Consider the following 115060-nt stretch of genomic DNA (forward strand, 5'->3'; position numbering starts at 1 on the left):
CGTCCCCCCCCCCCCCCCCCCCCCCCCCCCCCCCCCCCCCCCCCCCCCCCCCCGCCCGCCCCCCCCCCCCCGGGGGGGCCCCCCCCCCCCCGCCTAGCGTCCGGCCCATGACATTCCGCGAGGCAGCAGCGAAGAGGAGCAGCAGCATGCGCATCGGCATTCTCGGCACGGGCTCGATGGCCACCGCCCTGGGCGGCGCGTGGGTACGGGCCGGGCACCAGGTTCTGGTGGGCGGGCGGGACGTGGCGGCCGCCGCCGCGGCCGCGGCCAAGATCGGCGCCGCCGGGCACGGCGGCCTCACGGAGGCGGCCGCGTTCGGCGAGGCGGTCCTGACGGCCGTACCTGCGGACGCCGCACCGCTGTTGGCCCGAGAACTCGGCCCCGCCCTCGCCGGGCGGACGGTGCTCGACTGCACGGCGCCCGTGGCGCCCGGCCCGGACGGGCCCTCGCTCACCACCGCCGGCGGCACGGACTCCGTCGCGGCGCGCATCGCGGCCGCCGCGCCGGACGCCGACGTCGTCAAGGTCTTCGGCATCTGCCACGAAAGCATCTGGACCCTGCCGCGCCCCGCCTTCGAGGGCGCGCCCCTGGCTGTGCCCTTCTGTGCCTCGGCCTCCGCCGCGGCCGCCCTCACGGCGGAGCTGATCACCTCGATGGGCTGCCGCCCGCTGCCCTGCGGAGGGCTGGCGCGCGCGGCGCTCCTGGAAGCGGCCGCCGTGCTCGCCGTCGGCGTGTGGTGGTCCGGCGCCGAGGCACGCCACGCGTTCCCGTCTCCCGCCCTGGCGCCGGGCGCGGTCGACGACGTGCCCTGAGGCCCGAGCCAAGGCGGGCGGCGGGCCCCGGACCCGCCGCTCCGCTGCCTCTGGCCGCTACCTCTCGTCCGCGACGTCCCGGACCTGCTGGGCGATGTCCTCCAGCACGGCCTTCGGGTCGGCGGACGGGGCGACGGCCTTGCCGATGTTCAGCTTGATGGTGTTGCTCACCTGGAGCCAGGACGGCTCGTTGACCGGGTAGAGCTGGGCCGTGCGCAACGCGGTCAGGAACTGCTGGGCGCCGGGGTCGGCGGCCGCGTCCTGGGAGGACTCGGTCGCCGAGACCGTCGAGGGCAGGAGGTGGTAGCGCTGGGCGAACGCGTTGAGGTTCTTGTCCTCGTAGACGAAGTCCAGGAAGGAGCCCACCAGTTCGCGGTTGCCGTCGTGCCGGAAGGCCATCATCCAGTCGGCGACGCCCGCCGCCGGCGGGGTCTGCGCGTCCTTCAGGTTGTCGGAGACCGGCATGCTGAGCGTCCCGACCTTCATGCCCTGGGCCTTGGCCTCGTGCAGGAGCGACGGGTAGCCGTTGACCATGCCGACCTGGCCGCGCAGGAAGGCCGCGAAGGCGTCCTGCCGGTTGAGCTCGGCGGGCGGGACCGGGCCGGTCAGGCCGGGCGTGACCAGATTGTCCTTGATCCACTGGAAGGTCTGGGCGTTCCGCTCGGAGGCGATGCTGTAGACGCCGGTGTTGTCGGTGTATCCGCCGCCGTTGCTCAGCTCCCAGATCAGCGCCTCGGCGTGGGCCTCCTCGGGGCCGAGCGGCAGGGCGTACGGGTAGAGGACGCCGTCCCTCTTCAGCGCCTTGGCCGCCCTCTTCAGGTCCGACCAGGTCTTCGGCGGCTCGGCTCCGGCCTTCTCGAACAGCTCCTCGTTGTAGAAGAGGAGCCGGCTGCTGGCCACGAAGGGCAGGCCGTAGAGGGTGTTGTCGACCGAACCGGCCTCCGCGAGCGGTGCCAGGAAGTTCGCCTCCGACCTGATCGACAACAGCTCGTCGGCGGAGTACAGCCGGCCCTGCGCGGCGAAGTCCGAGTACGCGCCCATCAACGCCACGTCCGGGGCGTTGCCCTCCTTGACCATACGGGTGACCTCACGGTCCACGTCGGCCCACGGGTACAGCGTCACCTCCACCTTCTTGCCGGGGTGGGCGGCGGAGAACGCGGCCGTCAGCCTGTCCCAGTACACCTTCGAACTGGTCGCCGGGCTGTCACCGTACTCGGCGGCCACCAGACGCAGCGTCGTCCCGTCGCTCTCGGACGAACCGCAGGCGGTGACGAGAGAGCCCAGGAGGGCGAATGCGGCCACGGAGGCGGACGCGCCGAAGAGTCTTGGTCGCACGAAACGTTCCTCTAGATCTTTTCTGGACAGTGCGTCCGGAATTCTCTCTGCTACCCGGGCGTAATGCTCCCTCCGCCGGACGGTTGTGGGCATAGGTCCAAGCGCGCCGCGCGCGACTGGTGTTTTCCGATATACCGGCGCCGGCGCCGACGCGCGTAGAACCCGCCACGATGTCCAAAGGGACTCCCGTACGGAGCGTTGACCCGGAAAAGGAGTCAGTGCTCACAAAGGGAGAATTCCCGTTCGTAGAGCTGGTCGTTGTGTTCGTCGACGAAGAACTTGCGCTCCTTCATGAGCTGCTCGCGGTACTCCTTGGCCTGCTCCAGCGTCATGGTGCAGGTGTCGGACCACGGCTGCTGCGGAGGCACGTCGGAGGTCGAGACGATCGTTTCCGACGGGTCGACGAGGAAGAACGCGAGGATTTTCCGGTGGCCCGGACGGGTCGGGTCCACGAGGCGGAACGAGCCCACGCGGTGCTGCAGGATGTTCGGGAACGCCAGGCAGCGACCCGCCGGCGTCGACGCCGATCCCAGCACCTGGTTCAGCGCGTCCTCGTTCTCCAGGCCGTAGACCTCGCGCACACCGTCGTCGTCGTTCTGCTCGTAGTCCGGGTCGTCGAGCGCCGCCCGGAAACTCAGCCGGCTCTCGGTGATGTTCTCGCTGTCCCAGTAGTAGATGCCGGTCGACACGATCCGCTCGTTCAACATGCCCTCGACATGCCAGGTGCCGCCCGCGTACTCGGGCTTTTCCGGGGTCAGGTGAACGGTGGCGAGCTTGACCACGACCTGGAGCCGGCGGCCGCGCAGGTCGACCCGGGCGGACGCGTCGGGCAGCTCGGGCGCGGTGAAGTCCGGGGCGTCCGGGACCACGGGGCGGCGGTTCTCCCACCAGTCGTCCTGGGCCACCTCCCACGCACGGCGGGCCTGGGCGTAGGCCTCGTCGTCGCCGTAGTCGGACCTGTCCGGATACGCCGGCTCCGACTCGTACCACCCGTAAGGGTCGGCCTCGATCCGCAGAGGCCTCGGATGGCGCAGATCCGTGAGCACGTTCTCCAGCAGCGGGCGCATCCGCCCGAACAACTCCGGCAGGACGGCGGCAAGTTCGCGGTGATCCTCGGGATGGACGTTGTTGACGTACGAACGGAAGGCGACGTCGCCGTCGTCGCTGACGTCGACGTCCGTGGGCAGCCACTGGAACTTCTCCGAGAACTCGTACGTCGAGTACCGGTCCGTCGGGTTGTGCCAGGCCCGCTCGGGCGCGTCGCTCACCCCGCGCACCAGGCAGAACAGCGAGGGATGCACCAGGTCCAGGACCTGTCCGTCGGATCCGGGATGCCAGTCCCGTTCCTCCTCGGGCACCTCCTCCAGGACCTTGACCGCCGCACGCAGCCGGGCCGCGAGCGCGTCGTCGATCAGCGTGTCCGACTGCCACACGCCGTCGACGGCGGACACCTCGACACCGGTGCGCCCGTCCCGCAGCGCCGCGTAGTGCGCGAGCTCGGCCAGCACGTAGCGCACCTGCGCCTCGGTGAGGCCCTGGTCGACCGCTTCCCGCGTCCACCGGGCGACGATCTCGGCGTCGTTCATCTTCTCGAACCAGCCCGGCTTCTCCCGAAGATGCGCGCTGCACCGCATCATCTCGAGTTCCCGCAGCGTCCGGGGCGTCGCGAAGGATATGGAACGTGAAGCGTGAAAGGGCAGCGGAAAGGCAGTCAGGCCGGTCAACTCGGGTTCCCTACGGTCGATGTGCGGTGCCGGGAGAATAACGCAGCGCACTGACACCGCCGTCGGGCGAAGGCGCCGGCCTGACCTGCCCCATGGATCAGAGGAGCGGGAGCGGTGGTCCTCGATGGTGACCGGTGCGTCGAGGAGGGTGGCGAGGGCGTTGGCCGGCGCGAACAGGTCCCCGGACGGCACTCCGCCCCGACGGGACCGCGGACGACGAGGGCGGTGGCGCCGAGCGCGGGCGAGGTGCGAGCACCCGGCTGAGGCTGCGGGCGGGACGCGTCGACATGTGCCTGATCATCTCGGCAGGTGAGGACGCGCGGCCCTGCGACATCGGTGCGTGCGGACGACGGTCGCCCGCCTTTTCGTACCGCGGTACGAAGGACCTCGGCCGGGCACCGCAGGCGGGCGACGGCGCTTCGGCGAGGGCGCCCGAGCGGACCGCCGTCGGGCCGGGACGGTAGTGATCCGTGAGGCGGGGTATGCGACCAGCGTGAGCATGGAGGGCAGGCAGGAACACGACCGGGACGGGCAGGACGGGCAGGACCGGCAGGACCGGCAGGAATCGCTGCTCGCGGGCCTGAGCGTCGACGCGAGCCGGCCGGAGCAGCCGGTGCTGCTGGACCAGGCCGGAGAGCCGATCCGTACGTGGCAGGAGAACTATCCCTACGACCGCAAGCTGCGGCGGTCCGAGTACGAGCGGGCGAAACGCATCCTGCAGATCGAGCTGCTGAAGCTCCAGCGCTGGGTCAAGGACACCGGCGCGCGGGTGGTGGTGATCTGCGAGGGCCGGGACGCGGCCGGCAAGGGCGGCACCATCCAGCGTTTCACCGAACGCCTCAATCCCCGCGGCGCCCGCATCGTGGCCCTGGACAAGCCGACCGAGCGGGAGGCCGGTCAGTGGTACTTCCAGCGCTACGTCGCCCACCTCCCCGGCCCCGGAGAGATCGTGTTCTTCGACCGCTCCTGGTACAACCGGGCCGGCGTGGAGAAGGTCATGGGCTTCTGCACGGACGCACAGTACGAGCAGTTCCTCACCCAGTGCCCGGCCTTCGAGGCCATGCTCGTCGAGGACGGCATCGTGCTGGTCAAGTTCTGGTTCTCGGTCTCCCGTTCCGAGCAGCGCACCCGCTTCGCCATCCGCCAGGTCGACCCGGTGCGCCAGTGGAAGCTGTCGCCCACGGACCTGGCCTCCCTGGACCGGTGGGACGCCTACACCGCCGCCAAGGTGGAGATGTTCCGCGCCACGGACACCGCCCACGCGCCCTGGACCGTGGTGAAGAGCAACGACAAGCGGCGCGGCCGTCTGGAGGCGATGCGCAGCCTGCTGTGGCGTATCGACTACGCCAGCAAGGACGAGGCCGCGGTGGGCCGCCCGGATCCCCTGATCGTGGGGGCCGCGGACACCCTCCTGGAGGCCGGTGAGGATCCCGCCGACCTTTCTCCGACCCCCTTGGCCGACCTGACCGGCGGCCCCGGCCACCACCCCGGCCAGCCCCCGGCCGCCCCTGACCCGACGAACGACGGCGGCACGTGACGGCTCTCCCGCTTCGGGGAGCGGCGGACGGGGACCGGCTTCGAGCCGCAATCGCCTCAGCCACGCACCGTCCGGCGTCGCCCGCGGGCCACGCCGGCCTTCAGGAACCTTCCAGCAGACCGCGCAAGGTCTCGGCGGCGTGCACGGCTGCGTCACCGCAGCAGTTGTTGAACAGGACGTGCAGCTGCTCGGCGCGGTCCGCCAGCGCGCGCAGGCGCGGCAGCCAGGCGGCCAGTTCCTCCCGGGTGTAGGTGTGGCGGAAGCGGTCCTCCTTGCTCCCGGTCCCCCAGGCGGCGCTGCGGCCGTGAAAGCGGACCACCGCGAGCCTGGAGGACGTGACGGGTGTGTCGGCGGGCATCGAGGTGGGCAGCCCTTGGGCCGTGTCCACGGCCACCGCGGTGGCGTCAAGGTCCCTCAACAGGGCGGCGGTGCGCTCCCGCTGGTCCTCGCGCCACCAGTCGGGGTGGCGGAACTCCACGGCCATCGGCCACCGGTGCGCCCGCTTCCTGGTGAGGTGGAGCACGTTCTCCGCCCGCGCGCCCGGGACGAACGCCGGCGGGAACTGGAACAGTACGGTGCCCAGCCGGCCGGACTCCTGGAGGGGCCGCAGGGCCGCGCCGAAGCGGTGCCAGACCTCGTCGAGCAGCTCCGGGTCCTTGAGGTCGTGGTCGCGCAGGTCGGCGGGCAGGGCGGCCTTGCGGGTCGGGTGGCCGGTGAGGAGGGAGAACGCCTTGACGTCGAACCGGAAGCCGGGCGGCGTGCGTTCGCTCCAGAGCACGCTGTTGCGCACGCTGGGGAGCGCGTAGTAGCCGGCGTCGACCTCCACGACGGGGAAGCGTTCGGCGTAGTGCCGCAGCCGCCCCTCCGGGTCACGCCGCCCGGGCGGGTACCAGCCGCTGGCCACCAGCGCCTTGTCCGTCCACGAGCACGTCCCGATCAGCATCTCGCCCATATGGCCGTCCTTTCGTCACGACCCGCTTACCCGGGAACCTCGGCGCCGTGCTTGGCGGTTCACTCGGCGGCGCCGAGGCGGCAGCGGCCTGCCGGCGGCGTCAGAGCAAGCCGAGGTAGTCCTTCGTGGAGCGTGCCTCGGTCAGCACGATCGCCCCGGCCGCTCCGGCGCACGTCACCACCAGCCCGTACACGATGCCGAGTCCTCCGGCGGCCGTGGCGGTGCCGGGGCGTCGCCGCGCGGGAGGATCCTCGCGGCGGGGAGTGGTGGGCGGGTGATGGGACATGGGAACAACCTCCTTCGGTCGGTGTGGGGTATGGGACGGTCCGCACCGCACCACCGAGACGCTCAGGGCGGGAGCCGCCGTCGGCGCGGGCCGGACGAGGGCCCGCAGGCCGTCAACGGCGCCAGACGGCGACCACGGTGAGCAGGACGAGGGCGCCGGCCGTCAGCAGCAGGCAGCCCTGGCGCGTGACCGTGACGCGCCTGCGCGTCTCGACCTGGCCGACCGGCGAGGCGCCGGGGTGCTTGCGGGCGTAGTGCTCGGCCTGCCGGCGCAGCCCCTCGTCCTCGGCGACCCAGGGCGTCTTGAAGTCGCACTCTCCGCACCAGAAGCGGTTGGTCACGTCGGCTCCTCGTCTTCCGTCCGTACGGGGGGGGACCGACCCCGACGGTGGGCCGCGACGCGGCGGCTGTACAGGTCAGACGCCCGGCCATGCGTGACCGGCGGCCACGGGTAGGCTCACCGCCGTTCCGACCGGTGGACCAGGGGGATGCGGGATGGCAGAGGACCACAGCACATTGCTGCGCGCGTTGCGCGACCAGGCGCATCTGACGCAGGAGCAGGTGGCGGAGCGGTCCGGAGTGAGTGTGCGCACCATCCGCCGGCTGGAGAGCGGCGCCTTCACGAACCACCGGATGGGAACGGTGAACCTGCTCGCGGACGCGCTCGGCCTGGCGGAGGGGGACCGCCTGCGCCTGGCGGCCGCTCTCACCGGTGCGTCCACGGCCGCCGGCGACGCCGGTGCCGGCCGCGACGAACCGCCGGCCCCGGCGCCCGCCGGGCCGCCGGTCCACGGCGCACTCGCCGACGCCGCCCGAGAACTGGCGACCGAGGTCCGGCGCCGGTGGCGCCGCGAGGAGGCACAACGGCAGGTCCACGACCCCTTCCCGCTGCCCGTGCGGTGGAAGCCGGCGCCCGCCGACCTGACCGACCGGGCCGAGAACGTCCAGCGCCTCGGTCCGGGCGGGACCCCGCGCGAGGTGGATCTGGGCGGTGACCTGCGGAGCATGGCCGAGGTCTACCTCAGGATCCCCTCCGGGCGGCTGTTGGTCCTCGGCCGGGCCGGTTCGGGAAAGTCCGTCCTCACGATCCGGCTCGCCCTGGACCTCCTGGAAGACCCGGCATTACGCCGCCGGGTGCCGGTGATCTTCAGCGTCGGCTCCTGGGACCCGTCGACCACGGCCCTGCGGGACTGGCTGATCGGCCGCCTGCTGCGCGACCACCCGCACCTGGCCCGCCGCGGCCCCGGCGGGGCGACCCTGGCCGCCGCGCTGGTCGACGCCGATCTCATCCTGCCGGTCCTCGACGGGTTCGACGAGATCGCCGAAGGACTACGGCGAGCCGCCCTGGACGCGCTCAACGCGACCTCCACCCCGCTCGTCCTGACCAGCCGGCGTGACGAGTACGCCGAAGCGGTCCGGGCAGCGCGAGCGCCGCTCGTCTGGGCGGGAGGCATCGAGCTCACCGACCTCACCCTCGACGACCTCGCCGACTACCTGCCCCGCGCCGCCCGCGACGTCCCGTCCGCCGCGGGCGGCGGCCCCGGCGCCGGCCGGCCCGGCTCGGCATGGGACGGGGTCCTCGCGGAACTGCGCACGCTCCGAAGCCCGGCCCACACGAACCTCGCCGCGGTGCTGACCACGCCCCTCATGGTCATCCTGGCCCGGACCCTGTACAGCGAGACGCCCGACCGGGTTCCCGCCGAGCTTCTGGACGCCACCCGGTTCCCGTCGGTGAAGAGCCTGGACGAACACCTGCTGGCGGGCTTCGTGCCCACGGTCTACCGCCATCGTGCCCCGGAACGGGACGCGGCCGGCCGGCGGCCGAGAACCGCGTACGACGCCGCACGGGCCGAGCACTGGCTCGGTCATCTCGCCCACCAGCTGGTCCGGTTCGACCGCGAGCGGCAGGACCTCGCGTGGTGGCAGCTCGGCGACTCGCTGTCACGTGCGACGCGTACCGTGGCCTTCGTCCTGGCCACCACCGTGAGCATCACCCTGACCGACTGGCTGGTGGGCCTCCTGCTCAGCTCCCTCTCCCCCGGCGAACTCCTCCTCCAAGGAGCCCTGATGGGGCCGGCGGCCGGCCTCGCCTTCGGAACCGTCCACGCGCTGGTGGACAGGTCCGGCGGCGGGGCGGCGTTCGAACCGGCCCGCATCCGGCTGACGCTGCGCGCCGCGCACGAGAACCGCCTCGGCCGCCGGATCTGGCGGACCCTGACCGCACGGTTCGGGCAAGGTCTGCTCGGCGGCACCCTCATGGGCATCGGATGCGCCTGCGCCCTCGCCCTCGGGCGCGCGCTGGTCGCGGGGATCTCCCTCACCGACCCGCGCGTCATCGAGGGCACCCTGATCAACATGCTGGTGCTCGGGCTGATCCTGGGCTCGGCCGCCGGTCTCGTCTTCGGGCTGATGGCCACCCTCGAAGTGCCCGTGGACATCACCGCCGCGGCCACCCCGGTCAGCCTGCTGTCCTCGAACCGTACGACGGCCGGCCGCCAGTTCCTCATCCTCGCCCCGGCGTTCACCCTGGCCATCGCTGTCGGCGGGCACCTGATCGTCCATCTGCTCCAGGGCACGGTGGGACCGCTCAACTGGGGGATCCAGGACAGCTTGTTCATCGGTGCGGTCGGCGGCCTGGGCGGCGCGGCCTCCTACGTGCTCGCCTTCACGGCGTGGGGGCGGTGGATCGTGCTGGCGCGCTTCGTGCTGCCGCTGTCCGGGCGACTCCCCTGGGACCCCGCCGCGTTCCTCGAGGACGCCTACCACCGGGGAGTGCTGCGCCAGACCGGAGCCGTGTACCAGTTCCGCCACGTCCGGCTGCAGCACCACCTGGGACGCACCTACCGCGGCCGGCACCGGGACTTCGCACCGGCCACGTTCACGGCGCCCCCGACCGGCGCCGAGTGACGGCGAGGACCTGACGGCGGTCCGTGACGGTGGCGACGTGACGGCGGCGACGTGACGGCGGGCGTCCTCGGGACCTGCACGAACGGCGGGCCCCGGCACCGGTCACGGATGGCCGGTCGCGTGGCCTGTCGGCCGGGCGGCCCGGGACACCATCCTCGGGATGTCCGGCCCGGGCGCTCACCGCGACCCGGGCCTCCTCGACGAAGGGTTTCCCCGCTGATGTCCCTGCGCCTCTCCTCACTCGGCGCGGCACTCGCCATGACCGCCCTGCTGGGCAGCACCACCGCACACGCCGCGGCACCGGCCGCCGCGCCGCCGCTCTCCGCCCCCTCGGCCGTCCCCGCCGTCCCCGCCGTCCCCGCCTTCAGCGACGGCTACGGGCTGACGCTGGTCCCCGACGAGACGGAGGTCCACAGCCCCACCGACGTCACCCTCACCGTCACCACCCCACAGCTCTCGGGGAAGCACAGGATCCGCATCCTCCTGCCCTCCGCCTACGACACCGCCCCCGGCCGCCGCTGGCCGGTCACGTACTTCCTGCACGGCGGTGGCGGCAACGTGAACGACGTCCAGGCCGTGCCGGCGCTGCACTCGGACTCGATGATCACCGTGGTGCCGGACGGCGGGATGAAGGGCTGGTACGCCGACTGGCTGATGCAGAACACCGCCGAGGGGAAGGCGAACTGGGAGACCTTCCACCTCACCCAGGTCGTCCCCTTCATCGACGCCAACCTCCGGACACGCGCCGACCGCGCCCACCGCGCCGTCGTCGGACTCTCCATGGGCGGCTACGGCGCCCTGCACTACGCCCAGGCGCGACCCGACCTGTTCGGCCACGTGGCCGCCCTGTCGGGGGCGGTCGACTTCGGCATGGGGGAGGTCCGCGCGGCCGTCCTGGCCACGGAGCTCAACCTCGTGGGCGCGTGGTGCGCGGCGAGCGCCTCGTCCGGCTCCGGCTCCGGCAACTGCGCCGGCCACGGCCCGTACGTGGACAGTGACGCGATCTTCGGCTCCCCGTACCCCTTCTTCGACGCCGACCGCGTGTGGAAGGCGGTCGATCCGGCCGCGCCGGCCAACCTGGCCACCCTCTCCGGCACCGGCGTCACGCTCTACACCGGCGACAACGACCTCATCGACGTCCACACCGCCGCGGCCTCCCGCACCGTCAAGGCGCGCTTGGACCGGCTGGGCATTCCCAGCCGCCTCGTCGACTACGGCGACGGCACGTCGCTGGGCCCGAGCTGCGACGGCGGCCACCACTACGGCTGCTGGGCGCCGGCCTTCGCCGACTACGTCCCGCGCCTCGAGGCGGCCTTCGCCGCGGCGGGCTGACCGGCCGACGGGGCAGCGGGCCGCGGCCGTGCCCCGCCCGGGACCCGAGCATCGCCGTCATCCATCCAGGGAGACAGTCACATGAGCACGGACGAGATCGAACACATCCGCTCCGAGCGGCCCTCCGCCTCCACAGCCGCTCTCGCCGCCCGAAGCGGCCTGGGCGACTGGATCGACACGCTCGCGACGAAGCAGGGCTTCGGCTGGCGGAAGACGCGGGACTGGAGGCTCTACTTCTTCACGGACGGCCTGGTCGTCACGGCGCCGGACGGTTACACGGCCGACTACCACTGGGGCACCGTGCGCGTCCTGCAGTACCGCACGTCCGTCAACCACAGCGCACGAGATGCCTGCTCGACCCTGATCGACCCGGCGGGGAACGCCCTGAACATAGGCTTCGGCAGGCCTCCCTTGTTCAAAGCCGAAAAGGCGGCTCTCGGTATCACCTCGTGGGTGAACGGCGCCGGGTTCCTCTACCCGCACATGTGGGGCGACCACATCCAGGACCGCGTCACCCGCGCCCAGCTGTCCGCGACGGTCGAGCGTGTCCAGCGCGGCGAGAAGGTGAACTTCGGTCCCTATACGGTCGATCGGCAGGGCGTCTCGGACAGGAAATACGCGGTCGCCTGGCCGGAGCTCACGGAACTAGGCCTCCACAGCGGCACCCTGATCCTCAACGGTTCCCAGCGGCGGTCGACGGCTCCGGAAATGGCGAAGGCGTACGTCATTCCCAACCTCGATCTCTTCATGAGGCTCTGCCTGCACCTGAGCCCCCATCTGGGGAACTGACCGGACGGACGGTCCGGAAAATGGTCAAGGGGCCGTTTCAGATTGCTCTGAAACGGCCCCTGACCTGCGACTCTCTCGAGTCGGGACGACAGGATTTGAACCTGCGACCCCTTGACCCCCAGTCAAGTGCGCTACCAAGCTGCGCCACGTCCCGGTGCTCGACCGCCCTGGGTCCGGGCCCGGTGGCGGCGTGCAAGAGAACATTACCTCACTTCACGAGGTGGATCAGCACACGGGGTGTCACCGCGTCGGGCGGCCGACAATGGGTGGATGGACAGGGCCAGGGACAGGGACGAGGAAGGGCGGGCGCGCAGTGGGCGGCCGCGGGACGGGCTCGGGCGGCCGCTGGCGTACGGGGCGCAGGGCGTGGCCCGGCAGCCGGAGGGTGTGGTGCGGACGCCCGCCGGGACGGTGCGGGAGGCGCAGCGGCTGCTGGACGCCGGGATGCCGTTCCACGCGCACGAGGTGTTCGAGGACGCGTGGAAGTCGGGTCCGGCCGGCGAGCGGGACCTGTGGCAGGGGCTGGCGCAGCTGGCCGTGGGCCTGACGCACGCGGCGCGCGGGAACGTGACCGGCGGGGCGCGGCTGCTGCGGCGCGGGGCCGTGCGGGTCGAGGAGTACGCGCGGGGCGGGGCGGAGACGTACGGGGTCGACGTGGCCGGGGTCGTGGAGTGGGCGCGGCGGCTCGCCGACCGGGTGGCCGCCGCTGACGGGGCCGGGGCGCTCGACGCGGCGGCGGAGGCGCCGCGGCTGCGGGTCAGTGGGTGAGGAGGAGCTCCTCGGGCGAGCGGTGGATGAGCGTGGGCCGCATCGGGACGGGACGCCGGTCGAGCAGTCGCAGTCCCGGCAGCAGGCGGACGAACGCGGTGAGTGTGGCGCGGAGTTGGACGCGGGCCAGCTGGGATCCGGGGCAGCCGTGCGGGCCGTGGCCGAAGGCGAGGTGGCGCGGGTGCGGCCGGGGCCGGGTGATGTCGAAGACGTCGGGGTCCTGGTGGCGGGCCGGGTCGCGGTTGGCGGAGCCGTACGCGACGAAGACGGTGGCGCCGGCGGGCAGCTCCGTGCCGGCGAGGGTGACGGGCCGGGTGGTGGTGCGGCGGAAGCCCTGCACGGCGGTGTCGTAGCGGGCGGCCTCCTCCACGGCGGCGGGTATGAGTTCCGGCCGGGTGCGCAGCAGTTCCCACTGCTCGCGGTGGCGCAGGAGGTGCAGGAGGGTCGTGCCGATGAGCGCGGTGGTGGTGAGGTGGCCGGCGATGAGCAGGTTCTGGAGGTTGGAGACCAGTTCGCAGCGCTGGTCGGAGGTGAGTTCGCGCGGGCCCGGGCCCAGTCCGGCGTCCGGCGCGAGCGCGGTGACCAGGCCGGTGACCAGGTCGTCCTGGGGCCGGATCCGGCGGTCGCGGGCGTACCGGTCGAGGAGCCGTTGCAGGGCGAGTACGTCATGGGCGGCGGCGATCTGCTCGTCCTCGGACAGCGGCCGGAAGAGGAGCCGTTCGGCGCTGTACGAGCCGTGGACGGCGGCCGGCACGTCCGCCGGGTCCAGGCCGAGCAGCTGGCCGATGACGGAGCCGGGCAGCGGGCGGGCGTAGTGGGCCATGAGGTCGGCGTGGCCGTCGGCCGCGAGCGTGGCGGCGAAGGCCTCGGCGAGGGTTTCGGCCTGCCGGGTGATGTACGGCGTGAGCGCGGCGACCCGGGCGGCGGACAGGCCGCTGTTCAGCGGGGCCCGGTGCCTGCGGTGGGCGGGGCCGTCGGTGGAGACGACGGTGGGCCGGGCGGCGAAGCCGTTGCCGAGGACCGCGCGGGCGGCGGGTGACGGCAGCACGTCGGGGCGCAGCGACTGGGCGGAGGAGAAGTCCTGCGGCCGGAGGAGCACCTCGCGGATGTCGGCGTCCCGGGAGACCAGCCAGGCGTCGAGGACGGGCACGTAGGTGAGGCCTTCGGCGTGGCGCGCGCGGGTGTAGAGCGGGTACGGGTCGCGCTGGAGGTCGTCGAGCAGGGCGTGACGTTTCCGCAGCGCTTCCTGGACGAGCCGGGCCTGGGCGAGCGGGTCGGCGTGGGCTGCCTGGCCGGCCTGGGCGAGCTGGGCCGTCTGGGCTGCCTGGCCGGCCTGGGCGAGCTGGTCCGTCTGAGCCGTCTGGGCTGCCGGGGCTTGTTGGTCCGCCTGTTCCGTCCGTGGCGCCGCGCGCCCGGTCGCCTCGGTCGCCTCGGTCGGCTCTGTCTGCTGGGCCGGGTCCACGCCGTCCCTCCTCGTGGGGTGTGGTGCGGTGCCGGGTGGTGTCGTGCGATGCGGCCATGGTGAACGGGCCGCGCCGGGGTGAACAGGGCCGTGCCGGCAGGTGGCGGGAACCCGGCGGCCCTATGACGCTTCCAGGACCTCCGTGAGCACCGAGGTGTGGCTGGCCGACGGGTCCTTGGCGGCCGTGAGGAGGGTGACGGGACCCTCGGCGGCGCGGGCGCGCAGGGCGGAGAGGGCCTCGGCGGCGGCCGGTTCGGCGAGTTCACGCTCGTACCGCCGGCGGAACTCCGCGTAGTCCCCTTCCGGCCCGTGGTACCAGCGGCGCAGCTCCGTCGACGGCGTGAGGTCCTTGGGCCATTCATCGACGTGCGCGTCGGCCTTGGAGATGCCGCGCGGCCAGAGCCGGTCGACGAGCACCCGCAGGCCGTCGTCCGGCTCGGGCGGCTCGTAGATCCGCCGCACGCGGACCCGGACCGGCGTCGGTGAGGTGTGGGGCATGGCTTCAGGGTGCCGGACGGCGGGTGGGTTCACACCTCGGAAGGGCCGGAGCCGTCGGGTCGTCCGGGCGCGGTGGACTCCGCGGCCGCGGTCCCTTCGGCCGCTTCGGCCTCCTCGGCCGTGATCGCCTCAGCCGTGGTCGCGCCCGTGCCGGCCGGTTTCGCCGTGAGCGCCGGGAGCAGCACCGCGTCGACGAAGGTCGTCATCGTCGACGCGTCGCTGAACCGCTCCTCGAAGAGGCGCTCGATGCGGAGCATGCCGAGGAAGCAGGGCGCGACGAAGTCGATCGCCGGGTTGGCGCCGTCGATCTCGCCGCGCTCGACGGCGCGTCGCAGCATCCGGTCCAGCGCCGCGACCTCCGGCTCGATGACGGTCTCGCGCAGGGCCGCGCGCAGGTCGGGGTGCTGGATGTATGCCTGGCTGACCGCCTCCATCAGTTCGGCGTCCCGCTCGCGGCGGGAGGCGGCGAGGCGGGCGGCCTCGCGCAGGTCGCCGGCGAGCGAGCCGGTGTCGATGCCGGTGAAGACGGCGCAGCGCCGCTTGTCGAGGGCGGCGGTGACCAGCCGGGGCTTGGTGCCCCACTGGCGGTAGAGGGTCGCCTTGCCGCACTTGGTGCGGGCGGCGACGCCCTCCATGGTGACGGAGTCGTAGCCGCCCTCGCGCAGCAGGGCGATGACCGCCTCGTACAGCTCGGCCTCCCGTTCGGGGGTGAGCTTGCTGCGACGGGCGGCGGCGGTCGCGGCCTGCGTGGACATCGGTTTCCTCCCGGACACCCCGTACCCCGGCGGATGGGTTTCCGCACATCCGAGAGTAGGGGCCGCACAATCGAGACGCAAACGTATCGAGACGCTTGCGTCTCGATGAATTCGGATCTAGAGTTCCTCCGTTTGCTGTCCGAATTGACGGAAAAAAGGGGCCGCGCCATGGCTGCCGGGATACGCGGGATACGGATCACTCGTCCTGCAGGACCGGAGGCGACGGCTACCCGAAGACCGCCGCTTCTGCGGGAGCTGCTGCTGGTCACGGCGCTCTTCCTCGTGTACAAGTTCGGCCGGCTCTTCGCCAACGGCCACGAGACCCGCGCCTTCCACAACGCCGGCCGCGTCTGGGACGCCGAGCGGGCCGTGCACCTGCCCGGCGAGGGCGCGGTGCAGCAGCTCCTGCTGCACGGCGAGGGCCTGATCCGCGCGGCCAACACGTACTACGCGGCCGTGCACTTCCCGGCCACCGTCCTCTTCCTCGGCTGGCTCTACTGGCGCCGCCCCGCGCACTACGTGTGGTCGCGCCGGGTCCTCGCCCTCGTCACCGCCGCCGCGCTCGCCCTGCACCTGCTGATGCCGCTCGCGCCGCCCCGGATGCTCGGCGCGAGCGGACTGATCGACACCGCCCGGGTCTACGGGCCTTCCGTGTACGGCGCGACGCCCGAGGCCGACTCGATGGCGAACCAGTTCGCGGCGATGCCCTCGCTGCACTTCGGCTGGGCGCTGATGGTGGCGATCGGGCTGATGGCCGCGAGCCGGTCGCGGCTGCGTGCGCTGTGGCTGCTGCACCCGCTGCTGACGCTGCTGGTCATCGTCGGCACCGCCAACCACTACTGGTTCGACGCCCTGGCCGCCGCCGTCCTGCTGGGGCTCGCGCTGCTCGTCGTACCGGCACCGAAGACGCCGACGACGATCCCGACACCGGAGTCGCCCGGGACGGCCGGGACGGCGGAAGGCGCCGACGAGCGGCTGCCCGGGCCTCGGCCCGCCACCGCGACCATGACCGCGCCCATGACCGCGCCCGCCCCGGCGACCGCCACCGTCACCGCCACCGCGACGGCGGGAGTGCCGCGATGAACGCCGTCACCGGGACCGTCGTCGCCGTCCTGCTCTCGCTCGTCTCCGCGGCCGGCTACGCCCTCGCCGCCGTCGCCCAGTCGCGGCTCGCCTCCGCCTCCACCGGCGGGCGCGGGGCGCTGCGGCGGCTGCTCGGCCGCCCGCAGTGGTGGTGGGCGGTCGGCCTGAACGCCGCCGGCGCGCTCGCCCACGTCGCCGCCCTGCACTACGGGCCGCTCACGCTCGTCCAGCCGCTCGGCGCGCTGACACTGGTGGCGGCACTGCCGATCGGCGCGTACGGCGCGCACCGACGGGTCAGCCGGACCGAGTGGCGCGGGGCCGCCTGGACGCTGGTGGGCCTGGTCGGCCTCGTCGCGGTGACCGGCCCCACCGCTCCCGACGAGGCCCTGAACCTGCGCGAGGCCCTGATCGTCACCGGCGCCACGCTGCTCCTAATCGGCCTGCTGGCCTCGCGCTCGCGGTCCCGGGCGGGTGCCACCACGGGACTCGGGCACGCGACGGCCTCCGGCGTGGCCTCCGGCGTCGGTTCCGCGCTGACCCAGACGCTGACCGCCGCGCTCGCCCGCGACCTGCCGGGCGGCCCGAGCGGCTGGTGGCAGACGGCGCTGCTCGCGGTCCTGATCGCCGCGTTCGCGGTGGGCGGGCTGCTGCTCTCGCAGGCGGCGTACCGGGGCGGGCTCGCCGCGCCGCTCGCGGTCGTCAACCTCTCCAACCCGGCGGCGGCCGCCGTGATCGGCGTGGCTCTGCTCGGCGAGACGTTCCGGGCCGGCGCCTGGGGCTGGGTCGTCGCCGCGGCCGCGTCGCTGGTGGCGGCGCGCGGAGTGGTCCTGCTGACGACCGGGCTCGGTACGGAGTCCCCGGAGGCGGTCACGGGCACGGAGAGCGGGGCCGTACCGTCGCCACGGCTCGACGCCGTGGTGCCCTCGGACGTGACCGAGGCACTGGCGGTGCCCGAGCCGGTGCGCTGAGGCCGGTCGGCCGCCGCGCGGCGCGCACCTCGCAGCACGGCGAGCCCACCTATGGATAGTTCGACTATCTTTACGGCGCGAAGTAGAACTCCCCCGTATCCATGGCGAGACGGCGGGAACGGACAGGAACGGTGAATCTCTGGTGCGCCTCTCCGAGCTGAGCGCCCGCAGCGGCGTGCCGGTCGCGACGGTGAAGTACTACCTGCGCGAGGGCCTCCTCGCGCCGGGCACTCCGGTCACCGCCCGGCAGTCCGACTACGGCGAGGAGCACCTGCGCCGGCTCCGGCTGGTCCGGGCGCTGCTGACGGTGGGCGGGATGACCGTGCAGCAGGCGCGTGACGTCCTGGCCGTGGCGGAGGACCCGGCCTTCGGGCGCCACGAGCGGCTCGGCGTCGCCACGTACATGCTCGGCCCGCACGTCGAGCCGCCGGAGCCGTCGGACCCCGGGCGCGCGTTGTGGGACGAGGTCCATGGCGAGGTGCGCGCGCTGCTCGCGGAGCTGGGCTGGCGTGTGTACGAGGAGGCGCCGGCGCTGGCCTCGCTGACCCGGGCCGTCGTGACCGTTCGCTCGCTCGGCTACCGCAGCGGGATGGACTCGATCCGCCGCTACGCGCTCGCGATGCACCCGATCGCGGAGAAGGAGCTCGCGGTGATCGCGGAGTATCCCGTGCTCGACGAGGCGATCGAGGCGACCGTCGCCTACACCACGCTCTACGAGCCGATCATCCTCGCTCTGCGCCGCCTCGCCCACGAGGACGTCTCGGCCCGCGTGCACGAGGCCGGCCCGGCGGACGCGGCCGGCTCGGCGGACCCGGCGGACCCGGCGGACTCGGCGGACTCGGAGACCTCTATTTCGTCATCTTGACGACAAGGCCCGGCCGCCCCTATCGTCACAGCGACGACAAGGGGAGGGCTCCGATGGCCGACATCACCCGACGCGCAGGCTGGCGTCATCTGCGTTCCGCGCCCACCGCCCACATCCGGCAGCACCGGCGCGGGCAGCTCGTACGCGACGGGGTGGGCCTCAGTTTCTGGTTCCGGCCGCGGTCGGCCGCGCTCTCCGAGGTGCCCGTGGACGACCGGGAGCTCGCGACGGCGTTCCACGCCCGTACCGCCGACTTCCAGGACGTGAGCGTCCAGTCGACCGTCACCTACCGGATCGGCGACCCCGCCGCCGCGGCGACCCGGCTCGACTTCTCGATAGACCCGGGCACCGGCGCCTGGCGCGGCACGCCGCTGGAGCAGATCGGCACGCTCCTCACCGAGACCGCGCAGCAGCACGCGCTCGCCGTGCTCGCCCGGATGCCGCTCGCCGACGCGCTGGTCGACGGCGTCGGGGCCGTACGGGAGCGGATCGCGGGCGGGCTGGCGGCCGAGCCACGGCTGGCGGACACGGGTATCGAGGTGGTGGCGGTGCGGGTGGTGGCCCTGCGCCCCGAGCCCGAGGTCGAGCGCGCCCTGCGCACGCCGGCCCGTGAGCTGATCCAGCAGGAGGCGGACCGGGCCACGTACGAGCGGCGGGCCGTCGCGGTGGAACGGGAACGGGCCATCGCGGAGAACGAGTTGGCCAGCAAGATCGAACTGGCCCGGCAGGAGGAGCGCCTGGTCGACCAGCGCGGCATCAACGCGCGGCGCGAGGCGGAGGAGGCCGCGGCCGCCGACGGCGTCCGGGCGGAGGCCGAGGCGGCCCGTACCGTACGGCTCGCCCGCGCCGAGGCCGAGGCGGCCCGCGAGGTCGGCGCGGCGCGCGCCGAGGCGCAGACCGCGTGGCTGCGGGCGCACGCGGAGGCCGCCCCGGCGACGCTCCACGCACTCGCCGCGACCCGGGCGGCCGAGCAGCTGCCGCGCATCGAGCACCTGACGGTGTCGCCGGACGTCGTGACCGGGCTGCTCGCCAAGCTCGGCGGCGGCGAGCGCGGCGGACGTGACGAGCGCGACGAGCGCGACGAGCGCGGCGGACGATGAGTCTCGCCCCGCGTGCGGTGCTCGTCCACCGGACCACGGAGTACGAGGAGTTGCTGGCCCGGCACGGCACGGCCGGACAGGCCGCGTTCCACCTGGCCGCGCGGGGCCGTTCGATCGACGAGGTGCGCGAGCGCCACGAGCGGACCCTACGGGCGCTGGCCGAGGTGGCCGCCGCCGTACCGCTGCGGTGGCGCCGCGCCCGGGTCGAACGGGCCGACCTGGACCGGTTCCTCTTCGGGCCCGAGGACGTCGTCGTGGTCGTCGGACAGGACGGCCTGGTGGCGAATGTCGCCAAGTATCTGACCGGGCAGCCGGTCGTCGGCGTCGACGGCGACCCGGGGCGCAATCCGGGCGTCCTGGTCCGGCACCGGCCGTCGGACGCGCGCCGGCTGCTGCCGTCGGCCACGGCGGCGCGGACGGCGGTGGACGCGCTCACCATGGCCGAGGCCGTCTCGGACGACGGGCAGCGCCTGCTCGCCCTCAACGAGATCTACTTCGGCCCGCCCGGCCACCAGACCGCCCGCTACACCCTGAGCGCGCCGTCCGCGCCGCCCGAGGCGCAGGCCTCCTCGGGCGTCGTGGTCGGCACGGGCACGGGAGCGACGGGCTGGCTCCGCTCGCTCTGGCAGCAGCGGTCCAGCGCCCTGCCGCTGCCCGCGCCGACCGCGCCTCGGCTCGCCTGGACCGTACGGGAGGCGTGGCCGTCGCCGGTCACCGGGACGGCACGGGTCGAAGGGCTGCTGGGGCGGGAGGAGTCGCTGGGCCTGGTGGTGGAGTCGGACCGGCTGGTCGCGTTCGGGGACGGGATGGAGTCGGACGCGCTCGAGCTGACGTGGGGCCAGTCGGTACGGGTGGGAGTCGCGGGGACGGCGTTGCGGCTGGTGACGTGACGGCCGGGTGAGGACTGCGGGGCGGGACGGCCGGAAAGCGACGGCGCCGGCACGGGGAGGTCGGCGTCCGGCGCTATGCTCGGCGGCTCCGCTCCGCCGCCACCCGAGCCCGAAGCCCGAAGCCGAGCCCAGGCCGAGGGCCCGATGGCAGCCACAGTCGCAGTCGCAGTCGCAGTCGCAGTCGCCGAAGGGACTCCCATGAGCCTCCATGTGTCGCCCGCCTCCCCGCAGGACTGGGCGCTGGTCCGCGAGTGGGCCGCGGCGGAGGGCTGGAATCCGGGAGCGGCGGACGCGCCGGCGTTCTTCGCGCAGGATCCCGAGGGGTTCTTCCTGGGCCGGATCGACGGGGAGCCGGTCTCCGCGATCTCGGTCGTCAACTACGGCGACGACTACGCCTTCCTGGGCTTCTATCTCGTACGGCCCGACCTGCGCGGCCACGGCCACGGCCTCGCCACCTGGCGGACGGCGCTCGCGCACGCGGGCGGGCGGACGGTGGGGCTCGACGGAGTGCCCGACCAGCAGGACAACTACCGGCGCTCGGGCTTCACGCTCGCCTACCGCAACGCCCGCTGGGTGGGCGAAGTGCCCCCGCCGGACCGGCCGGTGACGGGCGTGGTGGCGGCGGACCGGATGGATCCGGCCGTCCTCGGCGCGTACGACAGCGCCTGCCACCCGGCCGACCGGCCGCGCTTCCTCTCGGCCTGGCTGACCACGCCCGGGCACCGGGCGCTGGTCCGCGTCGTGGACGGGCGGCTCACCGGCTACGGAGTCGTCCGCCCCGCCGAGCAGGAGGCCCGTATCGGGCCGCTGTTCGCCGACACGCCGGCGGACGCGGGCGTGCTGCTCGACGCCCTCGCGGCCGAGGCCCGTGCCTTCGGCTCGCCCCGTGTCGCCGTCGACATGCCCGAGGCCAACCCGGCCGCCGCCCGCCTCGCCGAGGCCCGTGGCCTGGAGCCGACCTTCGACACGGCCAGGATGTACACGGGCCCGATCCGCCCCGTCGCCCTGCACCGCGTCTTCGGCGTGACGACCCTCGAACTGGGCTGAGTGGGCAGGGCGGACCCAGCTCCCCGCCGTCCAGCCGTCCGGACGTACGCCCGCGGCCCCCGGAGCTGGACGAAGACGGGCAGGAGTGAGGATCAGGAGCAGATCGGGTGATCGGGTCGATCCCTGACGGGCAGGCACTCGGCGAGCAGGGCGACGACGTCACGCCAGGCTCGCCGTGCGTGCCGCGGGTGGTAGCCGACGCCGGGCCGCACGGTGTGGTCGACCGTCGGGTGGTGGAAGGCGTGCAGGGCTCCGCCGTAGACCACGAGGCGCCAGTCGACGCCCGCGGCCTGCATCTCCGCGGTGAACGCCTCCCGTTGCGCGGGCGGCATGATCGGGTCTTCCGACCCGACGCCGGCCCATACCGGGCAGCGGATGCGTGCCGCCTCGCCCGGCCGGCCCGTGGTCAGTGCGTTGACCGTCGCGATCGCGGGCAGGTCGACGCCGTCGCGGCCGAGTTCCAGGGCGATCGCGCCCCCGGTGCCGTAGCCGACGGCGGCGGTCCGGTCGAGGTCGGCCCGTGGTTCGGCACGCAGTACGTCGAGCGCGGCGTGACCGATTCCTCGCATGCGGTCGGGGTCGGCGAGCAGCGGCAGGCAACGGGCCAGCATCTCGTCCGGGTCCGCCAGATAGCGTCCGCCGTGGAGGTCGAAGGCCAGCGCCACGTATCCCAGCTCGGCCAGGGCCTCGGCCCGCCCGCGCTCGACGTCGCTGAGCCCGGTCCCCTCGGGTCCGACCAGGACCGCGGGCCGGCGCCCGGCCCCGGCCGGGAGCGCGAGGTGTCCGATCATCGTCAGGTTGTCGGCCGGGTAGGCGACCGTGCGGGTGGTGACCGTCGTCATGCCACCGGACGGTAACGACCGTCGCGCCCGGTCGGGGTGGTGTTCACCGACGGCGGAGGGCACCGCCCCGCACTCCGCCCGGCCCTCCCCCGCTCGACCCTCCCCCTCCCCTCCCCCTCCCTGCCCCGAGGGGTGACAAGGGTTTTCCCCGTATCGAGTTCACCTCGGCGTTCCCTACTGTCTGCCGCACCGGCAGATCCCTCTCCCCCACCTCCGCCTGACAGGTGCATGAGGACGGGTGGGTGGTGTCCGCCGGGGGCGGCCCTGACCCCGGCCGTCGCGCCGGTGGCGGCGCACGGGCCCCCACGCCCAGGGAACAGCGGACCGCGACCCCACTTCGCCCCGAGGTTCCCGCGCCGCCGCCACTGCTCCACCTACGTCGTACTCGAAAGGGCCACACCTTGAACGGTTCCAGGCGGAGAGTCATATCCGTGGTGGTCGCGAGCGCCGCGATCCTCGGCGCCGCTGCCACCACCTCCGGGGCGTTCGCCGCCGTCCCGGCCGCTGCCTCGCCGAAGCCCGCGCCGGCTTCGCAGTCGATGAAGGCGCTGCCCAGCGCCCCGGTCGAGAAGGTCATCGTCACCTACAAGTCCTCGTCCGCCGAGGCCGGCTCCAACGCCGCCGCCAAGACCGACGCGGCCGACAAGGCCGCCAAGACCGGCGAGAAGCTCTCCTTCGAGCGCCGTCTGGCCGGCGGTGCCGCGCTGGTCGACCTCGGCGGCTCCGCCACGAAGCAGGACGTGGCCGAGGTCATGGACGCCTTCCGCGCCGACCCGCAGGTCGCCTCGGTCGAGCCCGACATCCGCGCGTACGCGATGGCGGTCACGCCGAACGACACCGACTACGCCAAGCAGTGGGACCTCTTCGAGCCCACCGGCGGCATGAACGTGCCCACCGCCTGGGACAAGACGACCGGTTCGGGCGTCACCGTCGCCGTCATCGACACCGGTTACGCCGCCCACTCGGACGTGGCGTCCAACGTGATCGCCGGCTACGACTTCATCTCCGACTCCGCCGCCGCCCGCGACGGCAACGGCCGCGACGCCGACTCCAAGGACGAGGGCGACTGGAACGCCACCGACGGCGAGTGCGGCACCGGCTCCACCGCCTCGAACTCCTCCTGGCACGGCACGCACGTGGCCGGCACCATCGCCGCGGTCACCAACAACACCAAGGGCATCGCGGGCATCGCGTACAACGCGAAGATCCAGCCCGTGCGCGTGCTCGGCAAGTGCGGCGGTTCGTCCTCCGACATCGCCGACGCGATCACCTGGGCCTCCGGCGGCACCGTGCCGGGCGTCCCGGCCAACCCGAACCCCGCCAAGGTCATCAACATGAGCCTGGGCGGCGCGAGCGCCACCTGCCCGAGCGTCTACCAGAACGCGATCAACGGCGCCGTCTCGCGCGGCACCACCGTCGTCGTCGCCGCGGGCAACAGCAACGCCAACGCGTCCGGCTTCACTCCCGCGAACTGCGCGAACGTCATCACCGTGGCGTCGACCAGCCGTGAGGGCAACCGTTCCTTCTACTCCAACTACGGCACCATCGTGGACGTGGCGGCCCCGGGCGGCGAGACCCGTCGCGCGACCGACACGCCCGGCACCGTCACCACGCCCGAGAACGGCATCTACTCCACGCTGAACTCCGGCACCACCGTCCAGTCGACCGAGAACTACAAGCCCTACCAGGGCACCTCGATGGCGGCCCCGCACATCGCCGGTCTCGCCGCGCTCCTGAAGTCGGCCAAGTCGACCCTCACCCCGGCCGACATCGAGTCCGCCATCAAGACCAACGCCCGTCCGCTGCCCGGCACCTGCACCGGCGGCTGCGGCACCGGCATCGCCGACGCCGCCAAGACGGTCGACGCGGTCACCACCACGCCGCCCGCCGGCACCGTCTTCACGAACGCGACCGACGTCGCCATCCCGGACAACACCACCGTGTCGTCCTCGATCGCCGTCACCGGCCGCACCGGCAACGCCCCGGCCGCCCTCAAGGTCGGCGTGGACATCAAGCACACCTGGCGCGGTGACCTGGTCATCGACCTGGTCGCCCCGGACGGCACCGTGCGCAACCTGAAGGCGTCCTCCTCGTCCGACAGCGCCGACAACGTGCTCGCGACCTACACGGTCGACGCGTCGAGCGAGGTCGCCAACGGCACCTGGCAGCTGCGGGTCCGCGACGTGGCCTCGGGTGACACCGGCTACATCGACTCCTGGAGCCTGACCTTCTGATTCACCTCCGATTCGCTCGCGGATCGGTCCCGAACCACCCCCCACACCCAGCATCTGCGCTGGTCAGCGAAGCGCCCGTGGTCTACACCACGGGCGCTTTCGCCTGCCGGACACGCTCGGTTCACCGGAGCGTGCTGTCCGTATGCCGGACAAGGGGCCTGGACTGGGGCGGCAGGCTCCGTATTCTCTGCGCAACGGGCTCATGGGGCGAAGCCCGAGCGCCGGAGGTGGTGGACACGTGACGACAGCGCCGCACCGGCCTGCCCCAGTGGGCCGCGAGGAACTTCTCTCCCGTCTGGAACGCGTTCTGCAGACCCGCGGCCGCGCCCTGCTCACCGGCCCGGCCGGTGTCGGCAAGACCGAGGTCGCCCTCGCCGAGGCCGCCCGCGCGGAGGCGCGCGGCGAGACGGTGCTGTGGCTCGCCACGCTTCCCGCCGACCGCGACATACCCGGCGCGGCCGCCGCCGCGCTGGTGGCGTCCGTCGCCGCCACGGTCACCTGGCCGGGCCTCGCCGCGGCGCCGCCGCAGGACGGCCGGCTCGCGGCTCCCCGGGACGGAGTCTCGGCCGGCCGGCGCGCCGCGGACAGCGGCGCGGCAGCGGTGCAGGGCGACGGCCCGGCCTCCGCCGCCGCCGGTCATACGGGCGCGGGACGGACGCTCGGAGGCGCCCATGGTGAGACCGCCGGGCAGACCGGCACGGGCTCCTTCGGCGCCCCGGCGGACAGCGCCACGCCCGCCGGGCGTGGGCCGGCCGCCAGGAGCGGCAGCGCGGGTACGGCCGGAGCCGTCGACGCCTTCGGCCGCGCCGGTACGAGCGGGGCCGACGCCCCGCAGACCCCGTCCGGCCGGCTCGGCCTGCCCGGGCAGCGCGCGGGCGCCGGCCGCGCCGGGTCCGGCGCCCCTACGGGAGGGCAGGTCGGCGAGCCCGGCGGAATCGGCACCGGACTCGGCGGCGCGCACGGCAGCTCCGGGCAGCGACCGGCGGGCGGCCCCGCCTCCGCCGTCACGCACGACGGCGGCGTGTTCGCCGGTGACGGCCCCGGCGCCGCACCGGCCGGATCCGGCCACGGCGGCCCGGCCCCCACGGTCGGCCACGACGGCCCGGCGCCCACGGTCGGCCACGGCGCCGGGCGCGCTTCCCCTCCGGACGCGGCCGGCTCCTCCGACGCCGACGCCGACGCCGGCGCCGCACCCAGCGGTACGGGCGCCGCCCATGGCCACGATCCCGCCGCCTACAGCGGCGGCGCGGGCGCCCGTCCCGGCCACGATCCCGCCGCGTACAACGGCGGCATGCACGCCGGGTCCGGCCACGACGCCGGCGCGTACGGCGACCGCATGCACGCCGGGTCCGGCCACGACGCCGGCGTGTACGGCGACCGCACGCACGCCCGCGACGGCGTCGTGCACACGCCCGGTTGCGAGCACTCCGCCGCGCGGCTCGGCGTCGCCGCCTCCGGCGTCTTCGACGGGCTGCCGGGGCCGCAGCGGGCGGCCGTCGCGCTGCTGTGCCGGGAGGCGCCGGCGCAGGACGGCGGGTGGGATCCGATCGCGCTGCGCCTCGGGATCGCCGGCATCCTGCGCGCGCTGACCGTGCGCGGTCCCGTGCTGCTGGTCGTCGACGGCGTGCAGCACATGGACCCGGACAGCGCCGATCTGCTGCGCTTCGCCCTGCACCTGGCGCCGTCCGCGCTGCGCGTGATCGCCGTCGAGACACCGGAGGCGTACACCGGCTACGGCTCCCGCGAGCCGCGCGGCGGCGCGCACGGCACGCAGGCGGCGGCGCGCGAACCGCACGACACCCGGCTGTGGGTGCCCTCGGAGGCGGACGTGCTGCTCGTGCCGCCGCTGCACGCCGACGAGATCGCCGAACTCCTCATCCACCACCGGCTGCCCTCCCGGATGGCCGGCCGCATCCACAAGGCGAGCGGCGGCAATCCGCGGCTGGCGCTCGCCGTGGGCCGCTCGCTGGCGGACGCCCGTACACCGGTGCACCACGCGGAGGCGCTGACCCTGTCCGGGCGGGCCCGCGACCTGGCCCGGCAGCTGCTCGGGGCCGCGCCGGCCGAGGTCCGCGAGACGCTGCTGCTCGCCGCGCTCGCGCTGCGGCCCACCGCGACGCTGGTGCGCCGGGCCGGCCGACCGAACGCGGAGGCGGACCTGGCGGCCGCCGAGCGGGCCGGTCTGGTGTCGCTCGCCGAGGACGGCACGGTCTCCTTCACGGCCGGGCTGCTGCCGTCGACACTGGTCCACGACGCCTGCTGGGCGGACCGCAGCGCCGGACACGCGGCGTTGGCGCGGGTCGTGGACGACCCGGTGGAGTCGGTGCGGCACCGGGCGCTCGCCACCGACGCGCCGGACGAGGAGCTGGCCGCCGAGGTGGCGGAGGCGGCGGAGCTCGCCCGGGGCCGCGGCAACAGCGCGCTGGCGGCCGAACTCGCCCTGCTCGCGGCCGAGTCGACGCCCGGCGCGCACGCGCAGCGGCGGATCGCCCGGCTGGTGGACGCGGCCGAGGAGGCCGCGCGGGCCGCCCGCGCCGATCTGGCGATGCGGGCCGCAACCGATCTGCTCGCCCGGGACGCGGCGCCCGCGGACCGGGTGCGGGCCAGGCTCGCCGTCCTCGACACCGCGGGGCAGGGCCTCACCGGACTGGACGAGATGTACGTCCACGCCATGGAGGACTCGGAGGGCGACACCGCGCTGCGGGCCGGCGTACAGCTCCGGCTGGCCGTCAAGTACGTGCTGGCCGACGGTGATCCGGTGCGTTCGCGGGCGGCCGCGATGGAGTCGGCGGCGCTCGCCACGTCGATGGGCGACCACCGGACGGCCGCCCAGGCCCTGACCGTCCAGGCACGGATGGAGCGGGCGCTCGGCTCGCCCGACGCGGAGGCGGTGCTGGCGCAGGCGCGGGCCCTGGAGACGGCCGAGCGGCCGGCCGGGATCCGTAACGCCGCCCAGATTCTGACCATCCGTCACGCACTCTTCGACGGACGGCTCGTGGACGCGCGGGCGCAGCTGAACGCGCTGCTGCCGCTGGTGCAGCGGCGCGGTTCGGTGGAGGACGCGATCGAGCTGCTGAGCACGCTCGCGGAGATCGAGTCGCGGATCGGCCCGTGCGCGGCGGCACTGGCGCACGCCGGTCAGTCGCTCGGGCTGACCCTGGAGGCGGGCCTGTCGCCCGGGCCGGCGTGGTACGCGCTCGCGCTCGCGGAGACGGCCGGCGGCAGCTTCGCCCGGGCGGCGAGTTACGCGCGGCGCAGTGTGCAGGCCTCGGAGGAGGAGGGCGACCGGGTCTTCCTCTCGCGCAGCCTGTACGCGCTCGGCCGGGTCCAACTGGTCAACGGCGACGTGGCCGCGGCCCTGGAGACGCTGCGCCGGGTGGAGGCCAACGAGCGCGCCCAGTCCACCGTGGACCCGTCGATGCTGCGCTGGCACGAGGAGCTGGCCGAGGCGCTGCTCGCGCACGACGAGGTCGACGAGGCGATGGCGGTGCTCAAGGAGGTACGGCCGGTGGGCGAGCGGCTGGGCCGGACGACGGTGCTGCTCGGCTGCGACCGGGCGTACGGGCTGTGCCTGGCGGCGGAGGGCCGTACGGACGAGGCGGCGGAGCTGCTGGCCGGCACGGCGGCCCGGTTCGGCGACGCGGAGCTGCCGCTGGAGCAGGGCCGGGCGCTGATGGCGCTGGCGCGGGTCGAGCGGCGCCGTCGGCGGCGCTCGGCGGCGCAGACCGCGCTGCAGTCGGCGGCCGCGGTGTTCGAGCGGGCCGGGGCGGTGCCGTGGCTGGCGCTGACCAGCGAGGCGCCGGCCGGCCCGGCGGGCGAGGGCCCGGTGGGCGAGGAGGCGCCGTCCGCGCTGTCGACGCTGACGGAGGCGGAGCTGCGGCTCGCCCGCCTGGTGGGCCAGGGAGCCAGCAACCAGGAGGCGGCGGCGAAGCTGTATCTGAGCGTGAAGACGGTCGAGGCCCGGCTGACCCGGATCTATCAGAAGCTGGACGTGCGCTCGCGCGCCCAGCTCGCGACCGCGCTCCGGCCGTGAGGACTCGGCCGGGGCGCGGACCGCGAGGACCGCGAGACCTCGGCCCCTGAGGGCTCGGCCCCGGCTCAGACCGTGAAGGGGCGCTGGGCCAGGAACGTCGTCGAGGGTGCTCCGGTGACGTAGAGGTTGGGGCTCTGGGTCGGCGGCAGCCGGCGCTGGATCGCCCGGTGGAAGGTGCGGTAGTCGCCGTGGAAGGCGCCGTCGTTCCAGACGGCGAGCAGCGCCTCGGTGAAGGCGCCGTTGACCGCGCCGTCGGCGGCGACCTGGTTGTCCTGGCAGGCGGACACGAGGATCACCGGCGGTCCCTGCCCGTCGCCCGTGACGGCGGCGGACTTCGCGAGGGTGCGCTGGAGGTCGTCGTAGAAGTCCCGGTCGCGCTCGTAGAGCTCGGCCTGCCGGGGCTCGGGCAGGTAGCGGCCGGTGACGTCGCCGCCGCCGGGCAGTTCGACGCTGCTGCCGCTGTGGCAGCAGTCGAAGAAGGTGACGATGCGGACGCCGTCGTCGAAGCGCAGGAACTCCTGGTGCACCTCGTCGTCGAGGAACTGGCGGTCGTAGAAGACGAGGGTCTCGTCGAGCCGGTCGGGTTCGTCGTCGGGACCGGTGACGTCGGGGACCTGGCCGCCGTGCCCCGAATAGGTGAAGAGCAGGATGTCGCCGGCGCCGAGCCGTTCCGCCGCCGCGCGCAGCGCGGAGGTGATCCGGTCGACGGTGCCGTCCGGGGTGAGCAGGACGGTGTCCGCGAAGCCGGCGGCGCGCGCCAGGGCGGCCATGTCGCGGGCGTCGTTCTCGCAGGCCACGAGGGTGCCGTCCCAGCCGCCGTAGCGGTCGGGGTCGACGCTGTTGAGTCCGACGTGCAGTGAGAGTCCGGTAGGCATGGTGCCTCCTTGGCCGGATGGTGAGGGGGCACCGGTGGCGTCGTCTGTTCGAGTGGCCTGCGGGTCCGGTGCCGTGGGCGGCCCTCTTCCGCGCGGTACTTACATCGTATGGACCCCCGTGAATCCCGGCACGATCTGCTCGCCGACCGCACCGGCTACGACGAGAACTTCCTCGGCCCCGCGGTGCCGCTCGCGCTGCCGGTGCGCGCGTCGGTGGAGACGGTGATCCTGCCGTACACCCACTTCAGCGTGGTCTTCCGGCCCGACCGGCGGCTCGCCGCGTCGACCGCGGTGTGCATCGAGGGGCAGGCGCTCCTGGACGACGTGCCGCGCGACGACGTGTGGGCGTACGATCCGCGGCTGCCGCGCGAGCAGCAGGCGGGCGAGGACGTCTACCGGGACAACAGCCTGGACCGCGGCCATCTGGTGCGCCGGCTGGATCCGGTGTGGGGCGCGGCGGCGGTGGGCGCCCGGGCGAACACGGACACCTTCCACTTCACCAACGCGGCTCCGCAGGCGGACGTGTTCAACCAGGGCAAGAAGCTGTGGCAGGGCCTGGAGAACTACCTCCTGGACCACGCGGCCGAGTTCGACCGCAAGCTGGCGGTGCTGACGGGGCCGGTGCTCCAGGACTCCGACCCGCCCTACCGGGGCATCCAGGTGCCGCTGCGGTTCTGGAAGGTGGCGGCGTTCATGCAGGACGGGGCGCTGGCGGCGACCGCGTACGTCCTCGACCAGAGCCCGGACCTGAGCCGGGACGCGGACCGGGCCTTCGCCGGGGCGACGCCGGGCGCGCCGCCGCCGCTGGGCCCGTTCCGTACGTATCAGGTGCCGGTGTCGGACGTCGCGGAGATCACCGAGCTGGAGTTCGGGCCGCTGCCGGACGTGGACTTGATGCCGCCGATGCGCGCGCCGGACGAGCGCTGGCGGCGTCTGGAGTCGTACGAGGACATCGCGATGCAGCCCTGAGCGGCACGGCCGGGCGGCGGGCCGCACCGGCCTGGCAGCGATTGCGACCGGTGGGGCCCGGCGGGACGATGGCATCAGCGAGCAGTCGTCCCCATCGGCGCAGGGACGGCCGGGCAGGTGCGTCATGCCTCTCACCGAGACGGAGTGGGGCCTCGTCACCAGCTGGGTGCGGGACCATCTTCTCGACGACCCCGATCCTCGTACCGGGCTGTTGCGCACCTCGCTGAGCACGGACTTCGTGGCCGGTCTTCCGCTCACCGGGGACCGGGAGGCGAACGCGCGGCTGGTCGTCGGCGCTGCGCGCCGGGACATCGCGCACCAGCGGCGGCTGCTGGACGCGCTGGCCGGCGTGGAGACGCTGGACCGGCTGGACGCGGTGGACGCGGTGGGGCGGGGCACGGAGGTACGGGCGCTGCTCGGCCGGCTGCGGGAGGACGAGGAGCTGCGGCACTCGGCGCGGGATCCGTTCGAGGCGGTGGTGCTGCGGCACGGCACCGAGGTGTTCGTGGACCGGGCGGAGCTGCGGGCCACGCTGCGCCGGTTCGTCGCGGACCCGGAGCTGTCGGTCCTGGTGGTGGACGGGGAGCCGGACAGCGGGCGCTCGTACACGTATCGCCTGATCCGTCATCTGGGGCAGCACCGTGGCTTCCGCCCGGTGCGGGTGACCTTGTCGCGGACGTCGACGGCGGCGCGTCTGGTGGGGCGGCTCGCGGAGTTCGTGTCGGGTCCCGAGGCCGACGGATTCCCGTTGAACCCGACACGGTTGAACGATCCACTGCCGTCGATCGACGACGCCGTGCACCGGATCGTCAGCCGGGCCACCGCCGCCGAGGACCGGTTCTGGCTGGTGCTCGACCAGTGCGACGCGCTCGACCCGAACTCCGACGTCTGGGACTGCGTCGGCAAGCTCGCCCTCGCGGTCTACGAGCACACCCCGGTGCGCGAGGAGACCGTGCCCCGGCTGGTGCTGCTCGGCTATGCCAGCTCGCTGCACCAGCTTCCGTACGACATCCGCAAGGGCGAGTGCCACGACACGGCGCGCCCGGCCGGCCCTGACGAACTGCGGGACTTCTTCGGCCGGTTCTTCGCCGAGGCGGCCGGCGACCCGGCCGGCCGGGCGCCGCCCGGCCTGGTGGAGCCGACGGTCACGGAGGTGCTGCGGGCGGTGGACGCGGCGGATCCCGCGGACAGTTACATGCGCCGGCTGTGCACGGCGACCGAGGAGGCCGTCCGGCTCTTCCTCGACCTGCCGCCGGGCGAGGACTTCACCGCCGCGCTGCGGGCCGCGCCGCGCTCCTCGGCCGGGCCGGCCGTCGCACCGGAACTGCCCGGGCTGCGCCGGGCGTACCGCGAGGCGACCTGTCTCCTGGAGGAGTTCGATCCCGCGGCGCTGCGGCTGCCCGGTGAGCGCGTGGCCGCGGGCAAGGCCGTACGGGAACTCGTGGAGGACTGCACGGCGCTGGCGGGACCGCAGCGTTCGGTGCGCTGGGTGCTGACCCCGCAGGTGCGCGCGCGGACGTTGCGGGAGCTCGCCGGGCCCGAGGCCGCGCGGGCGGCGCTCGCGGCGAACGCCGACGCGTTCCCGCCGGGCCCGGGCGTCGAGCGGGCGGCGCTCGCGCTGCTGTCGGGCGTCGCGCCCGCCGCGGCCACGCCGGCCGAGGCCGACGTGGAGGAGCTGTCCGACCTGCTCCAGGCCGTGCTGTGGCTGGAACAGGTGCCGGGCACGGCCGGTCTGCTGCCGTCGGTCGACGAGGTGCACCGGCGGCTGGAGCGGGCCCGCCTCCTGCAGCCGCTGCGGCTGCTCGTACGGGACACCTTCCACGGCCGCACGCGGGAACTCGACGCCCTGCGCGGCTACCTCGCGCTGCCGACCGAGCCGGCCGAACCGCCGGTGCTGCTGCACGGCATCGGCGGCATCGGCAAGAGCACCCTGCTCGCCCGCTTCCTGCTCGACAGCCTGGCGGACGCGGCGCCGGACGGATTCCCGTTCGCCTACATCGACTTCGAACGTCCCACGCTCTCCCTCCAGGAACCGGCCACGGTGATCGCCGAGGCGGCCCGCCAGCTGGGCGTCCAGTATCCCGGCCACCGGGCCGCGTTCGACGCGCTCGCCGACCGGTGCGGCCGGACCGCGAGCGCCCAGCGCGGCGAACGCGACCAGATCGACGAGCTGTCCCGGCTGTCCGCCACCCGCGTCACGCTGGGCCGCGACTACTCGGCCGGGTTCCACGCCCGGGCCAGCTCCCGCGAGCAGGAGCTGGCCCAGGAGCTGGCCACGCTGGTCGCCGGCGCGGTCGAGGTGCCGCCGGGCGGGATGGAACCTCCGCTGGTGATCGCGGTCGACTCGTTCGAGGAGGCCCAGTACCGCGGCTCGCCGGTCATCTCCCGGATGTGGGCGGTGTGGACGGCGCTGCGCGCCGCCTATCCGCGGCTGCGGTTCGTCGTCGCCGGGCGGGCACCCATCGACCACCCGGCGCGGGTCCTCACGCCGCGCACCATGGAGCTGACCGAGCTCGACGAGGAGGCGTCCGTGGACCTGCTGATGTCCTGCGGCGTCGACGACGAGACGGTGGCGCGCAGCCTGTACGGCCAGGTCGGCGGCCACCCGCTCAGCCTCAAACTCGCCGCGCGCACGGCCGTGTCGCTCGGCGGCGGGACGGATTCGCTGGGCGATCTGCTGCGCAGCCTGACCTCGCGGCGGCGGCTGCACACCAGCGTGGACCAGATGCTGATCCAGGGCACGCTCTACGACCGGATCCTCAAGCACATCGCCGACCCGGAGGTCCGGGCGCTGGTGCAGGCGGGGCTGGCGCTGCGGGTCATCACGCCCGAGCTGGTCCGCGACGTGCTGGCCGGGCCGGCCGGGCTCGGTACGCCGTCCACGGCCGAGGCGGGCCGGATGTTCGGCCGGCTGGTGTCCCGGCTCGACCTGATGGAGTCGGCGGGCCCGCAGGCGATCCGGCACCGGCCCGACCTGCGGTCGATCATGCTGCGGCTCTCCGACGGCGCGCGCACCGACCTGATGCGGGCCGTGGACACGCGGGCGGTGGCCCACTACGCGGCCCGCGACACCGTCAGGGACCGCGCCGAGGAGATCTACCACCGGCTGCGGCTCGGCGAGAACCCCCGTACGGTCGAGGCGCGTTGGCGGTCCGGAGTGGAGCACCACCTGGCGGGCGCGGACCGGGACATGGCTCCCCGCTCGGCGGCCTTCCTGCTCGGCCGGATCGGCGGGCACGTGCCGGACCAGATCATGGCCGAGGCCGACCAGGAGGACTGGGAGCGGATCGCCGCCCACGAGGTCGAGGACCTGCTCACCCAGGGCTACCTGGACGCCGCGGCGCGGCGGCTGGCCGAGCGTCAGCCGTGGACGCCGTGCAGCCGGCTGCACGCGCTGCTGGTGGAGACGCTGGCCCGCTCCGGGCGGGCCGCGGACGCCCGGGAGACCGCCGAGCGGGCCGTGGACCGGGCGGAGGAGGCCGGCTGCGCCGAGACCCGGCTCGAGCTGCTCCAGCTGTCGGCGAGGCTCGCGCAGGACGCCGGTGACTTCGCCGACGCCGACCGCGACCTGCAGGAGGCCGAGGCGGTCGCGGCCGGTCTCGGCCTCCCGTACGAGTCGATCGGCGTGCTCGTGGCCCGGTCCCGGCTCGCGGAGGTCGCCCGGTCCGACTCGACGGAGACCGACGCCCGGCTGGCCCGCCGGCTGCGCGGGATGCCGGACGAGGACCTCGCCCGCCGGCCCGCCCTGGCCCGCGCGGCGGCCGTCTCGGCCTGCCGGGTGGACCCGCCGGCCCTGGCCCGCACCTTGCGCCTGGTGGGCCTGCCCGGCGACGACGACGCGGTGGTGACGACGCTGGCCCGCTGGTTCGAGACGGCGATGGCCGACGAACCGCGGCTGCGGGAGCCGCTGGCCCGCATCCTGGACGCGGCGGCGACCGGGGCCGGGGCGACGGGCACGGCCGGGGCCGCGGGGCTCTCCCCGGACCGGCGTCCGGCGCCGTACGCGCGCCCGTACCCGGCTCCCGCCGCCGATCCGTACACGGGTCCGTACGCCGGGCCGTACACGGGTCCGTACACGAGTCCTTACGCCGATCCGTACGCCGGTTCCCCGACCGGCCCGTACGCGCGGCCCGTGCCGCCCGGGCGGGTCGAGGAGGCGCTGCGGGAGGCACGGCGGCACGGCACGCTGGACAGCCTGGCCTGGCGGGCGCTGACGCTGAGCGACCGCAGCGGCGATCTGCTGCTCGGCGTGGCCGCGGCCGTCGACGCGGGCTCCGGGCTCGTCGGCCGGGGCGCCGGCAGTCCCGCGTACGGGCCGGTGCCCGGCGGGGCGGGCCTGGTGGGCGTCACCCCGCCGCCGGACCAGGCGCAGGCGGCCTGGCGGGAGGAGCCGTACCTGCCGGCCGAGGAGCTGCTGGCGGTGGAGAACGCGGCCGTGGAGGCGGGGCTGGCGGACCGCGAGCTGCGGGACCGGCTCTTCTCCGGCGTCAAGGACCACTTCCTGGCGGCGCTGCCGCCGCAGCCGACGCCGTTCACCCAGATCCAGTCCGATCTGCGGACGATGAACCGGGTGGAACGGCTGATGGAGGGCGAGGTGCCGCTGGAGCTGTGGCTGCGCAACGCGATCGCGCTCGCCGGCGGCCCCGGCCCGGTGGCCGTCTTCCAGCGGGCCCTGGACCATGTGGTGCGCGACGCGGCGGGCGAGCCCGACCTCCCGGCGGAGTACCTGTCGGCGGAGTTCAAGGAGGAGATCGTCATCCGGGACGACATGGTCCCCTTCGAGTTCCTGCACGACGGCTTCCTGGCCGGCGCCGCCGTGGCCCGGGTGACCGTGCCGCCGTACAAGGGCGGCAGGCAGCTCCAGCCGGCCTACCCGCACGTGGGCACCGGCTGGCTGATCGCGCCCGGCCTCCTCGTCACCAACCACCATGTGGTGAACGCCCGGGGCGGCGTCGGCGGCGGCCGCGAACTGGTCGGCGAGGACGACCTCCAGCTGCAGGTGCGCAACTCGCGTTCGCGCTTCGACTACGGCGCCGACGAGGCCGAGACGGAGGAGGCGACGGCGCTCTCGCTCGTCGCCTGGGACGCCACGCTCGACTACGCCGTCCTGCGGCTGACGACCGCCCAGCCGGAACGGCAGGTGCTGCGGGTGGCCACGCAGCCGTTCGAGATCCAGGGCAACGACCCGCAGGCGGTCAACATCATCCAGCATCCCAAGGGCATGCCGAAGCGGGTGGCGCTGCGCAACAACCTGGTCTATCAGGCGGACGAGAAGAACGTCGCCTACTTCACCGACACGCAGGGCGGCTCCTCCGGCTCCCCGGTCTTCACCGACCGGTGGACGGTCGTCGCGCTGCACCGCGGCGCGCGACGGCTGAGCGACGTCGAGTACCAGGGCAGGACGACCGCGGTCGTCAACGTCGGCACCCAGATGAGCCGGATCCTGGCCCATCTGCGGGAGAACCGGCCCGAGTTGTACGCGGAGATCATGGCGGCCCAGGCGGCGCTGCCCCCGGAGCCCTGAACCGGGGACCGCGGCCGGGCGGCGACAGGCGGAGGTGACGGGAGATGCGGAACGGATCACGGAGCGGCTCGCACAGCGGGTCGCCGGTCGCGACGGGCCCGGGGCAGGTCTTCGGGGATCTCGCCGAGGTGGCCGCGCGGGTGAGGGGCCGGCTCGAGGAGGAGCTGGAGGTCCAGGAGTCGGCCGAGGAGCTGCCGCCCGGCGCCGCCCCGGCCGCGGAGGTCGGCCGCTTCGCGCGGGAGGAGCGGGCCCGGGTCCTGGAGGCGGGCGTCACGGGTCTGGAGAAGCTGGCGGAGGGCCGGGCGGACGAGATCGACGAGGACGAGTACTTCGGGGTGGAGGCGATCGTCCTCCTGGAGGGCCGTCCCGCGATCCTCGTCCAGGGCCAGGATTTCGCGCCGCAGCCGGGCGACTGGTCGGTCCTGGAGGCGGGGCGGGCCGCGATCCGCGAGTCGATCGCCCGGGTGGGCCGGGTGGAGGTCACCGGTCATCCGAACCTGGACTGGATCGGCACGGCCTTCGTGGTCGGCCCGGAGGCCGTGATGACGAACCGTCACGTGGCGGTGGAGTTCAGCCGGGCCGAGGGCGCGGGCTGGACCTTCCAGCAGGGCATGACCGCCCGGGTCGACCCGGGCGAGGAACTGCCCGCCCACCCGGCGCCCGGCCCGGTGCCGGCCGCCGGCCCCCTCCCGTACGAGATCACCGAGGTGATCGGCATCCACCCGGACGTCGACATGGCCCTGCTCCGGATCGCCCCGCCCGACGGCGAGCCGCTGCCGGCCCCGCTGGCGGTCGCGGCGGACGCCCCGGCGGACCTGCCGGGCCGCCCGGTGTACGTGGTCGGCTACCCGGCCTGGGACGGGCGCCGCAACGAGCCGGAGTCGATGCGGCGGATCTTCATGGACATCTACAACGTGAAGCGCCTCCAGCCGGGCATGGCCACCGAGTTCACGGCCGGCGGCCTGGTGATGCGGCACGACTGCTCCACCCTCGGCGGCAACAGCGGCTCCCCGGTCTTCGACCTGACCGACCACCGCGTCCTCGGCCTCCACTTCGGCGGCCGCTACCGGATCGGCAACGTCGCGGTGCCGCTGTGGGAACTGGAGGACGACCCGCTGCTCGCCCAGGCGAAGGTCAACTGGGTGTGAGACGCGCACCTCAGGGCGTGGTCTTCTTCGCGTCGTGGAGTGCCTTCAGGTGACGCGCGAGTTCGGCCTGGCGGGCGGCCTCGCGCACTTCGCGGGGATAGAGGGCCTCGATCTCGGCCGGTGTCTTGCCGAAGTGGCGCCAGTACGTCTCGCCGACGCGGGCGAACTCGCCCGGTGCGCGCAGCAGAAGAGTGTAGAGGATGTTCTTGGCCATGTGGCGGCCTTTCTCCACGCTGGTCAGGTCGAAGACGACGAGCTGGCCCGGCGCGCGGACCACGAGGTCGGGGCGCAGGTCGCCGACAAGGCGCACCTTGCCGCCCTCGCCGGTGAACAGCGGACGCAGCTCACGTTCGTACGGCATCAGACCGGGCGTGCGCTTCACATAGGTCTCGATCGGCAGGTCGAGCACGTCGGCGGGGAGCTTGGCGAAGGAGCGCAGACTGGTCTCGGGGACGAGGGTGAGACCGCTGTGCGGGAACTTCTCCTGGACCAAGCGGGCGAAGATGGTGTGCAGCCGGGTGCCGCGCACGCTGTTCGTCAGGGTGGGGCTGCCGGGAGCCTCGCCGAGTTCGGCGATGGCCCGGCCGACCAGGTCCTCCAGCGCTTCGACGGTCAGGACGGCCTTGCCGCCGGCGGTGCCGCCCGCCGCAGCCTCGCCGGGCTTGGGGGCTGTCTTCTTCTCGAGGTCGGCGAGCCGCTTCATGGCCTCGTCGACATCGGCCTCGGGAAGGAGCGCGGTGCCGTCCTGGAGGGCTTTGACCACCTCGGCGTGGGCGAGCGCGGAGGTGCCCTTGACCTTCGGCCCCGAGGCGAGGATGTCGTCGCCGCTCATCATGAGGACGACGCCGGTGTCGGTGACCAGGGCGTGCCGCTCGGCGACCAGGAAGCGCACCACGTCGCGCAGGGCGAGCCCGATCCGGTCGAGAGCGGCGACACCGATCCGGTTGATCGCGACGACCACGCGGGCGGCGCTCCTGGCGAGCTTCGGCAGGGCCCGGACGGCCTCCGGAAGGGTCAGTAGGGCCACCACCAGCTGGCCGAGGAAACGGCCCGCGTCGAAGAACTCCAGCTGCTCCAGCTTCTCCCAGAAGGTGTCGCGCAGTTGCCGCAGTCCCTGCTGTCCCGTGACCACCGGGTGCTGGACGCAGGCGACGATCGCGGTCCAGAAGCGGTGCCGTTCCTGGGCGAGTTGCTCGGAGAAGAGCGAACCGGCCAGCATGCCGATGACCTCGAGGACGTCCGTGACGCTCTCGCCCGCTCCCCAGAGCACGCCGCTGAACACCGCGGCGCCGTCGGCCACGTTCGGCTCCCAGTTGGCGAAGACGTACGACCAGGGAACCTTCCGTTCGTGCAGGTAGGTCCGGAACTCCCGGACGCGGACCAGGGCCAAGGTCTCGCCCAGCTTCCCGAGTTTGCGCAGCTCCTCGAAGGCAGCCATGAGCTCGTCGTCGTCGAGGTCCCGGAGGTGCGCCTTGAGGGTGGTGGCCACCACCGAACCCGGCGCCTGGGAGAGCCCCTTGTCGAGGGCTGCGGCGATGCGGGCGGCGGCCGTACGCGGGTCGCCGGGCTTGCGGCCGACGATCGTGGTCTCCCGTAGCGTGTTGACGTCCGTGGTGTAGGCGAGGATGCCTGCCGGCACGACCGCGGTGTCCCAGGTGAGCACCCGAAGCCCGGTGTCGCGGCGGCGGCCGTCGTCGCCGACCCGGTGGACGGCGTAGCCGGCGCCGGGCACGGCGGCGGCCTGCACGCCGAACCGCTCGCGCGGGATCGGGTCGAGGTAGTAGGCGCCCTCACCGAGCCGGGCGGCGACGGTCCGCTCCTGGTCGGTGCCGCCGAGGCCTGGCACGAGCCGGATCCGCTGCTCGCCGAGCACCAGGGTGTCGACGGAGATGCGGCCGGTGAGCGCGTTGCGGAACCCGGGGCCCATGCGCGCGCGAAGGGCTTCCAGGGCGCGTGGGCTCCATGTGCGCTCGGTGGCGGCCGACGGGGCGGCGGGGCCGCTCGTGGAGCGGGCGCCCGTACCGAGGTCCCGCCGCCCGGACGCGCCGGCCGCGCCGGATCCGATCCCGCCCGCGGGACGACCCGCGGCGGCGGGAGCGGCCGGGGCCCGGACGAGCGGCACGGCGACGGGGCGACCCTCGTCGTCGTAGCTGGGGACCCGATAGGCGTCGCCGCGTGGGGTCCCGTCGTCGGCCGCGCGCCCGTCGCTGCCGCCGCCGTGGGCCGCGGTGCCGGGCGAGCCGGCGCTCCGGCGGGCCTCGGTGGCGCGGATGGCGTCCTGGAGGGCCTGACGGACGGCGACGGCGAGGAGGCGGGCGAGCTCCGTCGGAAGTCCCTCGGGCCGCGGTACGGTGTCGGGCACGTGGTACTCGTGCCGTCGGTGGTGACCCGGGGTGGGGCTCATCGGACCCTCCTGCCGCCGACGATGCGGTAGACGGTGCTGGTGTCGTCGGCGGTGACCTCGAACACGATGTCGGGGTGGCGGGCGCTGAGCCGTGCCAGGACACCGGCTCTGGGTCCGCCGCCGAGGGCCGCGGCACAGATGGAACAGACCTCCTGGTCGACCCGGACGGACACGGTGTGGCCGCGGGCCGCCTGCCGTTCGGCCGGCCCGAGGGCGGCGAGCCTGGCGTCGATCTGCTGGCCGATGTCCTGCTCCGCGTGCCCGTGCGCCTGGGGCACCACCACGTTCTCCGGCGGCCGGATGGCGTGCCCGGGGTCGTACGAGCCGAGCGCGCGCGGCGAGCCACCGGTGAAGAGCTCGCCGGCGAGGGCCGGGATGTCCGTTCGGGCGACGGCGACGGTTCCTTCGTAGCCGGCGGCGGCCTTGGCGGTGGGCGGGACGCTCTGCTCGCCCGCGCGTGTCCTGCGGGTCTCGAAACCGGCGCCCTCGCGCTCGGAGGGCTCTCGGAGGCCGGCCTGCTCCAGCCGGCGGCGTTCGGCCTCGACGGCGGCGCGCGCCTCGCGCAGGTCGTCTCGCAGCCGGTTCTGCAGGGCGGGGTCGCCGGGCCGGTCGGGCTGGTACGGGCGGCGTCTGCCGCCCCAGCGTTCGTCGAGGTACTCCCGGGCCACCGGATCGCGGGACTCGCGGGCCCGTAGCTGCGCCTCGCTCGCGTTCTCGTACCAGGCCCTGTCCAGACCGGCGTCGGGATCGGTGAGCGCGGCCTGTTCGAGTTGCGCGCGGCTCTGCCAGCGGGCGGCCGGGCCGGGCCGGAGGCGTACGGAGCCCGGCGCGGATCCTGTCGCGGGCTCCACGGACGGCACGCCCTCGGGCGTGGCCGGCACCGGCCCCGGCTGCGGGTGGGCGTGCGGGTGGACGTGGCCAGGCACCGGCTGCGGGACGGCCTCGTCGACGCGTTCGGCCAGCGCCGTCGTCCAGGCCCGGGCCTCCGCCTCGGGGAGGGTCCTTCCGAGCGTCTGCTCCATGCGCCGACGGGTCAGGACCATGGCCTCCGTCCACCGCTCCACCGTCACGCCCTCGTCGCGCAGCAGTTGGGTGAGGAGCGCGGCCTTGACCAGGGTCGGCGCGGCACGCTTGAGCAGCCCGCGCAGGAACGGCACCACCGTGAATTCCGCGACGATGCCGACGACCGCGCCGTACTCCATGCGCCGGACGTACTCGTCGACGCCGGTCCAGCGGCCGTCCCGGAAGGCCACGGTGACGACGTCGTGCGCGAAGGTCTCCAGCGCGGCCGTGGTGGCTCCGCCGACGGAGCCCGTGACGAGCTTGGGCACGAGCCAGGCGAGGACCCGGCCGCGCAGGGTGGCGGTGCCGATGCGGCCGCCCGCCCAGCCGCCGAGTCCCGCGCCGACGCGGAAGCCGACGGCGCCGAGGTAGCCGTCGACGGCCGCCATGACGAAACCTCCGACGCTCGCCTCCTCCTTGCCGAGGATCACCTTGAGGAGATAGGTGGCCTCGGACAGGCCGATCCCGATGCCGACCGCCGTACCGCCACCGCCGACCTGGACGAGCAGGGCGACGATGCCCGCCTCCCAGGCGACGGCGATGCCGCCGACGACGAGCACGACGAGGCCGACCGTGTGGAAGAACTCGCCGTGACGGCCCAGCCGCCACTGCACCAGCCGGGCTTCGAACTCTCCGACGCCCTCGACGAGCGGTCCGGCGGCGCGGCCCCACGGCTCGCCGCCGCCGACGGTGCGCGAGACGATCTCGAACTTCACGTCGTAGGAGGCGATGCCGCCGTTCTGGGACGAGATGACCTCGAGCAGCCGGATGCCGTACTCCACCTCGACCTTCTCGAAGTCGTCCGCCGTGACGTGCGCGGCCCGCGCCGAACGCTCGATGACCTCGGCCGCGAACTCACCTTCGGTGTAAGTGCGTTGTTCACGGCCCGTTAGGAGGTCGGAAACGAGCCGGGCGCGCTGGGCGAGGAGTTCGGTGCGCAGCGCCTCCGCCTTGCCCGGTTTGGGCCGCATGGCCTCGGACCGTCTGGTGTAGATCGGGTCGGCGTCGCCGAGGAGCCCGCCGGCCGGGACGGTGGTGTCGGGGTCGCGATGCAGTTGGACGGCGCCCTGTCCCGGCCCGCCCGGGGTGTAGGTGTTGAAGGTGGTGGCTCTGCGCTCCTCCCCGAGGTCGGTGCGCAGCCTCTGGACACGTGCGTGCCGGGCGTACGGGGTGGTCTCGCACTGCTGGAGCAGGCGCAGCCGCAGGGCGAACCGGCGGGTGGCGTCGGCCGCGTCGAAGAACTCGTCCAGTTTCCGCTGCTGTTCGAGCTCGGCGAGGACCTGGCCGAAGAGGCTGCCGAACCGGCCTCGGTGGTAGGGCGCGGCCTCGTCGAGGGCGTGGTCGAGGACGTCGCCGAACCGCTCGTCGTTCAGACGGGCGACGAGCGAGGCGGCGAGCTGCCGGGCGGCGGGCCGGAAGCCGGCGACGCCCAGGCGTTCGGGGGCGAGGTCGAGATGGGCCCGGCAGTACAGGACCCGGACGCCCGCCTCCGCCGGCCAGGAGCTCTGCCTCCGTACCGCCTCGGGCAGTCCGGGAAGGACGTCACCCTCGGCGACGAACAACCGGGCGGCGGGCTCGTGGTGCGGGGCGGCGCTGCCCGCGTGCCGGTCGAACAGCAGGAACAGGGCCTCCCGCCCGCTGTCCCCGGTGATGTCGAGCGCCGTCGAGGCGGGCCGCAGGACGGCGGGCTGGGTCCAGACGGTGACGGTCTCGTCGCCGAACTCCTCGGCGTAGCGGCTCCAGGGGACGCCGACACCCCGCTCGAACACCTGCGGGTCCACACAGAATCCGGCCTCACGCACGGTCATGGTCAGGGACAGGCCGGGGCCGACGACGGCCACGTCGGTGAGGTCGACCCGAGGCAGCCGCATGAACGCGAACAGGACGTGGCCGTAGGGCACGCCGGGGACGCGCGGCGCCAGTGTGCCGTCCTCGTCTGCCTCGACGAGCCGGTGCAGCGCCTCCTCGGACCCGGTGAGCGCCCAGGCGGGTTCGGTGCGCCCGCCCGCGTCGGCGACGGCGCCCGTGGAGGCCCGGGCGAGGAGTTCCTGGCCCAGTTCGTCGGGCACGTACGGCTTGTTCAACCGCACCAGCCACACCTCCACCGGCCGGCTGGTGCCGGCCAGGGAGGCGTAGAGGACGGCCTGCGGGAAGGGGGCGTGGAGGACGTCCTCGATGTAGGCCAGGAAGCGTTCGACGGGAAGCCGCGCCCGGCCGGTGCGCAGCACGGTCCACGGCTCCTCGGGCCGGCCGGGGGCCGGCCCCCGGTGTCCCGGTCCGCCGTGTACCGGCACGCGCGCGGGCCGGCCTCCGTCCGCGTAGGAGGGCAGGCCGTAGCCGTAGTCCGCCTCCCGGGCGGGGTCGTAGGGTTCCCGTAGGTCTGTCCGGTCCCGAGGCTCGCCGTCGGGCTCCGTCGCCGGGTGGCGGCGGGCGAGCTCCCGGTCGGCCGCCGCGAGGCGGGCCGTGACCAGCGCGGTGAGGCGGTTGCCGAGCGCGGCCAGTTCTGCGGGTCCCGGCTCTCCGGTGAGGGTGATCCTCACCGGTACCCGGACGTGGATCTCCACGGCGGTTCGGCTCTGGCTACTCGGTGACCAGCATCATCACGGTCAGCCCTGAGCCGACGAGGTATCCCTTGTCGTCCTTGAGGCCGATGTCGAAGGTGTGCAGGCTGCCGACCTCGGCGTCGCGGGGCAGTTGGACGACCATCTCGGAGTCGATCATGACGGGTCGGTCCTCGGCGAAGTGGAACGCCTCGCCGAGCCCCGGCATGCCCGGGGCCCGCAGCTCGAAGGTGGGCGGCTCGGTGCTGGGCAGGATCTTCCGTGGACCGCCGGAGGTGAGGAGGTTCAGTCCGCCGTTCGCGATGACGGTGTCCGAGTCGATCGAGAACCCTTCGTGGCCGCGGAGGGCGAGGATGCCCGCGGGGTCGAGCTCCCGCAGATTGTGCGTGGCGCTGACGAGGTACGGACCCGTGTGGGGGGTGTGCTCCACCGGCGGCGTGTACGTGCTGTAGTGCACGTGCTGGGGTTCGGACACGGCGTCCTGCTGGACCTGGACGATCTGGATGTTGCGCTGTCCTTGGTGCTGGTCTCCCACGGGGTCGACCGGACGGGCGTTGGGGACCGGACCGCCCTCGGGATCCGGGACGAATTCGTCGCTCTGGAAGCAGTTGGCGATGATGCACATGTGACCGTTCGTGGTCTTCGCCAGCTCTTCGGTGCTGGGGTGCCAGACCGGACTGGCGTCACAGGTGAAGACCAGCGAACTGCCGGCCGGGACGTCGCCCATGCCGCTCTCGAAGGTCTGGATCGCGCTCGACGGCGACATGTTGCCGATGCCGGGGACGAACGACCAGGCCTGCACCGTGACGGCCTTCATGGTCTGTCCGCCGCGGTTGCTGATCCGCACCTTGACGTGCGTCGCCTCGCCGACGTGGGCCACGTTGGTCCGGGGGTCGAGCCAGATACTGGCGTTGTCGTAGAAGGCCTGCGGCCCCTGCCAGGGTCGGTTGCCGTTGTCGTTTCCCGGCCCGTTGAGGCCGAAGTCGATGGGGATGTAGAGGTTTCCGGCCATGGGACTTGCTCCGTTCAGGCGGCGATGTAGGAGAGCTGGACGCTGATGATGTTGACGATGTCGCCGTCGGCCGCGTTGCTGAGCGAGGCCGTGACGAAGTAGCGGTAGGTCGCCATGTCGACCACCTCCTTGCCCGGCGTCACGTCGACGGGCGCGTCGAAGGTGCCGGTGCAGGTGACCGAGGCGATGGACTCCCGGGCGGTGGCGTCGGCGAGCTTGGCGCGGAAGAGGCTGACGGCCAGGTTGCCTCCGCCGGAGTTCTGGCCGACGGCCCGCAGTTTGAGCAGTTTGGCGCCGTCGGGCGGGCTGACGGGGATCAGGCCGGTGACGGAGGAGTCGGTGGTGGAGAGGCGGGTCGCCACGCCGAAGCGGTCCAGGCCCCAGGGTTTGGCGGGCGGCAGCGGTGTGAAGGCGGGGGCGAGGGCGAGCAGCCGGGTGGTCGCCGGGTGCTGGCCGGCCGCCTTGAGCCCGGCGTCGATGACTCCGACGACCCTCGACAGCTCTGCCAGGTCTTTCTGGATCGCGTCGAAGCGGACGTTGAAGCCGTTCTGTCCGCCGGCCGCGACACGGTCGCGGTTGTCCACCCAGGTGACGTGTTTGAAGGTGGGGGTGAAGCTGATGTCGGTCACGGAGTGCCTCCGGTGAGGGTGCGGGTGACGACCTCGACGCCGAGGGGGCGCAGGGCGGCGAGGAGGCTCACGATCAGGTCGCGGGTGGCGGGCGGCAGCGTGTGTCCGGCGAGCTCGGGGCGCAGTCGCACGACCATCTGGTACGGGCCGGGCCGGTCGCCGATGCGGTAGGCCGCCTGCACCCAGGCGGGGCCTGGACGCTCGCCGCGTACGGACATCTCGCCGGGAGCCGTGGTGAAGAGTGAGGCGGCTCCGTCGCCGGTGGACCACACGAGGACGCCGACGGCACCGACCTCGGCCGGGGTCGGAGCCACGGACAGCTTGGCGGTCGCACCGGTCTCCAGCACACCGCCGGGCAGCAGGGGCGCTGTGACCCGGACCGGGTCCTGGGCGGCCTGGGAGACGACGACGGTGCCGGCGGTGACCCTGACGTGGGTGAAGCCGGCCTGGTGGGCGAGTGCCCCGAGCGTTGCGGCGGCGACGCTCGGATGGGTGAGGCGCAGTTCGCGGCCTTCCTTGGCGAGGGCGCTCGCGTCGGCGGCGAGGTCCCGGCGTACGGCGAGCTTGTTCGCGGAGGCGGGCAGCAGGGTGATGAGCCGGTCCAGGTGTTCGGCGGTCTCACGGCGCATCTGGTGGTGGGCGGGGTCGGTGCCGTACTCGGCGTGGGCCGGGTCGTCGTGCCGTACGAGGAACACGGCGTGCAGGGCCTCGCCGGGCAGGTCGGCGGGCGGCGGAGCGGGGTTGGGCGTGCCGTCCGCGCCGATGGCGGTACCGTCGCCCACGGTCACGGGCCGGACGGTGATCTCGCGGGCGCTGGTGAGGGTGAGGCCGCCGAGGCGGAGTTCGGCGGTCACGATCAGCCGGCCGGCGGCGATGCCGGTGAGGACGGTGGTGGGCCCTTCGGCGGGAGCGGCGAGCTGCCCGCGGCCGGCCCCGCAGGGCACGACGGACCAGCGGACGAACGAGCCGGGCGGCGGTGGCGCGGGCAGGGCAGTGAGGACGAGGGTGCCGCCGACGAGGACGGTGCCGCCCGCGGTGTCGATGCCGAGGAGCTCGCCCGGGGCGCTCTCGGCGTGGACCAGGCCGTCGGTGCGGTGGGTGACGAGGTCGAAGCCGGCCCGGTGGGCGAGGGCGGCGAGCCGGTCGGGCGCCGTACTCGGGTGGCTGAGGAGGACGGCGCGTCCGGTGGCGCGGGCGTCGGTGGCGGTCGGGTCGTAGCCGGAGCGGACCCGGACGCGTCCCGTGAGCAGCTCGGCGAGCCGGCCGAGGGCGGCGGCGACGGCGGGCTGGACGCGCCGAGGGTCGGCGGGCTGCGCTCCGGGCGCGACGGTCCCGCCGGGGGCGGGGTCGGCGTCGCAGACGGTCGAGGAGAGGGTGGTGAGGAAGGCGGGGTGGAAGAGGTCCTCGCCCTCGGGTGGGGGCAGGTCGGTGCCGACGGTGCCTCGGGTGTCGATGCTCAGCCCGGCGAGCAGCACGCGGGGCACGATCCGCAGCGGCAGTACTCCGCGGCGGAGTTCGGCGTTGGTGTCGTCGACGACGAACGGGTTCGCGATGCCGTCGAGCGGGCCGGCGGCGTCGTTGAGTGCGGCGGCGAGTCCGGCCGGGGTGGGCAGGGTCCAGCGGCGGGCGACGGCCACGCGGCGGCCGTAGGCCTCGTCCGTCTCTCCGGAAGCGCGGACGACGCCGAGGCCGGCGCCGGTGCGGTCCAGCTGCACGCCGGTGGCCTGGCCCGGGGAGCGCTGGGCGAGCGTGCGGGCGATCTGGTGGCGCAGGTGGTCGCGTTCCCAGCCGACGGCCCACAGCAGCCTGGCCATGGTGCCGAGCAGGGCGGTGATCTGCCACCACTGCTCCTGGCCGCCCTTCAGGCCCGAATTGATGCCGGTGAGCAGGTCGGGCGGCTCGGGCACGGGGACGGAGGTTCCGGCGGCGAGCCCGTCGGGCAGGGGGACCACGACGACGGAACCGCCCTTGACGGTCAGGGTGACGGTGGTGGCGGGGACGTCGGTGCGGGCCTGGAGGACGTAGAGCGGGTGCGGGGTGATCCCGAACTGGGCCTTGTGCAGGGAGAAGTCGTACGGGTCGATCGTCACTCCCCGTACGGTCAGGTGCAGTTGGTCGGCGCCGCGGGCGAAGGGCACGGTGAGCCGGGCCGCCATGTCGGCGGCCGCCAGACGGGGCCGGTCGGGAGCGGTGCGCTCGGTCGCGGAGGCGGTCACCGGTTCACCACCTCGATCCGGCTCAGCGCTGGGTCCGTGGCGAAGACGGCCATCTCGGTCGGGCCCATGGCGAGGCTCTCGCCGACGGCGGCTTCGACGATGCCGAGCTGGTACGGCACCCCGCCGAAGCCGAACCGGCCGAAGGCGGGCGGGCAGCGGCGCAGATGGAGCCGTCGGACGTCCTCGACGCCCTGCTGGTCGGCGAGGGCGCACATCACTCGGGCGTAGAGGACGTCGTCGCCGAGACGGAGCCGGCCGATGTCGGCGGCGAGTCGCTGCCGGATGCGGGCGGTGACGGCGGTGGCGTCGAATCCGGGCGCGAGGACGATCTCGGCGCGGACCGACACGTCGATGTGGTCGGCTTCCACGACATTGATGTGGACACCGATGGGGCGGACGCGTTCGACCTCCTTCTCGACGAGTTCGCGGACACCGGCCACGGCCGCGTCGCCCTCCAGGGTGTTCCAGGGGCGCACGTTGCGGTGGGCGACCGCGACTTCCGCGAAGTAGGGCTCGCCGACCCGGCGCTCGTCGGTGAAGGTGCGGCCTCCGAAGTCGAAGCCTCCGAAGTAGGCCTGGGAGACGTCGATGCCTCCGAGCGGGTCGGAGACCCGGGCGTCGATGACGTCGGGGACGCGCAGCGCGGCCTGCCGGACGGCGTCCACGGTCCACAGGGCGCGCGGGAGGGCGACGAGGCGGGCGCGGTAGGCGTCGTCGTCCTCGGGGTGCAGTTCGGTGAAGGGGGCCGAGTTGGTGACGGCGAGGGTGGCGGGCGGCCAGTCGGCGAGGTACTGGGCGCGGTGGTCGGGGTGCACGTCGACGACGGCTCCGGCGGCGACCTCCGCGTCGCCCGGCTCGACGGCCAGAACGCGTACGGTACGGGCGGGTGCGGCGGCGGTGAGTTCGGTCGGGGCGGTGGTGGCGAAGGCCCGGACGGTCGGGCCGGCGGTGATCAGTACGGTGGCCTCGGGCACCACGTAGGTGCGGCCGGGCACGCCGCCGGCCAGGGTGAGGGTGACGTCTCCGGCCCGGCGGCCGACGTGCCGGGCGAGCCCGGCGTCGTCGCCGAGCAGGTCGAGGGAGGCGCCGTTGGCGGTGGCGACGAACTGGGCGTAGTAGAGGTCCTCCATCCGCTTCCACAGCTCGGCGTCCTCCTGCGCGACCACTTCGAGGAGTTTGCCGAGGGGGCTGGTGGGTGACAGGTCGACGTCCTGGCCGAGAGCGGCTCTGGTGCGGGCTTTGCTCTCGGCGAGGATGACGTCGAGGCCTTTGAGGACGAAGCCGTCCTGTGTGACGCCGTACGTCATGGCTCACACCTCCACTTCGGCGGTGAGGGCGGTGGTCCGGCCGTCGACGGCTTCCACCAGCACGCGGACGGACAGGACCCGGGAGCGGGCGGCCCCGGGCTGACCGGGCTCGTCCTCGGTGAACACGACGTCGACGACCTCGTGGACCCGCGGGTCGGTGGCAAGGGTGCGGACGATCTCCAGGCGCAGGAGGTCCTTGAAGACGCGTGGCCCGGCGGGGTGCGTGAAGGCCGTTCCGGCGCTCAGCCCGTACCGGTGGTCGCAGCGGTCGGAGCCGAACGGGGTGAGCAGGCGCAGGGTGAGCGCCTGGACCAGGTTGGCCAGGCCGTGCACCTCGGCGAGGCCGGTGCCGCGGACGACGAGGTCGCCGTCGCTGAGGAGCAGGCTGTGGCCGAGGGGTTCCAGGGCGGTCATGGCGGCTGCTCCTTCAGTCCGTGCTCAGTCGGTTCTGGCCGGCGGAGGAGACCTGCCAGGCCACGGGAAGGACGGGGACCGCCTGGCTGGTGCCCTTGGCGGTGTCGAGGGCGACGGGGCTGCCGCCGACGGAGAGCAGCCGGCTGCCTCCGGCGCTGACGGTCGTGACCTTCACGCAGGGCGCCTGGCCCGCGGCGGCGTTGGTGTTGGTGCAGTCGGGGACGGTGGCGGTCAGCAGGTCGCTGAGGAGCAGCACGGGCGCGCCGTCGACGGTGAGGGTGTGCTGCGACGCGGTGACGAGGAAGGTGCCGGAGTGGACGCAGCGGATGACGGCGGCGGTGGTGAGGACGCGCGGCATCACGCCACCCGCACCGAGGCGCCGTCGAGGGACAGGCTCACGGCCCCGTTGGTGAGCATGATCTTGCTTCCCTTCGTACGGACGGTGACGGCACCGGCCGTGTCGATCTCGATGGTGGTTCCGGTGTGGTGCTCAAGGGTGATCGTGTCGTCGGTGGGCGGGGTGGGCCGGGTGCCGACCTGGGGCAGCTTTCCGGTGCCGACGAGGACATGGAGGCCTCGGGCCTGGATCACCCGGCCGCCCTTGGCGTCGGTGAGGTCGTTGACCCCGGGGCCGAAGGGCTGCCCGTCGGGGCCGAGCCCGGTGGGCAGAGCAAGCCAGTGGTCGCCGGGTTCGGGTGAGGGCGCCCGGGCGCCGAGCGTGCGCGGCCAGAGGTAGCCGACGACGGCGGCGTCGTTGACGAGCCCGCGGTTGTGGGCGAGCAGGGCGCGCATGCCCGGGTAGACGGGGGTCATCAGACCGCAGGGGCCGAAGGCGAACGGAGAGGCGACGGGCTTGTCGAGGAGGGCGACGGCGTCGTCGACGGGGCCGCTGACGCTGGGAGTGCTCATTCCCGGGGGTGGGTCCTGGCCGTAGGCGAGGGACACCTGGTGGCCGGCGGAGCGGTAGGCGGTGACCTCGCCGACGTCGACCGAGGGCCGGGCGATGCGCTGCCGTTCGGCGCCTGCCTCGAGGCGGTCGACGCAGGCGCGGACGCCGTCACCGGCCTCGACGTACTCCCCCGCCTTGGCGGCGACGAGTTGGACCTCGCAGACGTAGCCGGTGCGGACGCCGAAGCGGTGGACCACCCGGGTGATGCGCAGCGGTCCGGCCGGGACGTTGTCGAGGTTCTTCAGCGTGGCGACCTGACCTACCCGCAGGCCGGGATGACCGAGGACGACGAGGCTCATGGTGGTGCGGCTGGGCGGTGATTCCTCGCCGGGAGCGACGACGATGCTCTCCTCGCCCTGCGCGTCGCCGTAGGAGACGAGGTTGACGGCGGGGTCGAAGGGAACCGGGGCGGGGTCGCCGGAGCCGACGACGGGGCCGATGTAGACGCGCTTGTCGCGGATGACGACGGGTGCGGGGACGGTCGCCGCGAGGTCGCGGAGGGCACCGAGCGCGGTGGGGTTGCGTACGGTGTGGTCGGCGAGGTCGGCGAGCAGGACGGAGCCCTCGGCGAGGGTGAGGCCGGCCGCCTTCACGACCTTCTCGGCGAACTCCAGGGCGTGACAGGAGCGGGCACGGTGGGCGGCCGCGGGTGTCATGCGTAGCGCGTAGCCTCCGGCGTCCTGTCCGGTGAGGCGGATGCGGTTGAGGCCGTCCTCGCCCACCCAGGAGGCGAGTCGCATGACGCGGCCCTCCATCACGGGCTTGCGGCCGACGCCGGGGTCGTCGAAGTAGCCGAGCTTGACGGTGACGGTGAGGGCCTGGTCGGCGAGTTTGGCACGGAGCATCTCGACGGTGTCGCCGGGTGGGTTGACGAGGACGACCTCGAAGGTGCTCGCGACGGCGCCCTCGTTCATGGTGACGGTGATGTCGGCGTCGAGGACGAGGGTGCCGCCGAAGATGTCGTTGGAGACGTTGAGCGGCAGTCCGGTGAGACCGACGAGGGAGCCGGCGGTGGCGGCGAGGGTGCCGAGCAGACCGCCGCCGGCGGGCTTCTCCTCGTCGACGGTGACGCTGTAGCGGATGGCGAAGCTCATCGTGCGGTCACCCCCGCGAGGACGCGCGAGCCGTAGCTCCCGGCGCCGTTGAGGTTGCGTACGTCCACCAAGGCCTGCCGGAAGACGATGCCGAGGTCGCCGGCCGGGCAGGGCAGGTCCCGTACGGCCTTGCGGCGCAGCAGCGGGACGAGACCGGTGGCGTCCTCGCGCCGGACGGCGATGACGAGGAACGGCCCGCGGCCGGCGAGGAGGTCGAGCACACCGCCCCGGGCCACGGCCTCCTCGGCGGCGTTGACGTACAGCTCGATCCGGTACACGTGGTCGCCGAAGCGCAGCCGGAAGGACTGCGGGAATCCTTCGTCGGCGTCGACGGGCAGGCTCGCCTGCATCGGGCCTCCTCTCGGGGCGGGGCGGGGTCGGGCCGAAGGGTCGCGGACGGGTCGGTCAGCCGAGCGGCGGGCCGGGCGGCCGGGGCACGGCGCCGGGCGCGGGCACGGAGGGGACGGCGGCGGTGCCGGCGGCGAGGGCCAGGTCCGCGGCCTCGCCGATGAGCGCGGTGAGGCTGGACCGCGGCACGTGCTGGAGCGTCAGCGACACGTCGATGGCGTCGCGCTTCTGCACGCTCTGCGCGAAGCGGAGATCGGTGATCTGCATGTCGAGACTGAGCGTCAGACCGCAGACGACGGGGATGCCGCCTGCCGCGAGCGCCGGACCTGCCGCCGAGAGCAGGGCCCGCGAGGTGAGCGCGAGCACCTCGAGGGCCTTCTTCGTGACGAGGCGCTCCGGGCCGAGCAGCAGCGCCTCGATGGTGATCGTCTTCGTGGACGGCTGTGTGGCCTGGGCGAACCTGCTGCCCAGGATGCGCTCGACCCGGTAGCCCTCCGTCATGGTGATGCTCTGCACGTAGAGCAGGGGGACCACGCCGACGAGCACCTTGTCCGCCATGGGCTACCCCCGGCTGCCGAGTTCGCGGTCGAGTTCGTCGAAGACGTGACCTGCGATCTGTCGCACGTGGTGGTCCTGGAGGGCACCGACCACCGCCACCTCCACGGGGAAGTGGTAGTGGACGACGGTGGCGCCGCTGCCGCGGTGGGTCACGACGGCCTCGCTTCCGGCGGCGGGGCGGATGTATTCGCCCTCGTGGACGAGCGCGAGGCCGGTCCGTTCGACCCGGGACTCCTCTGCCGCGGCCATGGTCACTCCTCCACGCCGACGTTGAGCGCCATGCAGGTGAACGTGGCCTGCGGTACGCCGTCCACGGTGACGTTGCTGGGCTGGGCGGCGCTGACGATGCAGCGGCTGAACTTGAGCGAGGCGAACGCCCAGTCGGTGCCCTTCTTCTCGGCGACGGCCACGGCGAACTCCTTGCCGGTGACGGCGAGTTCCGTGAGCTCGGCGACCGCGGAGGCGATGGCCGGAATGGTGAGCGTGAAGGTGAAGGTGAAGGGCTGGCGTACATAGCCGACGCCGTCCTCCTCCAGGCTGTGGATCACTGTGTGGGGCACGTTGAAGGACGGGGAGAAGTTGGTGATCGGCGAGATGGTCCGGCCGCCGAGTTTGACTTCCAGCCGGGTGTTCCAGTCGGACATGGAGGCGGCTCCTATTCGAACTTCAGGGTGATGTTGATGCGGTGGACGGCTCCGGCGTACGTGATGCGCACCAGCGCCTCGACGGCGCGTTCGGCCCGCGCCTTCTTGATCAGGTTCTCCTCCTGCGGGGTGGGCTGCGGCTTGTCGAGCAGGACGAGGATGGGCAGGACGATCTCGTAGGAGTCGATGACCGCGGCCCGCCGCAGGGGTTCGAGGACGGTCTCCATCTCGGCCACCAGACCGCGCAGCCCGGCGCGGCTGATGCGGAGGTTGCCGATGGACCCGATGAGCTGGGCCTTGAGACGGAAGGTGATGTCGTCGACGGTACGGACGATGTCGATGTACTTCTTGCCGCCGGGCTTCGCGTTTCCGGTGTAGCCCTCACCGAGGAAGACGCCCTTGCCCGGGATGAGCGGCGGGTCCACCAGCCAGTTGACGCCCTGTCCGCCCGGGCCTCCGGAGTTCTCGCCCTCGGCGCCGTTGATCGTGAGGACGTCCTGGGCGCTGAAGGGCTCGGAGCTGACCTTGACCTGCTTCAACAGCAGGGAGATGTGGGGTTCGTAGCCGGCGATCGTGCCGGCGACGGCCGCGGCGACGTCCTCGTCGCTCTTGTGCGCCACGTACACCATGCGCTCGGTGGCCAGTTTGCCCTCGACGATCCCGGGGTTGGTGTCGCCCTTGCCGAGCATGGCGACGCCGATGCGTTCCATGCCGTCGCCGGCGACGGCGTCGACGTGCTCGGCCAGTTTGACGATCGCGGGCGTGGGCGCGGACTGCTCGTCGTCCCCCGAGGTCCGGACCAGCGGGGTGTTGGCGACGGCCACCAACTGGACGTTGAGCGTGGCCACCCTGGCGAGCGCCGCGTCGAGGGCCCCGTCGCTGCTGTCGGCGAGGCGAACGGCCCAGACCTCGCTGGGCCCGGGCTCTTGGACGAGGGCGGTCGCGACCGCTTCGCCGAGCGGGCCGGTGGCCAGGGTCCGGGCATCGTTGACGTCGGTGAAGAGCGTCGGGACGTTGGGCTGGACGAACGTGTCGGGCGGCGTGGCCGGCGGGGTCGCGAGACCGAGGATGGCGACGTTGCCGTAGGCGCGGTTGGCCGGCGCGAACGGGAAGTCCTCGATCTTGACCCGGATGTAGCGGACGGGATCGGTCGTGGTCATGGGACGTGCTTCCTTCCGGCATCGGGAGGGGCTCGGACGGTGTGGAGGTGGGGCCGGCCCCGAGCGCGGCCGGCGGGCGTCAGTTGAGGAAGACGGCAACGATGCCCGCGCGGGTGAGCAGGGTCTCGATCTCCGCCTGGCTGAGCCCCTGTTGCGGGGGAGGGTCGAGGTTGCCGGGTACGGGAAAGGCGGCGGCCAGTGCGTACGGCGCCTTGCGCACTCCGAACGGGCCGGGAGCGAGCGGGCGGTCCCGGGCCGCTGCCGCGACGAGGCGGGCCGCTCGTACCGCTCCCGCGACGTCGGCCGGATCGCCGACGACCAGGGCGGTCTCCAGGCTGACGGTCCGGCGGTTGACGGGATCGGCCGGATCGAAGTCGGGTGGGGGTCGCAACGTGACCTCCGTGCGCAGGTACTCGCCGGATTCGCGCAGGTCCTCCACGGTGGTCAGGCCGTGGCTGCGCATGAACGCGTCGAGGTCAAGGAAGCGGAACTGGGCGCGGAACTGCTCCAGGGTCGTGTAGGCGTCCACCGCCTTGACGACGAGTGAGTCCAGTCCACCGGGGTCGGTCTCGGCGACGAGGTCGACCTCCACCTCGGCGAGGACGTCGATCCACACCGGTTCCGCCCCCTCGCCCTCCCAGGCGAAATCGGACCGGGTGAGCGAGGGCACGACCTGACTCCAGTTGCCCCGGCGGGAGTTGAGACGGAACAGCGGCGTCAGCGCGGTGACCGCACGGACCCGCAGCGCCGTCACGGAGTCGATGCGCTCGTGCTCCAGGTCGTGCGTCTGCTCGACGAGGAGGCGGGCCCGGGGAGTGAGCAGTTGCGCGAGGTTCGCCTTGTCGGTGAGCCGGGCGACGGCCCGGTCCTGGATGACACCCATGCTCGCGTCCTTTCACGTCGCGATGCACCGGGGCCGGTCGCTCTGGCCCTGGTACGCGACAGGACATAGCGACGCATATCGGGATGGAGAGTGGCAAGAGCCTCTACGCCGAGCAGATCGAAAATCCGCACCTAACGAGCGACTGCGTGAGGTCGGGGTTTCAAGGACACCGCTCCGCCCCTTCGGTCGAGCGCACGCCGCTCCCGCACCGAGTGCGCCGGGGGCGCGAACCCGGCGCATTTTCCTCGACTACCGTCGGCATGCGACGACTTGACGGGTCGTCAGTCAGCCGCCGCCGAGCATGCCGAAGACCGGGAGGAGGCCGTGCGGGCGGCGGTCGACGGGGAGGTGGTCGACGAAGTGGACGCGGGCGCCGAGGGCCCCGGCGCCGCCGTCGGCGGCGCGTTCGTCGCCGACCATCAGGGTCTCGTGCGGGGCGAGGCCGAGGCCTTCGCAGGCGTAGCGGAAGATGCCGGGATCGGGCTTGCGGACGCCGACCTCGTAGGAGAGGGCGTAGACGTCGACCCACTCGTCGAGGCCGTGGGCGCGGAACACGGGCCGCAGGTCCCAGCCGATGTTGCTGACGACGGCGACCGCGACGCCGCCGCGGCTGAGTTCGCCGAGGGTGCGGGCGGTGTCCGGGTAGGGGTGCCAGGCCTCGGGGGTGCGGTGGCGGTCGTAGAGGGCATCGGCGAGCTTCGGGTCGGTGATCCCGGCCTCGCGCATCAGCCCCGTGTACGCGGCGCGGTGCCGCCCGGCGTCGAGGTCGCGCTCCTCCCACAGCCGCTTCAGCTTCTCGGGCACCTCGCGCGGGGCCGGGCCGCCGGGCAGGGCTCCGTGGTGGGTGAGGCGCTCCACGGCGTGGGCGAACTCGTCGCCCGAGAGCACCACACCCGCCGCGGCCAGGCCCGCGTCCAGCCAGTGGGCGACGGACTCGACGCGCAGCAGGGTGCCGGAGAAGTCGAACATGACGCCTTTGATCACCCCTCGATCCTAGAACGCCACCGGGAACTCCCGGAACCACTCCTGCGTTATACCCCCTACGGGTATAACGACCAGGGAGGCGACACGGTGCGAGGAAGCACGGCACAGGCAGGGACCACGACGCGGCGGCTGACCGCGCTCGCGCCCGAGCAGGCCACCGGAAAGGCACGGGAGCTGCTCGCGGACATCGTCGAGCGGCACGGCTCGGCCGGCGAGATGGTCTCCACCATGGCCCACTCACCGGCCGTCCTCGAGGGCTATCTCAGCCTGTCCCGGGCCATGAAGCGGGCCAGGATGCCGCGGGCGGTGAGCGAGAAGGTCTCGCTGGCCGTGCAGGAGTGGATCGGCTGCGGCACCTGCCGTGCGGCGCACGTCGCGGCGGCACGGGCCGCCGGGCTCACCGAGAGCGACATCGAACTGGCCCGCCAGGGCACCTCCACGGACGCCCGCGAGGCCGCCCTCATCGCGGTGGCCCTGCGCGTGCTCGCCGAGCCGAGCGCGCTGAGCGACGAGGACGTGGCGGACCTGCGCGCGCACGGCTGGAGCGACCGGATCATCGCCGAGGTGGTGGGAGTGGTGACGCTCAATCTGCTGACGGGCGCGTTCAACCTGCTGGCCGGGATCCAGCCGGAGCCGGAGGAGGCCGGGGCGTAGGTCGTGTCCGGCGCGGGGCGGTCCGGCGCGGGGCCTTCCGGCGCGGGGCGGTCCGGATGCCGAGGCCGGGGAGCCGTGCCGTAATGGAGAACACGTATGCGAGGTTCCACCAGCGACACGGGAGCAGGAATGACGGACGGTCCCGAGCCCATCAGCGCCGACGCCATGCGGGCGCTCCAGCGCGAACTGGCCGAGCTGCGCGCCGAGCGGGACGAGGTGGCGGCGACCCTACGGGACCCGGACAAGGATCCCGGCGACCGGGCCGACGAGGCGGACGAGCTGCAGCGGGGCGACCAGGAGGCGCGGCTCGACCGGCGCATCGAGGAGATCGAGGGGCGGATCCGGGAGGCGGGCGTCGCGGGCGCGCCGTCCACGGACGTGGTGGGCGTGGGCAGCACCGTCACCGTCCGCTTCGAGGACGGCGGCGAGTCGACCGTCCACATCGGCGAGCTGGCCGACGCCGACGACCCGGCGCTGGTGACCTCCGACAGCCCGCTCGGGCTCGCGCTCCTCGGCCGGAGCGCCGGGGACAAGGTCACGTACCGGACGCCCGGCGGCCCGATGTCCGCGGTGGTCGTGTCCCTCGGCGACTGACGAGGGCTCAGAACGCGGAGCGGCGGTCGCCCGGGCCGGCCGACGGGCCGGCCGACGAGCCGGCCGGCAAGAACCTCCGCGCCCCCCCCACCGCGCCGCGCGCCGCGCAGCCCGGGACCCCCGCTTGCGGGGTCCCGAGTGTGCGGTTTGAGTGGGTCTGTCCCTCACTCCCCCCATGGAGCTTCAGATGTCGATGGCGTTCGGTTCACCCTTCGGTTCCTCCGATCCGTTCAGCGACCTGCTGAACCGGTTCTTCGGTATGTCGCCGGCGTCGTCGCCTCCGGCCGTCCAGCGGGTGCCCATCGGCCGCCTGCTCACCGAGTCGGCCCACCAGCTCCTCGGCCTCGCCACCCGCAAGGCGGTCCAGGACGGCACGAGGGACCTCGACACCGAGCACCTGCTCTGGGCCGCCACCCAAGTGGACCCGTCCCGCCGGCTCCTCGCCGACGCCGGCGTGAACCCCGACAAGCTGGCCGAACAGATCGCCGAGGTCCTGCCCGGCGAGTCCCGCGAGCCCTCCGCCGAGCCCGGGCTCACCCCGGCCGCCAAGCGCACCCTCGCCGCCGCGCACGCCTACGCGCAGGCCGCCGACGTGTCGTACATCGGTCCCGAGCACATCCTCGGCGCCCTGCTCGGCGACCCGGGCAACGGCGCCACCCGCTTCCTGCGCGCCGAGGACCTGGACGTACGGAAGCTGCGCGGCCTCGCCGACCAGGCGGCCCGCCCCGAGAACGCCGCGCCGGCGCCGAAGGAGCCGGCCACCGCGCTCGACGAGTTCGGCCGTGACCTCACCGAGGAGGCCCGGGCCGGCCGGCTCGACCCGGTGGTCGGCCGGGCCGAGGAGATCGAGCAGACCGTGGAGATCCTCTCCCGCCGCTCCAAGAACAACCCGGTGCTCATCGGCGAGCCCGGCGTCGGCAAGACCGCCATCGTCGAAGGCCTCGCCCAGCGGATCGTCGCGGGCGAGGTGCCCGACACGCTCAAGGACAAGCGGGTGGTCTCGCTCGACCTGTCCGGGATGGTGGCGGGCGCGCAGTACCGCGGCCAGTTCGAGGAGCGGCTGAAGAAGGTCATCGAGGACGTCCGGAAGGCCGAGGGCGAGATCGTCATCTTCATCGACGAACTCCACACCGTCGTCGGCGCCGGCGCGACCGGCGAGGGCTCGATGGACGCGGGCAACATGCTGAAGCCGGCGCTCGCCCGCGGCGAACTGCACGTGGTCGGCGCCACCACCATCGACGAGTACCGCAAACACGTCGAGAAGGACGCCGCCCTCGAACGCCGCTTCCAGCCCGTCCTCATCCCCGAGCCGACCGTCGAGGAGACGATCCAGATCCTCGAAGGGCTGCGGGACGTCTACGAGGCGCACCACCAGGTCCGGTTCGCCGACGGGGCCCTCGCCGCCGCGGCCGAGCTGTCCGACCGCTACATCCGCGACCGCTTCCTGCCCGACAAGGCCATCGACCTGATGGACCAGGCCGGCGCCCGGGTCCGGCTGCGCAGCGCGAGCCGTTCCACCGAGGTCGTCAGCCGCGAGGACACCCTCGCCAGGCTGCGCCGCGAGAAGGACCAGGCGGTGGCGGGCGAGGAGTTCGAGAAGGCGTCGGAGCTGAAGCAGCGGATCGCCGAGGTGGAGGGCGAGCTCGCCGGCATCGAGGAGCGGCGCGAGGGCGTCGTGTCCGTCACCGCGTCCGACATCGCCGACATCGTCTCCCGCCGTACCGGAATTCCCGTCTCCCAGCTGACCACCAGCGAGAAGGAACGTCTCCTCAGGCTGGAGGAGGAGATGCACGCCCGGATCGTCGGCCAGGACGAGGCGGTCACGGCGGTCGCCGAGGCGGTGCGCCGCAACCGGGCCGGCATGGGCGACCCGAACCGCCCGGTCGGCTCCTTCCTCTTCCTCGGTCCCACCGGCGTCGGCAAGACGGAGCTCGCCAAGACACTCGCCGAACAGCTCTTCGGTGACGAGGGCCGGATGATCCGCTTCGACATGAGCGAGTTCCAGGAGAAGCACACCGTCGCCCGGCTGGTCGGAGCGCCGCCCGGATACGTCGGTTACGAGGAGGCCGGCCAGCTCACCGAGAAGGTGCGGCGCCAGCCGTACAGCGTGGTCCTGTTCGACGAGGTGGAGAAGGCGCACCCGGACGTCTTCAACACCCTGCTGCAGATCCTGGACGACGGGCGCCTCACGGACGGTCAGGGCCGCACGGTCGACTTCCGCCACTGCGTGGTCATCATGACGTCCAACATCGGCGCCCACCGCATCCTCGCGCACGAGGGCGACGCCGCGGAGCTGAAGGACGAGCTGATGGAGGACCTGCGGGGCCGGTTCCTGCCCGAGTTCCTCAACCGCATCGACGACATCATCGTCTTCCACAGCCTCACCCAGGAGGATCTGACGCGGATCATCGAGCACCTCCTGGACCGCAGCGCGCGCCGGGTGCGCGCCCAGGGCCTGAACCTCGAGGTCACCGACGCGGCGAAGAAGCTGCTCGTGGCGCACGGCTACCAGCCGGAGTTCGGCGCGCGTCCGCTGCGCCGGACGATCCAGACGGAGCTCGACAACCGGATCGCCATGCTGCTGCTCGGCGGCGAGGCCGATCCCGGCGACACGATCGTCGCCGACGTGATCGACGACTCGCTGCACTGCACGATCCGCCACGGCGCCGGGCAGCAGGCCGCGTAAGGCGGGCGACGCGGGGCATACGGCGGCCGGGGTGCCGTCGGTGCCCCGCCCGCGTACGGAAGGGGTGATTCCGACGCGGGGTGCGGGGTAGGCGCGGGACGAAAGGCCACCGAGGCAGGAGGAGGAGGCCGTGAGTCCGACAGGCGCGCTGTCCGAGTACCACCGGCGCCGGGACTTCTCCCGGACCGCCGAGCCGAAGGGCGGCGAGAAGGACGGGGCCGCCGCGACCGCCGAGGCGGGCGCGGCGCCCTCGTTCGTCGTCCAGATCCACGACGCGACGGCGATGCACTTCGACTTCCGTCTCGAGGTCGACGGGGTGCTGAGGTCCTGGGCGGTGCCCAAGGGCCCGTCGCCGGATCCGCACGAGAAGCGGCTCGCGATGCCGACCGAGGACCACCCGCTGGAGTACCGCTCCTTCGAGGGCGTCATCGCCGCCGGCGAGTACGGCGCGGGCACGGTCATCGTCTGGGACGAGGGCACCTACCGGAACCTGTCCGAGGACCGGCGCGGCCGCGAGGTCCCGTTCGCCGAGGCCCTCGACCGCGGCCACGCCTCTTTCTGGCTGGACGGCCGCAAGCTCCACGGCGGTTATGCGCTGACCCGGATCCGCGGCGGTGGCGGCGACGGGAACGGGAACGGCGGCTCGGGCGGCCGGGAGGCGTGGCTGCTGGTCAAGCGCGCCGACGGGCGGGCGCGCCCGGGCGACGCCGGCACCGATCCGCGCCGCGCCCGCTCGGCCCGCACCGGCCGGACGCTCCACCAGGTGGCCGGGCACGCCGGACACGAAGACCACGACGGGCGCGGCGGCCAGGCCGGACGCCGAGGGCACGACGGGCGCGGCGGCCAGGCCGGACGCCGAGGGCACGACGGCCAGGCCGGGCGCCGAGAGCACGACGGCCACGGCGGGCACGACGGCCAGGCCGGGCGCCGGGAGCACGGCCGGCGCGGCGAGCGGACCGGCCGGGCCGGGCAGCGCGGCGGGACGGGTGGTGGGGGCTCATGACGGCGGCGCGGAGCGGTACGCGGATGATGCGGGTGGGCCGGCACACGGTGGAGGTGCCCCGCCCGGACAAGGTGCTGTTTCCCGAGGACGGCCTGACCAAGGCCGACCTCGCCGACTACTACCGGCAGCTGGCGCCCCGCATGGTGCCGCACCTGCGGGGCCGCCCGCTGATGCTCGAACAGCACCCGGACGGGATCGACGACCACGGCTTCATGCGCAAGGACGTGCCCGAGCACTTCCCGGACTGGCTGGCCCGGGCCGAGCTGCCCAAGGCGGACGGCAGCGTCACCTACGCGCTGTGCGAGGACGCCGCCTCGCTGGTCTACCTGGCCGGCCAGGCATGCGTCACGCCGCACCGCTGGCTGTCCCGCGCCGACCGTCCGGATCACCCGGACCGGCTGGTCCTGGACCTCGATCCGCCGGGCGACGACTTCGCGGCCGTACGCCGGGCGGCCGGCCGGCTGCGGACCCTGCTCGACGAGCTCGACCTGCCCTCGCTGCTGATGACGACCGGCTCGCGCGGCCTGCACGTGGTGGTGCCGCTGCTGCGCCGGGAGCCGTTCGACGACGTACGGGCCTTCGCGCGCGAGCTCGCCGAGGTGCTGGCCGGCCGCTACCCGGAGGAACTGACGACGGCGGCCCGCAAGCGGGACCGCCGGGGCCGGCTCTACCTCGACGTGCAGCGCAACGGCTACGGACAGACCGCCGTCGCTCCCTACGCCGTGCGCGCCCGGCCCGGCGCCCCGGTCGCGGCGCCGCTGGCCTGGGCGGACCTGGACGACCCCGAACTGACCGCCCGCCGCTGGACCCTGGCCGACGCCGGCCGGCTCCTCGACCGCGACCCGTGGCGCGACCCCCCGCGCGGCCGCTCCACGGCCGCGGCGCGCCGGCGTCTCGCCGGGCTGCGCCGCGAGGCGGGAGGGCCGGCAGCGGCGGGAGAGGCAGCAGAGGCAGGAGGAGGGTGATCGTCCGATGGCACAGGTGACCGTACGAGGAGACGGGACCGAGGTCGTCGTACGGCTCGGCCTGCGCGAGGCCGCGGCCGCGCGCCGCCGTACGGTGCGCTTCCCGGCCTCCGAGCTGCGCCGGGTCACGGTGGAGCCCAGCTGGTGGCGGGTCCTGCGCGGCGAGGCGGGCCGTGGCGTGTGGCTGCCAGGCCGTTGCGTCGGCGTCCGCCACGAGCTCACCGGCACGGACTTCGTGGCGGTGCGCGCCGAGGCGCCGGCCCTCTGCGTCGACCTGGGCGCCGGTGCGCCCTTCCGGCGGGTGGCCGTGTGCGTGCCGCGCCCCGAGCAGACCGCCCGCGAACTGCGCAGCCTCGTCCCGGCGGACCTGCCGCCCGACGCCTAGGAGAATCTTGTCGAACCAACCGGAAACGGAAGCTCCTGTCGTGCCCGAGCAGGCAGGGCGGGACACCGCGAGATCCGTCGAGACGTCCTGGGCCGCCCTGCGGACTTGCCGGAAGCCCCCTGGTCGCTGCCATGCTTCGTCCATGGCCGATGTGACGCGAGAGAACGGTGATGTGCTGGCGGGCGCTCCCACGCGCCCGGGCGGCGAGCCGGAGGAGACCGGGGACCTGGCCGCGCTCCGCGCGGTGGAGCGGGCGACGGGCGCGCTCATGGTGATGGCGGGACTCACGGCGGACGCGGCGCGCGCGGAACTGGAACGGCGGGCGGATCTGCACGGGCGCACACCGGCCGCCGAGGCCCTGTGCCTGCTGGCGGAGCCGCTGCCCGCCCAGCAGGCGGCGGTGCCGCATCCGCCGGGTGCGGCGCCGGAGGCGGCGTCGGCCGTGGACGGTGCGACCGTGCGCCTGTTCGACGCTCTGCCCGGGATGGTGGTGCTGCTGACACCGCTGCGCTCCGCCGACGGCCGGGACGTGCTGGACTTCCGTATCGACGCCGCCTCCCGCGACGCGGTCGACGTCGCCGGTCGGTCCGGGCGCGAGCTGGTGGGCCTGCGGCTGCTGGAGACCTACCCGAGCCTGCGCGATTCGGAGCGGTGGCAGGGCTACGTCACGGCGCTGGAGACCTCCGGCGTGTGGGCCGGCCCGTCGTTCGACCTGGAGGAGGAGGCCGACGGCGGCCCGCGGACGTCCCGGTTCGCCGCCCGGGCGGCGGCCTGGCGGGGCCGGCTGATCGTCTCGTGGGTGCGGCTGAGCACCGGGGAGCGGGAGCGCAGACGCCTCGCGGTGATGCAGCGGCTCGGGAACCTCGGTTGGGCCGACTGGGACCTGCGGTCGGGCGGCATCACATGGTCGGAGCAGGTGTACACGATCTTCGAGCGGGAGCCCGGCGACGGACCGCTCTCCTGGGAGTCGCTGCCGGACCAGGTCGTCGACGAGGACGTCCCCGCCCTCGCCGAGCACATCCGCCGGCTGCTCGCCGAAGGCCATCCGGTCGGCCACACCTTCCGGCTGTCCGTCCCGTCCGGCGTCCGGCACGTACGGCTCGTCGCCGAGGCCGAACGGGCCGCGGACGGCACGCCGGTCGAGGTGCACGGCTTCTTCCAGGACCTCACGGCCGCGAAGCGCGCGGAGCAGGAGATCCTCGCGCACGAGCGCGCGGCCGGTCTCCAGCGCGACCGGCTGCGGGTGGAACGGCAGTTGGCGGCGCGGCTGCAGGAGGCACTGCTGCCGGTCGCGCAGGAGTCGAGGGCCCTGCCCGGCCTCCAGGTCGACGTCGCGTACCGTCCGGCCGAGCAGGGCGTGAACGTGAGCGGCGACTGGTACAGCGCGGTCGAACTGCCGGACGGCAGCGCGCTGCTGGTGGTCGGCGACGTCGCCGGGCACGGTCTGGACTCCGTCGCCACCATGGCCCAGCTCCGCTTCACCGCGAAGGGCATGGCCGTCACCGGCACGCCGCTCGCGGACATCCTCGCCCGGCTCAACACGGTCCTGCTGCACACGGCGGACGGGCACATCACCACCGCGACCGTGATCATCGCCCGCTACCGGCCGGACGCCCGGCGTCTGTCATGGGTGCAGGCCGGTCATCTGCCGCCGCTGATGATCCGCGACGGCCGCCCGTTCCTGCTCGACCGGCCCGAGGGCGTGCTGCTGGGCGCCACGCCCAACCCGGTGTACACGGAGGCGGAACTCGACCTCGAGCCCGGCGACGAGCTGGTCTTCTACACCGACGGGCTCATCGAGACGCCGGGCGAGTCCCTGGACGACGGTCTGAGCCGGCTCACCGCCATGGCCGCGGAGACGCCGCCCGAGGTCAACCTGCTCGACCACCTGCTGACCCGGCTCAACAACCCGGCCGAGCGCCGGGACGACATCTGCGCCCTGCACATCCTGACCCGCCCCTGACCGCGACCGTCGCCTCCGGAGGTGCTCAGGCCGCCTTCCGGCCACGCCCCGCGGTCAGGGCGGGCCGCGATCAGCTCCTCTCGCTTCCTGGCGGAGCGGCCGGCCGCGGCCTCCTTCTCGTACAGCTCGGCCCTGGTCAGCCCGGCGAGGTCCTCCTTCGGGCGCCGGGGCCGCCGTGCGCCCGGTCTTCGCGCGCCCTCCTCGCGGCCGCGCTCCTTCCGGCCGCCGTTCCTCCTCCCCCACCCCTCTCCTCGCCGTTCCTCCCCGCGCGTGCCCGCCCGGTCAGCCCGGTCAGCCCGGTCAGCCCGGGAAACGACGCAGCCGGTCGGCGAGCGCGGCGAGCCAGGCGCCCGGGGTGAGCGGGACCGGCGGCTCGACCTCCGCTCCCAGCGTGACCACCGCCAGGGCGAGGCCGTCCTCGTCGAGCGGCAGCGCCAGCAGGTCGTGCAGCTCGCCGGTGAGCTGGGCCGCCAGGCCCGGATCCGTGCCCTCCAGGTAGTCGGCGAGCGCCGTCTCGTGGTCGCCGAACTCCTCCGGCATGTCCTGCGTGAACCAGCCGCCGAGCAGCTGCGCCAGCTCCGGGAAACGGGCCCGCCACTCCCAGGGCGTCGCGGGCGGCCCGGGCGGCGGCGCCTGGCCGGACGCCAGGCTCTCGTCCAGCCGGTCGGCGAGGCCCGTCAGCCAGTCGTGCGTCTCCTCCGGCCGCAGCCCCAGGTCGGGCAGCCGGTAGTACTCGCCGAGCCGCGTCCTCAGCCGGCCGGGCGGGTTCTCCGCGTAGGCGCGCAGCTGCTCGGCGGCGACGGCGATCGCCCAGGGACGGGTGCGCCACGTCTGCCGCAGATATCCGGTCACCGCCTCGGGCGCGTGCGGTCCGAGGCCGAGGTGGGCGCGGACGACCTGGTCGAGTTCGCCGTACTTCCGGTCGTGCTCGGCGGGATTCAGGGACACGGGAGCCTCTACAGGTGGACGGGCAGGCTGGAATGGACGGTGAAGCCGTACGGAGCGGCCTCGCCGGGCGCGGTCCGGAGCAGCACCACCCGGGCGGCCCGCACCGGGACGGGCTCCGTCTGCCCGGCCAGCACCATGCCGGCGGTCAGCACGGTCCCGACCGGCTCGGGGCGCGAGGGCCAGGCCGCCTCGACGACCAGCCGGCGCCGGGTGGACTGGGCGAGCCAGCGGTGGATGAGCTGCTCGTTGAGGGCGACGACCTGCTGGGTCGCCCACCGGGCGGTCGCCCGGTCCGGGTAGGTCGCGGCCCGGTCGGCCCGGGCGCGGGCGGCGGACGTGGTCATCTCAGGCTCCTCCCCAGCCGCGCAGGGTGGCCCGCTGGGCGGCGGAGTAGTTGGCGTGGCCGGTGGACACGATCGCGTGCAGCCAGGCCTGGGCGGCCTGAAGGTCCGCCATCTGCCGGTCCCAGCGGTCGAGTTCGTCCAGGAACGCCTCCCGGGCCTCGCCCTTCCAGGCGAGGACGACCGGCACCGTACGGTCGTACAGCTCGGTCAGGCGCTCGTCGAGCCTGCGGAGGATGTCCTCCAGGTCGCTCGCGATCGCGCGCAGTGCGGCGATGTCGACGGTGATGGAGCCGTCCTCGCTCATGTTCCGTGTCCCCCCATGCCTGTCAGATGCCGCTGATCCTGCTCTGCGGGGCGGGCGCCGCCGGTCCCCGCCCTCCGGTCCCGGCCGCGCCCTCACCCTCGCCCTCGCTCTCGCCCGAGAGGCGGGCCACCTCGGCCGCCACGTCGACCGACCGGCCCTCCGCCCGCAGCCGCCGCAGCGTGTCCAGCTCCTGCCGGGTGAAGCCGTCCCGGCTCATCCGGACGGCCTGCTCCAGGACACCGAGGATCTCCCGGATGCGTACGGCGTCGGCGCCGGCCTCCCGGTGCAGTTTCCGGTAGGCCGTCGCCGCCTCGCTCCGCCACCCCGCCTCGGCCCGGTCGACCAGCGCGTCCATCCGGCGCACCTGCCCGTCGAGATGCTCCCGCATGGCCCCGAGATCGGCCGCGAGCCGGTTCAGGTCCTCCTCCGACACGTCGAGGTCGGGTTCGATGGGCACGTCGGTCACTCCTTCCGGTGAGGTCGGCGCTGGTCGGGTGGGGCCGGTGCGGTCAGTGGTGTTCGGCGAAGTGGGCGTGCACGGCGTCGAGGAGGAGCCGCAGCCGCGCGTGCGTGACCGCGGGCATCACGCGCGCGAAGGCGGCGTCGAGCGCCCCGGCGCCCGGGAACATGTAGAGCACGCGCTGCAGTTCCCCGGCGAGGGCTGCGATTCTGCCGTGGCAGTCGGGATGGTCCATGGCGACCACCTCCTGCGGGCTCTCTCCCGCCGCTGTCAACGAGGCGAACGAGTCGAGGAGCGAGAAGCGGGCCCGTGCTTCCCACGGCGCGAGCGGCAGTTCACGGATGTCCGGGCAGGCGGCGAACCAGGGAGCGCGCAGGATCTCGGCGAGCGAGCGCAGGAAGGCGTCGACCGGCTCGTTCCCGGCGGCGTGCGCCAGCCTGGACCGGAAGATCCTGGGCCGGGCGGCGAATGCGTCGGTCCGCGTCTCCTCGGCCAGGTCGTCGAGGAGCGCGGCAACGGCGTCGAGCGGCATCACCCAGGCGGTCGTGGGCGAGTCCTGGACGAGCCGCGAGAAGCGCTGGAGTTCGTTCTCCAGCGGTTCGGCGCCCGGGTTCCTCGCCGCCGCGGCGAGGTCGACGAGCTGTGCGAGCACGCCGGCCGTGCAGCGGATGTCGGTCGGTTCGGTCACCTGGCGCATGTTAGGGGGCTTCCGGATACGCGGTCACGACGTACAGGGTCTTCGACTCGGGCGAGTAGGCCACCACGACGCGTACGGAGTGCACGGCCGCGGACCAGGCGCGCGTGCCGTACGCGTCGTAGTCGGCCCGGGTGACCGAGGATCCCGTCACCACCCTCTGCCCGTTGGCGTCCTTGGGCTCGAACCTCCACGACTGCCGCGACTCGGGGTTGAAGGTGCCGTCCTGGACCTTCTGCTCCTGCCTGCGCATCCAGTTGTTCAGCAGGTCCTTCATGGTCGGGTCGTCCAGCGCGGCCTGGACGTACTGCTGGGCGGTGGGCAGGTCGGGGAACGAGGAGGCGCTGGAGGGCTTCGGGCTGTCGCGGAGCCGGTCGACCAGCTGCTCGGGAGTCAGGCCGATGTGCCGGTCGACCGCGTGGGCCTCCCTTCCCTTCAGCGGGTCCGTCTGGCCGGGCGGCAGGAAGTCGTTGCTCTCCCACTCCGTCGCCGCGAGGTCGACCGGGAAGTCGTGGGCCGGGTTCCAGGCCTCCGGGTTGACCGGGTAGAGCTTGCGGTCGAACTCGAACAGCGACCGCGCGCCGAAGGCCTCCGCCCTGGCCTCCTCCGCCTGGAAGGTGGGCACCTCGCGCAACGCCTCCCGCAACGGCTCGATCAAGCCCTGCAGCCGCGCCCTCTCGGCCCGCAGCGCCTGCTCGTAGGCGTCGACCGCCCGGTTGACGGCGTGGGTGTCGATGTTGACGAGGACGTTGAGGAGCAGTCCCTTCGCCAGCTTCTTCAGCCGGTCGAAGAGGTCCTTGAAGAAGCCCTTGATGTCGGTCGGGTCCAGGACCAGCATCGCCTTCGTGAAGGCCTCGGTGAGTTCGTGCCGCAGGGCGGCCCGGACGTTCTGGGCCGCCTTCGCGTAGAGCCGCAGCGCCTCGGCCAGTTGTTCCGCCGTGGTGAACAGGACGGAGAACACCGGGAGACTGGAGCCGGCGGGCATGTTCGGCGGCTGGTGGTTCCACTCGTAGCCGGCGGTCCGCTGTCCCCACGACGTGGTGCCCCACAGAGAGGACACGAACTGCAGCATCGCCCGGTGCCAGTCGTCCTTGTTCCGGTCCGTGATCGTCTGCACGGTCGACGTGAGCTGCTGTTCGATCGCGGCGATGCCGGCCGCGTAGGGAAGCCACAGTCCCGTCGAGACCTCGTTGACGCGGAGGTAGTTCGGCAGCGGCAGGATCTCCAGGGCCCGGCCGGTGCGCAGGACCTCTTCCACCACCTCGCGCATCAGGTCGCCGGGTATGCCGTGGAAGACGTCGAGGAACTCGTCGACGGGGTTGCCGTCGCGGACGCCGAAGGGCGGCGGAGGCGTGTACGACGGCTGCAGGAAGATGATCTGCGGGGCCGGCCGTGGCACGAACGGCGGCGCGCCCGGGTGGGTCGCGGCGTCCGCCTGGCCGAAGTTGTTGGCGGTGGTGGTGAAGCCGAGGGCGGCCCCGCCGAGGGCGACGACCGCCTTGGCGTGGAGTTCCAGGAGCAGGCCGAGGACCTCGGCGTACGTGCCCGCGAACTCGGCCGCGGCGGCGCCGGAGCCGCCCACTCGTGGGTAGCCGGCGTGGGCGTCGAGGAACTGGACGAGCGCCTTGTGGAAGGAGTGCTGCTCGAAGGCGACGGCGGACGAGACCTGGTAGAGCTGGAGCGGCTGGACGTCGATGACGCCGGGAGCCGTCACCGGGCTCGTGACCGCGGGCGGCGTCGGCGGAGGCAGCTGGGGCGGCGGTCCCGAGGGACCGGGCATGTGCGGGACCGGTGACTGGTTGGCCTGCGGCGAGGGTGTCGCCGGTCCGGTGGGTGTCGCCGGCGTGCCGGGTGCGCCGCCCTGGGTGGGCAGGTGGGTGGTGCCGGGTGTCGGCGCGGTACCGGTCGGACCGGGTGGTGTCGGGGTGTTCGGGGTGCCGGTCGGGCCTGGTGTGCTCACCGGGCCGGCCGGTCCGTCGACCCGTCCGTCGACCCGTCCGTCGTCCGGCCCGTCGCGTACCCGCCCGCGCTGCGTCCCATCGGTCCCCCCGGCTCCGTAAGGCTGGCGCGAAGCTAGCAGCGCGGGCCGCCAATTCCCATACTTGGAAAGGATGTTGGCCGGATCGGACGCGTCGGGGCCGGGCCCGTCGGAGGACGGGCCCGGCCCCTGGGATCGCCGGTCGTGGCGGGTCGGACGGGATCAGACGCGGTCGGCCGCGATCAGGACGTACTGGAAGGAGCCGTCCTTGTACGACTCGATGAACGCCTCCTCGATGCCGGTGACCAGCGAGGACGTGGCCCGCAGCTCCCAGTAGGGCAGGGTCTCGGGAGTCAGGTCGATGACGGCCTGCGGCACGAGCCGGTTGTCGGCCATGGCCCGCAGGTACTCGCGGCGGGAGTGGATGTTGCACTCGAAGTGGGCGTTGATCTGGGAGACCCACTTGGAGGGCTGGCCGTACTTCGGGTTCCAGCAGCCGGTGATGGTGACGTAGCGGCCGCCGACGGCGAGGATGCGGGAGTGCTCGGCCATCAGGTCGTGCAGGTCCACGTACATGCTCGACTCGTTGTTCCAGGACGCGGCGGCCTGCCCGGTCTCGAACGGGGTGTCGAGCATGTTGCACACCCGGGCGTGCACATGGTCCTCGATGCCGAGCTCCTGGGCGCGCCGGTTGGCGAAGTCGGCCTGCTTGGCGGAGAGCGTGACGCCCTCGACCTTGCAGCCGAAGCGCTGGTGGGCCATGACCATGGAACCGCCGCGTCCGCAGCCGGCGTCGACGAGCGTGTCGTCGCGGCCGATGGAGCCGAGGTGCTCGAGCAGCACGTCGGTCTGCGCCGACTCCAGGCGGTGCAGCTCGGCGATCAGCTTCTTCTCGTACTCGCTGTCCGCGGGGTCCCCGAGCGAGGCGTGGTCCACGGCGCCGATGCCGTAGTGGTGGTGGTAGAGCCCGTCGACGTCGCCGAGGCGGAGGTTCACGGGCCTGGCCTCGTCGTTCCAGTAGCGGGCGATGTCCCCCTGGTAGGGAGTCGCGGGCGCCGGGACGAACGCGGAGGTGCTTTCGGCGGTGGTGAACTCGGTGCTGGTCACTGATAAAAGTCCGTTTCTTACCAGAAGTCGGGCAGGCTGTAGCGATAGGTGTTGGTCTGGTGCCAGTAGTGGTTGCCGTCCACCCAGGTGGCGACGCCCCGCAGGAAGCGGAGCAGGCTCGGGACCGGGGTGGCGGCGGCGAGCGCGGCGGCCTCGGCCTCGAAGGCGTGCATGAGGTCGTTGTGGACCTCGACCGCCTTCAGATAGCCCTCCTTGTCGGAGAGGCCCTCGCGTTCGGCGAGCACGACGGGCAGGTTGAGGTGCCGGCCGGGGCTGTTGAGCTCCTTGGTGTAGGAGTACAGGTCGTTCACGATGGTGGTCGCGTTCCCGGCCAGTGCGATGACCCGCTGCATGGCGGGCAGGGCGTGCAGGTCCGCCGGGAGCTCGTAGCCGCCGACGGAGTCGGTGATGGTGGGACAGGGGCGGAAGTTGTTGAACTGGCGCATGGCCAGGTACTCCCACACCTCGGGTACGTGATCGGTCTCGGCCCACGCGGCCTCGGCGAGGTAGCCCATGTGCAGCCGGGCCATGTCGTGCCGGAACCGGTCGGCCTGGGACGGCGTGGCCGCCTCGACGAAGTACTGCATCGCGGAGCGGTAGGCGCGCCGTGGTGCGTCGGAGTGGAGCGACTCCGCCCAGGAGGGCTCGTACTCCTTGGTGGTGTGCAGCGGGTCGAGGGCGGTGTGGGCGAGGAGGAGACGGCTGCCGAGTCCGACGGGTGATCCGCCGTGGTCCTCGCAGTAGCAGTCGTCGACGGCGTTCTCCGCCACCATCAGCCGGGTCGCGAGCATGAGGTGGTCGACCGTCGGGGCGTCGGGGTGGCAGGCCACCATGTAGCGCCCGACGGAGAAGCCGTCGAACTGGTCCTCCCACTCCGGTGGGTAGACCTGGGCCTCGTTCACCGCCCAGTCCTTGATCCGCCGGCTGAGCTCCGCCACCCGCGCCGCGTCGGGTTCGGGCACGGGGTGGAAGTAGAGGCCGGGGATCGGGTTGCCTTCCACGGCCGTCGCCTCGTCCGTGTCCGCCGCCTCGTCGGCCGGTGCGGGCGGGGCCGGCGGCTCGGCGCGCCGGGCCAGGGAGAGGCTCGCCGTGCCGAAGCCGCTGGGGCCGCGCAGGATCCGGTCGATGTCGGAGGTGGTCGGAGCGGGCGCCGCCGCCGTCGGAGCGGGTGAGGCTCCGGTGGCGGGTGAGGTGTCCGTGGACGTCAGCGCCGATGCCGTCGTGGCCGGGGAGACCTGCGAAGGCGGCGAGACCGGCGCGGCCGACGCGGCCGACGCGAGGGACGGGAACGGCGGAGAGGGCGGGCCGGGCAGCGAGGACCGTACGGAGGACGTGACGGGTGGGCTCGACTGCACGAGAGAAAGCCCGGTGTCGGGCATCCGTGGCTCCTTGCTGGGATGGGTGGGCCGTCCCGGCCCGGGGTGGCCCGGCCCGGCGCGGCCCTCGGACGGATCGACGGATCGACGGGTCGACGGGTCGACGGATCCTCGCCGGACAGGCCCTAGTCGCGCTTGCGGGCGATCTGCACGTTCTCGAGGACACCGAGCGCGTCGGGCACGAGGACGGCGGCGGAGTAGTAGGTGGTGACCAGGTACGAGATGATCGCCTGCTCGTTGATGCCCATGAACCTGACCGACAGGCCCGGCTCGTACTCCTCCGGCAGGCCGGTCTGGCGCAGACCGATGACTCCCTGGTTGTCCTCGCCGGTACGCATGGCGATGACCGAGCTGGTCTGCTCCTTGCTGATCGGGATCTTGTTGCAGGGCAGGATCGGGACGCCGCGCCAGGCCGGGACCGACTGACCGCCGAGGTCGACGTGGTCCGGGTAGAGCCCGCGGGCGTTGAACTCGCGCCCGATGGCCGCGATGGTCCGCGGGTGGGCGAGGATCAGCTTGGTGCCGCGCCGGCGGGAGATCAGCTCGTCGAGGTCGTCCGGGGTGGGCGGCCCGGAGTGGGGCTGGATGCGCTGCTTGAAGGCGGCGTTGTGGAGCAGACCGAACTCGCGGTTGTTGATCAGCTCGTGCTCCTGGCGCTCGCGCAGCGCCTCGATGGTGAGCCTGAGCTGCTCCTCCGTCTGGTTCATCGGCCCGTTGTAGAGGTCGGCGACCCTGGTGTGGACCCGCAGCACGGTCTGGGCGACGGAGAGCTCGTACTCCCGCGGATTGAGCTCGTAGTCGACGAAGGCGCCGGGGAGTTCGACCTCGCCGACGTGACCGGCCGACATGGCGATCTCGGCCTCGCCGTGACGGTTCTGCCGCTGCTGGGGCAGCGAGCTGAACTCCTGGATGTGGGCCTGGAGGCTGGGCGCCGAGGCCATGACGGAGGCGAAGTCGGAGCGCGAGAGGGTGAGCAGGGTGCCCGGGGTCTCGGCGGTGGCGGTGTAGTCCCACTGGGAGTCGCCGTCGAGGAGCGCGTTCTCGCCGAAGCGGTCGCCGTCGGCGAGGGTGGCCACGCCGACCTCGTCGCCGTACTTGCCGACGGAGGTCTGGTTGATCCGGCCGTGGGCGATGAGGTGGATCTGGTCTGCGGGCGTGCCGCGCTCGACGAGCACCTCACCGGCCCGGAAGTCGCGCTGGAGGCACCGGTTGGCGAGGGCGGTCAGCACCTCCTCGTCGTCGAAGCCGCGCAGCAGGGCGAGTTCGCCGAGTTCCCGCGGGATCACCCGGACGTTCGCGCCGTCCTGGACGAACTCGATGACACCGTCGCCGACGGTGTAGGTCAACCGGCGGTTGACCCGGTAGGCGCCGCCCTTCGTCTCCACCCAGGGGAGCATCCGCAGCAGCCAGCGGGAGGTGATCTCCTGCATCTGCGGGGCGGACTTGGTGGTGGTGGCGAGGTTCCGGGCAGCCGCGGTGCTCAGACTGGACTGCGGCCTCGGCGGCTCCAGCTCCGTGTCCGGGCCGGTCTCAACGGTCATGGGACGAGCGCTCCTTGAAAAGAGGAAAAACCGACACAATCTCTGGGAATCCGTCCAGATCCCGGGGAACAGTAACGGCCCGTGCACCCTGCGTGCCCGGCAGGACCGTGGGCATTACCTCGAAGCGGTGATCTTGCTGGGCACGGTGTTTATCCGGGCTTGTGACGACATTCGAGCCACCCGGGGAGAGCGCGCCGGGGCGTGCGCGACACTTCACGCGCCCCCTCCCCAACTTCCGCCGCAGCGAAGGGAAATGAGGAAGCCTCAGGCAGGCGCGCTGGGGCCCGTGTGCGCGGGGCGCACGGGGGCTTGCGCCGAACGGGAAACGCTCCGGGCGTCGGGCGCGAGGTTTCGGCCACCACCGCACGGGTCCGCCGGCGCCGGGCGGGCGGACCGTGACAGCGGCATGGGCCACCGGGCAGGGGGGAAGGTAACCGGAATGCGCGAAAAGGGTGACGAGGGACGGACGTTGACGGCGGCCGAGCTGTTCGACAGCGTGGGCCTGGACTACGAGAAGGCGTTCGGGCGCCTGCCGGAGCAGCGGGCGGCGGTCGACTGGCTCACGCGACGCCTCCGGCCGGGAGCCAGGGTGCTCGACGTGGGCAGCGGCACCGGCCGCCCGGTCGCCGAGCTCCTGGTGCGGGCCGGCCATGAGGTGACCGGCATCGACGTGTCCGACACGATGGTGACCTTGGCCCGCGAACAGGTGCCGGGCGCCCGCTTCGAGCGGTGCGACGTTCTGGACTTCGAGGCGCCGGAGGCGGGCTTCGACGCGGTGTGCGCCTTCTTCCCGCTGCTGATGATGAGCCGGGCGGAGGCCACCGCCGCCCTGCGGCGCATGGCGGGCTGGCTGGCGCCCGGCGGCTTCCTGGTGAGCGCCACCGTGCCGGCGGACGTCGAGGAGGTGGAGATCGTCTGGATGGGCCGCCGGGCCCGGGTGTCCAGTTTCTCCGCGGAGGAGTACGTGCGGCTGCTCCGCGAGGAGTGCGGGCTCGAGGTCCTGCACCAGGCCGTCTCGCTCTTCCGCCCCGACGAGCCCTCGGCGGCCCCTGAGGAGCACCTTTTCTGTTACGCCACGAGAGGCCAGGGCGCCCCGGCGTGATCGGCGGGACACCCCCTAGAGTGCGGGTGTGCCGTCGTACAGCATTGGGCAGGCCGCGCGGCTGCTCGGAGTGAGTTCGGAGACCGTTCGCCGGTGGGCGGACGGCGGCCGGCTGCGCGTGGACCGGGACTCCTCGGGGAACCGGGTGATCGACGGCCTGAGCCTGGCCCGCTTCGCGAAGGAACGCGGGTCCGGTCCGCACGCGGTGGCGGACGACGGCGTGCCGACCTCCGTGCGCAACTCCTTCGTGGGAATCGTGACGGCGGTACGGGTCGACGACGTGGCCGCCCAGGTGGAGGTCCAGTCGGGGCCGCACCGGCTGGTGTCACTGGTGACGCGCGAGGCGGTCGAGGAGCTGGGCCTGGAGGTCGGCGTCACCGTGACGGCCCGGGTGAAGTCGACGAACGTCCACGTCGACCTGCCCTGACCTGTCGCGACCCGCCCTGACCTGTCGCGACCTGCCCTGGCCTGTCGTGACCTGCCGGCCTCCGCCCTGTCCGGTCGTCGGTCGTCACCGGCACAGGAGGGCGGCGCGCAGGTCCAGCTTGTGGTCGAGGCGGGACAGGTCGCGGCCGGTGAGGCTCTCCACGCGCTGGATGCGGTAGTGGACGGTGTTCACGTGGAGGTGCAGGGCCGCGGCGGTCCTGGCCCAGGAGCAGTTGTGGGCGAGGAAGACCTCCAGCGTCTCCAGGAGCACGTCGTTCGAGGTCCGGCCGGCGCGCAGGAGCGGGCCGAGGACGGTCTCGCGGTAGACGCCGCGTACGTCGTCGGGTATCCCGGCGAGCAGCAGTTCGAGCCCGGAGAGATCGGCGACGCCGGACACATGGGCGCCGCCGGGGTGCGAGGTGCGGGCGGCGGCGAGCGCGTGGCGGGCCTGTCCGGCGGCCACGCCGAGGTCGGCGGGCGCGCGGGCCGGTTCGCTCACGCCGGCGTGCAGGGCGGCGCCCGGGCGGCAGGCGTGCAGCAGCGGCCACACGGCGGCGAGCTCGGCGCGGACGTCGAGCGGCTCGGCACCGGGGCTCACGTCAGCCGCGCTTCCGGCGGCCTCGCTCTTGGCGGCCGCACCGGCGTCGGTACGGGCTCCGGCGCGGCGGCGGTCGTCGGCGGCGGCGACGACCGCCATCGCCTCGCCGCCGGGCCGGCCGGCGACCGCGAACGCGACGGCGGACGAGGGCAGGTGCCTCAGCGCCTCGGTGAGCGCGGCGCCGGCGTCCGCACCGTCCTCGGCCGGGTCGACGGAGGCGACGACGACGGCGTACGGCCCGGTCTCGGGCAGCCCGCTCGCGGCCAGCGCCCGCTGGACGGCGTTCGCGTCCGGGTACGCGGCGCCGACCAGGCCCATGAGTTCGGTGTGGGTCCGCCGGCGCGCGGCTTCTCGCCGGTCGTGGCGGCGCCGGTGCCGGGAGAGCAGTTCGGCGATCTCCTGGAGGACGCGCGGCGGCACCCGGACCTCGTCCGGCAGGTGCAGGTGCCAGGCGTCGAAGGCGGTGTCGTCGGCCTCGACGCGCAGCGTCGTGCCGCGCACGCCGTGCGGCAGCGCGGCCGCCCGCCTGGCGGGCAGCGCGGGCGCGCCGGCGGTGCGGGCGACCGTGCGGCCGCTGCCGGTCAGGAGGTGGCAGGCGGGCGTGCCGAGGTGGGCGAAGGCGCGGTCGAGGAGTTCGCCGGCGGACGCGCCGTTCTCCAGGGCGCGGCCGAGGTCGTCGCGTACGTTCTCGGGCAGCGCGTAGTGGCCGGTGGGCCGCCGGCTGAGCTCGCCCCACTGGCGCAGGTAGACGGCTTCGGTGACGGCCCGGAAGGTGGTGTGCGCCGGGACGCCGAGCAGCGCGATCCGGTGGCCGCGGCAGGCGTCGGCCAGCTCGCGCGGCACCTCGCCGTGCGTCTCCTCGCCCGCGAGCAGCGCCACCGCCCCGGCCTCGCGCAGCGCGGAGACGAAGCGGTCGGCCTTGCCGCGGCCGTCCTCCCGGCTCCACCACACCAGGCCGCTGAGGACGATCTCGCCGGGCTGGAGGAAGCGGGCCGGGTCCTCCAGGTCGGTCGCCGTCACTCCGCCGATCTCCTGGTCGAGCAGCGCCTGCTCGCCCCACACCAGGGAGAGGTCGAGTCGGTCGAGCCGGAGAAGATGGTCGACGTGCATGACGGTGCTCTCACATTCACGAGGCCGAAGCGGGTCTCGTCATCGTAAATGCGTGGTAAATCACGGGAAACGCCTTGCTGATGATCGGAACGTCCAGAGCGCGGGGCGAGGCGTGGTGGTATCCGACGGCCCGTATCCCGATGGGCGCATGAACCAGGCAGATGCGAGCGGCATCCTCGTATCAAGCTCACAATCTTGCACGAAGAGGTGAGGCAGGGCCGCAAACGTGGTTCCGCATCCCCGCTCCTCGGGTATCTCTGGGCGCAGCCCGCCCACCGAACCGCCAGGAGGGGATCACCATGAGCCGGCCGACCGCTGCGCCACCGCCCGTCACTCCCCCGGCCGCCGTCGGGGCCGCCTCCGCCTTCGCGCTCTGGGGCGATGTCGCGCGGCCCGCCACCCTGACCGTCGCCGATCTGCGGCGGGGCTGGACGCGGCACCGCGCCGAGGTCGTCTTCGACTGCGCGACCGCCGGGCCGCAGCACCACACCTTCGAAGGGCCGCTGCTGCGTGAGGTCGTGGCCGCGGCCCACCCGTCCTTCGACCCGGACCGCCGCAAGGAGCGCTCACGCTTCCTGCTCGCCGTGAGCGGCGGCGACGGGCACCACACCGTCCTGTCGTGGGCGGAGATCGACGCGGACTTCGGCGACGCGCCGGTGCTGCTCGCCACCCGCCTCAACGGCGAGGAGCTCGACACGGCCGGCGCCCAGCTCGTCGTGCCCTCCGACCGCTGCGGCGCCCGCTACGTCAGCGCGGTCACCGGCATCTGGATCGGCGCCTGCCAGGCGCCCGCGGACGCGGCCGCCGGCGCCGACGTAGGCCTCGGAGGGACCCGGGTCGCATCCGAGGGATGAGACATCCGGGAGCCCCGGGCACCCACCTCCGTCCCTTCCTCCAAGGCGCCTCTCATTCGCGATGGAGACTCGCACATGTTTGTTGCAGATGAGAGCTTCAGCGCCCTACGGTGTCGCACATGCAGTCCTACACCATCGGTCAGGCCGCGCGGCTGCTGGGCGTCAGCCCCGACACCGCGCGGCGCTGGGCGGATGCGGGCCGGGTCGTGACCCACCGCGACGAGAGCGGCCGCCGTCTGATCGACGGCAAGGCCCTTGCGGCGTTCTCCGTGGAGATCGCGCAGGGCGGCGTCGGCGACGAGGGCGTGTCGTACACCTCGGCGCGCAACGCCTTCCCCGGCATCGTCACGGAGATCAAGCTCGGCGACATCGCGGCCCAGGTGGAGATCCAGGCGGGCCCGCACCGGCTCGTCTCGCTCCTCACCCGTGAGGCCGTGGAGGAACTGGGACTGGAAGTCGGCATGCAGGCCACCGCCCGCGTGAAGTCGACCAGCGTGCACATCGACCGCACCTGACCCCTCACGCCGTACCGGGCGACGGCGGCCGTCGGCGCGACCGGCCGCTCCCGAGCCCCGCCATCTTCCGTTCGTCCGCAAGGAGTTCAGACCCTCATGTCCGTCATCCTCACCGTCTCCGGACGCCGCGCCGCCGCCGCTGTCCTCACCGCGGCCCTTCTCGTCCCGCTCGCCGCCTGCGGCACGAACGACACCAAGGACGAGGGCAGGAAGGACGCCGGCGGCTCGACCGCCTCCGGCTCCGCGAGCGCCGCGCCCAAGGCCGATCTGACGGTCCTCGCCGCGGCCTCCCTCACCGACGTCTTCAAGACCGCGGGCGCCGCCTACGAGAAGTCCCACCCCGGCACGAAGATCACCTTCTCCTTCGCCGGCTCGCAGGAGCTCGTCGCCCAGGTCTCGCAGGGCTCGCCCGCCGACGTCCTGGTCACCGCCGACACCAAGAGCATGGACAAGGTGAAGGCCGACACCGGCACGCCGACGGTCATCGCCAGGAACCGTCTGGTCATCGCCACCGGCAAGGGCAACCCCTTCAAGGTCGACGAGCTGAAGGACCTCGCGGACACCAAGCTCAAGGTCGTCCTCGCCGCGCCCGAGGTGCCCGCCGGCAAGTACAGCAAGAAGATCCTCGACGCCCAGAAGATCACGGTGAAGCCGGTCTCCCAGGAGCCGAACGTGCGCGCCGTGCTCAGCAAGGTCGAGCTCGGCGAGGCCGACGCCGGCCTCGTCTACAAGACCGACGCCGAGAGCGCCAAGGGCAAGGTCGAGGCCGTCGAGATCCCCGACGCGCAGAACGCCGTCGCGCAGTACCCGGCGGCCACGCTGAAGGACTCGAAGAACTCCCAGGCAGCCGCCGCGTTCGTCGCCTGGCTCTCCTCGCCCGAGGGCCAGAAGATCCTCCAGGACGCCGGCTTCCAGAAGCCGTAGCGGTCGCAGCGGCGGCGGGCGCACGCCGCCCGCCGCCTTCCCGATGCCGAGGGGCCGCCCGTTCTACGGGGGGAACGGGCGCCTCCTCCTTCCCCCGTCTCCTGGACCACCGATGAAACGATCAGGCTCGCTCCGCCCCGAAGCCCCTCGCAGCCCGCGTGACCCGCTCGCCCCGCGCAGCCCTCATGCCCCTCGCGCACCGCGCACGCCGCAGGCCCTCGCCCGCCGGTCCGGCGCCCGTCCGCCGCTCGCGCTGGCCCTGCCCGCGCTCCTGGCCGTGGCCTTCCTGACGCTTCCTCTGCTCGGCATCCTCGTACGGACCCGGTGGAGCGAACTCGGCGGGCACCTCACCTCGCCGGCGACCGTCGAGGCGCTGCGGCTCAGCCTGGTCGTGTCGTTCTGGGCACTGGGGCTCTCGCTGCTCCTCGGTGTCCCGCTCGCCTGGCTGCTCGCCCGCGTGTCCTTCCCGGGCAAGGCGCTGGTCCGCTCGCTGGTGCTGCTTCCGATGGTGCTGCCGCCGACCGTCGGCGGTGTCGCCCTGCTGCTCGCCTTCGGCCGGCGCGGGCTCCTCGGGCCGTGGCTGGAGGACACCTTCGGCGTCACGCTGCCGTTCCACACCTCCGGCGCCGTCCTCGCGGCGACGTTCGTGGCGATGCCCTTCCTCGTCATCAGCCTGGAGGGCGCGCTCGGCGGGCTGCGGCCGCGGTACGAGGAGACGGCGGCGTCCCTCGGCGCCTCGCCGGTCCGGGTGTTCTTCACCGTCACGCTCCCCATGGTGGCGCCCGGGCTGATCGCGGGCGCGGCGCTCACCTGGGCCCGGGCGCTCGGCGAGTTCGGCGCCACGATCACCTTCGCCGGGAACCTGCCGGGCACCACCCAGACCCTGCCGCTCCAGGTGTATCTGCTGCTCCAGGACGAGCCGGCGGCGGCGACGTCCGTCTCGCTGCTGCTGCTCGCCATCGCCATGGCCGTGCTCGTCGCGCTGCGCGGCCGCTGGACGGGAGCGCCGGCGGACCGGCGCACCCGCCCGGTCGCCGACGCCGGGCCCGACGACACCGGACCCGACGACGGTGCACCGGCCTGGGTGCCGTCCGCGTCGGTGACGCCCGCCTCGTTGACGTCCGAAACCGGTCCGGCCGGCGCCGACCCGCCGGACGCCTCCGGCGGCGAGGAGCAGCGCTGGGCGCTGCACGCGGAGGTCACCGGCTTCACCCGGCTCACCCTGGACGCCGAACCGGGCACCACCATCGCCGTCGTCGGCCCGAACGGCGCCGGCAAGACGACGCTCCTGCGGGCCCTGCTCGGCCTCACGCCCCGGGCCCACGCCACGCTCCGGCTCGGCGACGCCGACGTCACCGCGCTGCCGCCGCACCGTCGGCACGTCGCCTGGGTGCCGCAGGACGGCGCCCTGTTCCCGCACCTGACGGCCCTCGCGAACACCGCGTACGGGCTGCGGGCGCAAGGAGTGCCGAGGGCGCAGGCCCGCCGGGCGGCACAGCTCTGGCTCGACCGGCTCGGCGTCGGCCGGCTCGCGCACCGCCGGCCCGCCCAGCTGTCCGGTGGGCAGGCCCAACGGGTGGCCCTGGCCCGGGCGCTGGCCGCCCGGCCCCGGCTGCTCGTCCTCGACGAGCCGCTCGCCGCGCTCGACCAGACCACCCGCGCCCACGTCCGGCACACCCTGCGCACGCACCTGGCCGGATTCGGCGGCGTCTGCCTGATCGTCACCCACGACCCGGTGGAGGCGGTCTCGCTCGCCGACCGCGTCCTCGTGCTCGACGAGGGCCGCGCGCTCCAGGACGCCCCGCCCGCCGAGGTGACCCGCCATCCGCACTCGCCGTGGGTCGCGCGGATGCTCGGCCGCAACGCCTGGCCCGGCACCGCGACCGCCGAGGGCCTCGCGCTGCCGGGCGGCGGCACGCTGGTCACGGCCGAGCCGCTGACGCCCGGCACCGAGGCGCTGGCCGTGATCGCGCCCGAGGCGGTGGCCGTCCACCGCGAGAAGCCCGAGGGCAGCCCCCGTAACGTGTGGCCCGGCACCGTACGCGAGATCACCACGAGCGGCAGCAGGCTGCGGGTCCTGGTCACCTCCGACCGGGCGCCGGACCTCGTTGCCGAGATCACGCCTCAGGCGGCGGCCGAACTCGGTCTCGCCGACGGTGTGTTCGTATGGACCAGCGTCAAGGCGACCGAGGCGACGGTCGTGACGCTCTGACGGACCGACGAGAAGGAGAAGCGGACGGCATGAGCACGGTGAACGACGACTCCCCCACCACCCCGGCCCCCGGCTCCGGCCCGGCCGCCGACCGCTCCCACTCCGGATCCGACTCCGGCTCGGTGCGTGACTGGCTGCGCGGCATCGAGGTGTTCGCGCGCCCGCTGCCCGGGTTCGCGACGGACCGGGTGCCGGCGGAGCCGACGGAGCTGTTCCTCGACTGGCTGGCCGGAGCGGTCGAGGCGGGTGTGCCCGACCCGCACGCCATGACGCTCTCGACCGTCGACGAGTCCGGCGACCCGGACGCCCGGGTGCTGATCCTGAAGGACGTCGGCCCCGAGGGCTTCCGCTTCGCGGCTCATGCCGCGAGCCCCAAGGGCGTGCAGCTCGCCGCGACGCCCCGGGCCGCGCTCACCTTCTACTGGGCCGAGCTCGGCCGGCAGGTCCGGGTCCGCGGCGCCGTCCGGACGGAGCCCGCCGAGCGGTCGGCGGCCGACTTCCTCGCCCGTGGCGCAACCGCCCGCGCGGAGGCCCTGCTCGGCCGGCAGAGCCGCTACCTGACCGACCCGGCCGCGCGCGACCGCGCCCTGCGCGACGGCCTCGCCCGGATCGAGGCGGAGCCCGGCCTCGTCGGACCCGCCTGGACGCTCCGCACCGTCGTCCCGGACGTGGTCGAGTTCTGGCAGGCCGACGCTGCCCGCGCCCACACCCGGCTGCGGTACGAGAGGGAAGGCGCCGCCTGGCAGCGGCACCGCCTCTGGCCCTGACGTGGGCGCGCGCTCCGGCCCTGACGTGAGCGCGCGCCGCACCGGACGCATGGCGCCGCACCGTACGCATGTGGCCACACCGTACGCATGGCGCCGCAGGCCGCGTACGCCGGAGGGCGCCCGCCGAGCGGGCCCGTCCGACGGCGCGCGCGGGTGCGGTGCGGCACGAGACGTTTCCCCGCTCTTTACTCCGTGCATCTTCCACGTTGTCATGCTCACTCCTAGCCTTCGGTTGCACCGCCCCCAGCCGTCCCCCTTCAACCGGAGGCAACCGTGTCCGGCGCGCCCACCAAACGCCGCACCGCCCTTCTGTCCGCCCTCGGCCTCGCCGCCGCGTCGATCGGCCTGTGGGCCGGATTCGGCGGTACGTCCTCGGCCCAGGCCGCGGCGACCGTGCCCACGCCCGACCACGTGGTCGTCGTGGTCTTCGAGAACCACGCCTACAGCCAGGTGATCGGCAGCTCCAGCGCCCCGTACATCAACTCGCTGAAGTCCGGCGGGGCCAACCTCACGCAGTCGTACGCCCAGACGCACCCCAGCCAGCCCAACTACTTCGCGCTGTTCTCGGGCTCCACCCAGGGCATCACGGACGACAGCTGCTACACGCCCGGCTTCTCGTCCGCGCCCAACCTGGCCTCCGAGCTGATCGCCGCCGGCAAGACCTGGGCCAGCTACAACGAGACGCTGCCCAGCCAGGGCTCGACGACGTGCAGCAGCGGCAAGTACGCCCGCAAGCACAACCCCTGGTTCGGCTTCTCCAACGTCCCGACCTCGTCGGCCTACACCTTCGCGCAGTTCCCGACCGACTTCACGAAGCTGCCGCAGGTGTCCTTCGTCGTCCCGAACCTGTGCAGCGACATGCACGACTGCTCGGTCGGCACCGGTGACACCTGGCTGAAGAACAACCTCGGCGCCTACGCGACCTGGGCGAAGACCCACAACAGCCTGCTCGTCGTCACCTTCGACGAGGACAACCGGCTCGCCGGCAACAAGATCCCGACGGTCTTCTACGGCCAGCAGGTCACCCCGGGCGCCACGTCCTCGACCACGTACAACCACTACAACGTGCTGCGCACCATCGAGGACATGTACGGCACCTCGCACGCCGGACAGGCCGCCAACGCGACCCCGATCACGGGCATCTGGACGTCCTGACGTGTACGTAGCGGACAGTCGCAGCACTCCCGCGACGGCCGCGCCCGCCGCCGCCCGGAACCCCGGTTCCGGGCGGCGGCGCCACGCCGTCGCCCCGACCGTGCTCGCGCTCGGCACGGTCAGCCTCGTCACGGACGTGTCCTCGGAGATGGTCGCGGCCGTGCTGCCGCTCTACCTGGTCTCCGGGCTCGGCCTCTCGCCGCTCGGGTTCGGCCTGCTCGACGGCGTCTACAACGGCTTCAGCGCGCTCGTGCGGCTCGTCGGCGGGCACCTCGCCGACCGGGGCGGCCGCCACAAGACGGTGGCGCTGCTCGGCTACGGCCTGTCCGCGCTGTGCAAGCCGCTGCTCCTGGTCGCGGCCTCGCTGCCGCTGATCGGCGCCGTGCTCGCCGCCGACCGCACCGGCAAGGGCCTGCGCACGGCGCCGCGCGACGCCCTGATCTCGCTGGCCTCGCCCGAGGAGTCCCGCGGCCGGGCCTTCGGCGTGCACCGGACGATGGACACCGCCGGCGCCCTGATCGGCCCGCTGACCGCCTTCCTGATCCTGCGTCAGACCGTGGACGGTTACGACGCCGTGTTCACGGTCAGCTTCTGCGTGGCCGCCGCCGGCGTGCTGGTCCTGGTCCTGTTCGTACCGTCGCGCCCGCCACGGCCGACACCGCCGGCACGGCCCGCACGGTCGGCACCGTCGGCACCCGCCTCCGCCGAGGCGCCGCGCCCCTCGCTCAAGGCCGCCCTCGCCCTGCTCCGGATCCGCGACGTGCGCCGCCTCGCCGTCGTCGCCGTGCTGCTCGGCCTCGCCACGGTCAGCGACTCGTTCGTCTATCTGCTGCTGCAGCGGCGCCTCGGCGTCCCCGACCGCTGGTTCGCGCTGCTGCCGCTCGGCACCGCCGCCGCCTTCCTGCTGCTCGCCGTGCCGCTCGGCCGGCTCGCCGACCGGATCGGCAGCCGGCGGGTCTTCCTCGGCGGCCACGGCGCCCTGCTCCTCGCCTACGGCGCGCTGCTCAGCGGCTGGCACGGCGCCGCGCTCCCCTGGCTGGTCCTGGCGCTGCACGGCGCCTTCTACGCGGCGACCGACGGTGTCCTGATGGCGGCCGCGGCCGGCTCCGTCCCCGCCGAGCTGCGCTCCTCCGGGCTCGCCCTGATCCAGACGGGACAGGCGCTCGCCCGGTTCGGCTGCTCGATCGCGTTCGGCGCGGCGTGGACCGCGTGGGGCGACCGCACGGCGCTCGGCACGGCGACCGCCGCGCTCACGGTGTGCGTGCTGGCCGCCCTCGCGCTGCGGCCCGCGGCCACTCCTCCCGTACCGAAGGAAGACCCCGCATGACCCTGCGCAGCAAACTGCTCGTCCTGATCGCGACGCTCGCCGTGCTCGGCGGCGTGGCCACCGCCTCGCTGCTGCACGCCTCCGACCGGGCCGCCGAGAAGGACCGGCCGCAGGCGGGCGGCCCGGCGGTGACGGCAGGACCGGTCTCCCTCGCGCCCGGCGCCGCCCGCCGGATCGTCTTCCGCAACATGGCCTGGGGCCCGCACCGCGACGAGCTGGTGACCGTCCCGGCCGGCGCGCCCGCGGGCCCGCGCACCTCGTCCGGTGTGACGTGCCTGCGCTTCCACGCCGCCGCCGGCACCGGGATCTGTCTGCGGGCCGAGCGCGGCGCCGTCCAGGACACGTATCGCGCGGTGCTCCTGGACGCCGGCCTCAAGGAGCGCGCGCACTACCCGCTGCCGGGCATTCCCACCCGGGCCCGGGTCTCGCCGTCGGGCCGGCTGGTGGCGTGGACGGTGTTCGTGGGCGGCGACTCGTACGCGGGCTCCGACTTCTCCACCCGGACCGCCGTCCTGGACACCCGCTCCGGCGCGCTCACCGAGTCGCTGGAGGAGTTCCGGGTGGTGAAGGACGGCACGGAGCACCACGCCGCCGACACCAACTTCTGGGGCGTCACCTTCTCCCGCGACGACGTGCACTTCTACGCGACGATGGCGACCGGCGGGCAGACCTACCTGGTCCGCGGCGACCTGGCGCGGCGCACCGTCACCACGCTCCACCGGAACGTCGAGTGCCCGTCCCTGTCTCCGGACGAGACCCGGATCGTGTACAAGAAGCGGGTCGCGGGCGCGCCGGCCGACGCGCCCTGGCGGCCGTACGCCCTGGACCTCGCGACCGGGCGGGAGACCGCGCTGGCCGAGACCCGCAGCGTCGACGACCAGGCGGTGTGGCTGGACGACCGCACGGTCGCGTACTCCCTGCCGGGCGACTACGGCGCGGACCTCTACACGGTCCCGGCCGACGGCTCCGGGCGCCCGGCACGGCTGCTGACGGCGGGTCTGGCGCCGGCGTTCCTCGGCTGAGGCGGAGGCCAGGTCAGGAACGGCCCTCGGGAGCCGGGCCGAGGACGCGGTCGAGGTACGGGTTGGCGAAGACGCCGGCCGGGTCGAGGGCGTCGCGCAGGGCGACGAAGTCGTCGAAGTGCGGGTAGCGGGGCCGGAGCCGGGCGGCGTCGAGGTCGTGCATCTTGCCCCAGTGCGGCCGGCCGCCGTGCTCGCCGAGGATCCGCTGGCAGGCGTCGAAGTACCGGCGGTACGGCATCCGGTGGTACTGGTGGAAGGCGATGTAGCAGGTGTCGCGGCCCTGCGCGGTGGAGAGCCAGATGTCGTCGGCGGCCGCGAAGCGGACCTCCAGCGGGAAGGAGACCGGCTCCTCGTGGGTGTCGACCCACCGCCGGATCTCGCGCAGCGCGTCCACGGCGTGCTCGCGCGGGATCGCGAACTCGCCCTCGTGGAAGCGGACGTCGCGCACCGAGGCGAAGATCCGGTAGGCGTGGTCGGTCCAGGTCCGTGAGGACATGGCGCGCGCCGCGAAGCGGGTGATGGGCGGGACGAGGCGCGGGAAGCGGGTGCCGATCCGGTTCAGCGCCTCGAAGCCGGGCCCGCTGACGGCCTCGTCGAGGCGCCGGGAGAAGGCGCCGATCGGGGCGAGCGGAGTGTCGCCCGGCAGCCGCTCGAAGCGGCGGGTGAGGGTGACGTCGCTGTGCGGGAACCAGAAGAACTCGAAGTGGTCGTGGGTGTCGGCGAGTTCCTGGGCGCGCTCCAGGGTCTCGGCGGCCGGCATCGCCGCGTCGCGGGCGTGCAGCGCGAAGAGCGGCACGGTCTGGAGCGTGACGCGGGTGAGGATCCCGAGCGCGCCGAGGCCGACCCGGGCCGCCGCGAACAGCTCGGGCCGTTCGGTGGGCGTGCAGGTGGTCACGGTGCCGTCGGCCAGGACGAGTTCGAGCGCCCGCACCTGGGTCGCGATGCCGCCGAAGCGGATGCCGGAGCCGTGGGTGCCGGTGGAGATGGCGCCGGAGACGGTCTGGCGATCGATGTCTCCCATGTTCTCCAGGGCGAGGCCGTGCGCGGCGAGCAGCGGATTGAGCTTCCACAGCGGCATGCCCGCGCCGACGGTGACGAGACCGGTGCCGGGGTCGACCGCGTGCAGGGCGTCGAGGCCGTCGAGCCGGAGCTGGACGTCGGGAGCGACGGCGACGGCGCTGAAGGAGTGGCCCGAGCCGACGGCCTTGACCCGCAGCCCGTCCCGTACCGCGGCCTTGACCGCCTCGGCGACCGCCTCGGTGTCCGCCGGGCGCCGGATCCGCCGGGGGCGGGCCTCCTCGTTTCCGGCCCAGTTGCGCCACACGTCGCTCATGCCAGGTCCTCCCGCCGTCTCATCGTCTCACCCGGCCGCGCCGGTCTCGTCCGGACCGGGCGTCCGGGGAAGACTGAACTTGGACAACCGTCCAAGTCAAGGGTTCCCGCCTCTTGACTTGGACGGTCGACCAAGAGACCGTGGCGGCTCCTCGACCGGACGACGGAAGGGCCGTACGCCATGGGAAGCGCAGCCTCCGACACCGCCGAAGGCCACGCCCTCGCCGACGCGGGTGCGGGCACGGACACGGGCGTGGACACGGGCACGGGCGTGGCTACGGACACCGGCGTCGGCACGGGCGCGGACACGGACACCTCGCACCGGCTGACCGGGACCGGGCGCGCCGCCGGGTTCGCCGACCTGGAGCAGGCCACGGCCGAACTGCGGCCGCCCTTCGCCGTGGTCGACCTGGGCGCGCTGCGGGCCAACGCCGCGCAGATGGTGCGCCGCGCCGGCGGCAAGCCGGTCCGGCTGGCCAGCAAGTCGCTGCGCTGCCGGGCCCTGATCGACGACGTGCTGCGGCTGCCCGGCTTCTCCGGGATCCTCGCCTTCACGCTGCCCGAGGCGCTGTGGCTCGCCCGCGGCAACCCCGACGCCGACGTCCTGGTCGGCTATCCGACGGCCGACGTGCCCGCGCTGCGCGAACTTGCCGCCGACGAGGCCGCCGCGGCCCGGATCACGGTGATGGTGGACTCCCTGGAGCACCTGGACCTGCTCGCCGAGGCGCTCGGCCCCTCCGGGCCGCCCGTACGGGTCTGTCTCGACCTCGACGCCTCGCTCCGGCTCCTCGGCGGCCGCGTCCACCTCGGCATGCGCCGCTCGCCGCTCCACGCGCCCGAGCAGGCCCGCGCACTGGCGCTCACCGTGCTGTCCCGGCCGCGGCTGCGGCTCGTCGGCGTCATGTCGTACGAGGGCCAGATCGCCGGCGTCGGCGACGACCAGCCCGGCCAGGCACGGCCGATGCGCACGGCGGTGCGGCTGGTGCAGAAGGTCTCCGCGCAGGAGCTGCGTGCCCGCCGCGCCGCCGCGATCCGCGCCGTACGGTCCGTCGCGCCGCTGGAGTTCGTCAACGGCGGCGGCACCGGCAGCCTGGAGAGCACCTCCGCCGAGCCCGCGGTCACCGAACTCGGCGCCGGCTCGGGCCTGTACGCCCCGACGCTGTTCGACCACTACCGCGGCTTCCGGCCGCTGCCCGCCGCCTTCTTCGCGCTGGCCGTCGTACGGCGCCCGGCTCCGGGTCACGTCACCGTGCTCGGCGGCGGCTGGGCGGCGTCGGGCGCCGCGGGACCGGACCGGCTGCCCGTGCCCGTCCATCCGGCGGGCCTGCGACTGCTGCCGGCCGAGGGCGCGGGCGAGGTCCAGACACCGCTCGCCGGGCCCGCGGCGGACACCCTGCGGATGGGCGACCGGGTGTGGTTCCGGCACGCCAAGGCCGGCGAGCTGTGCGAGCGGGTCGACACCCTCCACCTCGTGGAGGGCGACCGGATCGTGGACGCGGTGCCGACCTACCGGGGCGAGGGCCAGGCCTTCCTCTAGGCCGCCCGCGAGAGACCCTTCGGGGCCTTCTCGGGGTCTTCTCGGGGCCTTCTCGGGGCCTTGTCCGGGCGGGTCTTCCGGTACGTTGGCAGGCCCCGGTGTCCCGCAGGCACCGGCGGCACCGCGGGCCCTGCCCGCACCGCCAGCACCACCCGCACCGCCCGAAACACCCGATCAGCCCGAGGGAGTCCGATGCCGCGACTGTCCGCCGACGAGCGCCGCGAGCAGCTGGCGGAGGCGGCGATCCGCGTGATGATCCGGGACGGCGTGGCGAAGACGACCACGCGGGCCGTGGTCACCGAGGCCGGCGTGCCGCTGGGCGCCTTCCACTACTGCTTCCGCTCCAAGGAGGAGCTGTTCCAGACCGTGATCGAGCGGATCATGGAGCGGAACCTGCCGTCCGAGGCCGTCCGGACCGAGGGCGCAGCTCCGTACGAGGCGTTCCGCTCGACCCTCCACTCCTACTGGGACCAGGTCCGCGCCCGGCCCGCCGAGCACCTCGTGACGTACGAACTCACCCAGTACGCCCTGCGCCAGCCCGGTCTCACGGACCTGGCCCGCCGCCAGTACCGCCACTACCAGGCCGTCAACCGGGCCCATCTGGAGGCGATGGCGGGCGCGACGGGCATCACCTGGACCGTCGACCTCGACGTCCTCGCCCGCCACGGGCTGAGCGTCCTCGACGGCCTGACGCTCAACTGGCTGATCGACCGCGACGACGCCCAGGCCTCGGCCGCCCTCGACGAGTACGCCCGCTACCTCGCCTCGGTGGCCCACCGGGACTGACGGTCCTAGACCGTACGGCGGTTCTGCTGGGACATGACCAGGCGTACGTTGCGGAGGCGGGCCTCGGCGTTGGTGTGGGCGGCCCTGGCCGCGAGGCGGCCGCCGGGCGGGGCCGGGGCCTGCTGGGGAGCGGGAGGCGCGGGCGGGTACGGCTGGTGCGGGAAGGCCGGCACGGCGCCCGCAGGCGGCGGCGTCGGGGCGTAGGGCGGGGCGCCGGGGACGGCGACGACGGCGTCGGCCGTCAGGACGTCCTCCAGCGCCTCACCGAAGCCGAGCCCCACCGCGTACGCGTCGGCCCGGAACTCGGCCCGCCGGTGCAGCCATCGGATGAGGAGCGGGGCCGCGGCCACCGGCAGGACGAGCCACCACATTCCCTCCACGAAGGTCATGAGGAAGAGGAACTGGAGGATCGTCAGGGACAGGCAGCCGCCGCAGGCGATGCCGGCCCAGTTCTTGGTGCGGAAGAGCAGGAACAGCAGGGCCAGGATCGCCCGGCCGGACGCGCGCGCGGGCAGGGCGTACCAGTCGGCCAGCATCGCCGCCCAGGTGTGCCCGCCCACGTGGTGGCCGAGTTCGTGGGCGAGGATCGCCGCGAGGCGGGTGTTGGGGAGCCGTTCCATCGCGTGCCGGGTGACCGCCACGATGTGTCCGGCGGCGGCCGTGGCGTTCAGCTCGGTGCGTTCCTGGATCCAGAGTTCGTACGTCTCGCGGTCCACGCCGGCCCGCCGGGTCACCTGCTCCCACACGACGTCCAGCCGCCGGGCCTCCTCCGGAGTGGGCCTGCGCATCCCGAACAGGCGCCGGGCGATGGCCGCTTCGACCGTGCGGTGGAAGACGAGCGGCCCGGACAGCAGCCAGGCCACCGGCACGACCACGGCGAGGAACGGGTTGACCATGCCGGACACCAGGGCGACCACGGCCAGGCTGATCAGTCCGATGGGCACGGTCACGAGGAGGTGGGACAGCGCGGCGCCGTCGATGCCCCGCTGGACGGCCTTCACCATCCGTCGACCCTGGTCCAGGGCCAGGTCGTCGTGGTCCACGGCCGGCGCCGGCCAGGGGGACGGCGGCGGAGGTGCCACGGGCGGGGGCGGTACGGGCTGAGGAGGTGCGGCGAGCCGCGGAGGCGCCGCGGGCTGCGGAGGCACGGGCGGCTGCGGCTGTGGCTGTGACGGGAGTGGGAGGGGCGCGGGAGGGAGCGGCGCGGGAGGGAGGGCGGGCGGCGGCTCGTGCGACCTCGGCGGCGGCACCGCCTCACCGGGATACGCCGGCGGCGGCGCGTCGCGTAACGCCGTGAGCACCTCGGCGGGACGGGCGGGATACGCGGGCGGCGGCGCCTCGCCGAGACCCTCTCCCGGATACGCGGGCGGCGCGGCCTGCGGGTAGGCGGGCGGCTCCTCGCCCGGGTAGGACGGGGGCGGGGGCTCGTCGCCGGGGTACGGCGGCGGAGGGACGTCCTCGTGGTCGGACATGACGATGGGTCTCCTGACGGTTCCGTGTCGATACGAGTCGCCGGCGGCGCCGCGTCGCGGGCGCGGCGGACTCAGCCGGCGAGCAGCGCGCCGGGCAGCAGCACCAGGGCCGCCGTGAAGCCGGCCAGACCGGCCCTCAGCCAGCCGTACTTGATCGCGACGATCCGGCTGTTCTCCGTGAGCGAGGCGAGGAGCGCGGCCCGGGGAGCGCGGTCGGTCTCCCGCAGCGCCTCCTCCAGGACCGCGGGGCCGCGGCGGGCCGCGCCGCGGATGTCCGCGAAGTGGGTGAGCGGGGCGCCCGGGCGCCAGCCGGCCCGCCGGTAGCGGGGCAGGACGGCCATGAGCAACGAGACGAGCGAGGCGAGGAAGCAGACGGCTCCCGTCCACCACAGGGCCTGGCCGGGCCCGGAGAGTTCGGCCGGGCGCCAGCCGCGGGTGGCGAGGACGCCGACGAGCGCGGCGGCGGCCATGCCCTGGGCGGCCACGAGGACCGAGCCCTTGGTGTCGGCGCGGGCGGCCTCCAGGCGGAGTTCGGCGAGGAGGCGCTCGGCGGTGCCGCGGGCCCGCGGTTCCGGTGCGGTGGCGGCGCTCATCGCGGGGGCTGCGTGGACTGCGGCGGCAGCGGAGGCAGCGGCGGCGGGGACGGGTAGCCGAAGACCGGCCCGTCCTCCGGCGCAGGCGGCGGCGTGCCCTCCCCGCCGTCCGTGCCGTCCGCGTCGTGCGACGTCGCCGGCGGCTCGGGAGCGGCCTGCGGCTCCGGCGGCGCGGGCGGAACCGGCGGCACCGGCGGGACGGGCGGCGCCTCGACGGCGGGCGGCAGCGGCTGGGCGAGCGAGCCCTGCGAGAGCTTCGCGCTCAGCACCTCCTTGATGACGTTCGCGGCGAGCCGGCGCGGCTCGTCCAGCTGGTGCTCCTCCAGGCCGCCCGGGCCGCCGCCGAGCGCCTGGAGGGCGACGGTCAGCTGGTTCTGCATGGTCAGCAGCTGGTCCTGGCGGAGGTTCTCCATGACGAGGCGCGCGTCCTCGGGGTGCCGGGCGAGCTGGAAGGCCATGGCGGCCGGCCCGCCGCGCTCCAGGTAGTAGGCGTAGTACTCGATCTTCTTGGCCTCGATCTCCTGGAGTTCCAGCTCCTGGCGGCCGCGGGCGAGGCTGCGCTCGTGGTCGAGCGCCTGCCGCTGGAGTTCGACGCGGTGCTGCTGCTCGCCCTGGGCGAGGGCGCGCTGCGCCGCGAGCTCGTCCTCGCGCATGAGCAGGGCGTGCTGGGGTTCGAGCTTGCGGCGCGCGAACTCGATCTCGCGCAGCTGGCGTTCCTGTTCGAGGGCCGCCTCGTCGCGCCGGATCTGCAGCCCGCAGCGGATCTCGAGTCCGGCGGTGACGCCCAGCGGTCCGCCGGCTTCGAGGGCCTTGCGGGCGTGGAGTTCGGCGGCGGCGCTGTCCTCCATGGCGTAACCGCGGAGCACGGGCCGCACGGCCCGTTCGACCAGGCGCTGCACCATGGCGGGCACGTTGCGCTCGCCGCTGGCGACGAAGGCGGCCGGGTCGAGGACCTGCCAGGTGCAGCTGAGGGACACCTCGAAGAGGAAGGCGTCGTTCTGGCTGGTGAGCGCGAGGACGGCGGTGGCCTCGTGCCGGCCCATGTCGACCTCGTACACGCTGGTCCAGCGCCGGGTGGCGAGCTCCGTACGGCTGGGGCGGCTCGGCGGCAGATAGGTGTCGAGCGCGCCCTGCGAGGTGGTGAAGACGAGGGCGTGGTCGATGCGGGTGGCACGCAGCGGCTTGAAGCGGGACAGCTCCTGGATCGTGACGACCGGGTCGACGAGGACGGAGTGACGGTTGGCGTCCTGCTGCCACTGGGGCGGCTGGCTCATCATGGTGACGCTGCTCCTTGGGACGGGCTCACCGGGTTCACCGGGAGGAGGTGGCGGCCGGGGTTCGGGGGTCCGCGTGCGGTGCGGACAGCAGGGCGCGCAGCCGGAGGGCCACGGGAGGCGGGGCGGCCTCGCCGTCGGCGCGCAGGTTCTCCAGGAGGTAGGCGAGCCGCCGGTGGTCCTCGGTGGAGACGGCGAGCAGCGGCAGCAGTTCGGCGAGCGCGGCCTCGGCTCCCGGGTCGTCGGCGGCGGCGCGGATCCACTGGCGCAAGGTGGTGAGTCCGGAGGCGGAGCACATCGGGTCGCCCAGGACGCCGCGCCACAGGGCGGCGAGGGCGTGCCGCAGGACCGCTCCGTCCGTACCGGGCGCCGGGTCGGCCCGGGCGAACAGGTCGAGCAGCAGCGGGCGTCCGGTGCCGGCGGGGCCGTCCGTGGGGCCGCAGGCGTGGACGGTGGTGCGCAGGACGAAGTCCCTAGTGGCGCCGCGGACGAGCGGCGGCAGGGCGCTCCACAGGCCGGCGGCCGTGTCCCAGTCCTCGCGGGCGGACGCCTGCTGTCCGGCGGCGAGCAGCAGGGTGGCGGCGGAGCCCGCGAGGTCGTTGCGCTCCTCCGTCCAGCCGCGGGCGGGTCCGCCGCGGGCCTCCATGGCGCGGGCGGCCTCGGTGAGCGCCGCGAGCGCCTCGCGGGGAAAGGCGTCGCCGGCCAGGGCGTAGCCGCGGACGGCGGTCCAGCGCAGCCGGTGGTCCGGGGCGGTGCACCACTCGGCGAGGATGCGCGAGACGTGCGGGGCGCCGAGGTGGTGGGCGAGGGCCAGCGCGTTGGCGGCGGCGAGGCGGGCGCGCAGCCGCCGGTCGGCGGCCCAGGAGCGGATGAGGAGCGCCATCGCGGAGGGCAGGTCGGCCTCGGCCATGACGGCGGCGGTGGCGGCGGCGCGGGTGCGGACGACGGGCCGCGGGTCGTCGGCGAGGCGGCGCAGCCAGGCGACGAGCGCGGGCCGGGCGGAGGGATGGCCGGTCCACACCTCGCGCAGCAGGGTGATGGCGGTCAGCCGGTCCCGGAACTGCACCTTGGTCTGGAGCACCGGTCCCCACTCGGTCTCCTCCGGCTCCTGGTAGCGGTCGGCGAGTGCCTGCTCGACGCGCTGGGCGCTGGAGGTGCCGAAGACCGGGATGCGGGCGGGCTCGCCGGGGTTCTCGATGCGCTGGAGGAGGCCGTAGAGGACGTCGCTCAGCTCGGCGGTGAGCGGGTAGGGAGCCTCGTCGAAGGTGGCCAGGGCGATGAGGAAGGCCTTGTCGTGCAGGGTGTGGTCGGTGCTGTCGAACCAGGCGCGGACCTGGCGTTCGGCGGCGTAGTGGCCGAAGGCGCCGAGTTCGGCCAGGGACACGGTGCCGCGGGCGTGGCCGGCGACGCGTTCGGCGAAGCGGGCGGTGTCGGCGACCGGCCGGTGGTGGGCGAGGACCGCCCGTACCTCGGGCAGTTCGAGCAGTTCGGCCACGGTCCGGCCGCCCAGGTCACGGTTCCTGAGGTGTCCGGCGAGCAGCGCGGCAGGCTCCGGCGCGCGCCAGGCGACGGGAGTGACGCCGCCGTGGACGACGGGGTGGGGCCCGACGACGAGGACGAGGTGGCCGCCGGTGGCGTGGAGCCGCTCGCTGAGGGCCCGGACGTGGTGCTCGTGCACGGGCCGTTCGGCGCTGGTGGCGAAGTCGGCGACGAGATGGCCGCAGCCTTCGCGGAGTTCGCCGACGAGCCGGCCGGGCGGGAGGGCGGGGTCGAGGGCCCGGTAGGAGCGGGCGCCGGCCGCGCGGAGCAGCATGAGGGCGGCGGCCCGGCGGCCGGTGGTGGCGGGGCCGGAGAGGATGGCGAGGCGGTGTTCTCGCAGTGAGGCGAGCGCGAGGGCGAACGGGCTGCCGGGCTCCCACGGTTCGTCCGCGCCGCGGCCGTCGGTGGTCGTCATGCCGTCGGCGTGCGCCATCCGGTCGGTGGTCGCCACGCGGTCGGCGGGGCCGGTGGGGTCGGAGGGCGTGGTACGGGCGGCGGGGCCGGTGGGGGCTGAGAACGTCGCACCGCCGGCGAGCGCCGCACCGGCGTCGGGCGCCGTACCGCGGCCCGGGCCGTCGCCGTCGCGTTCGGCGGGCGGGTGGACGAAGTGCCGGGCGAGGGCCTCGACTTCGGCGCTCGGAATCTCGCCGGAGCGCTCCTCGGTGTCGCCGCCGAGGTGGTACTCCACCTTGCTGCCGCCGAGGATGACGTCTCCGGTGACCTGGCCGCCGCTGACGCCGTGCTGGTCGCCGCCGACCAGGGAGCCGCCGATCCGGGCGGACTGCCCGAGCATGATGCCGGGGCTGTGCCGGTAGAGGTCGCGGCGGGAGTCCCAGGCGTGTTCCGTCTCGGTCTCGGTGTCCGCGTCCGTTAACTCCTCTTTCCCGGCGGCCGGTTCGGCGGCCGCGTCGGGCGGCTGGGGCGTGGCGGCCGGGGCCGCCGGGCGCTGCGGGTCGGGGTGGTCCTGCGGGTCCGCGGGCGCGTTCACGAACGGCCTCCGTCCTCGTCCTTGCCGCCGGTCACGTTCCGCGTGCCGCCGAGGACGACGTCGCCGGTGACCTCGCCGCCGCTCACGCCGTGCAGGTCGCCGCCGACGAGGGAGCCGTGGACCACGGGAGCGCCGCCGTGGAAGTGGAAGACGGCTCCGGCCGGGCGTTCCTGCGCGGCCGGGGCGGGCGCCGGAGCCTCGGCGGGCGCGGCCACGGCGGCCGGCGCGGAGTCGGGAGCCGGTACGGAGTCGGGCGCGGCGCCCTGGTGGATCCAGGCGGGCAGCACGCCGTCCTTCACGGTGACGTCCGTCCGCCGGAAGAGCTCCGGCCGTACGCCCCGGTGTCCGTGCCGGACCACGCCCTCGTACACCGGCGCGCTCACGGCGAGTACGCAGTGCTCGTCGGGGCGCGCGGCGAGGACGTCGCGCAGCACCTGGGCGTCGAGCAGGCGGCAGGCCTGGTTGAGGTCGTGGCCGACGAGGCCTCCGGTGGTGCCGGTGTGCGGGTCGTGGGCCACCTCGCCGGCGGCGAGGACGATCCTGAGCCGCATCTGGGCGCTGTCGGAGGCGAGCAGGTTGTGCCCGTGGAGGAGTTCGGGCGTGGTGGTGAGCAGGGACCGCAGGAGCACGGTCTTCGCCACGTCGCCGTTGAGCAGGACGATCAGGGCGTCTCCGCGGTCCTCGCGGTACTGCTGGGTGGCCTCGACGCCGGCGGCTTCGAGCGTCTGGTCCACGATCTTGTTCAGGGTGCGCCGCAGGACGGCCTGCACCACGTCGTCACGACGGCTGAACCGCTCGATGTCGAGGAGCAGGATGGTCCGGTTGACAGGCTCGCGCATGGCCGCCTTCCGCTGGTGACAGGGCCCGTTCGGGGCCTTCTGGGCATACAGAAGATGCCAGGGGAGGGGAGTCGGAGGCGACGGAACTTAGCACACCGGGAATGTGACCACGTGCACAGAACGGGGCCCGCGGGGGCCGCTCCCCCGGTCCTGGTCAGTCGTGCGAGGAGCGGGCCATGCGGCGCAGTACGTCAGGTCGTACGACGACGAGACCGCGCCGCCCGGTCCGTACGATGCCCCGGTCCCGTAACTGCTTGAGAAGCCGGGCGACCGCCTCGCGCGAGGCGCCGACCGAGCCGGCGAGCTCGCTCTGGGTGAGTCCGGCGGTGAGCTGGACGCCGTCCTGCGACTCCTGGCCGTGGGTGCGGATCAGTTCGAGCAGGAGCAGGGCGAGCCGTTCCTGCACGGTGAGGGAGGCGAACTGCACGCGCCGCCGGTCGCTGTCGCGGGTGCGGTCGGCGGTGAGGGCCAGCAGCTTGCGTGCGATGTCGGGCCGTTCGTCGAGCAGCGCGCCGAACCGGTCGGCGTCGACGGCGAGCGCCTCGACCGCTTCGAGCGCGGTGACGGTCGCGCCGCGCGGCCGTCCGCTGAGCAGGGCCTGCTCCCCCACGATGTCCCCGGGCCCGCGCAGCGCGAGCAGGGCCTCGTAGCCGTTGGGCGCGGCCGAGGTGACCTTGGCCCAGCCGGAGAGGATGACCAGGACGTGGGTCGAGGGTTCGTGCTCGCGCAGGAGGACCTGTCTGGCGGGGAAGGCGAGCGGGCTGCCGCTGCCGAAGAGCGCCTGCCGGTCGTCGGCCTCCAGCCGCACCACGAACGGGACCTGGTCCTCGAACTGCGTCACTGTCTCTCCTCGACCGTCCCCGTGGGAGCGGTCCCGGGGTCAGGGAAACAGCGGGGAGGTTAGCGCATGACCGCTCTCCGGCTCCGGCGGGACGGGGGAAGCGACGTCGGCCGGGACGATGTGTTAGGGTTCAAGAGTTGCAGTTGTGGTACCCATGAACCTATGTGCGCCTGACGGGAATGCTTTTCCTCAGGCGCATTATTTGTTTTCCCGGCATCTCCGGATGGGGCCTCTGCCTACCAGAAGGAGAAAATCATGGCTCAGGGAACCGTGAAGTGGTTCAACTCCGAGAAGGGCTTCGGCTTCATCGAGCAGGACGGCGGCGGCCCCGACGTCTTCGCCCACTACTCGAACATCGCGACGCAGGGCTTCCGTGAGCTCCAGGAGGGCCAGCGCGTCTCCTTCGACGTCACGCAGGGCCAGAAGGGCCCGCAGGCGGAGAACATCGTCCCCGCCTGATCGCCGGACGCTCATCCCGCTCGACCGGGGTCCGCACGACGCGTGCGGACCCCGGTTCGTGCTGTTTCCAGGAAGGCCATACCTCCGCATGTCCCGCAGGGCCCAGAAGCCGAACCGCCGTACGCCGTCGTCCGCTCCCTCCGTCGCGGCGCCCAAGGAGTTCCGGCTCCCGCAGAACACGTCCCCGGCTCTCCCCGCGGTCGAGGAGTTCGGTGCCCTCGACATGCCGGCGGGACTGCTCGCGACGCTCACCGCACAGGGCGTGACCGAGCCGTTCCCCATCCAGGCCGCCACGCTGCCGAACTCGCTGGCCGGCCGTGACCTGCTGGGCCGTGGACGCACCGGTTCCGGCAAGACGCTCGCGTTCGGCCTCGCGCTGCTCGCGCGGACGGCGGGTCAGCGCGCCGAGTCCCGGGCCCCGCTCGCCCTGGTCCTCGTGCCCACCCGTGAGCTCGCGCAGCAGGTGACGGACGCGCTGTCCCCGTACGCGACGGCCGTCAACCTCCGGATGACGACCGTCGTCGGCGGTCTCTCGATCTCCCGGCAGGCCGCCGCGCTGCGGCGCGGCGTCGAGGTGCTCGTGGCCACGCCGGGCCGGCTCAACGATCTCGTGGAACGCGGGGACTGCCGGCTGGACGAGGTCCGGATCACGGTCCTCGACGAGGCCGACCAGATGACCGACCTCGGCTTCCTGCCGCAGATCACCAAGGTGATGCGGCAGGTGCGCGGCGACGGCCAGCGGATGCTGTTCTCGGCCACGCTGGACAGCAACATCGACCGCCTGGTGCAGGGCTTCCTGACCGATCCGGTGGTGCACTCCGTGGACCCGTCCGCCGGGGCGGTCACCACGATGGACCACCATCTGTTCCACGTGCTGGACGAGACCGACAAGAAGGCCGTCACCACCCGCATCGCGGCGCGGGACGGCCGGGTGATCCTCTTCCTCGACACCAAGCGGTCCGCCGACCGGCTCGCCAAGCGGCTGCTGACCGCGGGTGTGCGGGCGGCGGCGCTGCACGGCGGGCGCTCGCAGTCGCAGCGGACCCGCACCCTGGACCAGTTCCGCACCGGTCAGGTGACGGCGCTGGTGGCGACCAACGTGGCGGCCCGCGGCATCCACGTGGACGATCTCGACCTGGTCGTGAACGTCGACCCGCCGACCGACCACAAGGACTACCTCCACCGGGGCGGGCGCACGGCGCGCGCCGGCGGTTCGGGCAGCGTCGTCACGCTGGTCCTGCCCCAGCAGAAGCAGGAGGTCGCCCGGCTCATGTCGCACGCGGGCATCCAGCCGCGTACCACCCGTCTCACGTCGGGCGACCCGGTCCTCGCGGACCTCACCGGCGCCCGGGAGCCGTCCGGGGTGCCCGTCACGCTGGAGGTGCCGGAGCCTCCGGCGGCGAAGGCGGCCCGTCCGGCCCGGAAGGACGGCGAGCCCGGCCGGCGGCCGCGGCGGCGTCGGGGCGAGGGCGGCGCGGCCGCCGAGACGACGGCGCCGAAGCGCGGCGGCAGGACGAACGGGACCGCGGCGAAGGCGGGAGCGGCCGGCACGCCGGAGCGTGCGGCGGGCTCGCGCCGGACGGCGGACCGTACGGCGCAGGGCTCGGCCGGCGGCTCGCGCCGGGGCGCCGAGCGGACGGCGGGCGGCGCGGGCTCCGGGTCGCGCAGGTCCGCCGAGCGTACGGCGGGTGGCGCCGGCGCGGGATCGCGCCGGGCGTCGGGCCGTGGCGCGGCCGCGGACGGCGCCGGGCGCAAGGGCGGGCGGCGCGCTTCCGCGTCGTAGGAGCTTCGGCTACGTCCTCGGCCCCGCCCGCGCCCTCGGCGGCGGGGCGGGGCCGCGTCACCGGCCGTGGTCGGCCGACGCGGCCGGTGCGCCGGGCCGCGGGTGCCGCGCGAACCAGCGGCCGACGGGTTCGCCGGTCACTCCGTGGACGATCACGCTGAGCAGGACGGTCGCGGCCGTCACGTTCACCACGAAGGCCGCGTCGTCCGCCCGAAGCTGGAGGTAGGCGAGGACCGCGAAGACGATCGAGGTGACGCCGCGCGGGCCGAACCAGCCGATCGCGACCCGCTCGGCCCGGCTGAAGCCGCTGCCGGCGAGCGAGGCGAGCACGGGCACGAAGCGGGCCACGACGAGGACCAGGACCGCGTAGGCGAGGAGCTGGGCGGTGAGGCCGCCGGCGAACACCTGCGTGGTGAGTGCCCCGAAGGCGTACCAGACGGCCAGGGCCAGCAGCTGGCCGACGTCGTGCACGAGGTGGAGCGAGTCGCCGCCGGTCACGTGCGCGCCGTGGGCGTACCACAGGCCGGCGACGAACGCCGCGACGAAGCCGTTGCCGCCGAGGAGCACGGAGGCGGCGTAGGTCAGGAAGGGCAGCGCCAGGGCCGCGAAGCGCAGGCTCGCGGGCCGGGCCCAGCCGGATGCCAGGGACCGTGCCGCCAGCCGGGCGGCCAGGTAGCCGAGGACCGAGCCGACGGCCGCCGCGTACACCGAACCCTTGAGGGCGTTCAGGAGCAGGTCGCCGATCGAGTCGCCCTCGGCCGAGACGAGGTTGGCGACGCAGAACACGAAGAGCGGCGAGATCAGGCCGTCGTTGAAGCCGCCCTCGAAGTTGAGCGCCGCCCGCACGCGCAGGGGCACGCGGGTGTCGCGCAGGAGCATCAGGACCGGCGCGAGGTCGGTGGGCATGACGACGAGGGCCGCCACGGCGAGCAGCCACCAGCTCGTGCCCGGGAAGACCAGGGCGCCGGCCAGCGTGGCGAGGACCAGCGAGCCGGGGAGCGCGAGCCCGAGCAGCCGCCCGCCGCCGACCGGGCCGCGCAGTCCGGCGTAGTCCCGGGCCTCGGTGGCGTCCGTGAACAGCATGACCGCGAGGACGAGCTCGACGGCCCGGTGGAAGTTGTGGGTGTCCATGTCGAGCGGCACGGCCGGATGGCCGCCGCCGCTGATCAGGATGCCCGCCCCGGCGAAGGTGATCGGCGCGGTGATGCTCCACCGCTCCAGCCGGTCCGACACGAGAACCCAGAGGAACAGCAGGGACGGCAGGGCGAACAGGGCGATCACGGCGACTCGCAGGGTGGGGCGGGTGGGGGTGAGCGGCGGGGTCTGGGCTCACATCCTGGCAGGCGGCACGTACGTCCCGGCGGAGGCAGCGACGGGACGGCGAGCCCCGCCCACCGCGAGCGGGACCGCGGGCGGCGCCGTGCGGACCACCGGCGGCGGTATCGAGACCGTCGGCGACAGGGGAACGGCCCAGCTCGTCGCGGCTCGGACCGCCGGCAGCGCGGGCGGGACCACCGGCGCCGCCGTGCGAGCCCCGGCAGCGCGGGCGGGACCACCCGCGACGCCCTGCGCCCCCCGGCAGCGCAGCCCGGACCGTCGGCGGCACGGGCCGGACCGCGTGAACCGTGGTCGTGGTCTACGGGACGGGCCGGACCTCCACGGCGCCGCGCAGGCGGCGGTGGACGAGTGGGTCGAAGGAGCCGGCCAGTGGGGCGGCGACGGCGGATGCGGACAGGGCGACGGCCTCGGCCAGCCGCTCGGGCCAGGGGACACCGGCCACCAGGCCCCGGGTGAGGGCGGCGACGGCCGCGTCGCCCGCGCCGGTCGGGTTGCCGCGCAGCCGCTCGGGCGGCGCGGCCCGCCAGGTGCCGGAACCGGTGACGGCGAGGACGCCGTCCGGGCCGAGGGAGGCAACGACCGCCTCGGCGCCGGCGAAGCGCAGCGCGTGGGCGGCCCGGTACGGGTCCGACTCGCCGGTGGCCTCGGCGAGTTCGTCCGCGTTCGGCTTGACGAGGGCCGGGCCGGCCGGGAGCGCGCGGTGGAGCGCCGGGCCGCTGGTGTCGAGAACCGCCGGGACGCCGCGGGCGCGGGCGGCGAGGACGAGGGTCGCGTAGGCGTCCTCCGGGACGCCGGGCGGCAGGCTGCCGGACAGCACGACGGCGAGCGGGCCGGGCACGCCCCGTGAGCCGTCGAGGATCTCGTCGAAGCAGGCCAGGAAGCTGCGCCACTCGTCCGGGCGGACGGCCGGGCCGGGTTCGAGCAGGGTCGTCGTGTCGCCGGTGTGCGCGTCGACGACCGCGACGGTGCGGCGGGTCTCGCCGCTGATCGGGGTGAGGCGCTGCGGCAGGCCCGCCCGGTCGAGGTCGCGGCGCACCGCCTCGCCGGTCGGTCCGCCGGCCAGGCCGGTGACGAGCGTGGGGCGGCCCAGGGTGTGCAGGACGCGTGACACGTTGACGCCCTTGCCGCCGGCCCGGGCGCCGACGTCGCGGACGCGGTGCGCGGCGTGCGGAAGGAGGCGGTCGACGTGGTGGGTGATGTCCAGGGCCGCGTTGAGGGTGACGGTGACGATCACGCGGGTACCTCCGTCCGGAGCAGCAGGTCGTGTGCGAGGAGGGCCGCGCCGGTGCAGCCGGCCCGGTCGCCGAGCAGGGCGCCGGTCAGTTCCGGGACGGTCTGGAAGGTGAGGCGTCGGGCGAGGGCCGCGCGCAGCGGCGCCAGATACGCCTCGCCGGCCCGCGCGAGGCCGCCGCCGACGACGACGCGCTCGGGGTCGTAGAGGGTGACCGCGGTGGCCAGGGCGTCGGCGAGCGCTTCGACGGCCTCGGTCCAGATCTCGGCCGCCACCGTGTCGCCGGCGTCGGCGCGGTGCCGGACGTCCCGGGCCGTGATGCCGCGCCAGCCGGTGGCGCGGGCGTAGCGGCGGGCGACGGCGGCGGCCGACGCCACGGTCTCCAGGCAGCCGCGGCCGCCGCAGTGGCAGCGTTCGCCGTCGGGCCGGACGACGACGTGGCCGAGCTCGCCGGCCCGGCCGTGGCCGCCGGTGAGCGGCCTGCCGCGGCTGAACGCGGCGGCGGCGATGCCCGTGCCGACGGGTACGAAGAGGAAGTCGGCGCAGCCGCGGCCGGCGCCGGCCCGTGCCTCGGCCAGGCCTCCGGCGCGTACGTCGTGCCCGAACGCGACGGGCAGGTCGAGGTGTTCGGACAGCCAGTCCTGCAGGGGCACGCCGCGCCAGCCGAGGTTCGCGGCGAGGACGGCGAGTCCCGTGTCCTCGTCGACGATGCCGGGGACGACGACGCCGGCGGCGCGGGCGTCCGGGCAGCGCTCCAGGAGTTCGGCGGCGCAGGCGAGGACGGTCTCGAGGACGGCCTCGGCGCCGCGGTCGGCGCGCGTGTGCCAGCGTTCGGCGTTCTTCAGGGCCGTGTCGCCCGCGCCGAGGGTGCCGCCTTTGATGTAGGTGCCGCCGACGTCCAGGGCGATGACGTGGGTGGCCGGTGGCGGGTCGGCCGTGTCGACGTCGGCGTGGCTCACGGGGCCTCCGGAAGGCGTGGCGGCGGAAACCCGACCGCACATGATTGAAGATGACTCGTTTATAGACCTCATGCGCAGTTTCGAGCAAGCATGCACAGCTCCGATCATGAGGCAGCGCGCCTGAGCAGCGCGGAAGTCTCGGGAACGCCAGGTCTCGATCATCTTTTGCGCACTGTTCTGTTTTTTTTTGATTGCAGAATGGCTGTAACGATCACTTGACGTCATTTGAGCGGGCCTGCTGTCATGTCGCGGACCACTCGGCGGTGTCGGCCCGCGAAAGGCGGCGGTGATGCGAGAACGCTCTTCGATACGAAACAGAGGCAGAGGCCCGGGCAGAGGCAGACGCCCTGCCGTCCTCGGCCTGGTCGCGGCCATGGTGGCGGCGGTCCTCACCCTCGCCGGACCGGCGCCGCAGGCCTCGGCGACGACGGCCGGCGACGCCACCGGCGTCAGCCAGTCCGGCAGCACCTTCACGATCAGCACCTCGACCGCGGCCAAGGCCCGGGTCACGGTCGCCCGCCAGGACATCTTCCGGATCTGGCTGTCGCCGAACGGCACCTTCACGGACGACCCGGCGGGCAAGGCCCTCGCCACGGACACCGACTTCGGCGCCGTCACGACGAGCGTCACGGACGCCGGCACGTACTACAGGATCACCACTCCCGCCCTGAACATCCGGGTCAACAAGTCGCCGCTGCGCTTCTCCGTCTACCGCGCCGACAACACCACCCTCGTGTGGGCCGAGTCCCAGCCGCTGTCGTGGACGGGCACGCAGACCAGCCAGTACCTCACCCAGGGCGCCGACGAGCAGTACTACGGCACCGGCCTGCGGCTCGGCGAGTGGGCGCTGCGCGGCAAGACCGTGCCGGTCTCGGGCAGCAACAAGTGGCTGGAGAACCACAACGCCAGCCCCGCGCCGTTCTACATGTCGACCAACAACTACGGCGTCATGCGCAACACCTGGGCCCCGGGCAGCTACACCTTCGGCGCGCCCGGCACCTTCACCCACAACGAGAGCCGGTTCGACGCCTGGTACTTCGTCGAGGACTCCCTCAAGGGCGTCCTCGACGCGTACACGGACGTGAGCGGCAAGCCGTTCCTCGCGCCGCTGTGGGGCTTCGAGCTGGGCAACGCCGACTGCTGGAATGCCTCCAACCCCGACTACACCGGCGACCACGGCCGGCTGCGCCACCAGACCACGCCCGACGTGGTCGGCTACGCCTCCGACGCCCGCGCGGCCGACATGCCCTCCGGCTGGTTCCTGCCGAACGACGGCTACGGCTGCGGCTACACGGCGCCGCTCAAGAGCACGGTCGACGCCCTCCGGGCGAAGGGCTTCCAGACCGGCCTGTGGACCTCCACCGGTCTCGCGAACATCGGCACCGAGGTCGGCACGGCCGGTTCGCGCGGCGTGAAGACCGACGTGGCCTGGATCGGCGGCGGCTACAAGTACGCCTTCGAGGGCGTGCAGCAGGCCGTCGACGGCATCGAGAAGAACTCCGACGCCCGCCGCTACGTGTGGACCGTCGACGGCTGGGCCGGCACCCAGCGCAACGCGATCGTGTGGACCGGTGACACGCCCGGCACCTGGGACGCCATGCGCTGGCACGTCCCCGCCGTCACCGGCGCCGGCCTGTCCGGCCTCAACTACGCCTCCGGAGACGTCGACGGCATCTTCCAGGGCAGCCCGAAGACCTATGTCCGCGACCTCCAGTGGAAGGCGCTGACGCCGGTCTTCATGACCATGTCCGGCTGGGGCGCGACCAATCCCGGCGCCGGCTACCAGGACAAGCAGCCCTGGCGCTTCTCCGAGCCGTACCTCTCCATCAACCGCAAGTACCTCAAGCTGAAGATGCGGCTGATGCCGTACATGTACTCCATGAGCCGGGTCGCCACCGAGACCGGCACGCCGACCCTGCGCGCCATGGTGCTGGAGTACCCGGACGACCCGGTCGCGCGCGGGAACCAGACGAGCGGTCAGTTCATGACCGGCGACTCGCTGCTCGTGGCGCCCGTCGTCACGGACACCACGACCCGCAACGGCATCTATCTGCCGGCCGGCACCTGGACCGACTACTGGACCGGCCGGACCTACAGCGGCCCGGGCTGGCTGAACGGCTACGACGCCCCGCTCGACACCCTTCCCCTGTTCGTCAAGGGCGGCGGCATCGTGCCGATGTGGCCGCAGATGAACTACACCGGAGAGAAGCCCGTCTCCACGCTCACGTACGACGTGTACCCGCGCGGCGACTCCAGCTTCACGCTCTACGAGGACGACGGCCTCACCCGTCAGTACCAGACCGGCGCCTACGCCAAGCAGAAGGTCGACGTCTCCGCGCCCGCCTCCGGCACCGGTGACGTGCGGATCGCCGTCGGCGCGAGCACCGGCGCGTACAACGGCAAGCCCGCGTCCCGGGGTTACGAGTTCACCGTGCACGCGGCCGGAGCGCCGGCCGGCGTCACCGTCGACGGCACGGCCCTGCCCACGCTGACCTCCAAGGCCGCCTACGACGCGGCCGCGACCGGCTGGTTCTTCGACCCGGCGGACCGCTCCGGCACCCTGTCGGTCAAGACCGGCTCGAAGTCGGGCGCGTTCACGGTCACCGCCACCGGAGTCCGGCTCCTTCCGGCCACCGGCGTGCCCGCGTCCGGGGCGCCGATCCCCAAGGCCGCGTGGAAGGTGGCGTACGCCGACAGCGCGGAGACCAAGGCCGAGAACGGGGCCGCCGCCAACGCCGTCGACGGCGACCCGGCCACCCTGTGGCACACCGCCTACTCGACCGGCGCCGCCGCCCCGCTGCCCCACGAGATCCAGATCGACCTCGGCAGGCGCTACGACGTGGACAGCCTGTCCTACCTGCCGCGGCAGGACGGCGGCGGCAACGGCCGCATCGGGTCGTACGAGGTCTACGTGTCGGACACGACCGCGAGTTGGGGCACTCCGGTCGCGAGCGGCAGCTGGGCCGACGACGCCACGGAGAAGAAGGTCTCCTTCGCTCCGAGGACGGGCCGCTACCTGCGGCTGAAGGCCCTGTCGGAGGCGGGCGACAGCGGCCCGTGGACCAGCGCGGCCGAGATCTCCGCGACCGGCGCCGCCACCGCGCTCCCCTCGGACGCGATGCTGGTGGGCGCAGCCTCCGGGTCGTGCGTGGACCTGCCCTACAGCGCGACCACGCCCGGCACCGAGCCCGCGCTGTACGGATGCCACGGCGGCGCCAACCAGCGCTGGACGTTCACCGCCGCCGGCACGCTGACCGGCAAGGACGGTGTCTGCCTCGACGGCTCCGGCACCACCGTCACGGTCCAGGCCTGTGACGGCTCGGCCGGCCAGCAGTGGCAGCTCGGCGCCCAGGCGACCGTGACCAGCGGCGGACGCTGCCTCACCCCGGCCGGCTCGGGCACGGCCAACGGTACGAAGCTGACGCTCGCGACCTGCACCACCTCGGCGGCCCAGCGCTGGACCCCGACGGCCTGAACCCACCTCTCGCCGGTGAACGGCACCTGACCTGCGCCTCCGACCGGACCTCCCGGTCGGAGGCGCAGTCGCGTCGGCAAAAACCTAGACATGCAAGGTTTTGATACCTACCGTGGAGGAACCGGGCGGTCCCTCCCCCACCGCCCCGCGCCCCGCCCCCCAGGCGCAAAGGAGCCCCCTCATGCCCCTCTCCGTGCAGCAGGACCGCAGCGCCTTGTGCGTGATGCCGGCGACCGTCGAGGTGGTGCCGCTGCTGCGGCGCTTCGTCCGTGACACGGCACGCCGCTGGGAGCTGGGTGACCGGGCCGACGAGGCCCTGGCCCTCGTCACGACCGAGCTCGTCGCCAACGCGGTCCGGCACAGCGGCAGCCCCGACGTCGCCGTGCTCCTCACGGCCCGCGGGCCCGTGGTCAGCCTCCAGGTGCGGGACACCGGTCGGTGGCGGCCCCGGCGGCCGCGCTTCGCCGGCGACCACGACTCCGCGGCCTGCGGCGGCCGCGGCCTGCTCCTCGTACGGTCGTACGCGCCGGACTGCGTGATCGACCGGACGGCGCACGGCACCCGGGTGGCCGTGACCCTGGCACCGGACGCCGTCGCACTGGCGGACGAGGCCTGGCAGCCGGAGGGGGCTCGGGCGGTACGGCCCTACGCCTTCGGCTGATCCAGGACCTCCAGGAGCACGTCCCGCAGCAGGCCGATGTCCCCGGCCATGTCGATGGACGGCTCGAGGAGCCACTGGAGCTGGATCCCGTCCGTCGCGGCCAGCAGGACCCGGGCCGCCCAGTCGGCGTCGCGCGCGGCCGCAGGCTCGCGGGCGGCCGGCTCGTCGTCCGCCGGCTCTTCGTCCACCGGCTCTTCGTCCGCCGGCTCGTGCCGGTCGGCCGGCGGGCCGCCGAGCAGCAGCGCGGCGAGCTGGGTGCGCAGAGCGCGGTAGCGCTCCGTGAAGAAGGCGTGGCCCGGGTGGTCCGGGTCGGCGGCGGCCGCGGCGATGTCGAGGAAGAGCTTGACCAGGCCGGGCGTGGCCGCGTTCCGCGTGAGCAGTTCCGTGCGCCAGAGCACGGTCTCCGGGCTGTACGTCTCGGCCGCGGCGGTGTCGCGCGCCTCGATCACCGCCGTGAGCAGCGCCTCGCGGCTGCCGAAGTGGTGCAGGACGCCCGCGTCGGTCATCCCGACCCGCTGGGCGATGTCCCGTACGGACACGCCGCGGCTGCCCGCCTCGGCGTAGGCGGCGAGCGCGGCGTCGAGGATCTCCCGCCGCCGGGCGGCGGTCTTGGCGTACGGGCCGCGCGGTCGATGAGTGCTCACCCGGGACATGATGCCCAACGGCGGGCCGGGCCCGGGTGAACGCGTCCACCGTCGGGGCCGCGCCGTCCTCGGGCCTCTTGACCTGGGTGACCGCAGCAACTAATTTGCGGTGGACGTCGACCCATGACGCCCTGTGACGACCGGAAGGAGGCGACTCGCGGATGTACACCAGCTCCGATCTGAGCCGCCTCGCCCACACCACGGTCTGGATCCCGGGTCGCATCGCCCACGGCGCCTAAAGAACGCGCCTTTGCGACGTGCCGTCCACGGCACGTCCCCGGCATGTCGCCGGCACCTCCCTGGTCTGTCTTCCGGGTGCACCCTTCCTGGTCTCCTTCCTGGTCTCCCGTCTCCCTTCCCGGCACGTCGCTGTCGCGTGCCGTCGCGCGCGCCCGATCCTGGCTCCCGTGGCGCCTCCGAACACAGAAAGCTGCCTGACATTGGCGAATAGCATGCGGATCACGGTCAACGGACGAGAAACACCGATCTCACCGGCCGCTCCTCACACCACCGTGCTGGACTTCCTGCGCGAGCGCGGTCTCACGGGCACCAAGGAGGGCTGCGCCGAAGGCGAATGCGGGGCCTGTTCGGTCCTGGTGGCCCGGCCCGGCGTGCACAAGCCCACCGACTGGGTGGCGGTCAACGCCTGCCTGGTGCCGGTCGCGGCGCTCGACGGGCAGGAGGTCGTCACCTCCGAGGGCCTCGCCACTCCCGGCGCGCCCGGCACGGCGCCCACGCTGCACCCGGTGCAGGAGGAGATGGCCGTCCGCGGCGGCTCCCAATGCGGTTACTGCACACCGGGATTCGTGTGCAGCATGGCCGCCGAGTACTACCGCCCCGACCGTTGCGCGCACGCGGACACGACCGATGCCCACGACACCGGCACCGCCGCCGCCGGCACCGGCACCGCCGCCGACTCCGCCGCCGCTGACGCCGAGCACGGTCCGAACGGCTTCGATCTGCACGCGCTGAGCGGAAACCTGTGCCGCTGCACCGGCTACCGGCCGATCCGCGACGCCGCGTTCGCCGTCGGCGCGCCCGCCGACGACGACCCGCTGGCCCGCCGCCGCGAGCAGGACCCGCCCGCGCCGGTCGCCACCGCGTACACCCGGGACGGCCGCGCGTTCCTGCGCAAGGACACCCTCGCCGAGACGCTGCGCCTGCTGCGCGAGCGGCCCGACGCGGTGGTCGTCGCCGGTTCCACCGACTGGGGCGTGGAGGTCAACATCCGCTCCCGAAGGGCCGATTGCGTGGTGGCCGTCGACCGGCTGCCCGAACTGCGCGAGCTGCGCGTCACGTCCGACGGCGTCGAGATCGGCGCGGCGCTCACGCTCACCGAGATCGAGCGCCGCCTCGACGGCGAAGTCCCGCTGCTCGCCGAGCTGTTCCCGCAGTTCGCGTCCCGGCTCATCCGCAACGGCGCCACCCTCGGCGGCAATCTGGGCACCGGCTCTCCCATCGGCGACAGCCCGCCGGTGCTGCTCGCCCTCGAGGCGTCGGTGGTGCTCGCCGACGCCGACGGTGAGCGCGAGGTGCCGCTCGCGGAGTACTTCACCGGCTACCGGCAGAGCGTGCGCCGTCCCGGCGAGCTGATCCGCGCGGTCCGCGTCCCGCTGCCGCTGTCCGGACTCACCGCCTTCCACAAGATCGCGAAGCGCCGCTTCGACGACATCTCCAGCGTGGCGGTCGCCTTCGCGCTCGACGTCGAGGACGGCGTCGTCCGCAAGGCGCGCATCGGCCTGGGCGGTGTGGCCGCCACGCCGATCCGCGCCCTCGCCACCGAGGCGGCTCTGGAGGGCCGGCCGTGGACGTCCTCGACCGTCGAGGCCGCGGCCGCGGTGCTGCGCGCAGAGGGCACGCCGATGGACGACCACCGGGCCAGCGCCGCCTATCGCTCCGCGATGCTCGGCCAGAGCCTGCTGAAGCTGTACGCGCGAACCACCGAGGCGGTGTCGTCATGAGTCATCTGTCCGAGCGTCCCGAGAAGTCCGTCGTCGGTGTCCCGATGCCGCACGAGAGCGCCGCGCTGCACGTCACCGGCACCGCGCTCTACACCGACGACCTGGTCCACCGCACCAAGGACGTGCTGCACGCCTATCCGGTCCAGGTGATGAAGGCCCACGGGCGGATCACCGCGCTGCGCACCGGACCGGCGCTCGCCGTGCCCGGTGTGGTCCGCGTGCTGACCGGCGCCGACGTGCCCGGCGTCAACGACGCCGGGATGAAGCACGACGAACCGCTGTTCCCCGACGAGGTGATGTTCCACGGCCACGCCGTCGCCTGGGTGCTCGGCGAGACGCTGGAGGCGGCCCGGCTCGGCGCGGCGGCCGTGGAGGTGGAGCTCGACGAGCGGCCCTCGCTGGTCACGCTGCGGGAGGCGATCGCGGCGGGCAGCTTCCACGGCGCCCGGCCCGTGATGCTGACCGGCGACGTCGACGCCGGGTTCGCCGACTCCGCGCACGTGTTCACCGGCGAGTTCACCTTCTCCGACCAGGAGCACTTCTACCTGGAGACGCACGCGGCGCTGGCCTATGTCGACGAGGCCGAGCAGGTGTTCGTGCAGAGCAGCACCCAGCATCCCTCGGAGACGCAGGAGATCGTCGCCCATGTGCTCGGCCTGCACAGCCACGAGGTGACGGTGCAGTGCCTGCGGATGGGCGGCGGCTTCGGCGGCAAGGAGATGCAGCCGCACGGCTTCGCGGCCGTCGCCGCGCTCGGCGCCAAGCTGACCGGCCGGCCGGTGCGGGTGCGGCTCAACCGGACCCAGGACCTCACCATGTCCGGCAAGCGGCACGGCTTCCACGCCGAGTGGAAGATCGGCTTCGACGCCGACGGCCGCATCCGGGCCCTGGACGCCACGCTCACCGCGGACGGCGGCTGGAGCCTGGACCTGTCCGAGCCGGTCGTGGCCCGCGCGCTGTGCCACATCGACAACACGTACTGGATCCCCAACGCGCGCATCGCCGGCCGCATCGCCCGGACCAACAAGGTCTCCAACACCGCCTTCCGCGGCTTCGGCGGACCGCAGGGCATGCTGGTGATCGAGGACATCATGGGCCGGTGCGCGCCGCTGCTCGGCCTGGACCCGACGGAGCTGCGGGAGCGCAACTTCTACCGGGAGGGCCAGTCCACGCCGTACGGGCAGCCGGTCGTCCGGCCCGAACGGATCACCGCCGTCTGGGAGCAGGTCAAGGCCGACGCCGGCATCGCCGACCGGCAGCGCGAGATCGCCGCCTTCAACGCGGCGCATCCGCACACCAAGCGGGCGCTCGCGCTCACCGGCCTGAAGTTCGGCATCTCGTTCAACCTCACCGCCTTCAACCAGGGCGGCGCGCTGGTCCTGATCTACAAGGACGGCTCCGTCCTGATCAACCACGGCGGCACCGAGATGGGCCAGGGCCTGCACACCAAGATGCTGCAGGTGGCCGCGACCACGCTGGGCATCCCGCTGCACAAGGTGCGGCTGGCTCCGACGCGTACGGACAAGGTGCCCAACACCTCCGCCACCGCCGCCAGCGCCGGGGCGGACCTCAACGGCGCCGCGGTGAAGAACGCCTGCGAGCAGCTGCGCGAGCGGCTGCTGCAGGTGGCCGCGACCCAGCTGGGCGCGCACGCCTCCGACGTGCGGATCGTGGAGGGCGTCGCGCGCGCCCTCGGCGCCGACCAGGAGCTGGCCTGGGACGATCTGGTGCGCACCGCGTACTTCCAGCGGGTCCAGCTGTCGGCGGCCGGTTTCTACCGGACCGAGGGCCTGCACTGGGACGCGAAGACGTTCCGGGGCTCGCCGTTCAAGTACTTCGCGCACGGCGCGGCGGCGGCCGAGGTGGAGGTGGACGGCTTCACCGGCGCGTACCGCGTCCGGCGGGTCGACATCGTGCACGACGTCGGCGACAGCCTGTCGCCGCTGATCGACATCGGTCAGGTCGAGGGCGGCTTCGTGCAGGGCGCGGGCTGGCTGACGCTGGAGGACATGCGCTGGGACGCGAGTGACGGGCCGCAGCGCGGCCGGCTGCTCACCCAGGCCGCGAGCACGTACAAACTGCCGAGCTTCTCCGAGATGCCCGAGGAGTTCCACGTCCGGCTGCTCGAGAACGCCACGGAGGAGGGCGCGGTCTACGGCTCCAAGGCCGTGGGCGAGCCTCCGCTGATGCTGGCCTTCTCGGTGCGCGAGGCGCTGCGGCAGGCCGCCGCCGCGTTCGGGCCGGGCGGGAACGCCGTCGAGCTGGCCTCGCCCGCGACGCCGGAGGCGGTGTACTGGGCGATCGAGGCGGCGCGCGGCGCCGGCGGCTCCTCCGGGAGCGCTGCCGGGAGCACCGCCGGGCCGGGGCGCTCCGGGAGCGCTGCGGGGAGCGGTGGGTCTCGCACCGGCGCGGCAGAAGTGCTGAGCGGTGCCTGACATGACCTGGATCGCCGCGGTCGCGCGGTTGCGGGCACGCCGGGAGCCCGGCGTCCTCGTGACCGTCGCGACCGTGCGCGGCCACGCACCGCGCGACGCCGGCGCGAAGCTCGTGGTCGGACGGACCGGGACCTGGGGCTCGATCGGCGGCGGCAACGTCGAGGCCGTCGCCGTCGACCGGGCCCGCGAGATGATCGCCGCGTCCAAGCCGGAGCCGGAACTGATCGACTTCGCCCTCAACGACAAGGTGACCGGCCCGCACGGCGTGCAGTGCTGCGGCGGCGCGGTCTCGGTGCTGCTCGAACCGCTGCCGGTGGTGCGGGCGGTGGCCGTGTTCGGCGTCGGGCACGTCGGGATGGAGCTGGCCCGCATCCTGGCCCGCCAGGACCTCGACCTCCATCTGATCGACAGCCGCTCCGACCTCCTCACCGAGGAACGGCTCGGCGCGCTGTCCGACGCGGTGGCGCACGTGCACGTGCACCACACGCCGCTGCTGCCCGAGGAGGTGCTCGCGGAACTGCCGCACGGCACCCACGTCCTGATCATGACTCATGACCACGCGGAGGACGCCGCGTTGTGCGACGCCGCCCTGCGCACGAGCCATCTCGGCTCCATCGGGCTGATCGGGTCGGCGGCGAAGTGGGCGCGGTTCCGCAGCCGTCTGGCGAACGAGGGCGGGCACGACGAGGCGGCCATCGCCCGGATCAAGACGCCGATCGGGCTCGCCGACATCACCGGCAAGGAGCCGGCGACGATCGCCGTCAGCGTCGCCGCCGATCTGCTGCGCACCTTCGAGTCGGAGGTGGACTGACGCCGGCCCGGGGCCGCCCGGCCGGGCCCGGGTCGGGCGGCTCGGGCGGTCGGGGCGGCCGGACCGCCGGGCGGGGCGGCGAAGGCGTGCTGCCGGTCGGCGAAAGGCGTACGGCGGGGCCGGTCAGGCGCGGGCGTGCGGCGGGGCCGGTCAGGCGCGGGCGCTCCTGCTGAACCAGCCGCTGAAGCTCTGCGTCCCGCCGTACACGGCGGCGTCCGCGCCGGCGTCCGCGTCGCGGTCCGCGCCGGTACGGGGAGCGCGCGCGGCCCTGGCGAGGACCCGTTCCGCCTCCGCCCGCCAGGTCGCCGCGCTCGCGCGGGGCGACGGCAGGAACGGGCCGCGCTCCGGCGCCTCGGCGGCCGCGGCGAAGAAGTCACCGCCCTTGCGCTTGACGTCGTCCGTTCCCCACGGCCGGCCGGAGCCCTGCCGCGGGACCTTCTGGAGGTGCGGGATGTGCTTGGCGCAGTGGATGTAGGCCTCGTCGACGGAGATCTGCACCCACACGCGGGCCCTGCGGCCGGGCACCGGATCGACCGCGATCCCGTCGTGCGCGCGCCGCATGTCCTCGTCGGCGACGACCCGGGCCCGGCCGTTGACGTGGAGTCCGATGCGGTCGCGCAGGAAGTCGACCATGAGGACGCCGACGTGCGGGTTCTCGTCGATGTTGCCGAGGCTGGCGTGGACGCCGTTGCCCCGGTACTCGGGATAGGCGAGCGTCGTGTCGTCGAGGACGTGCAGGAAACCGGGCGGGCCGGCCCGGAAGGTGTTGTCGCACTCGCCGTGCCGGTCGGCGGTGGCCAGGAAGAACATCTCCTGACGGGCCACGAACTCCCGCATGCGCGGGTTGAGCCGGTCGAGGACCTGCTCGGCGTAGAAGCGGTCGGCGCGCTCGGTGGTGCCCATGCGCTGCTGGACCAGGTGTTCGCCGTCGCTGCCCGGGCGGGTGGTGCGCAGGGGCGGGGTCGTGACCTGCCGCTGCCCGGCCTCTTCGAAAGTGCTCAATTGCTTGCCCCGACCAGTTCCTCGATGGAGTCGTGCCGTATGCGGTGGGTGGGGACGCCGATGCCCAGCAGGGTGTCGACGCCGCGGCGGATCATGCCGGGCGGACCCGACAGGTAGACGTCGTAGGTGTGCCAGGGGCCGAACTCCCGTACGGCTCCGGGCAGTCCGCCGGACAGCAGGCCGGCGGGACCGTCGTCGACGACCGGCCGGACCGAGAGCCAGGAGTGCGACTGCTGCAGCCGCAGCATGGTCTCGATGTCGTACAGGTCGTCGTTGCGGCGAGCCCCGTAGAACACGTCGACGGTGCGGCGCCGGCCGCTCTGCGCCACGTCCTCCACCAGGGCCTTGATGGGCGCGATGCCGGTGCCGCCGCCGAGGCACAGCAGCCCGTTGTCGGTGCTGTGGTCGATCGTCATGGAGCCGGTGGGCGCACCGAGCCGGACGACGTCGCCGGGGCGGGCGCGGTGCACGAGGGCGTTGGAGACCCAGCCGGCCGGCACGGCCTTGACGTGGAAGGAGAGCAGCCCGTCGGAGCGGGGCGCGGACGCGAAGGAGTAGTGCCGCCAGACCCGCGGCCACCAGGGCGTCTCCAGGGCGGTGTACTGCCCGGCACGGAACGGGTAGGGCTGGTCGGGCCGGACGGTGACGACGGCGATGTCCTTCGTGCGCATCTCGTGGCCGACCACCTCGGCCTGCCACCAGGCGGGCGCGCGCAGTTCGTCCTCGGTCGCCGCGTCGATCATGATCTGGGAGATGGTGGTGTAGGCGCGCACCCACGCGGCCTCGGTTCTGGGGCCCCAGGTCGACGGCGCGTAGCGGGTGAGGGCGCCGATCAGCGCCTCGCCGACGGCCGGGTAGTGCTCGGGCCGGGTGCCGTACTTGCGGTGGCCGCGGCCGAGGTGGTTCAGGTACGTGGTCAGCGTCTCGGGGTCGTCGGCGTGGGTGGCGGCGGTGAGCAGCGCCTTGAAGAGCCGGTCGCGCTGGGTGTCCATCGCGGCGGGGAAGAGCGCCCGCAGGTCGGGGTGCCGGAGGAAGAGCAGGGCGTAGAAGTACGAGGTGACCGTGTCGGCGATCGGCTCGACCTCGGCCATCGTGCGGCGCAGCAACTCCGTGTCGGACGGGGCCGCGCCGGGCGGCTCGGACGGGCGCTGCTGCGGCGGTACGGAGCGGGCGCCGGGTTCCTGGCCGCGCGCGGGCGCGGACGGCTGCGCGAGGGGCTGAGACGCCGGCGCCGAGGGGCGCGCGGGCGGCTGCGCCGGCGTGGGCGCGGACGGGTGCGCGGACGGGTGCGCGGGTGCGGGGGCCGACGCGGCCGTGCCCGGGCTGCGCCCGAACCAGTCTCCGCCGCCCGACGGGGTGGCCGGAACTTCCATCGGTCTGCCTCGCCTCGAACGTCTGCGGTCGGTCTTTCGCCTTGGGTCGGTCGGGTCGGGTCGGTCGGTCGTCGTGCGCCACCGGAAAGGACGGCGTTTCCCGGTCGTCGTTCACCCGGGCGAGTGAACGGGGCCGACCATACCCCGACGAAGCGAAAGCGGGGCGAGGACCGCAATGCGCCCTTCAGGGCTCTGTTTTCGCTGGCCAGAAGGTGGTTACTGACGAGTCGGTCCAACGGGTCGGGCCCCACGGCGCGCGTCCGCGCACGAATCGCTGACGGAAGACTCACGTACTCCTCAGGACTTCTCCACATTTACGCGAGGGTCTTCACGAGCGCGCCGGGAGCCCCGTACCCGGTTCAGGAGCAGTGGACGATGACCTCGGCGCTGCCGCCGTTGCTGGTGAAGCCGATGGTGAACAGGCCGTTCCCGGGCATCTGCTCGATCCGGCCGCTCAGCTCGATCTCCGCGACGGCGCTCGCGGCGAGGGACCCGCCGCTCCGGCTGAGGGTGACACCGGCGGGCAGGGCGCCGGCCGTCCTGTCCAGTGCGCCGCCGCCGGTGTTGACGACGACGACCTTGTTCGGCCACTCGCCGTTGGCGCAGTACTCCTGGACGTCGGCCGAGCGCAGCGCCAGCACACCGGCGGGCGCCGGGGAGGGCGGTGCCGACCGCGTGGGCCGCCGCGTCGGAGGCGGCGGTGCGGTGGTTCCCGTTCCCTGACCGGGGCTCTCGCCTCGGGCGGGCGCGGTGGTGGGCGGGTGGCTCACGCCGGGCGTGGTCGCCTCGCCGGCGGCCGGCGGCGTGGTGGCGTCGGGGGCTCCGGGGGCCGCGGACGAGCCGGCGGGCGCGCTGCTGGAGGGCGTGGCCACGACCAGCGGCGTATCGGCGCCCGGCCCGTTGCCGAGCCGCTGCCCGACGACCGCACCACCGACGCCCACCACCATCAGACCGCCGATGACCAGCGCCAGCGGCTTCGCCTTGGCCCGCTTCCTCACCCGCGCCTTCTTCGAGCCCCCCGTCCGCCCGCCCTGCACGATGATCCCGCGCCCCACGCTCCGCGGATCGTCCTGCTTCGGACCAATGGACCGAGGGTCATCCTGCTTCGGACCAATGGCCCGAGGATCATCCTGCTTCGGGCCGATCGCCCGAGGATCATCCTGCTTCGGGCCGATCGCCCGAGGATCATCCTGCTTCGGGCCGATCGCCCGAGGATCGTCCTGCTTGGGCCCGATCGCCCGCGAGGGATCCTGGCCTGTTCTCGCCGCCGGGTCCGGGACCGGGTCGGTGAAGCCACCGTCCGCGCCGTCGGGCACCCGTGTCGCCTCGCTCTCCGGACGCGGCACGCCCGGTTCCCCTCTGCCGTCGCTCATCACGCCGATCCCCCACTGCTCTTCGACGCCCGCGCTGGACATCGCACTGCCCTTAATGAGCCACCGTTTGGCCGAAAGGTCCATCCCCGCGGCATGACGGCGCTGTCCCGATCTCGTCCCGGACCGCGGGCATCCCACCTTCTGAAATTGTTCATTCAATGTCTTGCCACCTGTTGAACGCCATGCGAGATTCGGCGCACCGCAGCGCGGGACGACCGGCTGCGGTTCGTCCGGATGCTCAGGAATCGCTGCGGGATGGGGTTTTACGATGCCGGTCCGACACGCCCCCGGGGAACGACTCGCGATGGAGAGGCGCACCATCGAGGTCATTCCCGACGCCGAGCGGCACGGCACGCCGCGTAGCCAGTTCACGCTGTGGTT

Annotated in this window: 92 protein-coding genes, 1 tRNA gene and 2 pseudogenes (1 of these 95 only partly in view); 44 read left to right on the plus strand and 51 right to left on the minus strand. The window is 73.8% G+C overall.

Annotation, left to right across the window (positions count from 1 at the left end):
• Positions 1-146 precede the first annotated feature (146 nt).
• Positions 147-812 (plus strand): NAD(P)-binding domain-containing protein, encoded by a 666-nt coding sequence (locus ACIGO8_RS07145; RefSeq protein WP_399725166.1) that lies wholly within the window; start codon positions 147-149, stop codon positions 810-812.
• Between the two features lie 57 nt (positions 813-869).
• Here the strand turns inward: ACIGO8_RS07145 and ACIGO8_RS07150 are convergent, their stop codons facing one another.
• Together ACIGO8_RS07150 and ACIGO8_RS07155 are read right to left on the minus strand one after the other, a co-directional pair.
• Positions 870-2147: an extracellular solute-binding protein gene (locus ACIGO8_RS07150; protein ID WP_399725169.1), complete on the minus strand. Its 1278-nt coding sequence runs from the start codon at positions 2145-2147 to the stop codon at positions 870-872.
• Between the two features lie 215 nt (positions 2148-2362).
• Complete coding sequence (locus ACIGO8_RS07155; protein ID WP_399725171.1) at positions 2363-3871, minus strand: DUF4246 domain-containing protein; 1509 nt, start codon at positions 3869-3871, stop codon at positions 2363-2365.
• Between the two features lie 499 nt (positions 3872-4370).
• On the opposite strand from ACIGO8_RS07155, the gene ppk2 reads away from it, so the two are divergent.
• Positions 4371-5408 carry a polyphosphate kinase 2 gene (ppk2, locus tag ACIGO8_RS07160; RefSeq protein WP_399725174.1) on the plus strand — a complete coding sequence of 346 codons (1038 nt, stop codon included), beginning with the start codon at positions 4371-4373 and terminating at the stop codon, positions 5406-5408.
• A 100-nt stretch (positions 5409-5508) separates the two neighbouring features.
• Here ppk2 and ACIGO8_RS07165 read toward each other — a convergent pair whose 3' ends face one another.
• The 3 genes from ACIGO8_RS07165 to ACIGO8_RS07175 all read right to left on the minus strand — a co-directional run bounded on the left by ACIGO8_RS07165 (position 5509) and on the right by ACIGO8_RS07175 (position 6986).
• On the minus strand, positions 5509-6360 hold the full coding sequence (locus tag ACIGO8_RS07165; protein WP_399725176.1) for a DUF72 domain-containing protein: 852 nt from the start codon (positions 6358-6360) through the stop codon (positions 5509-5511).
• A gap of 100 nt (positions 6361-6460) precedes the next feature.
• On the minus strand, positions 6461-6646 hold the full coding sequence (locus tag ACIGO8_RS07170; protein WP_399725179.1) for a hypothetical protein: 186 nt from the start codon (positions 6644-6646) through the stop codon (positions 6461-6463).
• 112 nt (positions 6647-6758) lie between these two features.
• Positions 6759-6986 carry a hypothetical protein gene (locus ACIGO8_RS07175; protein ID WP_399725182.1) on the minus strand — a complete coding sequence of 76 codons (228 nt, stop codon included), beginning with the start codon at positions 6984-6986 and terminating at the stop codon, positions 6759-6761.
• Positions 6987-7140: 154 nt separating this feature from the next.
• On the opposite strand from ACIGO8_RS07175, the gene ACIGO8_RS07180 reads away from it, so the two are divergent.
• The 3 genes from ACIGO8_RS07180 to ACIGO8_RS07190 all read left to right on the plus strand — a co-directional run bounded on the left by ACIGO8_RS07180 (position 7141) and on the right by ACIGO8_RS07190 (position 11673).
• On the plus strand, positions 7141-9552 hold the full coding sequence (locus ACIGO8_RS07180; protein WP_399725185.1) for a helix-turn-helix domain-containing protein: 2412 nt from the start codon (positions 7141-7143) through the stop codon (positions 9550-9552).
• Positions 9553-9771: 219 nt separating this feature from the next.
• A complete protein-coding gene (locus ACIGO8_RS07185; protein ID WP_399725188.1) occupies positions 9772-10884 on the plus strand; it encodes an alpha/beta hydrolase in 1113 nt (370 codons plus the stop codon).
• A gap of 81 nt (positions 10885-10965) precedes the next feature.
• A complete protein-coding gene (locus tag ACIGO8_RS07190) occupies positions 10966-11673 on the plus strand; it encodes a DUF6585 family protein (RefSeq protein ID WP_399725191.1) in 708 nt (235 codons plus the stop codon).
• Positions 11674-11753: 80 nt separating this feature from the next.
• On the opposite strand, the gene ACIGO8_RS07195 is transcribed toward ACIGO8_RS07190, so the two are convergent.
• Positions 11754-11827, minus strand: a tRNA-Pro gene (locus tag ACIGO8_RS07195).
• A gap of 116 nt (positions 11828-11943) precedes the next feature.
• Here ACIGO8_RS07195 and ACIGO8_RS07200 point away from each other — a divergent pair.
• Positions 11944-12441: a DUF309 domain-containing protein gene (locus ACIGO8_RS07200; RefSeq protein ID WP_399725194.1), complete on the plus strand. Its 498-nt coding sequence runs from the start codon at positions 11944-11946 to the stop codon at positions 12439-12441.
• On the opposite strand, the gene ACIGO8_RS07205 is transcribed toward ACIGO8_RS07200, so the two are convergent.
• The 3 genes and pseudogenes from ACIGO8_RS07205 to ACIGO8_RS07215 form a co-directional block, all read right to left on the minus strand.
• Positions 12431-13681: a cytochrome P450 gene (locus tag ACIGO8_RS07205; protein ID WP_399726767.1), complete on the minus strand. Its 1251-nt coding sequence runs from the start codon at positions 13679-13681 to the stop codon at positions 12431-12433. The genes ACIGO8_RS07200 and ACIGO8_RS07205 overlap by 11 nt on opposite strands.
• 342 nt (positions 13682-14023) lie before the next feature.
• A complete protein-coding gene (locus ACIGO8_RS07210; protein WP_399725197.1) occupies positions 14024-14401 on the minus strand; it encodes a DUF488 domain-containing protein in 378 nt (125 codons plus the stop codon).
• A gap of 167 nt (positions 14402-14568) precedes the next feature.
• A pseudogene (locus tag ACIGO8_RS07215) lies at positions 14569-15156 on the minus strand (TetR/AcrR family transcriptional regulator); the annotation flags it as partial.
• 168 nt (positions 15157-15324) lie between these two features.
• On the opposite strand from ACIGO8_RS07215, the gene ACIGO8_RS07220 reads away from it, so the two are divergent.
• From ACIGO8_RS07220 to ACIGO8_RS07245, 6 genes are all read left to right on the plus strand, one after another.
• The gene (locus tag ACIGO8_RS07220) at positions 15325-16239 is read left to right on the plus strand and encodes a phosphatase PAP2 family protein (protein ID WP_399725200.1); all 915 of its coding nucleotides are present in this window, start codon (positions 15325-15327) and stop codon (positions 16237-16239) included.
• Positions 16236-17207 carry a DMT family transporter gene (locus ACIGO8_RS07225; protein ID WP_399725202.1) on the plus strand — a complete coding sequence of 324 codons (972 nt, stop codon included), beginning with the start codon at positions 16236-16238 and terminating at the stop codon, positions 17205-17207. Before ACIGO8_RS07220 ends, ACIGO8_RS07225 begins: the two co-directional genes overlap by 4 nt.
• 142 nt (positions 17208-17349) lie before the next feature.
• A complete protein-coding gene (locus ACIGO8_RS07230; RefSeq protein WP_399725205.1) occupies positions 17350-18072 on the plus strand; it encodes a MerR family transcriptional regulator in 723 nt (240 codons plus the stop codon).
• 53 nt (positions 18073-18125) lie between these two features.
• Positions 18126-19172 (plus strand): SPFH domain-containing protein, encoded by a 1047-nt coding sequence (locus tag ACIGO8_RS07235; RefSeq protein WP_399725208.1) that lies wholly within the window; start codon positions 18126-18128, stop codon positions 19170-19172.
• Positions 19169-20062, plus strand: coding sequence for a hypothetical protein (locus ACIGO8_RS07240; RefSeq protein ID WP_399725211.1), 894 nt, complete (start codon positions 19169-19171; stop codon positions 20060-20062). The genes ACIGO8_RS07235 and ACIGO8_RS07240 overlap by 4 nt, the downstream gene beginning before the upstream one ends.
• A gap of 198 nt (positions 20063-20260) precedes the next feature.
• Positions 20261-21109, plus strand: a complete 849-nt coding sequence (locus ACIGO8_RS07245) for a GNAT family N-acetyltransferase (protein WP_399725214.1) — start codon at positions 20261-20263, stop codon at positions 21107-21109.
• A gap of 92 nt (positions 21110-21201) precedes the next feature.
• Here ACIGO8_RS07245 and ACIGO8_RS07250 read toward each other — a convergent pair whose 3' ends face one another.
• A complete protein-coding gene (locus tag ACIGO8_RS07250; protein WP_399725217.1) occupies positions 21202-21951 on the minus strand; it encodes a dienelactone hydrolase family protein in 750 nt (249 codons plus the stop codon).
• 539 nt (positions 21952-22490) lie between these two features.
• Between ACIGO8_RS07250 and ACIGO8_RS07255 the strand changes: the two genes are divergently transcribed.
• Entirely contained in the window at positions 22491-24185 is a 1695-nt protein-coding gene (locus ACIGO8_RS07255) for a S8 family serine peptidase (protein ID WP_399726770.1), read from the plus strand.
• 238 nt (positions 24186-24423) lie between these two features.
• Positions 24424-28218, plus strand: coding sequence for a LuxR C-terminal-related transcriptional regulator (locus ACIGO8_RS07260; protein ID WP_399725220.1), 3795 nt, complete (start codon positions 24424-24426; stop codon positions 28216-28218).
• A 65-nt stretch (positions 28219-28283) separates the two neighbouring features.
• On the opposite strand, the gene ACIGO8_RS07265 is transcribed toward ACIGO8_RS07260, so the two are convergent.
• Positions 28284-29093, minus strand: coding sequence for a caspase family protein (locus ACIGO8_RS07265; RefSeq protein ID WP_399725222.1), 810 nt, complete (start codon positions 29091-29093; stop codon positions 28284-28286).
• 108 nt (positions 29094-29201) lie between these two features.
• Here ACIGO8_RS07265 and ACIGO8_RS07270 point away from each other — a divergent pair, with 108 nt between their 5' ends.
• From ACIGO8_RS07270 to ACIGO8_RS07280, 3 genes are all read left to right on the plus strand, one after another.
• Positions 29202-30062, plus strand: a complete 861-nt coding sequence (locus tag ACIGO8_RS07270; RefSeq protein ID WP_399725225.1) for a DNA/RNA non-specific endonuclease — start codon at positions 29202-29204, stop codon at positions 30060-30062.
• Between the two features lie 124 nt (positions 30063-30186).
• Positions 30187-35586: a trypsin-like peptidase domain-containing protein gene (locus ACIGO8_RS07275; protein WP_399725228.1), complete on the plus strand. Its 5400-nt coding sequence runs from the start codon at positions 30187-30189 to the stop codon at positions 35584-35586.
• Positions 35587-35630: 44 nt separating this feature from the next.
• Positions 35631-36734 carry a trypsin-like serine peptidase gene (locus tag ACIGO8_RS07280; RefSeq protein WP_399725231.1) on the plus strand — a complete coding sequence of 368 codons (1104 nt, stop codon included), beginning with the start codon at positions 35631-35633 and terminating at the stop codon, positions 36732-36734.
• A gap of 10 nt (positions 36735-36744) precedes the next feature.
• Here ACIGO8_RS07280 and ACIGO8_RS07285 read toward each other — a convergent pair whose 3' ends face one another.
• The 16 genes from ACIGO8_RS07285 to ACIGO8_RS07360 form a co-directional block, all read right to left on the minus strand.
• A complete protein-coding gene (locus ACIGO8_RS07285) occupies positions 36745-39138 on the minus strand; it encodes a hypothetical protein (protein ID WP_399725234.1) in 2394 nt (797 codons plus the stop codon).
• Entirely contained in the window at positions 39135-42764 is a 3630-nt protein-coding gene (locus ACIGO8_RS07290) for a hypothetical protein (RefSeq protein ID WP_399725237.1), read from the minus strand. Before ACIGO8_RS07290 ends, ACIGO8_RS07285 begins: the two co-directional genes overlap by 4 nt.
• Before the next feature lie 16 nt (positions 42765-42780).
• Positions 42781-43773, minus strand: a complete 993-nt coding sequence (locus tag ACIGO8_RS07295) for a hypothetical protein (protein ID WP_399725239.1) — start codon at positions 43771-43773, stop codon at positions 42781-42783.
• Between the two features lie 14 nt (positions 43774-43787).
• Positions 43788-44402 carry a hypothetical protein gene (locus ACIGO8_RS07300; protein ID WP_399725242.1) on the minus strand — a complete coding sequence of 205 codons (615 nt, stop codon included), beginning with the start codon at positions 44400-44402 and terminating at the stop codon, positions 43788-43790.
• Positions 44399-46618 (minus strand): hypothetical protein, encoded by a 2220-nt coding sequence (locus ACIGO8_RS07305; protein WP_399725245.1) that lies wholly within the window; start codon positions 46616-46618, stop codon positions 44399-44401. The genes ACIGO8_RS07300 and ACIGO8_RS07305 overlap by 4 nt, the downstream gene beginning before the upstream one ends.
• On the minus strand, positions 46615-47925 hold the full coding sequence (locus tag ACIGO8_RS07310) for a baseplate J/gp47 family protein (protein ID WP_399725248.1): 1311 nt from the start codon (positions 47923-47925) through the stop codon (positions 46615-46617). The genes ACIGO8_RS07305 and ACIGO8_RS07310 overlap by 4 nt, the downstream gene beginning before the upstream one ends.
• Positions 47926-47928: 3 nt before the next feature.
• Positions 47929-48339 carry a hypothetical protein gene (locus ACIGO8_RS07315; RefSeq protein ID WP_399725251.1) on the minus strand — a complete coding sequence of 137 codons (411 nt, stop codon included), beginning with the start codon at positions 48337-48339 and terminating at the stop codon, positions 47929-47931.
• A 13-nt stretch (positions 48340-48352) separates the two neighbouring features.
• Positions 48353-48697, minus strand: a complete 345-nt coding sequence (locus ACIGO8_RS07320) for a hypothetical protein (RefSeq protein ID WP_399725254.1) — start codon at positions 48695-48697, stop codon at positions 48353-48355.
• Positions 48697-50382 carry a hypothetical protein gene (locus ACIGO8_RS07325; RefSeq protein WP_399725257.1) on the minus strand — a complete coding sequence of 562 codons (1686 nt, stop codon included), beginning with the start codon at positions 50380-50382 and terminating at the stop codon, positions 48697-48699. The genes ACIGO8_RS07320 and ACIGO8_RS07325 overlap by 1 nt, the downstream gene beginning before the upstream one ends.
• Positions 50379-50732, minus strand: a complete 354-nt coding sequence (locus tag ACIGO8_RS07330; protein WP_399725260.1) for a hypothetical protein — start codon at positions 50730-50732, stop codon at positions 50379-50381. Before ACIGO8_RS07330 ends, ACIGO8_RS07325 begins: the two co-directional genes overlap by 4 nt.
• Positions 50733-50787: 55 nt before the next feature.
• Positions 50788-51288, minus strand: coding sequence for a hypothetical protein (locus tag ACIGO8_RS07335; protein WP_399725262.1), 501 nt, complete (start codon positions 51286-51288; stop codon positions 50788-50790).
• Positions 51289-51291: 3 nt separating this feature from the next.
• Positions 51292-51537: a hypothetical protein gene (locus ACIGO8_RS07340; protein WP_399725265.1), complete on the minus strand. Its 246-nt coding sequence runs from the start codon at positions 51535-51537 to the stop codon at positions 51292-51294.
• A gap of 2 nt (positions 51538-51539) precedes the next feature.
• Positions 51540-51932: a hypothetical protein gene (locus ACIGO8_RS07345; RefSeq protein ID WP_399725268.1), complete on the minus strand. Its 393-nt coding sequence runs from the start codon at positions 51930-51932 to the stop codon at positions 51540-51542.
• Between the two features lie 11 nt (positions 51933-51943).
• Positions 51944-53092 carry a hypothetical protein gene (locus tag ACIGO8_RS07350; protein ID WP_399725271.1) on the minus strand — a complete coding sequence of 383 codons (1149 nt, stop codon included), beginning with the start codon at positions 53090-53092 and terminating at the stop codon, positions 51944-51946.
• Between the two features lie 79 nt (positions 53093-53171).
• Positions 53172-53975, minus strand: coding sequence for a hypothetical protein (locus tag ACIGO8_RS07355; protein WP_399725274.1), 804 nt, complete (start codon positions 53973-53975; stop codon positions 53172-53174).
• Between the two features lie 285 nt (positions 53976-54260).
• Positions 54261-54956, minus strand: coding sequence for an HAD family hydrolase (locus ACIGO8_RS07360; RefSeq protein WP_399726773.1), 696 nt, complete (start codon positions 54954-54956; stop codon positions 54261-54263).
• Positions 54957-55046: 90 nt separating this feature from the next.
• On the opposite strand from ACIGO8_RS07360, the gene ACIGO8_RS07365 reads away from it, so the two are divergent.
• The 7 genes and pseudogenes from ACIGO8_RS07365 (at position 55047) to ACIGO8_RS07395 (ending at position 63209) form a co-directional block, all read left to right on the plus strand.
• A complete protein-coding gene (locus ACIGO8_RS07365; RefSeq protein WP_399725277.1) occupies positions 55047-55613 on the plus strand; it encodes a carboxymuconolactone decarboxylase family protein in 567 nt (188 codons plus the stop codon).
• A 129-nt stretch (positions 55614-55742) separates the two neighbouring features.
• Positions 55743-56207, plus strand: coding sequence for a GreA/GreB family elongation factor (locus tag ACIGO8_RS07370; RefSeq protein WP_399725280.1), 465 nt, complete (start codon positions 55743-55745; stop codon positions 56205-56207).
• Between the two features lie 187 nt (positions 56208-56394).
• Positions 56395-58893, plus strand: a complete 2499-nt coding sequence (locus tag ACIGO8_RS07375; RefSeq protein ID WP_399726776.1) for an ATP-dependent Clp protease ATP-binding subunit — start codon at positions 56395-56397, stop codon at positions 58891-58893.
• Between the two features lie 130 nt (positions 58894-59023).
• Positions 59024-59680 (plus strand): annotated as a pseudogene (locus ACIGO8_RS07380) (DNA polymerase ligase N-terminal domain-containing protein); the annotation flags it as partial.
• Between the two features lie 212 nt (positions 59681-59892).
• Complete coding sequence (ligD, locus tag ACIGO8_RS07385; RefSeq protein WP_399725283.1) at positions 59893-60861, plus strand: non-homologous end-joining DNA ligase; 969 nt, start codon at positions 59893-59895, stop codon at positions 60859-60861.
• 7 nt (positions 60862-60868) lie between these two features.
• Positions 60869-61246 carry a hypothetical protein gene (locus ACIGO8_RS07390; RefSeq protein WP_399725286.1) on the plus strand — a complete coding sequence of 126 codons (378 nt, stop codon included), beginning with the start codon at positions 60869-60871 and terminating at the stop codon, positions 61244-61246.
• Positions 61247-61388: 142 nt separating this feature from the next.
• Positions 61389-63209 (plus strand): PP2C family protein-serine/threonine phosphatase, encoded by a 1821-nt coding sequence (locus ACIGO8_RS07395; RefSeq protein ID WP_399725290.1) that lies wholly within the window; start codon positions 61389-61391, stop codon positions 63207-63209.
• 300 nt (positions 63210-63509) lie between these two features.
• Here ACIGO8_RS07395 and ACIGO8_RS07400 read toward each other — a convergent pair whose 3' ends face one another.
• From ACIGO8_RS07400 to ACIGO8_RS07440, 9 genes are all read right to left on the minus strand, one after another.
• Positions 63510-64157 (minus strand): contact-dependent growth inhibition system immunity protein, encoded by a 648-nt coding sequence (locus ACIGO8_RS07400; protein ID WP_399725293.1) that lies wholly within the window; start codon positions 64155-64157, stop codon positions 63510-63512.
• Between the two features lie 8 nt (positions 64158-64165).
• Entirely contained in the window at positions 64166-64501 is a 336-nt protein-coding gene (locus ACIGO8_RS07405; protein ID WP_399725296.1) for an RNase A-like domain-containing protein, read from the minus strand.
• A gap of 1 nt (position 64502) precedes the next feature.
• Positions 64503-64805: a WXG100 family type VII secretion target gene (locus ACIGO8_RS07410; protein ID WP_399725299.1), complete on the minus strand. Its 303-nt coding sequence runs from the start codon at positions 64803-64805 to the stop codon at positions 64503-64505.
• Positions 64806-64827: 22 nt separating this feature from the next.
• Positions 64828-65262 (minus strand): WXG100 family type VII secretion target, encoded by a 435-nt coding sequence (locus ACIGO8_RS07415; protein WP_399725302.1) that lies wholly within the window; start codon positions 65260-65262, stop codon positions 64828-64830.
• Positions 65263-65314: 52 nt separating this feature from the next.
• Positions 65315-65953, minus strand: coding sequence for a hypothetical protein (locus tag ACIGO8_RS07420; protein WP_399725305.1), 639 nt, complete (start codon positions 65951-65953; stop codon positions 65315-65317).
• A 10-nt stretch (positions 65954-65963) separates the two neighbouring features.
• A complete protein-coding gene (locus tag ACIGO8_RS07425) occupies positions 65964-67919 on the minus strand; it encodes an RNase A-like domain-containing protein (RefSeq protein WP_399725308.1) in 1956 nt (651 codons plus the stop codon).
• Between the two features lie 240 nt (positions 67920-68159).
• Positions 68160-69044, minus strand: a complete 885-nt coding sequence (locus ACIGO8_RS07430; RefSeq protein WP_399725311.1) for a geranyl diphosphate 2-C-methyltransferase — start codon at positions 69042-69044, stop codon at positions 68160-68162.
• A 17-nt stretch (positions 69045-69061) separates the two neighbouring features.
• Positions 69062-70423 (minus strand): family 2 encapsulin nanocompartment cargo protein terpene cyclase, encoded by a 1362-nt coding sequence (locus ACIGO8_RS07435; protein WP_399725314.1) that lies wholly within the window; start codon positions 70421-70423, stop codon positions 69062-69064.
• A 122-nt stretch (positions 70424-70545) separates the two neighbouring features.
• Positions 70546-71961 (minus strand): family 2B encapsulin nanocompartment shell protein, encoded by a 1416-nt coding sequence (locus ACIGO8_RS07440; protein ID WP_399725317.1) that lies wholly within the window; start codon positions 71959-71961, stop codon positions 70546-70548.
• Between the two features lie 439 nt (positions 71962-72400).
• Between ACIGO8_RS07440 and ACIGO8_RS07445 the strand changes: the two genes are divergently transcribed.
• Together ACIGO8_RS07445 and ACIGO8_RS07450 are read left to right on the plus strand one after the other, a co-directional pair.
• Entirely contained in the window at positions 72401-73063 is a 663-nt protein-coding gene (locus tag ACIGO8_RS07445; RefSeq protein WP_399725320.1) for a class I SAM-dependent methyltransferase, read from the plus strand.
• Between the two features lie 28 nt (positions 73064-73091).
• Positions 73092-73490 carry a molybdopterin-binding protein gene (locus ACIGO8_RS07450; protein ID WP_399725323.1) on the plus strand — a complete coding sequence of 133 codons (399 nt, stop codon included), beginning with the start codon at positions 73092-73094 and terminating at the stop codon, positions 73488-73490.
• Between the two features lie 84 nt (positions 73491-73574).
• On the opposite strand, the gene ACIGO8_RS07455 is transcribed toward ACIGO8_RS07450, so the two are convergent.
• Positions 73575-75197, minus strand: coding sequence for a PucR family transcriptional regulator (locus ACIGO8_RS07455; protein ID WP_399725326.1), 1623 nt, complete (start codon positions 75195-75197; stop codon positions 73575-73577).
• A gap of 299 nt (positions 75198-75496) precedes the next feature.
• Between ACIGO8_RS07455 and ACIGO8_RS07460 the strand changes: the two genes are divergently transcribed.
• From ACIGO8_RS07460 to ACIGO8_RS07495, 8 genes are all read left to right on the plus strand, one after another.
• Entirely contained in the window at positions 75497-76051 is a 555-nt protein-coding gene (locus ACIGO8_RS07460) for a molybdopterin-dependent oxidoreductase (RefSeq protein ID WP_399725329.1), read from the plus strand.
• A 119-nt stretch (positions 76052-76170) separates the two neighbouring features.
• Positions 76171-76566, plus strand: coding sequence for a molybdopterin-binding protein (locus tag ACIGO8_RS07465; RefSeq protein WP_399725332.1), 396 nt, complete (start codon positions 76171-76173; stop codon positions 76564-76566).
• A gap of 96 nt (positions 76567-76662) precedes the next feature.
• On the plus strand, positions 76663-77490 hold the full coding sequence (gene modA, locus ACIGO8_RS07470) for a molybdate ABC transporter substrate-binding protein (RefSeq protein WP_399725335.1): 828 nt from the start codon (positions 76663-76665) through the stop codon (positions 77488-77490).
• 112 nt (positions 77491-77602) lie between these two features.
• The gene (locus ACIGO8_RS07475; protein ID WP_399725338.1) at positions 77603-79702 is read left to right on the plus strand and encodes an ABC transporter permease; all 2100 of its coding nucleotides are present in this window, start codon (positions 77603-77605) and stop codon (positions 79700-79702) included.
• Positions 79703-79731: 29 nt separating this feature from the next.
• Positions 79732-80469 (plus strand): pyridoxal 5'-phosphate synthase, encoded by a 738-nt coding sequence (locus tag ACIGO8_RS07480; protein WP_399725341.1) that lies wholly within the window; start codon positions 79732-79734, stop codon positions 80467-80469.
• A 273-nt stretch (positions 80470-80742) separates the two neighbouring features.
• Complete coding sequence (locus ACIGO8_RS07485) at positions 80743-81624, plus strand: alkaline phosphatase family protein (protein WP_399725345.1); 882 nt, start codon at positions 80743-80745, stop codon at positions 81622-81624.
• A gap of 1 nt (position 81625) precedes the next feature.
• Positions 81626-82951 (plus strand): MFS transporter, encoded by a 1326-nt coding sequence (locus tag ACIGO8_RS07490; RefSeq protein ID WP_399725348.1) that lies wholly within the window; start codon positions 81626-81628, stop codon positions 82949-82951.
• A complete protein-coding gene (locus tag ACIGO8_RS07495; RefSeq protein WP_399725351.1) occupies positions 82948-83973 on the plus strand; it encodes a TolB-like translocation protein in 1026 nt (341 codons plus the stop codon). The genes ACIGO8_RS07490 and ACIGO8_RS07495 overlap by 4 nt, the downstream gene beginning before the upstream one ends.
• A gap of 13 nt (positions 83974-83986) precedes the next feature.
• Here ACIGO8_RS07495 and ACIGO8_RS07500 read toward each other — a convergent pair whose 3' ends face one another.
• Complete coding sequence (locus tag ACIGO8_RS07500) at positions 83987-85306, minus strand: D-arabinono-1,4-lactone oxidase (RefSeq protein WP_399725356.1); 1320 nt, start codon at positions 85304-85306, stop codon at positions 83987-83989.
• 180 nt (positions 85307-85486) lie between these two features.
• Here ACIGO8_RS07500 and ACIGO8_RS07505 point away from each other — a divergent pair, with 180 nt between their 5' ends.
• Both ACIGO8_RS07505 and ACIGO8_RS07510 read left to right on the plus strand, forming a co-directional pair.
• A complete protein-coding gene (locus tag ACIGO8_RS07505) occupies positions 85487-86842 on the plus strand; it encodes an amino acid deaminase/aldolase (protein WP_399725359.1) in 1356 nt (451 codons plus the stop codon).
• A 192-nt stretch (positions 86843-87034) separates the two neighbouring features.
• Positions 87035-87628 (plus strand): TetR/AcrR family transcriptional regulator, encoded by a 594-nt coding sequence (locus tag ACIGO8_RS07510; RefSeq protein WP_399725362.1) that lies wholly within the window; start codon positions 87035-87037, stop codon positions 87626-87628.
• 5 nt (positions 87629-87633) lie between these two features.
• Here the strand turns inward: ACIGO8_RS07510 and ACIGO8_RS07515 are convergent, their stop codons facing one another.
• The 6 genes from ACIGO8_RS07515 to ACIGO8_RS07540 all read right to left on the minus strand — a co-directional run bounded on the left by ACIGO8_RS07515 (position 87634) and on the right by ACIGO8_RS07540 (position 95174).
• Positions 87634-88671 carry a M48 family metalloprotease gene (locus tag ACIGO8_RS07515; RefSeq protein ID WP_399725365.1) on the minus strand — a complete coding sequence of 346 codons (1038 nt, stop codon included), beginning with the start codon at positions 88669-88671 and terminating at the stop codon, positions 87634-87636.
• Positions 88672-89171: 500 nt separating this feature from the next.
• The gene (locus tag ACIGO8_RS07520) at positions 89172-89693 is read right to left on the minus strand and encodes a Pycsar system effector family protein (protein WP_399725368.1); all 522 of its coding nucleotides are present in this window, start codon (positions 89691-89693) and stop codon (positions 89172-89174) included.
• Entirely contained in the window at positions 89690-90970 is a 1281-nt protein-coding gene (locus ACIGO8_RS07525; RefSeq protein ID WP_399725371.1) for a PE-PGRS family protein, read from the minus strand. The genes ACIGO8_RS07520 and ACIGO8_RS07525 overlap by 4 nt, the downstream gene beginning before the upstream one ends.
• A gap of 34 nt (positions 90971-91004) precedes the next feature.
• Positions 91005-93494, minus strand: coding sequence for a hypothetical protein (locus ACIGO8_RS07530; RefSeq protein ID WP_399725373.1), 2490 nt, complete (start codon positions 93492-93494; stop codon positions 91005-91007).
• Positions 93491-94333, minus strand: coding sequence for a hypothetical protein (locus ACIGO8_RS07535; RefSeq protein ID WP_399725376.1), 843 nt, complete (start codon positions 94331-94333; stop codon positions 93491-93493). The genes ACIGO8_RS07530 and ACIGO8_RS07535 overlap by 4 nt, the downstream gene beginning before the upstream one ends.
• 154 nt (positions 94334-94487) lie before the next feature.
• Positions 94488-95174: a Crp/Fnr family transcriptional regulator gene (locus tag ACIGO8_RS07540; protein WP_399725379.1), complete on the minus strand. Its 687-nt coding sequence runs from the start codon at positions 95172-95174 to the stop codon at positions 94488-94490.
• 255 nt (positions 95175-95429) lie between these two features.
• On the opposite strand from ACIGO8_RS07540, the gene ACIGO8_RS07545 reads away from it, so the two are divergent.
• Both ACIGO8_RS07545 and ACIGO8_RS07550 read left to right on the plus strand, forming a co-directional pair.
• The gene (locus ACIGO8_RS07545) at positions 95430-95633 is read left to right on the plus strand and encodes a cold-shock protein (protein ID WP_007502648.1); all 204 of its coding nucleotides are present in this window, start codon (positions 95430-95432) and stop codon (positions 95631-95633) included.
• Positions 95634-95721: 88 nt separating this feature from the next.
• On the plus strand, positions 95722-97416 hold the full coding sequence (locus ACIGO8_RS07550) for a DEAD/DEAH box helicase (protein WP_399725382.1): 1695 nt from the start codon (positions 95722-95724) through the stop codon (positions 97414-97416).
• Positions 97417-97473: 57 nt separating this feature from the next.
• On the opposite strand, the gene ACIGO8_RS07555 is transcribed toward ACIGO8_RS07550, so the two are convergent.
• The 3 genes from ACIGO8_RS07555 to ACIGO8_RS07565 form a co-directional block, all read right to left on the minus strand.
• Entirely contained in the window at positions 97474-98697 is a 1224-nt protein-coding gene (locus ACIGO8_RS07555) for a cation:proton antiporter (RefSeq protein ID WP_399725386.1), read from the minus strand.
• A gap of 355 nt (positions 98698-99052) precedes the next feature.
• The gene (locus ACIGO8_RS07560; RefSeq protein ID WP_399725389.1) at positions 99053-99988 is read right to left on the minus strand and encodes a 1-phosphofructokinase family hexose kinase; all 936 of its coding nucleotides are present in this window, start codon (positions 99986-99988) and stop codon (positions 99053-99055) included.
• Entirely contained in the window at positions 99985-100944 is a 960-nt protein-coding gene (locus ACIGO8_RS07565) for an ROK family protein (protein WP_399725392.1), read from the minus strand. The genes ACIGO8_RS07560 and ACIGO8_RS07565 overlap by 4 nt, the downstream gene beginning before the upstream one ends.
• 373 nt (positions 100945-101317) lie before the next feature.
• Between ACIGO8_RS07565 and ACIGO8_RS07570 the strand changes: the two genes are divergently transcribed.
• Positions 101318-104419 (plus strand): TIM-barrel domain-containing protein, encoded by a 3102-nt coding sequence (locus ACIGO8_RS07570; protein ID WP_399725395.1) that lies wholly within the window; start codon positions 101318-101320, stop codon positions 104417-104419.
• Between the two features lie 181 nt (positions 104420-104600).
• Positions 104601-105080, plus strand: a complete 480-nt coding sequence (locus tag ACIGO8_RS07575; protein WP_399725398.1) for an ATP-binding protein — start codon at positions 104601-104603, stop codon at positions 105078-105080.
• Here the strand turns inward: ACIGO8_RS07575 and ACIGO8_RS07580 are convergent.
• The gene (locus ACIGO8_RS07580; RefSeq protein WP_399725401.1) at positions 105065-105724 is read right to left on the minus strand and encodes a TetR/AcrR family transcriptional regulator; all 660 of its coding nucleotides are present in this window, start codon (positions 105722-105724) and stop codon (positions 105065-105067) included. The two genes, ACIGO8_RS07575 and ACIGO8_RS07580, sit on opposite strands and share 16 nt — an antisense overlap.
• A gap of 452 nt (positions 105725-106176) precedes the next feature.
• Between ACIGO8_RS07580 and ACIGO8_RS07585 the strand changes: the two genes are divergently transcribed.
• From ACIGO8_RS07585 to xdhC, 3 genes are read left to right on the plus strand one after another with little or no spacing between them, the layout of a single operon-like run.
• Positions 106177-107685, plus strand: coding sequence for a xanthine dehydrogenase small subunit (locus ACIGO8_RS07585; protein WP_399725404.1), 1509 nt, complete (start codon positions 106177-106179; stop codon positions 107683-107685).
• Complete coding sequence (gene xdhB / locus ACIGO8_RS07590) at positions 107682-110120, plus strand: xanthine dehydrogenase molybdopterin binding subunit (RefSeq protein WP_399725406.1); 2439 nt, start codon at positions 107682-107684, stop codon at positions 110118-110120. Before ACIGO8_RS07585 ends, xdhB begins: the two co-directional genes overlap by 4 nt.
• A gap of 1 nt (position 110121) precedes the next feature.
• On the plus strand, positions 110122-110931 hold the full coding sequence (gene xdhC / locus ACIGO8_RS07595; protein WP_399725409.1) for a xanthine dehydrogenase accessory protein XdhC: 810 nt from the start codon (positions 110122-110124) through the stop codon (positions 110929-110931).
• A gap of 150 nt (positions 110932-111081) precedes the next feature.
• On the opposite strand, the gene ACIGO8_RS07600 is transcribed toward xdhC, so the two are convergent.
• From ACIGO8_RS07600 to ACIGO8_RS07610, 3 genes are all read right to left on the minus strand, one after another.
• Positions 111082-111933 carry a pyridoxamine 5'-phosphate oxidase family protein gene (locus tag ACIGO8_RS07600; RefSeq protein WP_399725411.1) on the minus strand — a complete coding sequence of 284 codons (852 nt, stop codon included), beginning with the start codon at positions 111931-111933 and terminating at the stop codon, positions 111082-111084.
• Positions 111930-113306, minus strand: a complete 1377-nt coding sequence (locus tag ACIGO8_RS07605; RefSeq protein WP_399725413.1) for a globin domain-containing protein — start codon at positions 113304-113306, stop codon at positions 111930-111932. Before ACIGO8_RS07605 ends, ACIGO8_RS07600 begins: the two co-directional genes overlap by 4 nt.
• 359 nt (positions 113307-113665) lie before the next feature.
• A complete protein-coding gene (locus ACIGO8_RS07610; RefSeq protein ID WP_399725416.1) occupies positions 113666-114304 on the minus strand; it encodes a hypothetical protein in 639 nt (212 codons plus the stop codon).
• A gap of 679 nt (positions 114305-114983) precedes the next feature.
• On the opposite strand from ACIGO8_RS07610, the gene ACIGO8_RS07615 reads away from it, so the two are divergent.
• Positions 114984-115060: the 5' portion of a purine-cytosine permease family protein gene (locus ACIGO8_RS07615; RefSeq protein ID WP_399725418.1), read on the plus strand. 1336 nt of this gene lie beyond the right edge of the window; the window shows 77 of its 1413 coding nt (coding positions 1-77); the start codon lies at positions 114984-114986; its stop codon lies beyond the right edge, outside the window.

Source organism: Streptomyces sp. NPDC053493, assembly GCF_044544825.1.
Lineage (GTDB): Bacteria > Actinomycetota > Actinomycetes > Streptomycetales > Streptomycetaceae > Streptomyces.

What these genes read in the sequence shown, in the direction of transcription:
- ACIGO8_RS07145 (WP_399725166.1), top strand. Translation starts at nt 147, where the DNA reads ATGCGCATCGGCATTCTCGGCACGGGCTCGATGGCCACCGCCCTGGGC.
- ppk2 (WP_399725174.1), top strand. Translation starts at nt 4,371, where the DNA reads ATGGAGGGCAGGCAGGAACACGACCGGGACGGGCAGGACGGGCAGGAC.
- ACIGO8_RS07165 (WP_399725176.1), bottom strand. Translation starts at nt 6,360, where the DNA reads ATGGGCGAGATGCTGATCGGGACGTGCTCGTGGACGGACAAGGCGCTG.
- ACIGO8_RS07170 (WP_399725179.1), bottom strand. Translation starts at nt 6,646, where the DNA reads ATGTCCCATCACCCGCCCACCACTCCCCGCCGCGAGGATCCTCCCGCG.
- ACIGO8_RS07180 (WP_399725185.1), top strand. Translation starts at nt 7,141, where the DNA reads ATGGCAGAGGACCACAGCACATTGCTGCGCGCGTTGCGCGACCAGGCG.
- ACIGO8_RS07185 (WP_399725188.1), top strand. Translation starts at nt 9,772, where the DNA reads ATGTCCCTGCGCCTCTCCTCACTCGGCGCGGCACTCGCCATGACCGCC.
- ACIGO8_RS07190 (WP_399725191.1), top strand. Translation starts at nt 10,966, where the DNA reads ATGAGCACGGACGAGATCGAACACATCCGCTCCGAGCGGCCCTCCGCC.
- ACIGO8_RS07200 (WP_399725194.1), top strand. Translation starts at nt 11,944, where the DNA reads ATGGACAGGGCCAGGGACAGGGACGAGGAAGGGCGGGCGCGCAGTGGG.
- ACIGO8_RS07210 (WP_399725197.1), bottom strand. Translation starts at nt 14,401, where the DNA reads ATGCCCCACACCTCACCGACGCCGGTCCGGGTCCGCGTGCGGCGGATC.
- ACIGO8_RS07220 (WP_399725200.1), top strand. Translation starts at nt 15,325, where the DNA reads ATGGCTGCCGGGATACGCGGGATACGGATCACTCGTCCTGCAGGACCG.
- ACIGO8_RS07225 (WP_399725202.1), top strand. Translation starts at nt 16,236, where the DNA reads ATGAACGCCGTCACCGGGACCGTCGTCGCCGTCCTGCTCTCGCTCGTC.
- ACIGO8_RS07235 (WP_399725208.1), top strand. Translation starts at nt 18,126, where the DNA reads ATGGCCGACATCACCCGACGCGCAGGCTGGCGTCATCTGCGTTCCGCG.
- ACIGO8_RS07240 (WP_399725211.1), top strand. Translation starts at nt 19,169, where the DNA reads ATGAGTCTCGCCCCGCGTGCGGTGCTCGTCCACCGGACCACGGAGTAC.
- ACIGO8_RS07245 (WP_399725214.1), top strand. Translation starts at nt 20,261, where the DNA reads ATGAGCCTCCATGTGTCGCCCGCCTCCCCGCAGGACTGGGCGCTGGTC.
- ACIGO8_RS07250 (WP_399725217.1), bottom strand. Translation starts at nt 21,951, where the DNA reads ATGACGACGGTCACCACCCGCACGGTCGCCTACCCGGCCGACAACCTG.
- ACIGO8_RS07255 (WP_399726770.1), top strand. Translation starts at nt 22,491, where the DNA reads ATGAAGGCGCTGCCCAGCGCCCCGGTCGAGAAGGTCATCGTCACCTAC.
- ACIGO8_RS07265 (WP_399725222.1), bottom strand. Translation starts at nt 29,093, where the DNA reads ATGCCTACCGGACTCTCACTGCACGTCGGACTCAACAGCGTCGACCCC.
- ACIGO8_RS07270 (WP_399725225.1), top strand. Translation starts at nt 29,202, where the DNA reads ATGGACCCCCGTGAATCCCGGCACGATCTGCTCGCCGACCGCACCGGC.
- ACIGO8_RS07275 (WP_399725228.1), top strand. Translation starts at nt 30,187, where the DNA reads ATGCCTCTCACCGAGACGGAGTGGGGCCTCGTCACCAGCTGGGTGCGG.
- ACIGO8_RS07280 (WP_399725231.1), top strand. Translation starts at nt 35,631, where the DNA reads ATGCGGAACGGATCACGGAGCGGCTCGCACAGCGGGTCGCCGGTCGCG.
- ACIGO8_RS07285 (WP_399725234.1), bottom strand. Translation starts at nt 39,138, where the DNA reads ATGAGCCCCACCCCGGGTCACCACCGACGGCACGAGTACCACGTGCCC.
- ACIGO8_RS07295 (WP_399725239.1), bottom strand. Translation starts at nt 43,773, where the DNA reads ATGGCCGGAAACCTCTACATCCCCATCGACTTCGGCCTCAACGGGCCG.
- ACIGO8_RS07310 (WP_399725248.1), bottom strand. Translation starts at nt 47,925, where the DNA reads ATGACGTACGGCGTCACACAGGACGGCTTCGTCCTCAAAGGCCTCGAC.
- ACIGO8_RS07315 (WP_399725251.1), bottom strand. Translation starts at nt 48,339, where the DNA reads ATGACCGCCCTGGAACCCCTCGGCCACAGCCTGCTCCTCAGCGACGGC.
- ACIGO8_RS07320 (WP_399725254.1), bottom strand. Translation starts at nt 48,697, where the DNA reads ATGCCGCGCGTCCTCACCACCGCCGCCGTCATCCGCTGCGTCCACTCC.
- ACIGO8_RS07325 (WP_399725257.1), bottom strand. Translation starts at nt 50,382, where the DNA reads ATGAGCTTCGCCATCCGCTACAGCGTCACCGTCGACGAGGAGAAGCCC.
- ACIGO8_RS07330 (WP_399725260.1), bottom strand. Translation starts at nt 50,732, where the DNA reads ATGCAGGCGAGCCTGCCCGTCGACGCCGACGAAGGATTCCCGCAGTCC.
- ACIGO8_RS07335 (WP_399725262.1), bottom strand. Translation starts at nt 51,288, where the DNA reads ATGGCGGACAAGGTGCTCGTCGGCGTGGTCCCCCTGCTCTACGTGCAG.
- ACIGO8_RS07340 (WP_399725265.1), bottom strand. Translation starts at nt 51,537, where the DNA reads ATGGCCGCGGCAGAGGAGTCCCGGGTCGAACGGACCGGCCTCGCGCTC.
- ACIGO8_RS07345 (WP_399725268.1), bottom strand. Translation starts at nt 51,932, where the DNA reads ATGTCCGACTGGAACACCCGGCTGGAAGTCAAACTCGGCGGCCGGACC.
- ACIGO8_RS07350 (WP_399725271.1), bottom strand. Translation starts at nt 53,092, where the DNA reads ATGACCACGACCGATCCCGTCCGCTACATCCGGGTCAAGATCGAGGAC.
- ACIGO8_RS07355 (WP_399725274.1), bottom strand. Translation starts at nt 53,975, where the DNA reads ATGGGTGTCATCCAGGACCGGGCCGTCGCCCGGCTCACCGACAAGGCG.
- ACIGO8_RS07370 (WP_399725280.1), top strand. Translation starts at nt 55,743, where the DNA reads ATGACGGACGGTCCCGAGCCCATCAGCGCCGACGCCATGCGGGCGCTC.
- ACIGO8_RS07375 (WP_399726776.1), top strand. Translation starts at nt 56,395, where the DNA reads ATGTCGATGGCGTTCGGTTCACCCTTCGGTTCCTCCGATCCGTTCAGC.
- ligD (WP_399725283.1), top strand. Translation starts at nt 59,893, where the DNA reads ATGACGGCGGCGCGGAGCGGTACGCGGATGATGCGGGTGGGCCGGCAC.
- ACIGO8_RS07390 (WP_399725286.1), top strand. Translation starts at nt 60,869, where the DNA reads ATGGCACAGGTGACCGTACGAGGAGACGGGACCGAGGTCGTCGTACGG.
- ACIGO8_RS07395 (WP_399725290.1), top strand. Translation starts at nt 61,389, where the DNA reads ATGGCCGATGTGACGCGAGAGAACGGTGATGTGCTGGCGGGCGCTCCC.
- ACIGO8_RS07405 (WP_399725296.1), bottom strand. Translation starts at nt 64,501, where the DNA reads ATGACCACGTCCGCCGCCCGCGCCCGGGCCGACCGGGCCGCGACCTAC.
- ACIGO8_RS07410 (WP_399725299.1), bottom strand. Translation starts at nt 64,805, where the DNA reads ATGAGCGAGGACGGCTCCATCACCGTCGACATCGCCGCACTGCGCGCG.
- ACIGO8_RS07435 (WP_399725314.1), bottom strand. Translation starts at nt 70,423, where the DNA reads ATGCCCGACACCGGGCTTTCTCTCGTGCAGTCGAGCCCACCCGTCACG.
- ACIGO8_RS07440 (WP_399725317.1), bottom strand. Translation starts at nt 71,961, where the DNA reads ATGACCGTTGAGACCGGCCCGGACACGGAGCTGGAGCCGCCGAGGCCG.
- ACIGO8_RS07445 (WP_399725320.1), top strand. Translation starts at nt 72,401, where the DNA reads ATGCGCGAAAAGGGTGACGAGGGACGGACGTTGACGGCGGCCGAGCTG.
- ACIGO8_RS07455 (WP_399725326.1), bottom strand. Translation starts at nt 75,197, where the DNA reads ATGCACGTCGACCATCTTCTCCGGCTCGACCGACTCGACCTCTCCCTG.
- ACIGO8_RS07460 (WP_399725329.1), top strand. Translation starts at nt 75,497, where the DNA reads ATGAGCCGGCCGACCGCTGCGCCACCGCCCGTCACTCCCCCGGCCGCC.
- ACIGO8_RS07465 (WP_399725332.1), top strand. Translation starts at nt 76,171, where the DNA reads ATGCAGTCCTACACCATCGGTCAGGCCGCGCGGCTGCTGGGCGTCAGC.
- modA (WP_399725335.1), top strand. Translation starts at nt 76,663, where the DNA reads ATGTCCGTCATCCTCACCGTCTCCGGACGCCGCGCCGCCGCCGCTGTC.
- ACIGO8_RS07475 (WP_399725338.1), top strand. Translation starts at nt 77,603, where the DNA reads ATGAAACGATCAGGCTCGCTCCGCCCCGAAGCCCCTCGCAGCCCGCGT.
- ACIGO8_RS07480 (WP_399725341.1), top strand. Translation starts at nt 79,732, where the DNA reads ATGAGCACGGTGAACGACGACTCCCCCACCACCCCGGCCCCCGGCTCC.
- ACIGO8_RS07495 (WP_399725351.1), top strand. Translation starts at nt 82,948, where the DNA reads ATGACCCTGCGCAGCAAACTGCTCGTCCTGATCGCGACGCTCGCCGTG.
- ACIGO8_RS07500 (WP_399725356.1), bottom strand. Translation starts at nt 85,306, where the DNA reads ATGAGCGACGTGTGGCGCAACTGGGCCGGAAACGAGGAGGCCCGCCCC.
- ACIGO8_RS07505 (WP_399725359.1), top strand. Translation starts at nt 85,487, where the DNA reads ATGGGAAGCGCAGCCTCCGACACCGCCGAAGGCCACGCCCTCGCCGAC.
- ACIGO8_RS07510 (WP_399725362.1), top strand. Translation starts at nt 87,035, where the DNA reads ATGCCGCGACTGTCCGCCGACGAGCGCCGCGAGCAGCTGGCGGAGGCG.
- ACIGO8_RS07520 (WP_399725368.1), bottom strand. Translation starts at nt 89,693, where the DNA reads ATGAGCGCCGCCACCGCACCGGAACCGCGGGCCCGCGGCACCGCCGAG.
- ACIGO8_RS07525 (WP_399725371.1), bottom strand. Translation starts at nt 90,970, where the DNA reads ATGATGAGCCAGCCGCCCCAGTGGCAGCAGGACGCCAACCGTCACTCC.
- ACIGO8_RS07535 (WP_399725376.1), bottom strand. Translation starts at nt 94,333, where the DNA reads ATGCGCGAGCCTGTCAACCGGACCATCCTGCTCCTCGACATCGAGCGG.
- ACIGO8_RS07545 (WP_007502648.1), top strand. Translation starts at nt 95,430, where the DNA reads ATGGCTCAGGGAACCGTGAAGTGGTTCAACTCCGAGAAGGGCTTCGGC.
- ACIGO8_RS07550 (WP_399725382.1), top strand. Translation starts at nt 95,722, where the DNA reads ATGTCCCGCAGGGCCCAGAAGCCGAACCGCCGTACGCCGTCGTCCGCT.
- ACIGO8_RS07570 (WP_399725395.1), top strand. Translation starts at nt 101,318, where the DNA reads ATGGTGGCGGCGGTCCTCACCCTCGCCGGACCGGCGCCGCAGGCCTCG.
- ACIGO8_RS07575 (WP_399725398.1), top strand. Translation starts at nt 104,601, where the DNA reads ATGCCCCTCTCCGTGCAGCAGGACCGCAGCGCCTTGTGCGTGATGCCG.
- ACIGO8_RS07585 (WP_399725404.1), top strand. Translation starts at nt 106,177, where the DNA reads ATGCGGATCACGGTCAACGGACGAGAAACACCGATCTCACCGGCCGCT.
- xdhB (WP_399725406.1), top strand. Translation starts at nt 107,682, where the DNA reads ATGAGTCATCTGTCCGAGCGTCCCGAGAAGTCCGTCGTCGGTGTCCCG.
- xdhC (WP_399725409.1), top strand. Translation starts at nt 110,122, where the DNA reads ATGACCTGGATCGCCGCGGTCGCGCGGTTGCGGGCACGCCGGGAGCCC.
- ACIGO8_RS07605 (WP_399725413.1), bottom strand. Translation starts at nt 113,306, where the DNA reads ATGGAAGTTCCGGCCACCCCGTCGGGCGGCGGAGACTGGTTCGGGCGC.